Source organism: Acidovorax sp. FG48 (assembly GCF_057809085.1).
Map to the genome: position 1 here is coordinate 225,524 of NZ_JBMDJH010000005.1, position 113,969 is coordinate 339,492.

Sequence of the window (113,969 nt, forward strand, 5' to 3'; positions counted from 1 at the left end):
GTCGCCGCGGCGTTCCTTCTCCAGCACGGACTGGTAGATCTTGCCCGTGGTGAAGTTGTTGGTTTTCTTCATGCGCGTTTCGATGAAACGCTCGTAGTGGCCCAGATCCAGGTCGGTTTCTGCGCCGTCATCGGTCACGAACACCTCGCCGTGCTGGAACGGCGACATGGTGCCCGGGTCTACGTTGATGTAGGGGTCAAGCTTGATGAGGGTGACTTTGAGTCCCCGCGATTCGAGGATCGCGGCAAGGGAGGCTGAGGCGATTCCCTTACCGAGGGAAGACACCACACCGCCGGTGACGAAGACAAATTTGGTCATGTCTTTTTTGGTGGTGGGAAATTGGGATTATAGATGGCACCCCGGCGACACCCCCGGGGGCAGGGTCACCCCCGTCTGCTAAATTCGCCCCATGAATGAGCTTGCTGGCAAACACATTGTTCTGGGTCTGAGTGGGGGCGTGGCTTGCTACAAGGCGGCCGATCTGTGCCGCCAGCTCATCAAGGAGGGCGCCACCGTGCAGGTGGTGATGACCGAGGCGGCCGAGCAGTTCATCACCCCGGTCACCATGCAGGCCCTGTCAGGCCGCACGGTGTATGGCTCGCAATGGGATGCCCGCGAGCCCAACAACATGCCCCACATCAATCTGAGCCGCGAGGCCGACGCGATCCTGATCGCGCCGTGCAGTGCGGACTTCATCGCGCGCCTGGTGCAGGGGCGTGCGGACGAGTTGCTCAGCCTGCTGTGTCTGGCGCGCCCCGCGCAGCGCGTGCCTTTGCTGCTGGCCCCTGCCATGAACCGCGAAATGTGGGCCCATCCCGCCACGCAACGCAATCTGGCGCAGGTGGCGCAGGACGGCGCCGTGGTGCTGGGCGTGGGCAATGGCGACCAGGCCTGTGGCGAGACGGGTGACGGCCGCATGCTGGAGCCGCTGGAGTTGCTGGACGAGCTGATCGCTTTTTTCACGCCCAAGACCCTTGCAGGCCGGTCGGTGCTCGTCACGGCGGGGCCCACGTTTGAAGCCATCGATCCGGTGCGTGGCATCACCAACCTGTCGAGCGGAAAGATGGGCTTTGCCGTGGCCCGTGCGGCGCGCGAGGCGGGTGCCGATGTCACCCTGGTCGCGGGGCCTGTGCATGTGCCCACGCCACGCGGTGTGCGGCGCGTCAATGTGCAATCTGCTCAGGAAATGCTGGCGGCCGTGCAGCGGCATGTGCAGGCTGCCTCGGTGTTTGTTGCCACGGCTGCGGTGGCCGACTGGCGCCCGGCCCACGCGTCTGACCAGAAGATCAAAAAAGACGGCTCAGGCCAGTCCCCATCGCTGGAGTTTGTCGAGAACCCCGACATTCTGGCCACCATCGCCAGGTCGCCCCATGCGCTGGAAGGCGACCTTTTCTGCGTGGGTTTTGCCGCCGAAAGCCATGACCTGCTGGCCCATGCCACAGCCAAAAGGGCGCGCAAGGGTGTCCCTCTCTTGGTTGGCAATATCGGCCCCGCCACCTTTGGGCAGGACGATAACGCACTGTTGCTGGTGGACGCGCAGGGCCACCGCGAGCTGCCCCGCGCGTCCAAACGGGTGCTGGCGCAGCAGCTCATTGCGGAGATCGCCGCGCGTTTGCCATCTATGCGTTCTTGACGATCACCACCGTGGGGAGGTGTGATGACAACTGGTGCTACCAAGCCTGATTGGGACACGCCGTCTGATGGCGATTTTGCGGCCTACGTGGAGCGCCTGACTGTCCAGAAACCTCTGCAGAAAGCCCCGGTGACGCAGGCTCCTGCTGCCGCTGCCGCTGCTGCCGCTGTCGGCAGAGCAGCCCGGGCGCCCAACGCCGGTGCACAAGCCCAGGCTCTGCCGCCCGATCTGCTGCAGGCGATGCGACCGCTGGCCGGTGTATTGCGCACGGTGCGTGCGGTGTTGCTCGTGATGGTGGTGTTGCACGGCATCGCACTTTTCCTGCTCGGTCATGGCTCGTTGCCCGGCTTGGTGGTCATGGGCGTGGTGTGGTGGGGGCTGGGCTGGCTGATGCAATCGGCAGCGCAGCTCGGAGGGGCTCAAGCCTCGGGGATGAATACAGCGACGCAAGCCTTGCAGGATCGCTTGCGACAAGTGGCGCAGCAGCGCAGTGGTACAGGATTAGGAACAGGAAAGAAAAAACCGTGAAGATTGACGTGAAGATTCTCGACCCGCGCATGGCGGACCAATTGCCGACCTATGCCACGCCCGGTAGCGCGGGGCTGGACCTGCGTGCCTGCCTGGATGCGCCGCTGACCCTGCAGCCCAACGCCTGGCAACTGGTACCCACCGGCATTGCGATCTACCTGCAAGACCCAGGCTATGCCGCGCTGATCTTGCCGCGCTCGGGCCTGGGCCACAAACATGGCATCGTGCTCGGCAACTTGGTGGGGTTGATCGACAGCGACTACCAGGGGCAGCTCATGGTGAGCGCCTGGAACCGCAGCAACGTGGCTTTCACTTTGGAGCCCATGGAGCGGTTGGCCCAGCTTGTGATCGTTCCGGTGGTGCAGGCCCAGTTCAACGTCGTCACCGAGTTCGCAGCCACACAGCGGGGTGAGGGCGGGTACGGCTCCACGGGCAAGTCCTGACGCGCACCAGCTGATGGCGTGGTGCCCGGGGGCGCGTAGCTGGTTTGTAAGAATCCGCTTACGTTTCGATGGGTCTGTTACCGACCTCCCGATGGCCCCTGTGTCTACGCTACGGCATCCTCGGGCGTTGTTCCAATCAGCACATGGGCATTGAGCTGGGATCTTTCTGGATTCTTTTGCCAATGCGTAGCCCGACAACTTCAGGAGATTGAACATGCAATTCCACCGTCCTCTCGCCCTCGTGGGCACCGTGGTTCTGGCTGCTTCGCTGGCCGCTTGCGGCCACAGCCGCCCCGCCCCCGCGCCGCAGTATTCCGGCGGCTATTCCAGTGGGTACCAGACGGCTCCTGCCTATCCGCAGCAACAAGCGGGCACAGAATATGGCCGCGTTTCCAACATTGAGGTCCTGCAAGGACGCAGCCAAGGCCAGACCACTGGCACGGGTGCCGTTCTGGGCGCCGTGGTGGGTGGCGTGCTGGGCAACCAGGTGGGCAAGGGCACGGGTCGCGCCGCAGCCACTGCGGTGGGCGTGCTGGGTGGTGCAGTGGCTGGCAACGCCATCGAAGGCCGCAACAACCAGGAATACGTGCAGGGATACCGGCTGTCTGTGCAGCTGGACCAAGGTGGCTACCGCGTGTACGACGTGAGCAGCCCGGGTGACCTGCGCATCGGTGACCGCGTGCGTCTGTACAACGGCCAGATCTCGCGCATGTGATCTGATCGACACCACAAAAAACGGGCGCCCCGATTTGATTCGGGGCGCCCGTTGTGCTTTTTGAACCGGTTCTTAGGGAGATCAGTGCAGCAACGAGCTGCCTGGAGCCTGGGGCTGAACGCGGAAGAAGCCGGTTCCTGCCGTGCCGCGTCCAATCTCCTCTTCGGTGGCCTCGCGCACGGCCTCCACGGTCAGTTGCAGGCGCAGCGCGATGCCCGCCAGCGGGTGGTTGCCGTCGAGCACGATGTGGTCGGGGTAGATCTCGGCCACGGTGTACAGGGCGGTGCGGGGGGCATCGGGGTTGCAGCCTTCGGGCAGCGCCATGCCGTCAAAGGTCATGCCTTCTTCGATCTCGGCGGGGAAAAGGGCGCGTGGCTCCAAGAACAGCAATTGGTCATTGAAGTCACCGAAGGCGTCCTCGGGTTCGAGGTGCAGCGCCAGCTTGGCGCCCGGGCCATGGCCTTGCAAGGCCTCTTCGATGCGGGGCAGGAGATCATCACCGCCCACCAAAAACTCCACGGGCTCGTCAAGCACATCCAGCTCTTCGCCCAGGGTGTCTTTCAGGGTCCAGGTCAGTGCGACCACACATTGTTGGGTAATTTCCATAGGAGAATTGTCGCAGTTTGACCAACGGCCCCGCAAAGGGGCAAGACTTTCCTCATGGACATTCAGCAACCCCTGGCGCTGCTCGGCGGCCTCACTCCCGCGCAATTCATGCGCCGCCACTGGCAGAAGAAGCCCTTGCTGGTGCGCCAGGCGATCCCGCAGTTTGCACCGCCGGTGCTGCGGACCGAGCTGTTTGCGCTGGCTGCCCAGGAGGGCGTGGAGTCGCGTCTGGTGCAACTGGTCAAAGGCGTTTGGAAGCTGCGCCACGGGCCCTTCAGCCGCCGAGCACTGCCTGCGTTGCAGCAGCCCGACTGGACGCTGCTGGTGCAGGGCGTCGATCTGCACCACGACGCGGTGCATGCGCTGATGCAACAGTTTCGTTTTGTGCCCGAGGCGCGGCTGGACGACCTCATGATCAGCTACGCCAGCAACGGCGGTGGCGTAGGGCCCCATTTCGACAGTTACGACGTCTTTTTGCTGCAGGCGCACGGCAAGCGGCGCTGGCGCATCGGACGCCAGAAGGATCTGACGCTGCGCGACGGCATTCCCTTGAAGATATTGGCCGAGTTTGAGCACGAGGAAGAGTTTGTGCTGGAGCCGGGTGACATGCTGTATCTGCCACCGCGCTATGCCCACGACGGGATCGCCGAAGGCGAGTGCATGACGTATTCCATCGGTTTTCGCGCGCCAGCCCGCGCCGAGCTGGCGCAGGAGCTGCTGGTGCGTCTGGCGGAAGATGCCGGGGAGGACGACCACCCGTTGCTCTATCGCGATGCAGGGCAGGACGCGGTGGCGCAGCCAGCGCATATTCCCTCCGGGCTGCAGGACTTTGCGCGCGAGGCCCTGTCGCGTGCGCTGGCTCAGCCCTTGGTGCTGGAGCGCGCGCTGGGCGAGTACCTCACCGAGCCCAAGCCCAGCGTGTGGTTTGAGCCGGGCGACACCCGGGTGATGCTGGAAGGGGTGCGGCTGGACCGCAAGAGCCGCATGATGTACGACGCACACCACATCTTCATCAACGGCGAAAGTTACCGCGCAGCGGGGCGTGACGCCACGCTGATGCGGCGCCTGGCGGATGAGCGCCGGCTATCGGCGCGGGATCTGGCCCGGGCCAGCGACGACGCGCTGGAACTGCTTTCGTCGTGGTGCGATGCGGGCTGGGCCCATGTCTGGGCCGGTGGAGAGTGACCAGGAGCCAGTGATGACCGATACAGCCACCCCCTCTGCCGAGCCTTTGCGCGACTTGCCCAGCGGGCGATTCAGCGGGCGCGAGACGTTTCAGCAACTGGTGCGCGACGCCATTGCCACGGCGGCGCGGGATGGCTGGCAGGAAATTTTCATCAGCGATGCCAACTTCCATGACTGGCCCCTGGGCGAGCGTGCGGTGGTCGAGGCCTTGCAGGACTGGGCCCGGAGCGGCCGGCGCTTCACCATGCTGGCTTGCAGTTATGACGACGTGATCCGCCGCCATGCCCGCTTTGTGCGCTGGCGTGGCACCTGGGACCACATCATCACCTGCCGCCGCAGCCCGGCCGCCGACCCGCTGGACTTGCCCAGTGCGCTGTGGTCGCCGCAATGGGTGCTGCACCGGCTCGATCCCGAGCGCTGCGTGGGGGTGACTGGCAGCGAGGCCGATCGCAGGGTGATGCTGCATGAGACGCTCAACGAGTGGGTGCGCAGCAAGAGCGCGCCTGGATTCCCCTCCACCACGCTGGGGTTGTAGCTTTTGCCCCATTTTGGGGAACGCCCGTTGGCAGGGCGCCACGCGGCGGTCGCGCCCGCCGGGATACTGCGCAAAGTCAAGCTGGCGTAAAGCTTTCGTCAGTGTTAGTCAGTATTGACTAAATACCAATATAATCTGCGGCTGTGCCCAAAAAGGTGCAACCAAGTGCATTGTGCCAATGCGTGCATGGGCTCAGGAAGCCTGACGCCGTGGCTTTTCAAGATTCTGTCTGTCCAAATAGGAAAATCGAAATGAAGAACTCTCTCGTTCTGGCCGCCCTGATCGCTGCTGCTGCACTCGCCGCTTGTGGCAAGAAGGAAGAACCCGCTCCAGCACCCGCTCCCGCTCCTGTGGAAGCTCCCGCCGCAGCACCTGCTCCCGCCGCCGAGCCAGCAGCTCCTGCCGCTTCCGACGCTGCTGCTCCTGCCGCCGCTGCACCTGCTGCTGACGCTGCTGCTCCTGCCGCTGACGCTGCCAAGGCTGCTGCTGACGCCGCTGCCACCGCCGCTACCGGCGCTTCCGCAGCCAAGTAAATCGCTGCAGGCTCTGGGCTGACCCCAAGGTCGGCCTGTGCCACGGCCCCGCACCGCAAGGTCCGGGGCTTTTTTTATGCCCTTCGTCAGGGTGAGGCATTCAAGGGCGTACGGTTCGGGCCATCAAGAGTTCACGTCGAACCATTGCGTCCCCTCGGTAGGGCTGGCGACCTGGATCTCCTCATCCGCCCACCCCAGCGCGGCGGCCAGTGACTGACGGGCAAGGGCGGGGAGGTTGTTCTGCGCACTCAGGTGCGCCGCCACCACGCGCTGCAGGCCGTCATGCTGCACCGCGCGCAGGATCTCTGCGGTTGCTGTGTTGGCCAGGTGTCCATACAGCCCCCCTACGCGGCGCTTCAGGAACGGTGGATAGCGGGATGCGGCCAGCATGTCGGGGTCGTGGTTGGCCTCGATCATGAGGGCGTGGCATCCCTGCAGCTGCTGCAGCACATGGGAGCTGGCATGGCCCAGATCGGTCAGGACACCCAGGTGTGCGGCGCCGTCGGAGCAGCGCAGCTGCAGAGGCTCTCGGGCATCGTGCGGCACGGTGAACGGGCGGGCTTCGAACGCGCCCATGTCGATTGCTTCCATGTCGTGGGCTACCTGCAGCAAACCGTCCAGGTCTGGCGCGCCCAGGGCCGCGTACGTGCCTTCACTCATCCACACGGGAATGCGAAAACGCAGCGCCAGGGTCTGGGCACAGCCGATGTGATCGGAGTGTTCGTGGGTAATGAAGAGGGCGTCCAGGTCTTCCACCTGCAACTGCGCCTGTGCCAAGCGGGCCTGCAATTGCCGGATGCCGAGCCCGCAATCGATCAAGAGGCGGCGCACCTGGCTGCCACTGCGGCCTTCGACCACCGTGGCATTGCCGGTGCTGCCGCTGCCCAGGTTCTTGAATCGGAGCATGGCGGGGCGAAAGAATGGGTTTGTGGCAGCCCAAAAAACCAGAGCCACCGTCCACCCGAAGGTGGAGGGGGCTCCAGAGGTGTGGGTGGCGGCCTTTCGGCCTGCGCCGCTTATTTCAGATCGTCAGCAATCACGCGCACGATGCGCTCGGCATTGGCCGAGGTCTCGGGGGCGCCGGCTTCGTTGAGCACCGACACGGTGGTTGCTTCACCCTGGCTGCGCACCACGATACGGTACTTGAGCGGAGGAGTTGCGGACGTGGAACTGAACAGCTTGCTAAAGAAGCCTGGCTCTTTCTTCTCGGTGTCCGGCGCCACGTAGCGCACAAAGTACGTGCCTTCATTGCGGTTGCGGTCTTCCACCGTGAAGCCGGTGCGGTCCAGCGCCAGGCCCACACGGCGCCATGCGCGGTCAAAACCTTCGTCCAGCTGCACCACCGGCACATTGTTCACCGTGGCCATGCGGGCTGCCTGGGTGCGTGGTGCGGGGGCTGCGGCGACAGCCTTGGACTGCTCCTGGCTCACGCCCAGCTTGACCATCAGGCGGCGCAGGAATTCGGTTTCGAGTTCCGGGTCGGAGGGGCGAGGCTGCCAGACGGTGCTGTCCTTGGTGACGTTGCCATAGACCTCGACCATCCCGCGGTGGGTGATGTAGATCTCGGTGCCTCCATTGGCATTGCGTTCCAGCCGGGTGCGGAACTTGTCCCGTTCGCCGGTGGAGTACAGGGACTCCATCAGCTTGCCGATGGTGGAACGGATGAAATCCTGCGGCAGCTTGGCGCGGTTCTCAGCCCAGTCGGTCTCCATGATGCCGACATTGGCCTCTGATTGGGCCAGCGTGAAGCCACTTTCCAGCCAGAAGTCGCGCACGGGCTCCCACAGCTTGTCGGCAGGGCGGTTGACCACCAGCCAGCGCTGGTTGCCATCGCGCTCGATGCGCACGTCGCCCAGCTGCAGGGCCGCCGCGTTGGCGTTGCCCGACGGCTGCGCTGCCTGGCCGGCCTGCATGGCGGCGGCAGAGACCGAGCCACCCGGCATGGCGTAGCGCGAGTCGCGCGACAGCTGGGTGAGGTCCGGTGGGACTTCCAGCGACGAGCCCTTGGCGGCGCTCTTGTAGTCGATCTTGTCGCCTTCCAGAATGCTGGTGGAGCAGGCGGACAGGGCTATGGCGAGGGCCAGCAGGCTGAGGCGGGTGGTAGCAGCTTTCACGCGGAAATCCTTGGGAGGTGTCTCTGAGAGCGGGCGCAAAGCCCGAATTAGATCAGGCCGCTGGTGCGCAGTGCCGACTCGACCACAGCCTCATTGCTGCTGGCCAGAGGCGTCATGGGCAGGCGCATGGTGCCGCCACACAGGCCCATGCGGGCCATGGCCCACTTGACCGGGATGGGGTTGGCTTCGACGAACAGGTTCTTGTGCACGGGCATCAGCTTGAACTGGATTTCCATGGCCCGGCGCGCGTCGCCCGCCAGGGCGGCCACACACAGCTCGTGCATCAGGCGCGGGGCCACGTTGGCCGTCACGCTGATGTTGCCGTGGCCACCGCAGAGCATCAGGGCCACGGCGGTCGGGTCGTCGCCCGAGTACACGCCAAAGCCCTTGGGCACGTCGCGGATGAGCCACTGGGCGCGCTCAATGTTGCCGGTGGCTTCCTTGATGCCAATGATGCCGGGCACCTGGGCCAGGCGCAGCACGGTGTCGTGCTGCATATCGGCCACCGAGCGGCCGGGCACGTTGTACAGCACGATGGGCAGGTCGCCCGTGGCTTCGGCGATGGCCTTGAAGTGCTGGTACTGGCCCTCTTGGGTGGGCTTGTTGTAGTAGGGCACCACCTGCAGCTGGCTGTCGGCCCCCACGCCGCGCGCGAACTTGGCCAGTTCGATGGCCTCGGCGGTGGAGTTGGCGCCGCAGCCGGCCATGATGGGCACGCGCTTGGCGGCCTGTTCCACGGCCACGCGGATGATTTCGCAGTGTTCTTCCACGTTCACCGTGGGGGACTCGCCCGTGGTGCCCACCACGCCGATGCAATCGGTGCCTTCGGCGATGTGCCAGTCGATCAGTTTACGCAAAGTGGGGTAGTCCACGCTACCGTCCTCATGCATGGGGGTGACGAGGGCGACGATGCTGCCGGTGAGTGGCACGGAAGAAGAAGTCATGTCCGCAGTGGTAAACGGTAAAAGGGCATTCTAACTAGCCCCGATGGGCAAAAGATGTCGTGAGGGTCCGCCCGCCTGCGGGAGTTCCCGTACGGCCGTGATGCGTTGCACGAAACGCGCAGGTTCGTCGATGAAGCCGTCTTCATAACCTACCACGCGCAATTCCTTGCACACGTGCAGCAGCTCGCCGGGCGTCAGCAGAAACTCAGGCCGGGCGGGGCGCCCCACGGTTTCGTTGCCCTGGGCAAAGGTTTCATAGATCAGCACCCCGCCCGGCGCCACGCTGGCCACGATGGTGGGCAGCAAGGGGCGCCACAGGTAGTTGGTGACGACCACGCCACCAAACTGGCGGCCTGCAAAAGGCCAGGGGCCGTTTTCGATGTCGGCCTGCACTAGCTCGCCCAGCCCTTCGCAGGCGGCCAGCGCCCCGGCCGACCGGTCTACGCCAACCACCGTGTGCCCCTGTTCGCGCAGATGGCGCAGGTGGCGCCCGGCGCCGCAGGCAACGTCCAGCACGGCGCTGTGGGGGGCGATCAGGTGGCTCCAGCGCCGCACCCATTCCGAAGGGGCCTCTGTACCGTGCATACCATGCATGAGACTATAAAAATGATAGCTGCCAGCGCATGACTCACTATCGCTTGCGGCCAAAAACGCTTGAAAATGTTGTGGAGCAGGTCAAAAACACGCCCACATCTGGTCTGCCAGCATCACCATGAATTCGGGCACGGTGTAAAAGCCAAACACCACCAGGCACAGCAGCACGGCCACGGCGCCGCCCAGCCAGCGCAGGGCGCGCGGCGTGGTTTTGCGGGGCGGGGTGGTGTGGCTCATGCAGGGAGGGGGTCCAACAGGTCAGGCGGGTTGTGGGCTGCTGCGCGAGATCGGGCTTTCCTTGACCGGCAAGTTCACCAGCCCGGCAAAAATCCCCAGACCAATCGCGATGTACCAGACGATATCGTAGCTGCCGGTAGCGTCATACAGATAGCCCCCCAGCCAGACGCCCAGGAAGCTGCCGATCTGGTGGCTGAAGAACACAAAGCCGCCCAGCATCGACAAATGCTGCACCCCGAAGATCTGCGCGATGGTGGCATTGGTGGGGGGCACGGTGGACAGCCACAGCGCGCCCATCACCGCTGAGAACACGTACACCGACAGCGGCGACAGCGGCACCAGCAGGAAGATGCTGATCGCCACCGCGCGGGCAAAGTAGATGAAGGCAAGGATGTGGCGCTTGGGCATGCGCTGGCCCAGCGTGCCCGCGATGTAGGTGCCAAATACGTTGAACAGCCCGATCAGCGCCAGCGCATAGCTGGCCACCTGGGGCGACAGGCCGTGGTCCTTGAGGTAGCTGGGCATGTGCACGCCAATGAACACCACCTGAAAGCCGCACACAAAGTAGCCCGCCATCAGCAGATTGAAGCTGGGGTAGCGGAAGGCCTCGCCCAGCGCCTGCGCAATGGTCTGGTCGCGCTTGACCGGGGCCGTGCCCTTGAAGCCCGGCTCCCGCAGGCCAAAGGCCAGCGGCACGATCAGCAGCACCGCCATCGACAACGCCAGCAGCGCCTGCTGCCAGCCCAGGCCCGCGATGAGCCAGCCTTCCACCGGCACCATCAGAAACTGCCCGAACGAGCCCGCTGCCGCCGCCACGCCCATGGCCCAGGAGCGCTTTTCAGGCGCAATCTGCCGCCCCAGCACGCCGTAAATCACCGCATAGGTGGTGCCCGCCTGGGCCGCGCCAATCAGCACGCCAGCCGTCAGTGCAAATAACGTGGGCGTGGGTGACAGGGCCATGCCTGCCAGGCCCAAGGCATACAACACCGCTCCACCGAGCAGGACGCGGAAGGCCCCAAACCGGTCGGCCGCCATGCCCGCAAAGATCCCGATCAGGCCCCAGGACAGGTTCTGGATGGCGATGGCCAGGGCGAACGACTGGCGCGTCCAGCCCATCTCCTGGGTGATGGGAAGCAGCCACAGCCCGAACCCGTGGCGGGTGCCCATGGACAGGGTCACGATGGCCGCGCCGCAGGCCAGCACCTGGAACATGGATAGTTTGGGAGGATTCATATGCATGCGCAGGAATGTAGCCAGATTGTGTGAAACGCGCAGATACACCCGCGACCAATACAGTTGCCGCCAGGGTCGCGCGAAGACTGTCTTTTTATCCAGCTCCAGGGCGGTGGCCGCACTACAATCCGCCGCTATGTCTGCCAAACCGTCTTCTGCTTCCGCCAGCGAATATTCCGAAGGTTCGATCCGCGTGCTCAAGGGCCTGGAGCCCGTCAAGCAGCGCCCGGGCATGTACACCCGCACCGACAACCCCTTGCACATCATCCAGGAGGTGCTGGACAACGCCGCCGACGAGGCCTTGGCCGGCCACGGCAAGAAGATCCGCGTCACCCTGCACGCCGACGGCTCGGTCAGTGTGGAAGACGATGGCCGGGGCATCCCCTTCGGCATGCACCCGGAAGAAAACGCGCCGGTGATCGAGCTGGTCTTCACCCGCCTCCACGCAGGTGGCAAGTTCGACAAGGGCAAAGGCGGGGCTTACAGCTTCTCGGGCGGCCTGCATGGCGTGGGCGTGTCGGTCACCAACGCCCTGGCTACCCGGCTGGAGGCCACCAGCTATCGCGAGGGCAAGGTGGCGCGGCTGGTGTTTGCGGCTGGTGATGTGATCGAGCCCCTGGTGGCCCGGCCGCTGGAGGCGGGCGAGCGCAAGCAGGGCACCTCGGTGCGCGTGTGGCCCGACGCCAAGTATTTCGAATCCAGCGCCCTGCCCATGGGCGAGCTGACCCACCTGCTGCGCAGCAAGGCCGTGCTCATGCCCGGCGTAACGGTGCAGCTGGTCAACGAGAAAACCCGCGACACGCAAACGTGGCAGTACAAAGGCGGCCTGCGCGACTACCTGATGCAGACGCTGAACGGCGATCCGGTGATCCCGCTGTTCGAGGGCGAGGGTTTTGCCGACCGCAACAACGAAAGTTTTGCCGAAGGCGAGGGCGCCGCCTGGGCCGTGGCCTTCACCGAAGACGGTCAGCCCATGCGCGAGAGCTACGTCAACCTGATTCCCACCAGCGCGGGCGGCACGCACGAAAGCGGCCTGCGCGACGGCCTGTTCAACGCCGTCAAGAGCTTCATCGAACTGCACAGTCTGTTGCCCAAGGGCGTGAAGCTGCTGCCCGAGGACGTGTTTGCGCGCGCCAGCTACGTGCTGTCGGCCAAGGTGCTGGACCCGCAGTTCCAGGGCCAGATCAAGGAGCGCCTGAATTCGCGCGACGCGGTGCGCCTGGTCAGCGGTTTTGTGCGTCCGGCGCTGGAGCTGTGGCTCAACCAGCACGTCGAATACGGCAAGAAGCTCGCTGAGCTGGCCATCAAGGCCGCGCAGACGCGCCAGAAGGCGGGCCAGAAGGTTGAAAAGCGCAAGGGCTCGGGCGTGGCTGTGCTGCCCGGCAAGCTCACCGACTGCGAAAGCCGCGACACGGCGCACAACGAAGTGTTCCTGGTCGAGGGCGACTCGGCTGGTGGCAGCGCCAAGATGGGCCGCGACAAGGAAAGCCAGGCCATCCTGCCGCTGCGCGGCAAGGTGCTCAACACCTGGGAGGTGGAGCGCGACCGCCTGTTTGCCAACAACGAAATCCACGACATCTCGGTAGCCATTGGCGTGGACCCGCACGGCCCCAACGACACCCCCGACCTGAGCGGCCTGCGCTATGGCAAGGTCTGCATCCTGTCCGATGCCGACGTGGACGGCTCGCACATCCAGGTGCTGCTGCTCACGCTGTTCTTCCGCCATTTCCCCAAGCTCATCGAGGCTGGCCACATCTACGTGGCGCGCCCGCCGCTGTTCCGTGTGGACGTGCCCGTGCGTGGCAAGAAGCCTGCGGCCAAGATGTACGCGCTGGACGAAGGCGAGTTGGCCGCCATTCTGGACAAGGCCGAAAAGGACGGCGTGCCGCGCGAGAAGTGCCAGATCAGCCGCTTCAAGGGCCTGGGCGAGATGAACGCCGAGCAGCTGTGGGAAACCACGCTCAACCCCGACACCCGCCGCCTGCTGCCCGTGCAGCTGGGCGACATGGACTTTGCCGCCACCGAGGGGCTGATTACCAAGCTCATGGGCAAGGGCGAAGCCGCCGCGCGCCGCGAACTGATGGAGCTGCATGGCGATGCTGTCGAGGTCGATATCTGAAGAGCAGCGTCATACGCGCCCGAGCCGCCTGCCATGACCTCATTTCGCCAAATCGGCCGCTTGCGCTGGTATGTGTTGGGTTGTTTGCTCTGCTTTTTACAGCAAACGGCCCGTGCAGACCTGTGGGCGCATGTGGACGAGCGCGGCGTGACGCACTTTGCGGCGGAGCAGGTCGATGCGCGCTACCAGCTGTTTTTTCGCGGCAACGACTTTGACTCAACGCGGGACGCACCGGCCAATGCTTCGCCCCTGCCCTACGCGCTGCCCGCAGCGGGCGCGCGCCTGCTGGCGTTTTTCGACATTGCGCCGGACTACAAGCGCGTCAAGCACCACCTGCGCGCTGCGTCCACCCAGCATGGCGTGGACTATGAGCTGCTGCAGGCCGTGATCGCCACCGAGTCCGGCTTTGACGCCGCCGCCGTATCGCCCAAGGGCGCCGTGGGCCTGATGCAGGTGATGCCCGCTACGGCCAGCCGCTTTGGCGTGAGTGCGGACAAGAAGCGCACGGTGGAGCAAAAACTGGCCGACCCCGCTGTGAACGTGCCCACCGGCACCCGTTACCTGCGCTACCTGCTGGACCTGTTCCCCGGCCGCATGGACCTGGCCGTGGCCGCCTACAACGCGGGCGAAGGCGCCGTGCAAAAGGCGGGCAACCAGGTGCCAGCTTTCAAGGAAACCCAAAACTACGTGCGCACCGTGCTGGGTCTGTACGCCCAGCTCAAGCCGCCAGCGCCCGTGTTGACACAGCGCGCCCTGCCGGGCCGTGTGCGCATGGAGCTATCGGGCGGCGCGCAGAACCGGGGCAACCTGCCGCCCACCCAGGTGGCACAGACCCGCAGCGCGCCGCAGACCGCGTTTGAACCCTTACCGACGATTCCGAACGAATGAGCGACCAACCCACTCTTGATTTCACCACCGCAGGCGATGACGGGGGCGACTCCCTGGGCCTGGCGGGCTACGCCCAGCGCGCCTACCTGGAATACGCGCTGTCGGTCGTCAAGGGCCGTGCGCTGCCCGATGTGTGCGACGGCCTCAAGCCCGTGCAGCGGCGCATCTTGTATTCGATGGACCGCATGGGCCTGGGCTACAGCGGCCCCACGCGCAACACGGCGGCCAAGCCCGTCAAGAGTGCCCGCGTTGTGGGCGATGTGCTGGGCCGGTTCCACCCCCACGGTGACCAGTCGGCCTACGACGCGCTGGTGCGCATGGCGCAGGACTTTGCGCAGCGCTACCCCCTCATCGACGGCCAGGGCAACTTCGGCAGCCGCGACGGTGACGGCGCTGCGGCCATGCGGTACACGGAAGCCCGCCTGTCGCGCATCACCAGTCTGCTGCTCGACGAAATCGACGAAGGCACCGTCGATTTCATGCCCAACTACGACGGCAGCACGGAAGAGCCTCGCCAACTGCCCGCCCGTCTGCCCTTCGCGCTACTCAACGGCGCCAGCGGCATTGCCGTGGGCCTGGCCACCGAGATCCCCAGCCACAACCTGCGCGAGATTGCCGATGCGTGCGTGGCGCTCATCAAGACACCAACGCTGAGCCAGGACGAACTGCTGGCCATCGTGCCCGGCCCGGACTACCCCGGCGGCGGACAGATCATCAGCAGCCCCAGTGACATTGCGGACGCCTACCGCACGGGGCGCGGCAGCCTGAAGGTGCGCGCGCGCTGGAAGATCGAAGACATGGCGCGTGGCCAGTGGCAACTGGTGGTGACCGAGCTGCCGCCCGGCGTGAGCACGCAGCGCGTGCTGGAAGAGATCGAAGAAATCACCAACCCCAAGGTCAAGGCGGGCAAGAAGGCGCTGAGCCAGGACCAGACCCAGCTCAAGGCCAGCATGTTGGCGGTGCTGGACGTGGTGCGCGACGAATCGAGCAAAGACGCACCCGTGCGCCTGGTGTTCGAGCCCAAAACCGGCAAGACTCCGCAGCAAGAGCTGATCACCGCGCTGCTGGCACACACCAGCCTGGAGACCTCGGCGCCCATCAACCTCACCATGGTGGGGCTCGACGGCAAGCCTGTGCAGAAGTCGCTGCGCGTGATGCTGGAAGAGTGGATCGCCTTCCGCCAGACCACCATCACCCGCCGCAGCCAGCACCGGCTGAACAAGGTGCTGGACCGCATCCACATCCTCGAAGGGCGGCAACTGGTGCTGCTCAACATCGACGAGGTGATTGCCATCATCCGCCATGCCGAGGAGCCCAAGGCCGCGCTGATTGCGCGCTTCAACCTCAGCGACCGCCAGGCCGAAGACATCCTCGAAATCCGCCTGCGCCAGCTGGCGCGGCTGGAAGCCATCAAGATCGAGCAGGAGCTGAAAGAACTGCGCGAAAGCCAGGGCAAGCTCGAGGACATCCTGAACAACCCAGGCTCGCTGCGTCGCACCATGGTCAAGGAGATCGAGGCGGACGCCAAGACCTTTGCCGACGCACGCCGCACCCTCATCCAGGCCGAGAAAAAGGCTGTGGCCGAAGTGAAGGTGGTGGACGAGCCCGTCACGGTGGTCGTTTCGCAAAAGGGCTGGGTGCGCGCCCGCACTGGCCACGGTCACGAGGCCGCCAGCTTTGCTTTCAAGGCGGGCGACGGGCTGTACGGCACGTTTGAATGCCGCACGGTCGATACCCTGCTGGCCTTTGGCAGCAACGGCCGCGTGTACTCGGTGGCCGTGTCGCTGCTGCCGGGCGCGCGGGGTGATGGCCAGCCGGTGACCACGCTGATTGAGCTGGAAGCCGGTACGCAGCTGCTGCACTACTTTGCGGGGCCTGCCAACGCCACGCTGCTCCTGTCCAACTCGGGCGGCTACGGCTTCTTGGCGGCGGTGGAGAACATGGTCTCGCGCCAGAAGGGCGGCAAGGCCTTCATCACCCTGGGCGAGGGCGAAACCGTGTGCGTGCCCTCGCACGCCGCAGGCGGCACGGGCAGCAAGCCGGTGGTGCCCGCCACGCATGTGGCTTGCGCCTCCACGGGCGGGCGCATCCTTACGTTCGAGATCACCGAGCTGAAAACCATGGCCAACGGCGGCCGGGGGCTGATGCTGATCGACCTGGAAGACAAGGACCAGCTCGCAGGCGCGGCCGCCTATACGCGCAGCATCCGCCTCGATGGCATTGGCCGGGGCGGCAAGCAGCGCGACGAAACGCTGGAGATCCGCAGCCTGAACAACGCCCGCGCCGCACGCGGCCGCAAGGGCAAGGCGGCGGACCTGGGCTTCAAGCCCCAGGCGGTGACGCGGGTTGAGTAACAGCGGCTCGCACAAGGCTTCTGGCGTTCTTTGCTGCGTCCTGCGGCCATGTCCCTGCTGCAGCATTGCCTCTGGCGCAGCGCTCGGCCGGGGCCATCTCGCTGCGTTTTTCGCCGCTCCCAGCGTCGTCACTGCCGCTGGAGCGGGATGCGCGAAACGCGTTTGACGCACCCTGCGCCTTTGGCTGCGCGCCCAGTGGCGCTTGGGGATGACCCTCATGCGGCCGCTCCTGGTTTGTGCAATTGTCGGAAAGCGAGCAACATCTCGTGACAAACACACTCCAGGAGACCTCCATGCCCAAACAACTGAGGATGGCCCACAAGCTGTGGCTGGCTGTGATTCTGATCGTGGTCATGCTGGTCGCCGTGGTGGGGTTTGCGGCCTACCGTTCGGCCAAAGTGCAAGCCCAGGCCGATGCCGTGAGCAAGGAGATGGAGGCGCGGGTGCAGGCCGCCCTGCGCTGGTCGGGGTTGACCGAAACCAATGCCGCGCGCACCCAGGCGCTGATCGTGAGCAACGACCCGGCGGTGGAGGCCGAGTTCAAGGACGTCATTGCGGCCACCTCGGCCCAGATCAGCGAGGTGCAAAAATCACTCGAATCCATGGCCCTGTCCGACGCTGACAAGGCCCAGATGAACAAGATCGCGGCCGCCCGCAAGACCATGATCGACCTGCGTGGTGAGGCCCGCAAGCTCAAGGGCGACGGCCAGCAAGACCAGGCCGTGACGCTGATCAATCAGAAGTACAACCCGTCCGTGGTGGCCTACCTCACGGCACTGCGTGAGTTCGTGGCCCAGCAGCAGAAGAACGCCGCAGACACGCAGGCAGCCATGGCGGCCGAGCGCATGCTCACCGTCAAGATCGCGGCGGTGGCCGTGGCCCTCCTTCTGCTCGCCATCATCGTGGGGGCGTATTACCTGATCGGCAGCATCCAGCGGCCGCTAGCGCAGGCCCATGGCCTGGCCGAGCGCATTGCAGGCGGCGACCTGAGCCAGCAAGAGTCCGTCACGCGCGGCGACGAGTTTGGCGACCTGTTGCGCTCGCTCTATGCCATGAGCAACGCCCTGGGGCGCATGGTGCATCAGGTGCGCCAGAGCACAGACAGCATTGCCATTGCCAGCGCCGAGATCGCGACCGGCAACCAGGACCTGTCGGCCCGCACCGAACAAACCTCCAGCAACCTGCAGGAGACGGCGGCCGCGATGGAGGAGTTCACCAGCACCATCCAGCAGAGCGCGGGCAGCGCCCAGCAGGCCAGCAGCCTGGCTGCGGGGGCCACTGGCGTGGCGCGCCGGGGCGGCGAGGTGGTGACACAGGTGGTGGCCACCATGGAGGACATCAACCACAGCAGCAAGAAGATCGCGGACATCATCGGTGTGATCGATGGCATTGCGTTCCAGACCAACATCCTGGCGCTGAACGCGGCCGTGGAGGCCGCGCGGGCTGGCGAGCAGGGCCGTGGCTTTGCCGTGGTGGCCAGCGAGGTGCGCAGCTTGGCTCAGCGCAGCGCCGAGGCGGCCAAGGAGATCAAGCAGCTCATTAGCGCGTCGGTCGAGAAGGTGGAGACCGGCTCGCGCCTGGTGTCTGACGCGGGCACCACCATGACCGACATCGTGCAGTCTGTGCAGCGCGTGACCGACATGATTGGCGAGATCACTGCCGCATCGTCCGAGCAGAGCGCGGGGGTGTCGCAGGTCAACAAGGCGATCAGCAACCTGGATCAGATGACCCAGCAGAACGCCGCGTTGGTGGAGGAAAGCGCTGCGGCAGCGCAGAGCCTGCGCGAGCAGGCCGACCATCTGGCGCGCGAGGTGTCCATGTTCAAGGTGAACGCCGCCAGCTACGGCCCAGCCCAGGCCGCCATCGGTGCGGCGCGCGGCGCCGCCAAGGTCACCCCCAGCCTGTCTCCAGCCCGCGCAACTCCAGCGCCCGCCGCTAGCGGTACTACCGCTTCAGCGGCCCGTATCGGCACCACCAGCGCCCCTGCCGCTCTGGCCAAGGCGCCCGCTCCCTCATCGGTCGCCAAGACAGGGAGCCAGAAAAACGCGAAGCAGGGCGCTACGGCGGGAGCCGAGGAGGATTGGGAGTCCTTCTGACGGGTGCTGGGATCGCACCGGTTTCGAGTCAGCGCGCACGGCGCCTTTTGCGCAACCCGGTGGTGGAGTTGGCGGGCCGCAGGCAACAAAAAAGCCCTTGGCAGCGATGCCAAGGGCTTTTTGCTGGAGAGCCGAAGGTCAGGCCAGTTCGGCGATCAGTTCGATCTCCACGCATGCGCCCAGGGGGACTTGGGCCACGCCAAAGGCGCTACGGGCATGCACGCCCTTTTCGCCAAACACCTGGCCCAGCAGTTCGCTCGCGCCATTGGTCACCAGGTGCTGCTCGGTGAAGTCGCCGGTGGAGTTCACCAGGCTCATCACCTTGACGATGCGCTTGACCCGGTTCAAGTCGCCACCGCAGGCGGCTTGCAGCGTGCCCATCAGGTCGATGGCGACGGCACGTGCGGCCTGCTTGCCTTCTTCGGTACCGATGTCGCGGCCGAACTGTGCGGCCCAGGGCTTGCCGTCCTTGCGGGCGATGTGGCCGCTCAGAAACACCAGGTTGCCGGTCTGCACATAGGGCACGTACGCGGCGGCGGGCACTGACACGGGGGGCAGGGTGATGTTGAGTTCTTTCAGCTTGTCGTAAACGCTCATGGTGGTCCTCGTTAGGAAGTGCGGTTGGATAGACGAAAGCGGTCTGCGCGCAGGCCGCCGAGCGCGGTAAGTGTTACACAGCGCCTCACCATTGCGCCGACAGGGCAGGCCCTGGCGGCGCATTAGCATCAGTGCATGTCCACCATAAGCGCCCCTAATGCCGCGCCACTGTCCGCCACAGGCCAGGGGGTGGAGGGCCCGTTGCCCCCGCGTCCGTGGCTGCTGCCTGCTGTGTTGCTGGGCGTGGTGGCCGGGGCAGCGCTGCAACTGCAGCAGCCCGCGCTGTGGTCTGCTGCGGCCTACGGGTGGTTGTTGACAGCTGGCCTGCTGCTGGGCGGTGGTGCGGTGGCGGCCGCGCGGCGGCACCCCGGGCTGCGCCGGGCTCGCAGTGTGATCGCCATGGCGCCCTGGCTGATGTGGCTGGCGGGCGCGCTGGCCATGTTTGGTGGCACCGGCCTGCGGGCCGTGGCCTATCAGGCCCAGGCGTTGCCTGCCGCACTGGAGGGCAAGGATCTGCGCATCACCGGCGTGGTGGCCGCCATGCCGCAGGTCAACGAGGCAGGCACCCGCTGGCGCATGGCGGTGGAGTCCGCAACGCTGCAAGGCTCACCCGTGACCATGCCGCCGCAGATCGACGTGGCCTGGTACGGCGGCGCCTTTGGCAGTGGTGGCGAGGTGCTGGACCTGCAACGCCAGCCCGCGCCTGTGCGGGCGGGCGAGCGGTGGCAGATCACCGTGCGCCTGAAGGCGCCCCATGGCCTGCGCAACCCGCACGGCTTTGACTACGAGCTGTGGATGTGGGAGCAGGGCGTACAGGCCACAGGCTATGTGCGCGCGGGCCCCAAGGACGAGCCACCGGTGCGTGTAGCCGCCACCTGGCAGGTCCCGGTGGAGCAACTGCGCCAGCGGGTGCGGGACGCCATCATGGAGCGTCTGGTGTTTGGACAAGACGGGGCGGGCAATGACTCCATCGACACCACCCGTACACGCACTGCAGGCGTGGTGGCGGCACTGGTCACGGGGGACCAGCGCGCCATCGACCGTGCGGACTGGGATGTGTTCCGCGCCACCGGGGTGGCCCACCTCATGAGTATTTCGGGCCTGCACATCACGCTGTTTGCCTGGCTGGCAGCGTTGGTGGTGAGGGCACTGTGGCGGCGCTCGCCCCGGCTGAGCCTGGCGGTGCCAGCGCAGTCTGCCGCGCTGGTGTCGGGTGTGCTGCTGGCCACGGCCTACGCGCTGTTCAGCGGCTGGGGCGTGCCCGCGCAGCGTACCGTGACCATGCTGGCCACCGTGGGGCTGCTGCAGCTGAGCGGGCGCCGCTGGCCCTGGCCCCAGGTGTGGCTGCTGGCCTGCGGGTCCGTGGTGTTGCTGGACCCATGGGCGTTGGCGCAGGCAGGCTTCTGGCTGAGCTTTGTCGCGGTGGGCGTGCTGTTTGCTACCAATCCGATAGCTGCTGAGGCGAGCGATACTAGCGCTACAGGCCGTTTTTATGCCTTGGTGCGTGAACAATGGGTCGTGACACTGGCATTGACGCCCCTGGGCTTGTTGCTATTTGGCCAAGTGTCGCTGGTGGGTTTTGTGGCCAACCTGGTGGCCATCCCCTGGGTGACGCTGGTGGTCACGCCGCTGGCGCTGGGTGGCGTGCTGTGGGCGCCGTTGTGGAGCGCAGCAGCCCTCAGCTTGCAGCCGTTCACCGCATGGCTGCAGTGGCTGGCGCAGTGGCCCTGGGCCGCCGTGTTTTTGCCGGCAGCGCCGCTCTGGGCGGGCGTGGCGGCGGTGGCCGGGGGTGCGTTGTTGGCCATGCGCTTGCCCTGGCGCCTGCGTTTGCTGGCGCTGCCCTTGCTGCTGCCGGTGCTGTGGTGGCAGCCCGCGCGCCCTGAAGCGGGGCAGTTTGAGCTGCTGGCCGCCGACATTGGCCAGGGCAATGCCGTGCTGGTGCGCACGGCCACGCACACCCTGCTGTACGACGCCGGGCCGCGCTTCAGCCGCGAGAGCGATGCGGGCCACCGCGTGCTGGTGCCGCTGCTGCGGGCGCTGGGAGAGCAGGTGGATGTGCTCATGCTCAGCCATCGCGATGCGGACCACACGGGCGGCGCAGCGGCCGTGCTGGCCCAGCAGCCCCGCGCCAAACTCACCGGCTCCATCGAGGCCGAACACGCCCTGCAGCGCTTGCGTCCCAGCCGCCCCTGTCTGGCGGGCCAGCGCTGGGCATGGGATGGCGTGGTGTTTGAGGTACTGCATCCCCTGCCTGGCGACGACGCACCGGGGGCGGCCAAGCCACCGCGCCCCAATGCGCTCAGCTGCGTGCTGCGCATTTCCGCCGCAGGCACCGAGGGCGCGTCGGCCTTGCTGGTGGGCGACATCGAGGCACCGCAGGAGCAGGCCCTGCTGGCGCGTGGCGCACCGGTGCGGGCCGATGTGCTGCTGGTGCCACACCATGGCAGCAAGACCTCGTCGTCGGCGGCTTTTCTGGAGGCCGTGCAGCCGCGCACCGCTTTGGTGCAGACTGGGTATCGCAACCGCTTTGGCCATCCGGCGCCAGATGTGCTGCAGCGCTACCGCGCGCGCCAGATTGCGGTGGTGGAGTCGTCGCGCTGCGGGGCCGCACGGTGGTCCTCGTCACAGCCGGGCCAGGTGGCCTGCGAACGCGACACCGGCGAGCGCTACTGGCAGCACCGCATGGTGCCACGGGACGGCTGAATCGGGGCCCATGGCGCAGCGCTGCCAGGGGTGTTGTGCGGGGGCGGGCTCACAACTTGCTATCCTGACTGCAGGAGGCCCGTTCATGCAGAAATTTGACGAGATGTACGCCATGCTGCCGTTTGATGGCAGCGACGTGCGGGAACACTACAAGCGCTATGCGCAGTGGTTGAGCAAACAGCCCCCTGACGTGATGCAGGCCCGCAGGGCCGAAGCCGAGATGATCTTCCGGCGCGTGGGCATCACCTTTGCCGTGTACGGCGCCAAGGACGAGGGCGGCGCGGGCAACGAGCGGTTGATTCCTTTTGACCTGATCCCCCGCATCATCCCTGCCCACGAGTGGGCCAGCATGCAGCAGGGGCTGGTGCAGCGCGTCACGGCGCTCAACCGCTTCATCCACGACGTGTACCACGGCCAGGACATCATCCGCGCCGGCATCGTGCCCGCCGACCTCATCCTGAACAACGCGCAGTACCGCCCTGAGATGGCCGGGGTGCATGTGCCGCAAGACATCTACGCGCACATCGCAGGCATCGACATCGTGCGCGCCCCCGATGCCCAGGGCAATGGCGAGTACTACGTGCTCGAAGACAACCTGCGCGTGCCCAGCGGCGTGAGCTACATGCTCGAAAACCGCAAGATGATGATGCGGCTGTTCCCCGAGCTGTTCAGCCTGCACAAGGTGGCGCCCGTGGCGCACTACCCCGACATGCTGCTCGAAACCCTGCGCGCCAGCGCCCCGGCCACGGCCGACGAGCCCACGGTGGTGGTGCTCACACCCGGCATGCACAACAGCGCGTATTTCGAGCACGCCTTTCTGGCCCAGCAGATGGGTGTGGAGCTGGTCGAGGGGCAGGACCTGGTCGTCAAGGACAAGTTCGTCTACATGCGCACCACGCGCGGCCTGCAGCGGGTGGACGTGATCTACCGCCGCGTGGACGACGACTTCCTCGATCCGCAGGTGTTCCGTCCCAATTCCACCCTGGGCTGCTATGGCCTCATGGAGGCCTACCGCGCGGGCAATGTGGGCATCTGCAACGCAGTGGGCACGGGCGTGGCCGACGATAAATCCGTGTACCCCTACGTGCCGGACATGATCCGCTTCTACCTGGGCGAAGAGCCCATCCTGAAAAACGTGCCCACCTGGATGTGCCGCAAGCCGGACGACCTGCAGCATGTGCTCGCCAACCTCAAGGACCTGGTAGTGAAGGAAGTGCATGGCGCAGGTGGCTACGGCATGCTCATCGGCCCAGCCGCCACGCAGGCCGAGATCGAAGACTTCCGCCGCGCGCTGATTGCCAACCCCTCGGGCTACATCGCGCAGCCCACGCTCAGCCTCTCCAGCTGCCCCACGTATGTGGAAAGCGGCATTGCCCCGCGCCACATCGACCTGCGCCCCTTCGTGCTCAGCGGCCGCGAGGTGCAGATGGTGGCCGGTGGGCTCACGCGCGTCGCGCTGCAGGAGGGGTCGCTGGTGGTGAACTCGTCGCAGGGTGGGGGCACCAAGGACACCTGGGTGCTGGGCGAAGGCCGCAGCACCGCGCCCATGACACAGTCCCAGACTTTGGGCGGCATGACCCAAACGCAAGGAGGGTTCTGAGATGCTGAGCCGCACCGCCGACCATTTGTTCTGGATGTCGCGCTATACGGAGAGAGCAGAAAACGCCGCCGAAGGCGGGGTTTCACTACAACACAGCCAGCGTGCGCAGCACGCGCGGGGTTCTCTGCCCGGGGAGGAAAAATGCTAAGTCGCACAGCCGATCATCTGTTCTGGATGTCCCGATATACAGAGCGGGCAGAGAACACCGCGCGCATGCTCAATGTGAGCTATGAAATGTCCCTGCTGCCGCAGTCCGCCGACGCGGCGCAGGCGGGCTGGGAAGGTCTGCTGTCCATCAGCGAACTGATCCCGGCCTACACCGCCAAGCACGGCGAAGTCACGCCCGCCAACGTGCTCGAATTCATGGTGCGCGATGGCAACAACCCATCATCCATCCTGTCGTGCCTGCGCGCCGCGCGCGAGAACGCACGCGCTGTGCGCGGTGCGCTGACCACCGAGGTGTGGGAGACCCAGAACCAGACCTGGCTGGAGCTGCATCGCCAGCTGGAGGGCGGGGCCTTCGAGCGCGACCCGGGCCAGTTCTTTGAGTGGGTGAAGTACCGCTCGCACCTGTCGCGCGGCGTGGTGCTGGGCACCATGCTGCAGGACGAGGCGTTTCACTTCTTGCGCATGGGCACCTTCCTGGAGCGTGCGGACAATACCGCGCGTCTGCTCGATGTGAAGTTCCATGCCGTGAAGAACGACTTCTTCGGCCGCCCCAGCGACCGCAACCAGGAGAGCGATTTCTACCACTGGAGCGCCATCCTGCGCAGCGTGTCGGCGTTCGAGGTGTACCGCAAGGTCTACCGCGACGTCATCACGCCCGGCCGCGTGGCCGACCTGCTGATCCTGAGCCGCGACATGCCGCGCTCATTGCACGCGTGCCTGCGCGAGGTGGTGGACAACCTGGCCGTGCTCGCCAACGGTCAGTCTGCCGAGACCAGCCGCAGGGCCGGGCGCCTGCTGGCCGACCTGCAGTACGGCCGCATCGACGAGATCCTGGCGACGGGCCTGCACGCGTTCCTCACTCAGTTCCTGGACCGGGTGAACGACCTGGGCGGCGGGATTAGCCGCGATTTTCTGGTGACCTCGGGCGACTGAGAGGCGCCCTGAAAACGGCGTAGTGCGTGGACTGGTTCAGTCCTGCGCGTTGCGCCGCTGGTCGCGCAGCATGAAGAGGTAAAGGCTTTCCACCTTTTCGCGCGCCCACGGCGTCTTGCGCAAGAACTTGAGGCTGGAACCCACGCTGGGGTCGATCTGGAAGCAGCGGATGGGAATCTGACGCCCCAGCTCGTCCCAGCCAAAGTAATCGGCCAGGCCCACGACCATGGCTTCGAGTGTCACGCCGTGCAGGGGGTTGCGCGGCTGGGCGGGCTTGTTGGCCGGTGGGGCCGGTGGCGGGGTCTCTGGGGTGCTCATGGCGCCAAGCATACAGACAGGGAACGTGTCGAGACTCTGGATGTGGCCCGCGTCGTGTGCCACCGGCCAGAAACCCACTGGCGCCACTGTAAGGCTGATCCTGCCAAGCCACGGTTCCTGTCAAGCTCAGAGAGGCGACGCAAAGCTGCCCAGAGTGAGTTTCAGGCTTTGCGTTGCAGATGGTCTTCCCGCTGAAAAAGCTCGGCCGCCCAGTCCACAAAGGCGCGCACCTTGGCGCTGAGGTGGCGGTTAGGTGGGTACACCACATACACGGGCAGCAGGGGCTGGGTCCAGTCGGGCAGCAGTTGCACCAGGGCTCCGCTGTCCAGGTAGCGCTGGGCTTGCCAGCTGGTGATCTGGCCAATGCCCAGGCCCGCCACGATGGAGGTGACGTAGGCGTTGCTCTCGTTCACGCTCAGCTGGTAGGGGCCGGTGATGTCGATGGACTCATCACCCCGGCGAAACTCCAGCGGATAGTGCCGCCCGCTTTGGGGCGAGAAGTAGATCACGCTGGCGTGTTTCTCCTCGATCTCCAGCGGGTGCGTGGGTGTGCCCTTGCGCTCCAGGTAGGCGGGTACGGCGACGGTGATGAACTCCAGGTTGCCAATGCGGCGCGCCACCAGTGACTGGTCGCTCAGCTCGCCCCCCCGGATCACGCAGTCCACGTTGTCGCCGATCAGATCCACCGTGCGGTCGCTCACGCCCAGGTCCACCTGGATGTCCGGGTAGCGGGCATGGAACTCCGCCAGTTGCGGAATGATGAGCAACTGGGCCACCGACGTGCCCACGTCGATGCGCAGCCGCCCGCGCGGGTTGGCGCGCGCGTTGGTCATGCTGGCCTCGATGTCGTCCAGATCGGTCAGCAGCCGCACCGTGCGGTCGTAGTAGGCTGCGCCGTCGGGCGTCACCGTCACGCGGCGCGTGGTGCGGTTGAGCAGCTTCACGCGCAGTCGCTCCTCCAGCGCCTGCACATGCTTGGTCACCGTGGCTTTGGGCAGGTTCAGCGAATCTGCTGCCCGGGTAAACGTGCCGGCCTCCACCACCCGCACGAATATGCGCATGGCCTGAATCTGGTCCATGGCTTCTCCTTGAGTCTTCAGCACCCAGATTGGGTGCTGAGGAATTCTCACACGGGCACCCTGGTTTGATTGTTGAGCTTTTGGAAACAGTGCGGTGGTGTTTGACCTGTTTATCAGAAAAGCCCAAGCCACTACATTTCATCCATCGTCAACCGATCCTCCACCTCATCACCTACCTACTGGGTACCTGCCATGCAGCCCGACCACCCGTCCTCGTCCTTTTTGCCCACGCAGCCCGCTGCGGCGCCTGCCAAGGCGTCTGGTGCGGCTTCGTCCGTCTGCACTGATTCCACCATTGAGGTGGCCCAGGGTCAGGACGTGGCGGTGCGCATGTACGGCCGCAAGAAGACCGGCCACACGTCGCCGGTGGTCGTGCACTTCCATGGCGGGGCCTTCATGTCGGGCGATCTGGACAACGGCTGCACGGTGGCCTCGCTGCTAGAGAGTGCCGGGGCGGTGGTGGTGTCGGTCGCGTATCCGCTCACGCCCTTTCCGCAGCCGGTGGACACGGGCTACGGGGTGCTCAAGTGGGTGCACAAGCACCGCACCAAGCTTGGCGGGCAGGGCGCTGCCGTGTACCTGGCGGGCGAAGAAGCCGGGGGCAACCTGGCGGCGGCCGTGGCGCTGATGGCACGCGACCAGTCGCACCCTCCGCTGGCCGGGCAGATTCTGCTGTCGCCCATGCTGGACCCCTGCGTGGGCACCGCGTCGCTGCGCGAGGCCACGGGGGATTCCACGGGCTGCAAGTGGACCGAGGGTTGGCGCAACTTTCTGCGCTGCCCGCGCGACGCTGAGCACCCCTATGCCGTGCCAGCCGGTGCACAGCGCCTTGCGGGGCTGCCGCCCACGCTGATCCTGGTGGGCGACACCGACCCCATGCACGATGAGGCGCTGGCCTACGCGGCTCGGCTGGAGGCCGCCGGCCTGCCGGTCACCCGCCATGTGTTCTTCAAGAACCCGCAATGGCCCGATGCCCTGCTGCAGACCGGCCCGCACGAATGTCCGTGTGCGGCGGGGGCGCAAGAGCAGTTCCGGCAGTTCTTTGCCGCCACGCGAAGTCCGGTGCCGTCCTGACGACGGCCCCTGACACCTTCTCACACCCCTGACTGCTGCTGACCTCCACCCCCGTGGAGGCAGAGAAACGCGGGCTCTGCGCGAGCCCCACTCCCTTTTTGAACCTTGATTTCCGGCCCGGCGTGCCGGAGGGGAAGCGCTTGCCTGGCGTTACCCGCTCCGCACGTCCTGCGGCCCACGCGAGCCATTCAAACAACACGGAGGAAAGAACACACCATGCATGCATTCCAGATCACACCGGCCTGCGGCGACTGTCACAGAGCACCCAGCCGCACCGTCTTTTGACGATGCCCCGCAGGCCGCCCTGGTGTTTGTCGCCGGGGTATTGACCTTTCCACCGTGTCATTGCCGAGACTGCATTCCGCCCCCCTTGCATTGACCCCTGCCGAGCGCAGCCCACAGGCGCCAGCGCACGGCAGACAAGTTTCACAGCGTGCTTCACAAGGGCACACCTACTGATCGAAAGTGACCATGAACTTCCCATCCTTCTCCAAGTTCTCCCAGCGCCGCCCCCTGGGTCTGGCCACCGTTGCCACGGCCGTGACGGCCACCGTGGCGGCTGCCGTGCTGGTGTTCCAGGCACCCGTGGCTCAGGCAGATAGCGCCCCCGCCGCACCCCCTGCCATGCCGGTGTCGGTGGCTGCCGTGCTGCAAAAAGACATCGCCCTGTGGGACGAGTTCTCGGGCCGGCTCGAAGCCGTGCAGCGCGTGGACGTACGCCCCCGCGTCTCGGGCGCGGTGCAGGCTGTGCACTTCCGCGAAGGCTCGCTGGTCAAGCAGGGCGACCTGCTGGTGACCGTGGACCCCGCCCCCTACGCCGCCGAGGTGGACCGCGCCGAAGCCCAGGTGGTGGCCGCACAGGCCCGCCTGTCGTACACCCGCAGCGAGCTGGAGCGCGCCACGCGCCTGCTTGAAGAAAAGGCCATTGCCCAGCGCGAGCACGACGAGCGTCTGAACGCCCAGCGCGAGGCCGATGCCAACCTGCGTGCTGCCCAGGCTGCGCTGCAGACCGCCAAGCTGAACCTCTCGTACACCCAGGTGCGCGCCCCCGTGGCGGGCCGTGTGGGCCGCATCGAAGTCACCGTGGGCAACCTGGTGGCGGCCGGTGCGGGCGCCCCGGTGCTAACCACGCTGGTGTCCGTGAGCCCGATCTATGCGAGCTTCGATACCGACGAGCAGATCGTGGTGAAGGCGCTGGCAGACCTGCAAAGCGGCTCCAAGGGCCACAGCGCCCGCCAGCTCATCGAGCGCATCCCCGTGCAGATGGGCACGGGCACCAGTGGTGGTACGCCCTATGCCGGTCGCTTGCAGCTCATCGACAACCAGGTCGATGCCAAGAGTGGCACCGTGCGCGTGCGCGCCGTGTTCGACAACGAAGACGGCTCGCTGATCCCCGGCCAGTTCGCCCGAATCCGCATGGGTCAGGCCCGCAACACGCAGGCGCTGCTGATCAACGAGCGTGCCGTGGGCACCGACCAGAACAAGAAGTTCGTGATGGTGGTGGGCGAGGGCAACAAGGCCGAGTACCGCGAGGTCACCCTGGGCGCGCCGATTGACGGCCTGCGCGTGGTCACCTCGGGCCTCAAGGCGGGCGAGAACATCGTCGTCAACGGCCTGCAACGCGTGCGCCCCGGTGCCGTGGTCGCACCCCAGCCCGTGCCCATGACCGCCAAGGCCGAGATTGCGGGTGATCGCAAGGAAGCCAAGAACAACAGCAAGTCGCCCGCCGCCTGAGCGTGCGAAACAGCGACGCAAGGAATTTGCATCCATGAACCTGTCCCGCTTTTTCATCGACCGCCCCATCTTTGCCGGGGTGCTGTCGGTGCTCATCTTCCTCGGGGGGCTCATCGCATTGCGCGGTCTGCCCATCTCCGAGTACCCTGAAGTCGCGCCACCCTCCGTGGTGGTGCGCGCACAGTACCCGGGCGCCAACCCCAAGGTGATCGCCGAGACCGTCGCCACGCCGCTGGAGGAGTCCATCAACGGCGTGGAAGGCATGCTCTACATGGGCAGCCAGGCCACCACCGACGGCGTGATGACGCTGACAGTGACCTTTGCCCTGGGCACCGACCCCGACAAGGCCCAGCAGCTGGTGCAAAACCGCGTTTCGCAGGCCGAGCCGCGCCTGCCCGAGGAAGTGCGCCGCCTGGGCGTCACGACCGTCAAGAGCGCGCCGGACCTGACCATGGTGGTCCACCTGGTCTCGCCCAACAACCGCTACGACATCGACTACCTGCGCAACTACGCCGTGCTCAACGTGAAGGATCGCCTCGCGCGCATCCAGGGCGTGGGCCAGGTGCAAATCTTTGGCGGTGGCGACTACTCCATGCGTGTGTGGCTGGACCCGCAGAAGGTCGCGCAGCGCGGCCTCTCGGCCAGCGATGTGGTCACGGCCATCCGCGGCCAGAACGTGCAGGCCGCCGCCGGTGTGGTGGGCGCATCGCCGGGCCTGCCCGGCGTGGACTTGCAACTGTCCATCAACGCACAGGGCCGCCTGCAGACCGAAGAAGAGTTCGGCGACATCATCGTCAAGACTGGTGCTGATGGTGCAGTGACCCGACTGCGCGACATCGCCCGCCTGGAGCTGGGCGCTGCCGACTACTCGCTGCGCTCGCTGCTCAACAACGACCCGGCCGTCGGCATGGGCGTGTTCCAGGCGCCGGGCTCCAACGCGCTCGACATCTCAGCCAATGTGCGCAAGACCATGGACGAGATCCAGAAGAACATGCCCGAAGGCGTGGAGTACCGCATTGCGTACGACCCCACGCAGTTCGTGCGTGCGTCCATCCAGTCCGTGATCCACACGCTGCTCGAAGCCATCGCGCTGGTGGTGCTGGTGGTGATCCTGTTCCTGCAGACCTGGCGCGCCTCCATCATTCCGCTGCTGGCCGTACCGGTGTCGGTGGTGGGTACGTTTGCCGTGCTGCACCTGCTGGGCTTCTCGATCAATGCATTGAGCCTGTTCGGCCTGGTGCTGGCCATCGGCATCGTGGTGGACGACGCCATCGTGGTGGTGGAGAACGTGGAGCGCAACATCGAGGCGGGCCTGACCCCGCGCGAGGCCACCTACCGCGCCATGCGCGAGGTGTCCGGCCCCATCATCGCCATTGCGCTGGTGCTGGTGGCGGTGTTCGTGCCGCTGGCTTTCATCAGCGGGCTCACCGGCCAGTTCTACCGCCAGTTCGCGGTGACGATTGCGATCTCCACCGTCATCTCGGCGATCAACTCGCTGACGTTGTCGCCCGCGCTGAGCGCCTTGCTGCTCAAGGGCCACGACGAGCCCAAGGACGCGCTCACGCGCGGCATGGACAAGGTGTTTGGCGGCCTGTTCCGTGGCTTCAACCGCATGTTCCATCGAGGCTCTGAAGCGTATAGCGGTGGTGTCAAGCGCGTCATCGGCCGCAAGGCGCTGATGTTCGTGATCTACCTTGCGCTGGTGGGTGCCACCATGGGCCTGTTCAAGATCGTGCCCGGCGGCTTCGTGCCCGCGCAGGACAAGCAGTACCTGATCGGCTTTGCGCAGCTGCCCGATGGCGCCACGCTGGACCGCACCGAGAACGTGATCCGCCGCATGGGCGAGATCATGAAGGAGAACCCGAACGTCGAGGACGCGATTGCCTTCCCCGGCCTGTCGATCAACGGCTTCACCAACAGTTCGAACTCCGGCATCGTGTTCGCCACGCTCAAGCCCTTTGCCGAGCGCACCCGCGCCGACCAGAGCGGCGGCGCCGTGGCGGGCCAGCTGAACCAGGCCTTCGGCAGCATCCAGGACGCGTTCATCGCCATGTTCCCGCCACCGCCGGTGGCAGGCCTGGGCACCACGGGCGGCTTCAAGCTGCAGATCGAAGACCGTGCATCGCTCGGCTACGAAGCCATGGACAACGCCGTGAAGGCCTTCATGGCCAAGGCGTACCAGACGCCCGAGCTGGCGGGCCTGTTCACCAGCTGGCAGGTCAACGTGCCGCAGCTGTACGCCAACATCGACCGCACCAAGGCGCGCCAGCTGGGTGTGCCGGTGACGGACATCTTCGACACGCTGCAGATCTACCTGGGCAGCCTCTACGCCAACGACTTCAACCAGTTTGGCCGCACCTACAGCGTGCGCGTGCAGGCCGATGCAGCCTACCGTGCGCGGGCCGAGGACGTGGGCCTGCTCAAGGTGCGCTCTGCCACCGGCGAGATGGTGCCCCTGTCGGCGCTGATGAAGATGGAGCCGAGCTTTGGCCCGGAGCGTGCCATGCGCTACAACGGCTATCTGGCCGCGGACATCAATGGCGGCCCCGCGCCCGGCTACTCGTCGGGCCAGGCGCAGGCCGCCATCGAGCGCATCGCCAAGGAGACGCTGCCCCAGGGCATTACGTTCGAGTGGACCGAGCTGACCTACCAGGAAATCCTGGCCGGCAACTCCGCGGTGCTGGTGTTCCCGCTGGCCATCCTGCTGGTGTTCCTGGTGCTGGCCGCGCAGTATGAAAGCCTGACGCTGCCCATCGCCATCATCCTGATCGTGCCCATGGGCATCCTGGCCGCGATGACGGGCGTGTGGCTCACCAAGGGCGACAACAACGTGTTCACGCAGATCGGGCTCATCGTGCTGGTGGGGCTGTCGGCCAAGAACGCGATCCTGATCGTGGAGTTTGCGCGTGAGCTGGAGTTTGCCGGCCGCACCCCTGTGCAGGCTGCCATCGAGGCCAGCCGCCTGCGGCTGCGCCCCATCCTGATGACCTCGCTGGCCTTCGTGATGGGTGTGCTGCCCCTGGTGCTGTCCACCGGCGCGGGCGCCGAAATGCGCAGCGCCATGGGTGTGGCGGTGTTCGCCGGGATGATCGGGGTGACGGCCTTTGGCCTGTTCCTCACACCCGTGTTCTACGTGCTGCTGCGCAAGCTGGCGGGCAACCGCCCCCTGGTGGAGCATGGTGCGCATGTGGCGCCCATCTCGCACGCCCCGGGTTCTGGTGGCACGGCCCACCCCGTGCTGGCCGCGCCGCGCAAGGAGCACGAGTGATGCTTCTGACCACGGTGACAAAAAACATCTTTGTGGCCCTCGCCATGTGCTCCGTGCCGCCGAACGCAGCGGGCGCAGTGGCCGGGGCAGGAGAACAACCATGACCGATTTGCTTTTGACAAAGAACTCCACCGATGGAGCCCTCGCAGTGCGCAAGCGCAGCCTGCTTGCGCCCCTGGCCGCCGCCCTGGTGCTGGCCGGTTGCATGACCCAGCCCGTGGCCCCCGCGCCGCATGCGGGTGTGCCCGTGCCCGCCAGCTTCACGGCGGGGGGCGACGCGTTGCCCACCGCCCCCTGGACGGTGGCCGCCCCCGCTGAGGCGCAGCCGCGCGGCGAGTGGTGGCTGGGCTTTCAAGACCCGGTGCTGGCCGACCTGGTGCAGCGCGCGGGCACGGCCAACACCAGCATCCAGCAGGCGGCAGCACGGCTGGCCGAGGCGCGCTCGCTGCTGCGCTCTGCCGATGCCGCGCGCTCGGTGCAGGTGGGCGCCTCGGCGGGCGTGACGCGACAGGCAGGCGCTGCCACCACGGGCAGCGCAGCGCCCGCCACGCTGGGCACGGCGGGGCTCAATGCCTCGTACGAACTGGACCTGTTTGGCCGCCTGTCGCAAACCAGCGACGCCGCGCGTCTGGATGCGGATGCGCGCGAAGCCTTGCTGCAAAGCACGCGCCTGATGGTGCAGGCCGATGTGGCGCAAACGTACCTGCAGCTACGCTCCGTGCAGGCCGAGCAGGTGCTGGTGCAAGAGAGCCTGGCCGCGTACCAGGACACCCTGCGCCTAACGCAGAGCCGCCTGCAGGCCGGCGATGTGGCCGAGCTGGACGTGGCCCGTGTGCAGACCGAGGTAGCCGCCACCGAGTCCGACGCGCTGGCCTTGCAGCGCCAGCAGGCCCTGCTCACCAACGCGCTGGCCGTGCTGGTGGGCGAGGTGGCCAGCGGCTTCGTGCTGCCGCCAGCGACGGGCGATGCTGCGTTGCCCGTGATCCCACCGGGCGTGCCCGGCACGGTGCTGGCGCGTCGTCCTGATGTGTCGGCTGCGCAAGCCGCTGTGCTGGCCGCGCAAGCCCGTGTGGGTGTGGCGCAGAAGGCGTGGTTCCCGGCCGTCACGCTCACCGGCAATGCGGGGCATGCGTCGCCCGAGTTGGGCGATCTGTTCAAGTGGTCGGCCCGAGCCTGGGGTGTGAGTGCGCTGCTGTCGCTGCCGATCTTTGACGGCGGCCAGCGCGATGCGCAGATCGAAGGCGCCAAGGCGCGCCTGGAGGCTGCGCTGGCGGACCACCGGGGGCAGGTGCTCAATGCGTTCCGTGACGTGGAGGATCAGCTGACCTCGTTGCGTTTGCTCTCCGGCCAAGCCGAGGCGCAGGGGCGGGCGGTGACGGCCGCGCGGCGGGCTACGCAGTTGTCGGATGTGCGGTATCGCAATGGGCTGGTGAGCCAGCTGGAGCTGCTGGACGCGCGGCGCAGCGAGTTGCGCAATCGGCGGCAGGAGTTGCAGGTGCGGACGGCGCAGTATGTGGCGACGGTGGGGTTGATTCGGGCGCTTGGGGGAGGGTGGGGGGATCAGCCTGCGGTGAAGATGGCTGTTGTGTCGCAGTAGTTTTTTGCGAATTTGGGCTCTTCTAGCGAATGCTAGTGATGCACTCGACAAATGTCGTACGTCGAAATCACCGTCTACAGACGTACAGCGATTTCCATCACTACTATTCGCTAGAAGAGCCAGAATTTGGCTGCTTGCGCTAGTGGGATATGCGCTGGTAGCTATTGATTTTGTAGCGCTTGGTTGACTGCGCTGATTGGGTGGTGTGTCTTTGTTGAGGGTGGAGGCCGGGAGTCGCCCGGCGTGCGAGTAACTTTCTTTTGCTTCGCCAAAAGAAAGTCACCAAAGAAAAGGCGACCCCCAGTCTGCGACCCCTTCGCTGTGCGAAGGGGCAAACCTGCGTCGTGTCGGTTGCGGGGTGCGCCGTGGAACTCACTGCGCTGCGTTGCAGCTTCGTTCAGACATCCACGGCTAGTCAGTTCACGAGGCATGGGCGCTTCGACGCCCATGCTCACCCCGCAACCGCCCCGCCGCAGGCGCAGCCAGCAGGGGTGGGAGCAGAACATCCAAACAGCCGGACATCCATTCGGGCCATCGCTGCGCTCGGCTCAAGTTGCGCAGCACGTGGCGCTTGCGCCCGCGAGGTGGGGCCGAGCGAAGCAAAGGCCCGTGTGGATGTTCTGCTCCCTTCGCCCCTCTGGATGCGCCGAGGAGCGCAGGGTTTGGCGGATCAGGGCTCGCGATTGTCTGAGCGCAGCGAGTTCGAGCGAGACCCCGCCAAACCCGAGCACCGCAGGTTGCCCCGTAGCGAAGCGCAGGGGACGCAGACAGTGGGGTCGCCCTTTCTTTCGGCGACGCGAAAGAAAGGGACTCGCCTGCCGGGCGACTCCCGGCCTCCGTCTTCAGCCCAGGCATGGTGCTAAAGCAGCACACCAACCTCTGATGCTCTAATGCGAGAGATTGCTTCAAAAATAATAGCTACCAGCGCATATCCCACTAGCGCTTGCGGCCCAAAAGGCTCAAAAACCCCCGCTCACCCCTTCAACCACCCCCTCAACCTCCCCACCCCTTCCTCCAACCTCCCCACATCCCGACTCGCAAAACACCACCGCAACCACCCCGACGCCTCCCCCCCAAACGCACTGCCCGGCGCCAACCCCAGCCCCGCCTCCCGCACCAGCCCCTTGGCCAGCGTCAGGCAGTCGTCATGCCCGTCGATGCGGAAAAACGCATACATCCCCCCACGCGGCGTGGCCACCGACACCCCCGGCACATCGGCCAGCAACGGCACCAGCGTGTCCCGGCAGGTCTTCAGATGCGCCACCAGCGCAGGCGTCACCTCCTCCGTGCGCTGCAGCGCCACCGTGGCCCCGCGCTGCACAAACACTGGTGCGCACGAGGTGTTGAACTCGATCAGCTTGCCGACGGCATGCGTCAGCGATGGCGGCAGCACCAGCCACCCAAGGCGCCAGCCGGTCATCAAAAAGCTCTTGGAAAAGCTGTGCGTCACGATCAGCCGGTCCTCGGGCTCTGCCACGTCCAGAAAGCTGGGCGCGGCGCCGTTGGCCGTGTCGCCCGCGTAGTAGAGCCGCTCGTACACCTCGTCCGCCAAAATCCACGTGCCCGTGCGGCGGCAGTGCGCCAGGATGGTGGCTTGCTCCTCGCGCGTCAGCGTCCAGCCCGTGGGGTTGTTGGGGGCGTTGACGACCAGCAGGCGCGTGCCGGGCGTGATGGCACCGAGCAGTGCGTCCATGTCCAGGCGCCAAGCGCCCTGTGCGTCGGCCACCAGCGGCACGGTGCGCACCTGCGCACCCAGAATGCGTGGCTGCGCCACCAGGTTGGGCCACACGGGCGTGACCAGCACCACCTCGTCGCCCGCGTCCACCAGCGCCTGCACGGCCACCATCAGGCCGTTCACGCCGCCCGATGTGACGGCGATGCGGTCGAACCATGCATCGGTGTGCTGCTGCGGGTGCAGGCCGTGCATATAGCCCGCTATGGCGTGGCGCAGTTCGGGCAGGCCCAGGTTGTGGGCGTAAAAGGTCTCGCCGTCCTGCAGCGACGCAATGGCCGCCTCGCGGATGAAATCGGGCGTCACCTCGTCGCTCTCGCCAAACCAGAACTTCAGCACATCGCTGCGTCCCAGGCCTTCGTTGGCCACTTCGCGGATGCGCGACTCTTCGAGGCTTTGGACTACTTCTCGCATGCAATCTCCTTGAAATACACAGCCATCATCGCAGGCGTATAGTCGTTTTTTTGATTTTTTCACCACATTGGCTGACCAACCAACGCTCATGACCTATCCCAACACCCAGCTCTTCATCGCAGGCCAGTGGCAAGACGCCGCCGAAGGCAAGACCCTTGCCGTGTTCAACCCCGCCACGGGCAAAGAAATCGGCCGTGTGGCCCATGCCACCAAGGTGGACCTGGACCGCGCGCTGGACGCCGCACAAAAGGGCTTTGAAGCCTGGCGCGACATGCCCGCCGCCGAGCGCGCCAAGACCATGCGCCGCGCCGCCGCACTGATGCGCGAGCGTGCCGAGGCCATCGCCGCCATCATGGTGCAAGAGCAGGGCAAGCCCCTGGCCGAGGCCAAGGTCGAGACCATGGCCTCCGCCGACATCATCGAATGGTTTGCCGACGAGTCGCTGCGTGTGTACGGCCGCATCGTGCCTTCGCGCAACCTCAAGGCCACGCAGATGGTGCTGAAGGACCCGGTGGGCCCCGTGGCTGCGTTCACGCCGTGGAACTTCCCCATCAACCAGGTCGTGCGCAAACTGGCCGCCGCGCTGGGCGCGGGCTGCTCCATCCTGGTCAAGGCACCTGAAGAAACCCCGGCCAGCCCCGCCGAGCTGATCCGTGCGTTTGCCGATGCGGGCGTGCCCGCAGGCACCGTGGGCCTGGTCTATGGCGACCCTGCTGAAATCTCCAACTACCTGATTCCGCACCCCATCATCCGCAAGGTCACGTTCACCGGCTCCACGCCCGTGGGCAAGCAGCTGGCGGCATTGGCCGGCAAGCACATGAAGCGCGTGACGATGGAACTGGGCGGCCACGCACCGGTGATCGTGGCGGAAGACGCCGACCTGGAGCTGGCCATCAAGATCGGCAGCGGTGCCAAGTTCCGCAACGCGGGCCAGGTCTGCATCTCGCCCACGCGCTATCTGGTGCACGAAAGCATCCGCGCCGACTTTGCGGCAGCGTTTGCCAAGTACGCCCAGGGCCTGAAGGTGGGTGACGGCCTCACGGCTGGTACGCAGATGGGCCCGCTGGCCAACCCGCGCCGCATCACCGCCATGGCCGACTTGCTGGCTGACGCGGTGCAGCAGGGCGCCAAGGTGCTGACCGGTGGCGAGCGCATCGGCACCGAGGGCAACTTCTTCCAGCCCACCGTGCTGAACGATGTGCCCCTGTCGGCCCGCATCGTGAACGAAGAGCCCTTTGGCCCCGTGGCCGCGATTCGCGGGTTTGAGAAGATTGAAGACGCCATAGCCGAAGCCAACCGCCTACCGTTTGGCTTGGCGGGTTATGCGTTCACCTCGTCGCTGAAGAACGCACACCTGCTGGCCCAGCGCCTGGAAGTGGGCATGCTCTGGATCAACCAGGCCGCCGCCCCTGCGGCCGAGCTGCCCTTTGGCGGCCTGAAGGATTCGGGCTACGGCTCAGAGGGTGGCCCGGAGGCCATCGAGGCGCACCTGAACACGCGCCTGGTGTCGATCATGAACGTGTAACCATCGCGATCTTTGCTGCTTGGACACAGGCCCCCGGTGCCATGGGCATCGGGGTCCTTTTTGCTTTTGGAAGACTGCACAGGGCGGCACAATGGCGTGGCGTTGAAGACCTGCGGCCACCAAAGGTGGCAGTTACCCACCGTCCCCCATGTCAGGAGTGCCCCGCCCATGCTGCCCCGGCAATGCCTCGCCCTCATCATTGCGCTGGCCTGCGTGCCCCTTGCCTGGGCGGGCGAGGAGAAGGAGAGCTCCAGTCAGCGGCCCGGACTGTTCTTTGCCTGGCTGTCGCCCGACGATGGCCCGGTGTGGGCACACTTTGAGAACCCCGCGCACCTGCAGCAACTGGTGCGGCACTGCAATGCCCGTACGCCGGTATTTGCGCTGCAATCAGGCACCCGCTACCAGTGCAAGGCAGAACTGCCGCCGAAGTCTGCCGGGCAGGAAGAACCCTACGCCGCAGCCCTGACCGTGCAGGGGCCCAGGCCCCAGACAGACAACCCGCAGTACCGGCTCTTCGCCCTCACGCCGCCGCGCACGCCCCAGTGGCTGGTTGCCAAACCCGACGCCGAGCAGCTTGGCGCACTGCAGTCGTTCGTGCAGTCGGACGACCGCCGGTTTGTCGCGCTGCGCCGCCAGCTCCAATGGGGTGCTGCACGCACGATTCAGCAGCCCCAGGGCGCACGCACCACCGTGGTGGTGCCTGGCAGGGTGGTGCGCGACCCGGACGCTTTTTACGGAGCCCAGCGGCACCATGTTTTTGTGCGTGGCAGTAGCGGCTACGCCTACATGGGCGAGGTGCCCGGCAAGCCCGACAGCTACGTGGACATCGACGGCAACGACCTGCCGGGCCTTGTGGTGTCTGAGGGGTGTGACGGCTGGTGCGTATCGCTGTGGGGCCTTACGGGCGGGCTGCGGCAGGTAGCGAGGTTCGGCGGGCACTGAGTTCGCACCCGCACAGTACGGGTTCTCAGCGCTGTTTCACCGGGTCGTACACGCAGCGAAAGCCGATGTACACCGCATAGAAGTCCGCAGGCTTCCAGGCCTCGACATCCGCGCGCATTTGCGAGGCGGGATACCACCAGGATCCGCCCATCGTGCGCCGCTCGTCGCCACGCGCATCGGCCGCCCATTCCCACACATTGGCGCCCATGTCGTGCAGGCCGTTCACTCCGGCCACAGTGGCGTTGACGGGCGCGGCGCGGGGCCAGGGGTCGGGGTCGCTGGTGTTGGCGCCCTGCGGGCTGTGGCCCGTGGTCCAGGGGTAGGTGGTGCCACGCACCCAGGGCGTGGGTGGTTGGCTGCGCAGCTCGGTAAAGCCGGCGGTGCGCCACTCGGCGGCGGTGGGCAGGCGGCCGCCGGCCCATTGGCAGTACGCCTGGGCCTCGGTGTGGGTGAGGTGCACGGCGGGCAACTGGTCGGTGTCGGGCGGTGAGCCGTCGGGGCGCTGCCAGGTCCAGCCCGCGCGGCGCTGCCAGCCGCCCACGTATTCAAAACCGCCGCCTTCGCGCTCGGCACGGGTGGTGGTGCCGGTGGCCCGCGCGTAGCGCGCAAACTGGGCGATGGTGACTTCGGTCTTGTCGATGCGCAGGCCGTGCAGGTCGTCCAGCACCACGGGCGCTGGGGTCTGGGCAGATGCGGCCAGGGCCCAGAACGCCAGGGTGGCGATGACTGCGTGGCGCGGTGTTGGCATGGTCCTGTGCTCCCCGTTTCACAGCCAGGCAGCCATTGCCGGGCCTGTGTGGCGCAGAGTATCGGCCGCTGCAAAAGCCTGTGGGCGGGGCTGGGTTTGCAGTGGCTGAACGGCCCTGTGGGGGGCGCCGGGTTGGGTGGTCGGCGCCGCGTCCGCCCGAGGGCTGTGTGCCTTTTCCAACCGGTAGCAGGCATAAAAAACCCCGCACTCCCAAAAAAAGGAGTGCGGGGTAATTGGCTGTGTGTCTGCCCTCCCACCAGTCAGGGCAGCAGCGTGTGGGGCGCTATCAGAAGTTGTGGCGCACGCCCACGGCGAAGGAGCTGAAGTCGTTACCCGGAGCCGACACGCCGTAGGTGGCTGCCTGGCTGTTGTTGATGCGGGTGTAGTACGTGTAGATCTTGGTGCGCTTGCTCAGGTTGTAGTTGTAGCCCAGTGTGTACTGGGTGGCGGCGCTGTTGGACACGTTGGAGTAGTTACCGGCACGGCCCACGTTCACGTGGAACTCGGACACACCCATGATGTAGGCGGCCGACAGGCGCAGGTTGGTGCGGTTGCCGCCGTTGGCGATGAACACGTTCTTGTCGCGTTGCACGTACGCGCCCACCACGAACGGGCCGGTCGAGTACGAAGCACGCACCGCGAACTGGTTCTGGTCGTCCAGCTTGGAATAGCCAGCGCCCAGGCCCAGCTTGCCGATTTCGTAGTTGGCCGCCAGGTCCACGCTGTTCTTGCCACCGGTGCCGCTGGCCTGCTCGTGCATGGCCCAGCCGGCTTCGAACGTTGCGCCGCCCAGGCTCGGGGTGCGGTAGGCGATCTTGTTCACGTCGCGGGCAGGGTAGGCGTACAGGGCGTCCGCCGACGAGCCGGTGTCGTGGTTGTGATTGCTGATGAAGTCAGCGGTGGCGTAGTAGGACTCGGACGTGAAGTTGCCCAGGCGCACCATGCCGAAGCCACCGGCCAGGTTCACTTCGCTCTGGCGAGCGAACACGCCGCGCGAGTCGGAGGCGCCGGTGCTGGAGTCAAAGCCGCTTTCCAGCTGGAAGCCAGCCATAAGGCCGCCGCCCAGGTCTTCCTGGCCCTTGAAGCCGAAGCGGGAGGAGTTGTTGAACAGACCGGTCTTGGAGACATCGCCGTCTTTTTGGTGTTCGAAGGTCGTGTTGACCCGGCCGTACAGGGTGACGCTGCTCTGTGCAAAGGCAGCAGACGTACCCACCAGGGCCAGCGCGGCGAGGGCGCAGCGGTTCAATGTTTTCATTCGCGAGGTTCCTTAAATCAAATTTTGTTTGACGACAAATAATCACCGGCCAAAAACGCACAGGGGTGATGCCTTCGGGCCGCCGCTACAGGCAAGTTTGATGCCTGTGGTGATGTGATCGTTGCACTTTGCAACGGAGGGGGATGCTACTGGCCGCCGTGATTGGCCGCCAGCGGGGTAAACACCTTTTTGTCATCCAAATGTCGTTGCGGCGCAACATGGTTCTGGTATGGCGCGCCAGAACCCAACTTCGGGTGGAGCCCGGAGCCCCTCTGAGTCCCTTTGAGCCCCTTGGAAGGTCGCGCATGTGGTGCAAGCCCCGCGCGGGCTGGCACCGGCGTGGCGCTGCGTACAGGCCACTGCCGCCGTGCGAGCCCTGCACGGCAGCTTGTGGCGTGGCGGCGATCCCTTGACTATCCCTTGTGGGATCGCCAACCGGCGCCTAGAACCGGGACCTAGAACCGGTACGTCGAGGTCAGCGTGTAGGTGCGCGCCTGTCCGTAAAAGCAGTCCCCGCGTGCCAGGCACTGGGTGATATGCACCTTGTCGGTCAGGTTCACCACGTTGAAGGCCACGCGCCAGTCGCCAGCGTCGTAGGCCACCATGGCATCGGCCAGGGTGGCCGCCGGGGTGGTGATGGCGCTGGTGCCCGTCCACTGCGAGCCGGTGTAGCGCACGCCCGCGCCCACCACCCAGCCGCCACGCCCCTGCGCTGCAAAGCGGTGGCTCAGCCAGGCCGATGCAGTGTGCCGGGGCACGCCGGCCACGGCCTGGCCCTGGTCGCCTGCGTTGCTGCGGCTGATCTGGGCGTCGGTGAAGGCGTAGGCCAGCGTAAAGTCCCACTGGCGCGCCAGGCTGGCCTGCACTTCGGCCTCGAAGCCGTTGACCTTCACTTCGCCGATCTGCAGGCTGTTGAGCGGGTTGCTGGGGTCGGTGGTCTTGCGGTTCTTTTCGCGCAGGGTGTACATAGCGGCAAACGCGCTGATGCCCTGGCCCGGCGGCTGCCACTTCACACCCGCCTCCCACTGTTCACCGCGCTGGGGCTTGTAAGGGGTGCCGTATGCGTCAAGCCCGCCCAGAGGCTGGAACGATTCGGAATAGCCCACATACGGTGCCCAGCCGCCGTCCATCTGGTACGTCACGCCCGCACGTTGGGTCCAGGCCTTGTCGTCCACGGCAGCGGCGGGGCGGCCCTCGGTATCGGTCTGGGCGCTGTCATGGCGCAGGCCCAGCGTGGCCGTCCAGCGGCCCCATTGGATCTGGTCTTGCGCGTAGAAGCCCAGCTGCTTTTGCACCACGCTGGGCTGGCGCACCAGCTGTGCCGCCGTGGGCGGCGTGAAGTTGCCGTACACCGGGTTGTACACGTCGATGGACGACGCCACTGCGCGCCAGGCCTGCTGGCCCGTGTGGTTGCGCTGCACGTCCAGGCCGGCCAGCAGCGTGTGTGCGGTGCTGCCGGCTTGCAGCTTGCCTTCGAGCTGCGTGTCGATGAGCAGCATGCGGCCGGTGTTGAGGTTCCACACGGCGTCGCGCACCAGCGTGCGGTTGTCGCTGTTGAACACGGGGCGCGCAGGGCGGCCCGTGGCGGCGTTGGCGGTGAAGCTGGTGTAGATGGTGCGGTAGTCCACCTCGCTCACAGTGCGGCGCAGGTTCTGCCGCACCGTCCAGTCGCTGTTCAAACGGTGACTGAACAGGTAGCCCCAGGAGTTGTTACTGGTGTCGTACGCATCCCAGCCCGGCTCGCTGATGAAGGTGTTGCGCGGAATCTGGCCGTACTGGCTGGGCAGCTGCGTGCCTTGCCACGGGAAGAATCCGATGAGCGAGCCGCTTTGGTCCTTCTGGTGCAGCGCCTGCAGCGTGAGCGACGTGTCGGCATTGGGTTTCCAGGTGAGCGATGGCGCAAACACCACGCGGTTGTCGTCCACATGGTCCACCTGCGTGCCGCTGTCGCGGCCCACGGCTACCAGGCGATAGAGCCACTGGCCGTCCTGGTCGAGCGCGCCCGTCAGGTCGGCGGCGATCTGCTTGCGTGCGTTGTTGCCCAGCTGCACCTGCACCTCGCGCAGGGTGTCGGCCTGCGGGCGCTTGCTGGTGAGGTTGAGCACGCCGCCCACGCTGCCCTGGCCGTACAGCACGGAGGTGGGGCCGCGCAGAAACTCCACGCGCTCCAGCGTGTAGGGGTCAGGCCGGCTGGTGTTGTAGGTGCCATAGGTGCGCAGCAGGCCGTCCTGGTATTGCGAGACATCGCCACTGCGTGCCTTGAAGCTGTCCACGCGGCTGTCAAAGTAGTTGGACACCGCGCCTGCGGTGTACGCCGTCACCTGCCGCAGCGTCTGCACGCCCTGCGCCTCCATCTGGTCGCGGGTGACCACGCTGATGGCTTGCGGGGTTTCGATGAGTGGCGTGTCGGTCTTGGTGGCGCTGAGCGCACGCTGGGCCACAAAGCCGGTGACCGGTGCCGTCGGGTTCTCTTGCTCCGCGCCCGAAGACACGGTGACCGGGGCCAGTGTGGCCTCGGCAGTGGGCGATGGGACGGTGGTGGTCTGCGCCTGGGCAGCGGCACTGCACAGCACCAACAGGGCGGCCTGTGCGACGGCGGTGCGCGGCGCGCGGCATGCGCGCGAACGGGATGGAAAAGGAGGCATGGTTTGCTATTGATTCGATAGCTGCTTGGGCATGTTCGACTGGCGCAAGCGGCCGGTTTTGCTTGAATTGCTTGAAATGGGCGCTGATCAGCGACTAGCGGGTGCGGGCGTGGCCGCTGGCGGCAACGACGGAGAGGGCATGCCCTCGGCCAGCACAAAGCTCAGCGTGGTCACGTAGCTGGCTTCGCCGTACGGTGCGCCGTGCGCCTCGCCCGGCGTCTTGTCGCTGTGCTTCACCTCGGCCACGTACTGGCCCTTCCAGGGGGTGACGAAGGTCACCGTGCCGTCTTCACCCGCCTCGGCCTCGCGCGTCCAGCCCGAGGGCGCGGCCAGCTGCACCTTGGCCTTGGGCAAGGGGGCGCCCCGGTAGACCACCTTCAGCTCACCGGGCTGGCCGGTGGGCACCAGGTCCAGCGCAGCGGTGGGGACTACGGGCTTGGCCAGGCTGGCCACCCAGCGGGCGGCGGGCTGCCAGTACATCGCGGGCAGGTTGCGCTTGCTGCGGTCGATCACGGGGTAGGTAGGCGTTGCAAACAGCGTGTCTGGGCTGCCGGTGGTGGCGTAGACGAAGGCATCTTTGCCCAGTTGGCCGTCCACGCGCTGCGCCGGGGCGCCGGTGCGTTGTTGTTCCAGCAGGGGCACGCCCTTGAACTGGTCGAGCCGGCCAGGCGATGTCTCGCGCAGGTTGTCGTTGAACTCGCCAAAGTGCAGGCGCGCCTGGCCCCCGGCGTTCTCCAGCCACACCTGGTGGGCGTGGGCAGGGGCCAGGGCAGATACGCCGGCTATGGCCAGCACGGCAGCCAGCCAAGGGCGTGGGGAGGTGGGAGCGCAAGACATGGACATGGATATTTCCTCTCTTTGGTTTGGGATTCCGGAGCGCTGCTCCAAACGCAGCGCGCAGCCCGCTGCACCACCGCAAGGGTGGGTGTAGTGAAGCTCACTTTTTGATAGCTGCCTGCGCTTGATGGATGAGCGCTGGGTGGCTTTTTGATCTGAACGTTGCAGCGCCCGGCTCACACCGGGCGACAGCGCAGACGGGGGGCATGAGAGCCGCTTCAGCGGCCGTCATAAGGGCGTCATGTCGGCCTCCAGTAACCGCTTACCGCTCCACGCTTGCGCGGGGGCTCTTCGTTGGAGGCGTCGGCCCTGGCGCGCGCGGCCAGCCGTACCAGCCCATCACCGCGACGGGGATGCCCAGCCCCACCCACGACCACCAGTCGCCCCAGGTGTCGGACACCAGCGCCGTGATCAAGCCGGTGGTGGTGAGCACACCCATCACGATGGGCCCGCCCCACAGGGCCCAGAAAGGGCGGTGCTTTTTCATGTGGCCCCCTCGGTGGAGCGCGCAGCACCCGATGTGGGCAAAGCGCTGCCTGCAAAACCGCCCGTGGCGCTGCCTGCGGTGGGTGCTGCGGGGCTTGCCGCCTGCACGCCCTTGCGCAGCCACAGATACAGCCCGCTGCCCAGCACCACGATGGTGGCAATGTCCAGCAGCGCCCACAGGATCTTCATCGGCATGCCGCCGTAGTCGCCAAAGTGCAGCGGCTGCGACACCAGCAGCGCGGTCAGGTACCACGGCAGCTGGGGCGATGCGGTGACCTGCGCGGTGCGCGCATCCACCAGCACCGGTTGGAGCAGCTTGGAGGTCAGCGGCTCGTTGCCGCGCAGGAAGAACGTGTTGTGGTGCGGGCTGGAGAACGCCGTGCCCGGGAACGCAATGAACGACAGCTTGGTGCCCGGCGCCTGGGCCTGCGCGGCCTCCAGCGCCTGCTGCAGTGGCCCACGCTCTGCCACGGGCACGATGGGCTGGCCCTCATACGGCTTGAGCAGCACAGAGAGCTGGTCGTGCTGCCAGTACTTGATGAGCAGGTCGGCCCACGTGTTGATCATGCCCGTGCCGCCCACCACAAACGCCCACACCAGCGTGACGATGCCCAGCAGGTTGTGCAGGTCGAGCCACTTCACCCGCGTGGACCGACCGCGCCGCACCTCGCCAAACGCCAGCTTGCGCATGAACGGCGCATACAGCACCACCCCGGTCACGATGGCCACCAGCAGCAACAAGCCCATGAAGCCCAGAAACAGCTTGCCCGGCAGCCCTGCGAACAGGTCCACGTGCAGCTTGAACATCACGTACATGAAGCCCTCGTCAAACCGGGGCTGCGCCAGCACCTGCGCCGTGCGCGCGTCCACCGCCACGGATCGGAAGTCATCGGTGGGCGCCGGGGTGGGCGTGAGCGTGACGAACCACACGTTGTCATCGTCCTCGGCTTGTGATGCGAACTGCACCACCCGGTCCGGGTGCAGCGCTTTTGCCGTGGCCAGCACCTGGTCCAGGCTGGCGCGCGGCGTGTTGGCGGGCATGGCGGGCGCCTCGATCTCGGTGCCCAGCAGGTGGCCAATTTCGTGGTGAAAGATCAGCGGCAGGCCGGTGATGCACAGCAGCAGCATGAAAACAGTGCACACCAGGCTGGACCACTTGTGGGTCCAGCTCCAGCGGCGCAGGGCGGTGGGGCTCAGCATGGCGTGGGGGCGGTGTGGCAAGGGCCGTCGGGCAGTCGCACCACCGCCAGCGCCGCCCCAGGCACAGGGTGCGCTGTCGCAACAGAAAGGGCGAACAAGTGATTCATCAAGCCAGACAACCCGGAAACATCGGAAGACGGTGGGTGCTGGCTGCAGCCGGGAGGCCTGTGAAAAGGCTCGCGGCAAGGGCTATGGCTGGCGGAAATCCAATTTTACATTGCAAATGGGAATTGTTTGTATTCGTGATGGTGTGTGGGGCAAGGATGTTGCGAAATCGCTGCGGCCTGCTCCCGATCGGACACTGCGAAGGAGAGGAAGCATTGCGCGCGCGGGGGCTGGGGCGCAGGGCGGGGTGGGCGCCTGCAGGCTATAGTGCCGTCGCCCCAGCGTGCTGGTTTTGCAGACATTCACACCCGCGTTTGCGACCCTTGCATGGGCTTCATCCCCCGGCTGCGAGCCGCTTTCAGGAGAGTTCCGTGTCCACGATATTCGGCGCCGTTCAGCCCGTTGCGCACGCATCTGCGAGAGGCATGGGGGCTTTGTACCGGACGGCCTTGCCATGGCTCGCTGTGGTGGCCATTTTGTTTACAGGCAACGTGCGCGCCACAGACGAAAGCACCTCTGCGGAGCAAAAGGCACGGCTTGCAATACCCCCCGAGTTTCGGCATCCCGATTTTGTCTGGACCACTGCAGAAGGCGACTTGAACGGCGATGGCATCCCTGACCTGGCCCTGTTGCTGACAAAGCACAAAGGAGAAGGCCAGCGAGAGGAGCGGTTGCTTGTCCTGACCGGGAGGGCGGATGGCAGCTATCAGGTGCTCTCAACGTCCGGCGAGTTCTGCCACCCCAGCAAGTTCTACAACCTGGAAATCAAGAGCAATTCATTGTTCGTTCAGGCGGTCTACTACGCAGACGCCGCCCGGTTCTCGGGCTTCACGCTGCAGTTCCGCTACAACGCCAAGATCAAAGACCTGGAACACATCGGCGAGCAGCAGGACGATGAAGACTATTCCAGCAATGCCTCCCACCGCGTGAGCCTCAACTACCTGACCAACGCCACCATTGATTCGCGGCGTGCTGGCAAGAAGTACAAGGAGGCCCGAGGCCGGATCGTTGGTGGTCCGGGTGTGCTTCCTTTGAATGGGTTCGTCTGCGAAGGCTATGGCATGACGGGGTCATCGGTCTACCTGGATGAAAGCTTCAAGGTGCACAAGATGGGCGTGACACCTCCGTGATGCCCAGCGGGTTCGCCGCAAGAGCCCGCAGTGGGGGTTGATGACAGCCACGCCCTGTTCCAGCACGCGGTTGCGGCCGATGGAGCGCCGGTTTTGGGCATCCGGCGGAAGAGGCCACATTCCTTTGAAACTGGGGCCCTTGGCTCACTTCCGCCGTTCACTTGGGCCTCAGAACCGCGTCCGCAACGTCACCTGCACCGCACGCGGCGAGCCGGGCAGGATCAGGTTGTCGTTGCTCCCGTGGGCCGACACGTAGTACTTGCGGTTGGCCAGGTTCTTGATGTTCACGTCCACATCCCACTGACCCAGCGTGTACTGCAGGGCGGCGTCCACCGTGGTGTAAGCGGGCAGGGTGACCAGGTTGGTCAGCGAGGTGAAGCGCGCACCCACGTAGTTCACGCCGCCGCCCACGCGCAGGCCGTGGCCCAGGTCCTTCATGGCCCAGAGGAAGGCGGAGTTGCGGGGCGTGAGTGCGGGCACCTTGCCCTGGGCTGCGATGGCAGCGGTGGGCAACTGGGTGGAGGTGGTGGTGGCCAGCGACTTGGTCATGCGGCCGTCCAGCCAGGCGTAGCCTGCGCTCACGTCCCAGCGGCCAGGCAGGCGGCCACTCATGGTCAGCTCCAGGCCGTTGGTGCGCTGGGTGCCCACGTTGATCTGACGACCGGGGTTGGCGGGGTCGGTGTTCTTGATGTTGGTGCGCTCCAGGTTGAAGAGCGCGCCGGTCACATTCATGCGGCCATCGAGCAGGTCGAGCTTGACGCCGATCTCCTTGTTCTCGGTGATCTCGGGCTCGGCGCCGGTGGTGTTGGCGGCCAGTGCAAACGCTTCGGCCGAGGGCTGGAAGGATTTGCTGTACGAGACGTAGTACGACACGGTATCGCTGGGCTGCCACACCAGGCCTGCGCGGGGGCTGAACTTTTTGTCGGTGCGCGAGAGCGTGGCGAGCTTGCGGTCGAACGTGGTCTCTTGCCCGAACACGTCGTAGCGAGCGCCCACCAGCGCCTTCCATTGGGGGGCGAGCGTGATCTGGTTTTGCCAGTACAGCGCGGCCGTGTCCTGCGTGGTGTGGCTGGGGATGGCGCTGTCGGCGTTGTAGCTGGCTGCCGGGATGGCCGGGGCGGGGCGGTTGCCGGGGTTGAGGAGGGGCACGCGGTCCGCGCCGCCCGATACGGACTCGGCGCGCTTCTTCTGCTGGCCCAGTTCCACGCCCATCAGCCACTCTTGCTTCAAGCCGCCCAGCTGGTTGCGCCAGGTCAGGTCGGTCTGGTTGAAAAAGCCTTTTTCGTCGCGCAGGATGAACGAGCGCGTACGGCCCACGGTCATGTCCACGGGGTTGGTGGTGCCACTAGGCAGGGTGTTGTAGCGGTCCAGCGTGTAGTCGTACAGGCGCGTGACGTTGCGCACCGACCAGGCGTCGTTGAAGCGGTGGTTGAGTGTGGCCGCCAGCGACTGCATGGTGCTGGTGGTGGTGTCGTCCTGCGCCGCGTTGCTGGAGCCGTAGTAGGTCCTGGCGGGCACATTGACTGGGCGACCATTCAGCGCGGGGATGCCGAAGTCCGTGAGGCGCTTGTCGCGGGCGTTGGTGTACTGCAGCAGCAAGTCGGTCTGCGCAGCGAGCTTGAGCGCGAGCGACGGTGCGAAGTTGTGGCGCTTGACGAACTGCTGGTCGCGGTAGCTGCTCGAGTCTTCCACGGCGGCATTGATGCGGAAGGCGGCGGTGTCGCTGATGCCCACGTTCACGTCGGCCGTGGCGCGGCGGTAGTCGAAATTGCCCAGGCCCAGCGACGCTTCGCCCGAGGTCTCGCCAAACTTGGGTTTCTTGGTCACGCGGTTGATCAGGCCGCCCGATGACCCGCGTCCGTACAGCACGGCGGCCGGGCCCTTGAGCACTTCCACGCGCTCGATGTCGGCCAGGTCGCGGAAGTACAGCGCATCGTCGCGCACGCCGTCTACAAACTGGTCGGCAATGGCGGTGAAGCCGCGTATCACCACCTGGTCGCGCTGGCCGTCGCCATGGCTCATGGCCACGCCGGGTACGTTGCGCAGCGCGTCTTCCATCGACCGCGCGCCCTGGTCGCGCAGCAGCTGCTCGGGCACCACGTTCACGGCCTGGGGTACGTCGCGCAGCGGCGCGCTGCCTTTGGTGGCCGAGGTGCTGGCGGCGGGCGAATAGCCGTCATCGTCGCTAGTGGACTGCACGGTGACCTCGCCCAGCGTCTGGGTGGGGGCGGCAGGCGCTGGGGTTTGCGCCAGCGCAGTGCCGCAGAAAGCGACCAGGATGGCTGCAACCAGCGGGTTCATGGCCTGCGGGTGGCGGAACGACTGTTGGAGGGAGTTGTGTTGAGGTGCGTGCATGGTTTGTCCTTGGTGTGTGCGCAACGCGGTGGAAAACGGCTCCGCAGGCACCGGGCCTGGCGCGGGCCTTTGGGGCCGTGGCTGGGAGGGGTGCGGAGAGCGGGAGAAAAGGAAGCAGAGGAGGGCGGTGGATCAGAAGGAGCGACGGGCCCGCAGGGCCGCTGCATCCCTCGCGCTTACCACCCCCAGGCCCAGGCGCCGAGGCCGGCCACCAGGGCCATCCCTGCCAGCAGCGGTGTGCGCCGGGGCTGCCAGGTCACGGCGGCCGTCACGGCCACAGCGGCCACTGACAGGGCCACGGCCCAGGCGGTCACGCCGAGCGAGGCAGGCACGCTACCGGCGGGGTGTGCGGCCAGCCACAGCGACAGCAGCAGCAACAGCCACCCGGTGCGGCGCAGCTGTTGCAGGCTGCGGGCCGCGCCTTCGCGGCCTGTGGCGTCTTCGTGGTGGCGGTCCATGCCCAGCGCAATGGCTGACCAGGCCGCAAAACACAGCAGAAAAGCGGACATGGTGCTCAGGCCCCCGAGGTGGACGCGGATACATCGCTGGCCGCAGGCAATGCAGCTACCGGGGTTGTGCGCTGTGCCTTGGTTGCAGCGGCTTTGCCCCGGGGTGCGCGGCCTGGGCGCAGGCGCCACGACAGCCCGCCCAGCAGCAGCCCGGTGGCCAGGAAGGCCAGGTCCATGCTGGCCCACACCCACTCGCCCGCAGGCAGCGTGGTGCCCAGGTGGGTGTGCGTGGTCAGCGCATTGATGACCGGCAGCAGCGCCCACACCAGGCCTGCCGCGCCCAGCGGCACCGACCAGCCCATGCGGCTGGGCCGCACCACGGCGCAGGCCAGCGCCCACAGCAGGGCCAGGCCCCAGGCGCTGAAGAACCAGGCCAGTTCCACATCGGCCCGGCCCTCCACGTTCAGCTGGACCAGGCGGTTGGAGGCGATGTACACGCCGCAGGCCAGCGGCAGGCCCGCCAGCGTGGCGATGTTGATGGCCGCCACCAGGCGCTCGCCAAACGGCGCCTTTGTGACGGCGTCTGTGTTGGCTGCTGCCCCTTTGCGGCTGGCCTGCGTCTGCGACTTGGCGCTGCGCTTGACCGACCACAGCACCATGCCGGTGGCAATCATCAGGCTGCCCAGCACACCAAATCCAAACAGCGCCCAGCGCAGGCCCACATCAGCAAACCGCGCCATGTGCAGGCCATACAGCACACCGTAGGTCTTGACGGCGGGGCCGGTGGCATCGGCCTGGTCCAGCCACTGGCCGGTGGTGGCGTCAAACAGCAGGCGGGGCGGGCGGTATTGCAGGCGGTCGCCCTCGTGGCGGGTGACTTCGACCACGGCGCGGCCCTTGGCATCGCGGCGCGCCTGCACGCTGCCGATGCGCCCGCCGTCCCAGCGGGTGCGGGCCTCGGCCAGGATGGGCGGCAGGGCGATGGCGGGCAGGGGCTCCACCTTGTCGCCGAGGCCGCGCCGGGGGCGGCTTTCGGCCTTCTCGCCCTGTAGGTCGGCAAAGTACGCGTTGGAGTCCACGCCTTTCTCACTCTGGTAGGCCGTGGCAATGCCCGCAGGCATGTACAGCGTGTGGAAGATCATCAGCCCGCTGAAGGTGATCATCAGATAGAACGGCAGCACCAGCACGCCGGTGACGTTGTGCGCGTCCAGCCAGGCACGCTGCCCGCCCTTGGTGGGGCGGAAGGTGAAGAAGTCCTTGAAGATGCGGCGGTGCGTGATCACGCCCGAGATCAGCGCCACAAACATCAGCATGGTGGCCACGCCCACCACCCAGCGGCCCTGCAAGGTCCAGCGGCCCTTTTGCGCGGTACGCAGCTCGAAGTGAAAGCGGTAGAAGAAGTCGCCGCCCATCGTCTGGCGGGTGTCGATGGCCTCGCCGGTCTGCGGGTGCATGCGCAGCGTCTCGAAGCGGCCATTGCCCGTGTCGCGCCACAGGATGTTGACGGCAGGGTCGCGGTCATCGGGCAGGTGCATGATCCACTGCGTGACGTTGGGCACCTTGCGCACCAGCGCGTCCAGGGCCCTCTGCGCCGTTTGCGCCACCTGGGGGGCGGCGGCCTCCACCGGCTGCAGGCCATGCATCTCGGGGCGCATCCACAGGTTGAACTCGTTCTTGAAGAACGACAGCGTGCCGGTGAGGAAGATCGCAAACAGCAGCCAGCCCAGGATCAGCCCCGCCCAGGTGTGCAGCCACGACATGGCCTGGCGAAAGCCCTCGCGGTCGCTGGGCGCCTTGGGTGGTTTGGCTTTACGGGTTTGTTCAGAAGCGGTGCTTGCAGATGCCCGATCGACTGGCTGGCATGAGGGGGCCGTGATGCGGGTCATGCGGCGGCCCTCATCCATTGAGGTGCCGTGGCGCTGGCGCCCAGCACCATTGCGGGCAGCAGCGTGCCACCCCACGCACCCCAGGCGGTGCGCGCATAAAAAGCCCAGCCTGCGGCGATGGCATACACCACCCACGACAACATGGTGGACGTGAGCACGGCTTCCACCCGTGGCATGCACTGCGCCAGCAGCAGCGACAGCGCCGCAGTGAAACCGGCGGCCAGTGCATAGCCACCCCCCACTGCGGCCACGGCACGCGAGGTGATGGCCAGCCGGTAGCGCCCATCGACGCGAGTGGTCTTCATGGCTGCGAGACCATCGGTGCAGCGATTGGGCGATCAGGGGATGACAGCGCCTCCAAGGGGGGGAGGCGGGCAGGGCTGCGCAGCATGGGCAAGGGCTCCAGTCGTTGGATGGGTGAACAAACCAAACGCTGGCTGTTGCCGGTGATGCGGGTCACCGGCTGGCTGGCTTCCAGGTGAAGTCATCGCCCTGCGGGAGCAGGCGCTTGCCTGCTCATGCGCACTGCAACGGGAGCCGGTGCGCAGGATGCGGCAGGGGATGATCGACCGCTATTTTAATGTGGTTGCAAATCATTCGCATTAACTAACAAAGAAACTGCGAGGTTTGATGTGCAGTTGCAACAGAGTGTGCGCAGTTCGCGCCAGCACGGGCGAAAAAAAACGGGCCGAGGCCCGTTGGGAGGTCAGAGGGGGGCCATGTCGGGGTACCCCTTAGTCACTCATTGGCTCACTCGATCTCGCCCATCTGCGATTGCAGGTAATTTTGCAGGCCCACTTTACCGATCAGGTCGATCTGGGTTTCGAGGAAGTCGATGTGCTCTTCGGTGTCGTCCAGGATCTTTTGCAACAGGTCGCGCGACACATAGTCACGCACGCTTTCGCAGTGGGCAATACCCTCCTTGATGGTGGCTTGGGCGCCCTGCTCGGCGCGCAGGTCACAGGCCAGGATCTCCGGCACGTCTTCGCCCACCTGGATCTTGGCCAGGTCCTGAAGGTTGGGCAGGCCGTCCAGCGTAAAGATGCGGTCCATGAGCCAGTCGGCATGCTTCATCTCGCCGATGGATTCCGAATACTCCTTCTTGGCCAGCTTGTCGAAGCCCCAGTGCTTGAGCATGCGGTAGTGCAGAAAGTACTGGTTGATGGCCGTAAGTTCGTTCTTGAGCTGGGCCTGCAGATGGCCAATGACCTGTGCGTCACCTTTCATGGGGACTCCTTGTAATGTGTGAATTCGGCGCTGATTGTCGTGACCCGCATCAAGCAGCGCAAGGCAAGCCCCTGCTATGGCGTGCGGGCTGCGTGTGATGCTGAGAGGCGTTCGCGTTCACAGGCTGAGTTCCCCGTGGCGCACCAGGGTTGTCATGGGGAGGCCACAGTGGGAGTTGTATAGTAATTGACAATTGATTCAATGCAATCAATTAATTGGATTGATGGTTTGGAAATGCCTAAACTTCAGTCCTGTTCAGTCAACCAACCACTAAGGAAACAGCAATGTCCCTGATCAATACGCAAGTTCAGCCCTTCAAGACCACCGCTTTCGTCAACCGTGGCGGCAAGGGTGAATTCATCGAAGTGACCGAGCAGTCCCTCAAGGGCAAGTGGTCCGTGCTGATCTTCATGCCCGCAGCGTTCACCTTCAACTGCCCCACCGAAATCGAAGACGCTGCCGACAACTACGCTGAGTTCCAGAAGGCCGGTGCCGAGGTCTACATCGTGACGACCGACACCCACTTCTCGCACAAGGTGTGGCACGAAACTTCCGACGCCGTCGGCAAGGCCAAGTTCCCCCTGGTCGGCGACCCGACGCACCAGCTGACCAACGCCTTCGGCGTGCACATCCCTGAAGAAGGTCTGGCGCTGCGCGGCACGTTCGTGATCAACCCCGATGGCGTGATCAAGACGATGGAAATCCACTCCAACGAAATCGCCCGCGACGTGTCGGAAACCCTGCGCAAGCTGAAGGCTGCCCAGTTCACCGCCGCCAACCCTGGCCAAGTCTGCCCCGCCAAGTGGAAGGAAGGCGCCAAGACCCTGACGCCTTCGCTGGACCTGGTCGGCAAGATCTAATCCACGGCTCCTCTAAAGCCGGACAGCGTCATGGCGCCATCGCGCCATGCCGTCCGGCTTTTTTACGCCCGGACGTTGACAAGCAGGCTTGATTTGCAGCCCTCAGGCGTCAACCTCCCAGACATCACCACTCCAAATTCAAAGGACACCACCATGCTCGACGAACAACTCAAGACCCAACTCGCCGCCTACCTGGAGCGCGTGCAGCAGCCGTTTGAGCTGGTGGCTTCCCTGGACGACAGCGAGACTGCGCGCGACATGCGCGAGCTGCTGACGACCATCCAGTCGCTGCGCAGCGACAAGATCACCCTGCGCACCGACGGCAACGACGCGCGCAAGCCATCTTTCAGCCTGCAGCGCGTGGGCGCCACCAACAGCCTGCGCTTTGCCGGGCTGCCACTGGGCCACGAATTCACTTCGCTGGTGCTGGCCCTGCTGTGGACGGGTGGCCACCCGCCCAAGGTCGAGCAGGACGTGATTGATTCCATCAAGGCCTTGGATGGCGACTTCAACTTTGAGGTCTACATGAGCCTGACCTGCCACAACTGCCCGGACGTGGTACAGGCACTGTCGCTCATGGCCGTCGTCAACCCGAAGATCAAGACCACCGTCATCGAAGGCGGCGCCTTCCAGCAGGAAGTGACCGAGCGCGAAATCATGGCCGTGCCCATGGTGTTCCTCAATGGCCAGGTGTTCGGCTCCGGCCGCATGACCATTGAAGAAATCGTCGCCAAGCTCGACACCGGTTCTGCCGCCCGCGAAGCGGCCAAGCTCAGCGCCAAGGACCCGTACGACGTGCTCATCGTCGGTGGTGGCCCCGCAGGTGCCGCAGCCGCCGTGTACGCCGCCCGCAAGGGCATCCGCACCGGTGTGGCGGCCGAGCGCTTTGGCGGCCAGGTGAATGACACGCTGGCCATCGAGAACTACATCTCGGTGCTCGAAACCGACGGCCCCAAGTTCTCCGCCGCGCTCGAAGCCCACACCCGTGCCTATGGCGTGGACATCATGAACCTGCAGCGCGCCGACAAGCTTATTCCTGCTGCGCAGCCCGGCGGCTTGATTGAAGTGCAGCTGGCCAACGGCGGCTCGCTCAAGGCCAAGACGGTGATCCTGTCCACCGGCGCCCGCTGGCGCAACGTGAACGTGCCCGGCGAAGCCGAGTACAAAAACAAGGGCGTGGCCTACTGCCCGCACTGCGACGGCCCGCTGTTCAAGGGCAAGCGCGTGTCGGTCATCGGCGGCGGCAACAGCGGTGTGGAAGCCGCGATTGACCTCGCCGGTGTTGTGGCCCACGTCACGCTCATCGAATTTGCGGACCAGCTCAAGGCCGACGCCGTGCTGGTCAACAAGCTCAAGAGCCTGCCCAACGTGACCATCCACACCAACGCGCAGACCACCGAAATCACTGGTGCTGACGGCAAGGTGAACGGCCTCAAGTACAAGGACCGTGCCACGAACGTGGAGCACACCGTGCAGCTCGAAGGCGTGTTCGTGCAGATCGGCCTGGTGCCCAACACCGAATGGCTCAAGGGCACGGTGGAGCTGTCGCGCTTCGGCGAAATCATTGTCGATGCGCACGGCCGCACCAACATCCCCGGCGTGTTTGCGGCGGGCGACTGCACCACGGTGCCGTTCAAGCAGATCGTGATTGCAGCGGGCGAGGGCTCCAAGGCAGCGCTGAGCGCGTTCGACCACCTGATCCGCATGCCCGTGGTGGCTGAAGGCGCCAAGGCGCAGGCTGCGAAGCCCGAGGCAGTTGCTGCTTGATGCAGCGGGGGACGCGGGGGCGGATGCTGCCCTCGTCCCTGCAGGTGGTGCGGCCTGTGGGCCTTCCATCCTCCAAAGTCCTTTGAATCGGTCCGGGCGATTCGCTGTGTTTGTAGGGGTTCTACAAACGTCCCTAGAATCCGGCCGTCCATGTGCCGCTTGCTGTTGATCTTCCTGTTGGTGTTCATGCCGCTCCAGTCCATCTGGGCGGCTGCTTCGCCTTATTGCGGGCACGAAGCCGCACCGCAAGCCTCGCACTTTGGCCACCACGTACACGATCACGTGGCCGACGAATCCCCTGTCCATCCCGCCAAGACGTCCACTGCCACCCCGGCGGACATGGACTGTCACGCCTGCCATGGCGCGGGTAGCGGTCTCGCGCACAGTCTGGGTGACCATGCCATCGTGGTGACTGCCGCCCGCCCGCCGGCCCAAGCGGCACCAGCCTGGCCTCCAGCTCCCCTTTCGCGCCCTGAACGCCCCAACTGGCCTGTCCTCGCCTGAGCGGCGAGGCGGGGGCTCTGGGCTGTCCCGTTTTCATTTGGATGTGGATCGAGACCTGCCTTGCGGGGCGGTCGCGACGCGCGCGCTGACGCCTGCGTGTGCACTTGATCGTTTCTGACCACCATCGCGCCTCGCCGATTTCAACCTGTGGCCCTCCGGCCATTGCAGAGGAATCGGATGCAATCAACAAAACAACGACAACACAAGCCCATCTCCGCGCTGGTGGTGATGGGGCTGGGCTGGGCACTGCTGGGCAGTGCTGCACAGGCCCAGACTTCTAACCCCCGCACAGGGCCCCTCACGCTCCAGGCCCTGTTTGACCAGGCCTGGCAACGCCAGCCTGAGGCGCAGTCTGTCGCCTTGCGGCGCGAGGCCGCGCGGGCAACACGCAGCGCGGCAGCGGCCTGGACGGCCGAGCCGGTTGCGCTGGAGCTGTCCACCAAAACCGACCGCCCCGGCAGCAACCAGGGCAGCCGCGAAGCCGAGGTGGGCCTGGCCCTGCCACTGTGGCTACCCGGCGAGCGCGCCCGCAAGGCAGCCTTGGCCGACGCTGAACTGCAGGCGCTGAACAGCCGCCAGCGTGCCGCGCAGCTGCAACTGGCCGCCACCGTGCGCGAAGCCTGGTGGGCCGCGCAGCGCGCGCAGACCGACTGGGCGTTGGCGCAAGACCGGCTGAACAACGCCCAGCGCTTGGCCGCCGATGTGGCGCGCCGCGTGCGTGCGGGAGATTTGTCGCGTGCCGATCAGGCCCAAGCAGACGGCGTCGTGGCCCAGGCCGAAGCCGCCCTGGCCGAGGCCCAGGGCGCACGCGACGCCGCCCAGGCCGCATTGGCCGCCTGGGGCGTGCAGGCCGAGCCCGGCTTGGCGCTGGCCGACGCCGCAGAGCCCGAGCCCCCCGTGCCCGACGCCACCACGGCCGCTGCCCAGCACCCCGCCGCAGCCGACTGGCAGGATCAGGCCGAGGTGGCCCGCCGCGCCGCCGACCTGGCCGCCGTGCAGACCCGCGCCAACCCTGAGCTGACGGTGGCTGCCACCCGGGCGCGCGAGCAGGCGGGCGACCGCTACCAGCAGACCTTCACCGTGGGCCTGCGCGTGCCCCTGGGCGGGGGCGACCGGGCGCAGGCCAAGCAGGCCGCCGCCCGTGCCGAAGCCTTGGCCGCAGAAGTACGCGCTGCTGCCGAGCGCGACCGGCTGGCCGCCGACATCGCTGCCGCTGTGGCCCGCTTGAAGGCCACGCAGGCCCAGCGCGATGCGCTGGCACGCAACGCAGCGCTGGCGCAGGGCACACGCGGCTTTATCGACAAGGCCTTCCGCCTGGGCGAAGCCGATGGCCCCACGCGCCTGCGTGTGGAGCTGGAAGCCGCCCAGGCCGAACGCCAACTCGCCGGCGCCCGCATCGACGCCGCCGCTGCCATCTCCACCCTGCGCCAGGCCCTGGGCCTGCTGCCGCAATGACGCCCTTGGGGCTCTCACCACTTTTGAAGATCACTATGAAACTCTCTTCCACTTTCTCTACCCTGGGATTGGCCCTGTTGCTGGGCCTGTTACCGGCCACCGCACTGGCGGGCCCAGGCCACGACCATGGCGAAGCCCCCGCTGCCGCAGCGGGCACGGCCCTGCCGCGCTTTGCCGCCACCTCCGACCTGTTTGAGCTGGTGGGCGTGCTTGACGGACAAAAAATCGCGCTCTACCTAGACCACGCGGGCGACAACAGCCCCGTGAAAGACGCCCGGCTGGAGTTGGACATTGCTGGCACCAACGTGCCCGTCACCCGCGTGGCTGAGGGCGAGTTCCAGGCCACCCTGGCCGCCCCGCTGGCCGAGGGCGTGAGCCCCGTCACCGCCACCGTGGCCGCAGGCACTGACTCTGATCTGCTCGCAGGCGAGATCGACCTGCACCCCGCCGCCCACACCGATGCCGCCCCCTCGGGGCTGGCGCGCCGCACTACGCTGATGGCAGGCGCCGCAGCCGCTGTGCTGCTGGCGCTGGCTGCCGCATGGCGCCTGCGCCGGGGCCGCGTTGCCCGCATGGGCAACACCCAGCGCGTGGGAGGTGCCGCATGAAGCGCTTCCACCCCATGCCCTCTTTGCTGGCCCTGCTCATGGCTGCCGCGCTCAGCGCCCCTGTGCCTGCTTCGGCAGGCCCAGGCCACGACCATGGTGACGCACCGCCCGCACCCACCGGCAACGGCCCCAGCCGCCAGCCCGATGGCAGCGTGTTTCTGCCCAAACCCGCGCAGCGCCAACTGGGCGTGCGCACTCTGGTGGCAGCCACGGGGCAACACGCCAAGGCTTTTGAACTGGCAGGCACCGTGGTGATGGACCCCAACGCGGGTGGCAAAGTGCAGGCCGTGTTGGCCGGGCGGCTGGAGGCCGGGCCCAAGGGCCTGCCTGGCGTAGGCCAGGCGGTGCGCAAGGGCGAGGTGCTGGCCTACGTGGTGCCCACGGCGGGCGCCATTGAGCGCTCCAACCAACTGGCCCAGCAGGCCGAGCTGCGCGCTGCACGCGACCTGGCCGCGCGGCGCGTGGCGCGCCTGACGGAGCTGGCAGACACCGTGCCGCGCAAGGACATCGAGGCCGCCGAGAGCGAGCTGCACAGCCTCACCCAGCGCCTGGGCGCCGTGGGCGCGGGCCTGGCCACACGCGATGCGCTGGTGGCCCCCGTTTCGGGCGTGATCGCTTCGGCCAATGCCGTGGCTGGGCAGGTGGTGGATGCGCGCGAGCTGGTGTTTGAGGTGGTAGACCCATCGCGCCTGCGCATCGAGGCCCTGGCCTACGACGCCGCCCAGGCCCACAGCGTGGCCGGTGCCACGCTGGCCGTGGGCGGGCAGCGCGTGCCACTGCGCTTTCTGGGCGCGGCGCGCAGCCTGCGTGATCAGGCGCAGCCGCTGCAGTTTGCGGGTGACTCGTCTGCGCTTGGCACCTTGGCCCTGGGTCAGCCGGTGCGGGTGTTCGTGCAGTCCACCGACAAGGTCGATGGCGTGCAAGTGCCCGCTGCCGCGCTGCTGCGCAACCTGGCCAACCAGACCATCGTCTGGGTCAAGGAGTCGCCCGAGCGCTTTGTGCCCCGGGTGGTCACGGCGGTGCCGCTGGATGGCGCCTCAGTGGCCATCACCTCGGGCCTCCAGCCCGGCGATCGCGTGGCCACGCAGGGCGCCACGCTCATCAACCAGGTCCGCTAAGGAGTCGCTATGTTCAAGTGGCTTCTAGAAAACAGCCTGACCAACCGGCTGCTGGTGCTCATCGCCGCCGCCGTGCTCATGGCCTATGGCGCCTTCACGCTTTCGCGCACGCCGGTGGACGTGTTCCCTGATCTCAACAAACCCACCGTCACCCTCATGACCGAGGCGGGCGGCATGGCTGCTGAAGAGGTGGAGCAGCTCATCACCTTCCCGCTGGAGACCACCATGAACGGCCTGCCCGGCGTGGAGAGCGTGCGCTCCACCTCCAGTGCAGGCCTGTCGTTCATCTACGTCACCTTCGACTGGAGCACCGAGATCTACCGCGCGCGGCAGATGGTGTCCGAACGCCTGTCGTCCATGGAAGAGGGCCTGCCCAGCGGCATCACGCCGCGCATGGGGCCCATCAGCTCCATCATGGGCGAGATCATGCAGGTGGCCATCCCCATCGACGCGGGCAAGACCACGCCTATGGCCGTGCGCGAGTACGCCGACTGGGTGCTGCGCCCGCGCCTCATGGCCATCCCCGGCGTGGCGCAGGTGATCCCCATCGGGGGTGAGGTGCGCCAGTTCCAGGTGCTGCCCGACACGGCGCGCATGGCGGCGCTGGGCATCACGCACGACCAGCTCACGGGTGCGCTCAAGGGCTTTGCGGCCAACACCTCGGGCGGGTTTCTGGAGCTGGGCGGGCGCGAATACCTCATCCGCCACCTGGGCCGCACCTCGCGGCTCGAAGACCTGCAGAACCTGGCCCTCACCGCCAAAAACGGCCAAAGCGTGCTGCTGCGCCAGGTGGCCGACGCCACCTTTGCCGCTGCTACCAAGCGTGGCGACGCAGGCTTTGAAGGGCAGGGCGCCGTCATCCTGGGCATCCAGAAGCAGCCCACGGCCGACACCATCGGCCTCACCCGCAGCATCGAGGCCGCGTTGGTGGACCTGAAAAATTCGCTGCCCGCCGGCATGGAGGCGCCCCGCGTCACCTTCCGCCAGGCGAGTTTTATCGAGGCCTCGGTCACCACCTTGCAGGGCAAGCTCATGGGCGCCTCGGTGTTTGTGGCGGTGATCCTGTTCGTGTTCCTCGGCACGCTGCGGCCCACGGTGATTGCGCTCACGGCCATCCCGGTGTCCATCTTCATCACGGCGCTGGTGTTCAAGTACTTCGGCCTGTCGATCAACACTATGACGCTGGGCGGCCTGGCCATTGCTATCGGCGGCCTGGTGGACGACGCGGTGGTCGATGTGGAAAACGTGCTGCGCCGCCTGAAGGTGGACCGCGCCAAGCACCCGAACCACCGCCTGCACCCCATCGAGGTGGTCAAGCTCGCGTCGATGGAGGTGCGCTCGGGCATCCTGTATGCCACGGCCATCATCGTGCTGGTGTTCTTGCCGCTGTTTGCGCTGCCGGGCATCGAGGGGCGGCTGTTTGTGCCGCTGGGCATTGCGTTCATCGTGTCCACGCTGGCCTCGCTGCTGGTGTCGGTCACCGTCACGCCGGTGCTGGCTTTCTACCTGCTGCCGCGCATGAAGAACCTCGACCACGGCGACACCCGCGTGGTGGCTTGGCTCAAAGCGCGCTACCGCAACGGGCTTGCGGCCGTGCTGGCGCGCCCGCGCACAGCCCTGGCCGTGAGCGCGGCGGCGGTGGCGCTGTCGGCAGCGGCGGTGCCGTTTTTTCCCACCACGTTCTTGCCGCCCTTCAACGAAGGCACGCTGCTCATCGGCATGCGGCTTAACCCCGGCGTCACGCTGGCCGAATCGAGCGCGCTGGCCCGCCAGGCCGAGGTGCTGGTGCGCCAGGTGCCCGAGGTCACGCACGTGGGCCGGCGCAGCGGCCGCGCCGAGCTGGACGAACATGCCGAAGGCGTGCATGTGAGCGAGCTGGATGTGGGCCTGCTGCCTGCCGCCGAGCTGAAGCGCAGCATGGCCGAGGTGCAGGCCGACATCCGCGGCCGCCTCGCGCACCTGCCTGCCGCCATCGCCATTGGCCAGCCCATCTCGCACCGCATCGACCACATGCTCTCGGGCGTGCGCTCGCAAATTGCCATCAAGCTCTTTGGCGACGACCTGGACACGCTGCGCGGCCAGGCCGAGGCCCTGCGCGCGCGGCTGGCGGGCATCCCCGGCCTGGCCGACCTGGAGGTGGAAAAGCAGGTGCTGGCGCCGCAGATCACCGTGCGCGTGGACTACGCCGCCGCTGCACAAATGGGCGTGCCCGCACCCCAGGTGCTGGCCGCGCTGCAGACGCTGGTGGAGGGCGAAAAAGTGGCCCAGGTGGTGGAAGGCAGCCGCCGCTTTGCGCTGGTGGTGCGCCTGCCCGACAGCGCACGCTCCATTGACGGCCTGGCGCGTGTGCTGATCGACACGCCACGCGGCCCCGTGCCCCTGTTGCGCCTGGCCACCATCGAAGAGGGCGATGGCCCCAACCAGATCAGCCGCGACGACGGCAAGCGCCGCATCGTGCTCTCGGCCAACGCGCAGGGCCGGGCGCTGTCCGACGTGGTGGCCGACATCCGCCAGGCCGTGGGCGACACCCGCCTGCCCGAGGGCTACTTCATCACCCTGGGCGGCCAGTTTCAGGCGCAGGAAGAAGCCGGCCGCCTGGTGGGCCTGCTGGCCATCGTCTCGCTGGCGCTGATGTTTGTGGTGCTCTACACGCGCTACCGCTCGGCCACGCTCTCGGCCCTCATCATGGCCAACATACCGTTGGCGCTGGTGGGTGCGGTACTGGGGCTGTGGGTGTCGGGCCAGCCGCTGTCGGTGGCGGCGCTGATCGGCTTCATCACACTGGCGGGCATCTCGGTGCGCAACGGCATTTTGAAGGTGAGCCACTACCTCAACCTGATGCGCGTGGAAGGCGAGCGCTTTGACACCGCCATGATCGTGCGCGGCTCGCTGGAGCGCCTGAGCCCCGTGCTGATGACCGCCCTGGTCACCGCCTTCGCCCTGGCCCCGCTGCTGCTGGAGGCCGAACGTCCCGGCACCGAAATCCTGCACCCGGTGGCGGTGGTCATCTTCAGCGGCCTCATCAGCTCGACGCTGCTCGACACCTTCCTCACCCCGGCAATGTTCTGGCTGTTTGGCCGCAAGGATGCCGAACGTCTGCTGGACGACAAGAACGCCGAGGCGTTCTGAGCTTTGCTTTTTTCATCCACCTTTTGAAAGGACTCTCATGAAAACCACCCGCCATCTCTTCACCGTCCTGGCTTTTGCCGCTGTGGCCACCACCGCCGCCCATGCCGCTGGCGACCACGGTGCAGGCCACGACCACAAGCCCCAACACGGCGGCACCGTGGCCGAGGCCAACGACATGGACTACGAACTCGTCGCCCAGCCCGACACCCTCACCCTGTACCTGCGCGACCACGGCAAACCCGCAAAGACCGAGGGCATGAGCGCCAAGCTCACCCTGCTGAACGGCACCGAAAAATCCGAGGCGGTGCTGGCGCCTGCGGGCGAGGGCAAGCTCGAAGCCAAGGGCGCCTTCAAGGTGGCACCGGGTACCAAGGTGGTGGCGCTGGTGACGCTGCCGGGCAAGAAGGCGGCGAATGTGCGCTTTGCAGTGAAATAGGGCGGCGTGTGCAGAGGGGCCCTGGCCCCTTGAACTGCCTGCCACCGCTGCGTCTTGCAGTGCCTGCCGTTTTGTCTTTGAGCGGATTTTTGAACAAAAACGGGCGCAAGCGCTAGTGCATCATGCCTCTGAAGCTATCAATTTAATAGCTTTTCGCGGCAGCATTGCTGGAACCGTGAGCTCCGAGCCTGGGGGCCAAAGCGCAGGCGCCATGCTGAACCTGGTTGCAGTGCACGCCAGGGTCAGTACACCAGCCTCAATACACCAGCCGCTCCGGCCGCACTTCCTGCAGGATGGTGGTCGCAATCTCTTCGATGGACTTGGTGGTGGTGGACAGCCACCGGATGCCCGCGCGGCGCATCATGGCCTCGGCCTCGGCCACCTCGGCGCGGCAGTTTTCGATACTGGCGTATTTGGAGTTGGGGCGGCGCTCGGCGCGGATCTCGGCCAGACGGTCGGGGCTGATGGTCAGGCCGAAGATCTTGCTGCGAAACGGCACCAGGGCAGGGGGCAGCTGGCGGCGCTCGAAGTCTTCGGGGATCAGCGGGTAGTTGGCCGCTTTAAGGCCGCACTGCATGGCCAGGTACAGGCTGGTGGGGGTCTTGCCGCTGCGGCTCACGCCCACCAGGATCACGTCGGCACCGGCCAGGTCGCGGTTGCTCTGGCCGTCGTCGTGGGCCAGGCTGAAGTTGATGGCTTCGATGCGGTCGGTGTATTCCTTGCTGCGGCTCACGTCGCTGAAGCGGCCCACGCGGTGGTGCGACTTGATGCCCAGCTCCTGCTCCAGCGGGTGCACAAAGGTGCCAAACATGTCCAGCAGCATGCCCTTGCAGCCGTCCTGGATCACTTTAAGCACCTCCATGTTGACCAGGGTGGTGAAGACGATGGGCTTTTTGCCCTCGACCTCGCCGGTGTGGTTGATTTGCCGCACCGCCTGGTGGGCCTTGTCCACGGTGTCGATGAAGGGCAGGCGCACATGGCGCGGCTTCATCTCAAACTGGGCCAGGATGGCGTTGCCGAAGGTTTCGGCGGTGATGCCGGTGCCGTCAGAGACAAAAAATACGGTGCGCGAGTGCATGGAGCCCCTTTTTTTGGATGCGGCTTGCGCTAGCGGGGTGGACACCACCAAAAGGTGGCAATGACCCGTTTTGCGTCAGTCGCGTGAAAGCGTCAGCCCGTTGCCAGAAGCTCGGGCCTACAATTGTCACAATTATCCAATTCTCACCATGCACCGCGTCGGCCCACAACCACAACGACAAAGCCTCAGGCCGTGCATGGCCGCCTGCCAGGAGCCATCCAGGGCCCGGCACGCAGACCCGGTTTCAACTTCTGGAGCTTTCCCATGTCTGCACTTTTCAGCCCGACCGCCCTGGTCGTACCGTTTGAAAACCTGAGAATGACCGATGTCGAGGTCGTTGGCGGTAAAAACGCCAGCCTCGGCGAGATGATCTCCCAACTGCCGCAAGGCGTGCGCGTGCCCACCGGGTTCGCCACCACCGCCCACGCGTTCCGTGAATTCCTGGCCTACGACGGCCTGGCCGACCGCATCAGCGCCAAGCTCAAGAGCCTGGACACCGAAGACGTGCGCGCCCTCGCGCAGGTCGGCGCCGAAATCCGTGCCATGGTCGAGGCCCAGCCCTTCCCGGCTGACCTGCAAAAGGCCATTGCCGACGAATTTGCCAAGCTGAGTGCTGGCAACCCAGCTGCCTCGTTTGCCGTGCGCTCGTCCGCCACAGCCGAAGACTTGCCCGACGCATCGTTTGCCGGCCAGCAGGAAACCTTCCTGAACGTGGTGGGCATCGACGAAGTCATGCACAAGATGAAGGAAGTGTTCGCGTCGCTGTACAACGACCGTGCCATCTCCTACCGCGTGCACAAGGGTTTCGAGCACGACGTAGTCGCCCTGTCGGCGGGTGTGCAGCGCATGGTGCGCTCCGACCTCGGCGCTGCCGGTGTGATGTTCACCATCGACACCGAATCCGGCTTTGAAGACGTGGTGTTCATCACCAGCAGCTACGGCCTGGGCGAGACGGTGGTGCAGGGCGCCGTGAACCCCGACGAGTTCTACGTGCACAAGCCCATGCTCAAGGCGGGCAAGAAGGCGCTGATCCGCCGCAACCTGGGCAGCAAGCTGATCCAGATGGTGTTCTCCACCCCCGAGGAAAAGGCCGCCAGCGGCAAGCTGGTCAAGACTATTGATGTGCCCACCGAGCAGCGCAACCGCTACTCGCTGACCGACGCCGACGTGGAGCAACTGGCCCGCTACGCGCTGGTGATTGAGCAGCACTACGGCCGCCCCATGGACATCGAGTGGGGCAAGGACGGCACCGACGGCCAGCTCTACATCCTGCAGGCCCGCCCTGAGACGGTGAAGAGCCAGGCCAAGGGCCAGGCCGAGCTGCGCTACAAGCTCAAGGGCCACGGCACCGTGCTGGCCGAGGGCCGCGCCATTGGCCAGAAGATCGGCACCGGCCCCGTGCGCCTGGTGCACAACATTTCCGAGATGGACAAGGTCCAGCCCGGTGATGTGCTGGTGACCGACATGACCGACCCCAACTGGGAACCCGTGATGAAGCGCGCCAGCGCCATCGTCACCAACCGGGGCGGCCGCACCTGCCACGCCGCCATCATTGCGCGCGAGCTGGGCATTCCGGCGGTGGTGGGCTGTGGCGACGCGACCGAGCGCCTGAAAGACGGCACGCTGGTCACGGTGAGCTGCTCCGAGGGCGACACGGGCAAGATCTACGACGGCCTGCTCGAAACCGAAGTGACCGAAGTGCAGCGCGGCGAGATGCCCCCCATCCAAACCAAGATCATGATGAACGTGGGCAACCCCCAGCTGGCTTTCGACTTTGCCCAGCTGCCCAACTCTGGCGTGGGCCTGGCTCGCCTGGAGTTCATCATCAACAACAACATTGGTGTGCACCCCAAGGCGATCCTGGACTACCCCCAGATCGACGCCGACCTGAAGAAGGCCGTGGAATCCGTGGCCCGTGGCCACGCGTCACCCCGTGCGTTCTATGTGGACAAGGTCGCTGAAGGCGTGGCGACCATCGCCGCCGCCTTCTGGCCCAAGCCCGTCATTGTGCGCCTGTCGGACTTCAAGTCCAACGAATACCGCAAGCTGATCGGCGGCAGCCGCTATGAGCCCGAGGAAGAAAACCCGATGCTGGGCTTCCGCGGCGCCGCCCGCTACATCAGCGAAGACTTCGGCGAAGCCTTTGCGATGGAGTGCGAGGCATTGAAGCGCGTGCGCAACGACATGGGCCTGACCAACGTGCAAGTGATGGTGCCCTTTGTGCGCACGCTGGGCCAGGCCGAGCGCGTGACCAAGCTGCTCGCATCGCATGGCCTGCAGCGTGGCAAGGACGACCTCAAGGTCATCATGATGTGCGAAGTGCCCAGCAACGCCATCCTGGCCGAGCGCTTCCTGGAGTTCTTCGACGGCTTCTCCATCGGCTCCAACGACCTGACCCAGCTCACGCTGGGGCTGGACCGCGACTCGGGCCTGGAGCTGCTGGCGCAAGACTTTGACGAGCGCGACCCCGCTGTGGAGGCACTGATCCACCAGGCCATCAAGGCCTGCCTGGCCCAGGGCAAGTACATCGGCATCTGCGGCCAGGGCCCCAGCGACCACCCCGACTTTGCGCAGTGGCTGGCCAAGGAAGGCATCTCGTCGATCTCGCTCAACCCCGACAGCGTGATTGCCACCTGGCAGCAACTGGCAGGCTGACGCACCGACCGGGCTGCCCTGTGCACCATGTGCCCACTGCACCACCCGCCATCGCGTCCGTGATGCCGCGCCCGTGATGCCGTTGCAGCAGCCCGCCAACCGCCCCGCCGACGCCGAGATGGCGGGGCCGTTTCCCCCCGATTTGCACGACGTGCGCCACCTGTGGCTCAAGGCAGGTTTGCTCCTGCTCTGGGCCCTGGTGTCGTTTGGCTCCACCTACTTCGCCCGCGACCTGCAGGTGCTGGTGGTGGGGGGCTGGCCCCTGGGCTACTGGATTGCGGCGCAGGGTGCGGTGCTGGTGTTCATCGCGATCGTGGTCGCTTACGGCTGGGCCATGAACCGTTTTGAGCGGCAGGACCAGCAGCAGCGCGAGGCGCTGGAGCTTTCCGCCCCTGCCGCAGAAGACCGCGCCCATGGCTGAGCGCAAGCCGGGCAGCGCTGCGGCGGACCGCGCCTATTTGTGGCGGTTGCACCGCATCCTGGCGCTGTACGTGGCGGGGGTGCTGGGTTTTCTGGCCCTGATGACCTGGGCCGAGCACCAGGGGCTGTCGCGCCACTGGATCGGCCCGATTTTTCTGTTCCTCACCGTCATGGTGTACGCCGGCATCGGCGTGTACGGCCGCACGACCGACCCCGAGGACTATTACGTGGCGGGGCGGCGCATTCCGCCCATGTACAACGGCATGGCCACGGCGGCCGACTGGATGAGTGCGGCGTCCTTCATCAGCCTGTCGGGCGCGCTGTACCTGCAGGGCTTCTCGGGCACGCCAGGGCAGGCCGGTGGTTTGGCCTATCTGCTGGGGTGGACAGGGGGCTTCTGCCTGGTCGCCATGCTGATTGCGCCGCACCTGCGTGCCATGGGGCTGTACACGATTCCCGATTTTTTCCATGTGCGTTTTGGCGGGCGCTGGCCGCGTGTGATTGCTGCGCTGGCGGCCGTGTTGTGCTCGTTCACTTACGTGGTGGCGCAGATCTACGGCGTGGGGCTGATTGCGTCGCGCCTCACGGGCGTGCAGTTCGAGATCGGCATCATGCTGGGCCTGGGCGGGGTGCTGCTGTGCTCGTTCCTGGGTGGCATGCGGGCCATCACGTGGACGCAGGTGGCGCAGTACGTGGTGCTGCTGCTGGCGTTCATGATCCCGGTGTCGTGGCTGGCGTACAAGCAGCTGGGCAACCCGCTGGCGCCGTTGGTGTATGGCGCGCAGATCAGCAAGATTGCCGACCTGGAGGCGCAGCTGCTCGACTCCCCGGCCGAGCACCAGGTGGTACAGGCCTACCTGCAGCGCGCCAAAGACTTCGAGGCACGCCTGCAGGATGTGGAGGCTGCCCTGGAGCGCGAGCGTGAGAAGGGCCGTGAGCGTATCCGGGCGCTGCGTGCGCAGAACGCCGATGTGGGCCTCATCGTCTCCGCCAGCCGCGAGCTGGCCGCGCTGCCGCGCGATGCGGCTTCGGCCCGCGAGCGCTGGACCCGCGAGATGCGCGAGAACTACGAGCGCGCGCGCCCCCTGGGCGGGCTGCCGCCCCACAGCCAGGCCTATGCGGGCGACCCCCATGGCACGCCGGAGGAGCAACGCGACTACGAGCTCACGCGCCGCAACTTCCTCGCGCTGATGTTCTGCCTGATGGTGGGCACCGCGGGGCTGCCCCACCTGCTGACCAGGTATTACACGTCGCCCACGGTGTCGGCGGCGCGCGCGTCGGTGGGCTGGTCGCTGTTTTTCATTGCACTGCTGTACCTCAGCGCGCCCGCGCTGGCGGTGTTGGTGAAGTTCGAGGTCATGCAGAATCTGGTGGGCAGCAGTTTCGAGGCCCTGCCCACCTGGATGGCCCAATGGGCGCGGGTGGACAGCTCGCTGCTGTCGGTCGAAGATGTGAACGGCGATGGCCTGATCCAGTTTGGCGAGATCCGTCTGGGGGCCGACCTCATCATGCTGGCTACGCCCGAATTGGGCGGGTTGCCCTATGTGGTGTCGGGCCTGGTGGCGGCGGGGGGGTTGGCAGCGGCGCTGTCCACGGCCGACGGTTTGCTGCTCACCATCAGCAATGCGCTGGTGCGCGATCTCTATTTTCAGGACACGCGCCGCCAGGCGTCGCCTGAGCAGCGCGTGATCTTGACCAAGTTCACGCTGCTGGCCGTGGCCTTGTCGGCTGCGTTTGTGGCGGCGCTCAAGCCGTCCGAAATTTTGCCCATGGTGTCGGCCTCGTTCTCGCTGGCGGCATCGGCCTTTGTGCCGGTGATGGTGTTGGGCATCTTCTGGCGGGGCACCACGCGGCAAGGCGCGGTGGCCGGCATGCTGGGCGGACTGGCCATCACGGTGTACTACATGCTGTCGCATGTGCCGGCCATGCAGGTGCTGCCGCGTTGGCTGCTGGCCGACGGGTTGTGGTTTGGCATCCAGCCCATCTCGGCGGGGGTGTTTGGGGTGCCGTGTGGCCTGCTTGTGACCCTGGTGGTCAGCTGGATCACCCGGCCTGCGCCGCCGCTGCCCCGCATCCGCTCGGAGATGTGAGGGTGGGCACTGCGCGGGGGTTATGTGTAAACCCCGATTTGCAGAGGTGCCAAAACATGGGATTCTGGTTTGCGGGTGATAGCCTTGCGGCCTTCCCCACCCTTGCTCATAACTAGGAGACTCATGGTTCTCGTCAAAACCCCCGCAGGCCAGGAAGCACTCAAGGACCGCCACGGCAGCCTGAGTTCACGCCAGCGCTCGGCCTTCATTCTCTTTGACGGCAAGCGCACCACGGGGGAGATTTTGGCGGCCACGGCGGCCATGGGCATCACGCAGGACGACGTGCAGGCCATGATTGCTCAGGGGCTGCTGGCACCGGTGGGTGGGCAGATGCCTGCGGCAGCAGCCAACCCGGTGGCCGGCCCCGCCACCCCTGCCTTGGCAGAGGCTCCTGCCACCGATTTGGGCACGGTGGCGTCGCCGGTTGAAGGCTCGGGACGCTCTCCCATGGAGCGCTACAAGGCGGCCTATCCCATCGCCACCGAGCTGACGGCAGGCCTGGGTTTGCGGGGGTTTCGGCTGAACCTGGCCGTGGAGGGAGCCGGCAGTTTTGAAGACCTGGCCGCCCTGGCCCCTAAGATCCGCGAGGCGGTGGGTGATGCCAAGTTCGAGCGGCTGGACAAGGCGCTGTTTGATTGATGCTCTGGGATTTTGGCGCGCTCTGGCTGGATAGGAGCTTGGGGCTCAAACTCTGCAGACCGTTCGCCAGACAGGCGAGCATGAAAAAAGCGGCCCGAGGGCCGCTTTGTTTTTGCCGATGCAGACCGGAAGGGGGCTGAGATCAGCGGCCCACCTTCAGCAGTTCCACGTCGAACTTGAGCGTGGCGTTCGGGGGGATCACGCCACCCGCACCACGGGCGCCATAGCCCAGGGCAGCCGGGATGATCAGCGTGCGCTGGCCGCCGATCTTCATGCCTTGCACGCCTTCGTCCCAGCCCTTGATGACCATGCCGGCGCCCAGTGCAAATTCAAAGGGGTCGTTGCGGTCGCGGCTGGAGTCGAACTTGGCGCCTTGCTCGCCGTTGTTATACAGCCAGCCGGTGTAGTGCACCGACACGTTCTGGCCCTCGGTGGCTTCGGCGCCTTCGCCCACGGTGGTGTCTTCGTATTGCAGGCCGGATGCGGTGGTGGTCAGTGCCATGGGAATTCCTTGGTTGCTATTAAAAATATAGCTTCAGGCGCATGTATTGATTGCGCTTGAAGCTATTTTGATCCCCATTTTAACGAAAGCCCCGCGCGGAGGTCCGGCGGGGCTTTTCCCTGCGGGGCAGGGCAAACGGGGGAGGGGGAGAGCGCTCAGGCCTTCTTGGCGCGGCCTGCGACCCAGCGGGTGGCAAAGGCCTGCACGTCCGACAGGCGCTTGAGCAGGTCAGCGCCCGAGGGGGTGACGGTGTAGCCGTCGCTGCCATGGTCCACAAAACCGGCTTCGCGCAGCTCTTTGATGCGGGTGTTCAGCGTGTTGGGGGTGATGCCACCCACGCTGTCCTGCAGCAGGCGGAACGTCTGGGGGTGGCCGTCCTTCAGGGCCCACAGCACGCGCAGCGCATAGCGGCATTCAAGTTTCTCGAAAAGCTGGTTGATGGAAGCATTTTCTTTGGAGCTCATGGACGCTTCTCCTCGCGCAAGTGTTGGATCTGGATTCAGTGCGGGCGGCCGTCAACCGGGCCCGCTGATGCGCTGAGACTATAGCGCGGAACCCATTTTGCTACAAGTTTAGTAGCTCAGAACGCACAGCACACATGCGCTAGTGGCGAAAAATACAATGTTGCGTATCAAACTGTTGCGACAGGGCCACGGTTTTTGGCCCCCGTCAGCTGCGCCCCAGCCCCGCCAGATGCGCGACCAGCAACTGGGCTGCGGGGGGCAGCCACTGGGCGCTGCGGTAGCAGATGGCAAAGCGCCGCTGGGCCCAGGGGTCGCTCAGCGGGACGATGCGCACCGGTGCCAACTGGGCAAACGGCTGGGCCACTTCGCGCGGCACCACGCTGATGGCGAGGTTGGCGCGCACCACCCGCAGGGCGGCGTCAAAGTTGGACACCAGCACGCGGTGGGCCAGCATTTTCCCTTCTACCGCAGCGGCGCGCGCCAGCAGCACCTGCACTGCACTGAGCGCGGGCATGCTGACGAATTCGTGCTCCAGCACGTCGGCAAACCGCACGCTCTGCAGCTGGGCCACGGGGTGCGACTCGTGTGCCACCACAGCCAGGTGGTCGCTGCGGTAGGCGCTGGTTTCCAGGCCCGACAGGTCGGCCGCGTCCCAGCAGATGCCGATGGACGCGCTGCCGTCGCGCACGCCTTGCACCACGTCCGGGCTCACGCGTTCTTCCAGGCTGATCTGGATATTGCGGTGCGCCGGGTCTTGCAAGAAGGCCGCCACGTCGTCGGCCAGCGACTCAGCCATGACCGAGGCCGTGACCAGCATGCGCACATGGCCGCGCGTGCCGGTGGCGTAGGCCGCCATGTCGCGCTCGATCTGCCCTACGCTGGCCAGCATGGTGCGGGCGTGCTCCAGCAGCGTCTCGCCCGCCGGGGTGGGCACCACGCCCCGGCGCTTGCGCAGCAGCAGCGGCGTGCCCACGGTGTCTTCCAGCTGCGCCAGCCGCTTGCTGATGGCCGAGCCCACGATGGACTCCTGCTCCGCCACGCGCGCAATGCTGCGCTGCTCGCACACGGCGGCAAACAGGCGCAGGGTCTGCAGATCCAGGTCGCGCATGGCAAACCTCCAAGTATTGTGATGTTCCGTTTGGGAATGTTATGGCTTCCGAGATGTATTTTCTGATTCATTCGGGAATTTTTAGAATCTTGCCCAGACCCACCCCAAAGAGACATCCCGTGCGCACCTCCCCGATCCCGTCTGACTTGCACCCCCCGGCGGCCCGCGCCACCGTCCGCGAAGTCGGCCTGCGCGACGGCCTGCAAAGCATCGCCACGGTGGTGCCCACCGCGCACAAGATTGAATGGATCAACGCTGCCTACGCCGCCGGCCAGCGCGAGATCGAGGTGGGCTCCTTCGTGCCCGCCCGCCTGCTGCCCCAGCTGGCCGACACGGCCGAGGTGCTGGCCCACGCCAAAACGTTGCCCGGTCTGGTGGCCTCGGTGCTGGTGCCCAATTTCAAAGGCGCCGAGCGCGCGCTGGAATGTGGTGCCGACCTGATGGTGGTGCCCTTGTCCGCCAGCCACGCCCACAGCCTGGCCAACCTGCGCAAGACCCCCGACGAGGTGGTGGCCGAGGTGGCCCGTATCCGCGCGCTGCGCGATGCCAGCGGCCGCCGCACATTGATCGAAGGCGGCGTCGGCACGGCCTTTGGCTGCACCCTGCAAGGCGAGGTGGCCGAGAGCGAAGTGCTGCGCCTGATGCAGGCGCTGCTGGACGCAGGTGCCGACCACGTGAGCCTGGCCGACACCGTGGGTTTTGCTGACCCGGCCTCGGTCGCCCGGCTGTTTGAAAAGGCCCGCGCCCTGGTGGGCGACCGCCTGGCCTGCGCGCATTTCCACGACACGCGCGGCATGGGCCTGGCTAACGTCTATGCCGCCTGGCAGGCAGGCATCACGCGCTTTGATGCCTGCCTGGCGGGCATCGGCGGCTGCCCGCACGCGCCGGGCGCCAGCGGCAATGTCACCACCGAAGACCTCGTGTTCATGCTGGAGCGCATGGGCATCGCCACCGGCATCGATGTGACTGCGTTGCTCGCGCTGCGCCAGCGCGTGGCCGGATGGCTGGCGGGCGAGACCCTGCATGGCACCCTCTGGCAGGCCGGGCTGCCGCAGAATGCCGCACCCGCCGTGCTGCGCGAAGCAGCAACGGCCTGAACCCCTTTCTGAACGCTCTGAACATGCACGACACATCCGCCCCTCTCTCGTCCCCCCGCCTGCCGCTGGAAGGCCTGCGCGTGGTGGAGTTCACCCATATGGTCATGGGCCCCACCTGCGGCATGGTGCTGGCCGACCTGGGGGCCGAGGTCATCAAGGTCGAGCCGGTGGACGGCGACCGCACCCGCCACCTGCTGGGCGCGGGCGCGGGCTTCTTCCCCATGTTCAACCGCAACAAGAAGAGCATCGCGCTCGACCTGCGCAGCCCCGAGGGCCTGGCGGTGGCGCGCAAGCTGGCCGCATCGGCCGACGTGGTGGCGCAAAACTTCAAGCCCGGCGTGATGACCAAATACGGCCTGGACTATGCCGCGCTCAGCCAGGTCAACCCGCGCCTCATCTACGTCAACCACACCGGCTTTTTGCCCGGCCCGTACGAGCACCGCACGGCGCTGGACGAAGTGGTGCAGATGATGGGCGGCCTGGCCTACATGACCGGCCGCCCTGGCGACCCGCTGCGCGCAGGCAGCAGCGTGAACGACATCATGGGCGGCATGTTCGGCGCGATTGGTGCGATGGCGGCGCTGATGCAGCGCGGCATCACCGGGCGCGGGCAGGAGGTGGACTCGGCCCTGTTCGAGAACAACGTGTTCCTGGTCGGCCAGCACATGATGCAATACGCCGTCACCGGCAAACCGGCCGCGCCCATGCCCGACCGCATCTCGTCCTGGGCCGTGTACGACGTGTTCAGCGTGAAGGACGGCGGGCAGATCTTTTTGGCCGCCGTGAGCGATGCGCAGTGGCAGACCTTCTGCGACGCCATGGGCTATGCCGACCTGAAGGCCGACACCGGCCTGGCCACCAACAACGACCGCGTGCGCGCCCGCCCCACGCTGATGCCGGTGCTGCGCGAGCGGCTGGCACAGCACACGGCCGACGAACTGGCGGCCATCTTTGAGCGCCACGGACTGCCGTTTGCGCCCATCCGCCGGCCCGAAGAACTGTTTGACGACCCGCACCTGCAGGCCACCGGTGGCCTCGCCGACATCACGCTGCCCGATGGCGAACGTGCCGGGCAGACCGCGCAGATCACGCTGATGCCGCTGCGCATGGACGGCCAGCGCCTGGATGTGCGCTGCGACCCGCCCCGCCTGGGCCAGCACACGGCCGAGCTGCTGCAGGGCCTGGGCTACACGGCCGATGAAGTGGCCGCGCTGCAGGCCAGCGGGGCCATTGCCTGATTTTTCCTTGACGACCGGGGCTCCTCACGCGGCGCAGACCGCAGGCCCCGGATTCCAACCCCACTACCGGAGACAACCGTGCCCCAGCTCACCCCTGCTTTTGACATGCACCGCATCGCGCCTGCCCCGCACGGCCTGCCCACGCGCCGCCAGGCCCTGGCCACCGGCGCCGCCGCGCTGGCGGCTGCGGCCTGGGGCCTGCCGCGCGTGGCGCGCGCCCAGGGCGACGGCAAGCCGCTGCGCGTGATCCTGCCGCTGTCGGCGGGCTCAGGGGCTGACGGCGCCATCCGCGCCATCAGCACCAGCCTGGCCAAGGCGCTGGGCCTGCCCATCGTCATTGAGAACCTGCCGGGCGCGGGTGGCATCACCGGCACCACGCAGATCGTGCGGGCGCCCAAGGACGGCTCGGTGATCGGCGTGGTGTCCAACAACCACGTGGTCAACCCCAGCGTGTACAAGAACATCCCGTTCGACTCGTTGGCCGACATCACGCCCATCACCATCCTGGGCGCCACGCCGTTTGTGCTGGTCGCGCACCCTGCGGTGCCCGCCAAGACGGTGCAGGAGCTGATTGCCCTGGCCAAGTCCAAACCCGGCGTGCTCAACTACGGCTCGTCGGGCAACGGCACCATCCTGCACCTGGGTGCGGCGATGTTCGTGGACCAGGCCAAGCTCGACATCAAGCACATCCCCTACCGGGGCATGGGCCCGCTGATGAACGACATCCTGGGCGGGCAGGTGCAGCTGGGCGTGGTGGCAGTGGCACCGGCGGCCGCGCACATCAAGGCGGGCGCATTGCGCGCCCTGGGCGTGACCACGGCCACCCGCGTGGCGGCATTGCCGGGCGTGCTCACCATTGCCGAGCAAGGTCTGCCGGGCTATGAGCTGGATGGGTGGATTGCCCCGGTGGCGCCCGCAGGCTTGCCCAAGGCCGAGCTGGCGCGGCTGTACAACGGCTTCAAGGCTGCCATGGACATGCCCGAGGCGCGCGACGCGCTGATTGCGCAGGGCTACGAGATCAAGCTCACTCCGCCCGAGCCAGCAGCCGCCTTCTTCCGCAGCGAAGCGGCGCGCATGGCACAGGTGGTGAAGAACGCCAACGTGAAGATCGACTGACGCAGCGCAGAGAGAGGCCGCCTGCGGCGTGTTTTTGCAGGGCGTCAGGCCGGTTTTTAGGGTTTTGGGGCGCTTGCGCTAGTGCAATATGCCTGAGTAGCTATTGTATTGATAGCAATCGCATGGGTGCCGGGGCCCTGCGCCCCCAGGGCTGCGGCGCCATCGCAGGGCAGTGTGAGGGGCAACAGCCTTGCGGCCCCGCATCAGGCGCGCGGCGCGGGCAGTGCAGGGTGGGCGTGGCGCAGGCGGAACACCTCCACGGCCTGCACCAGTTGCTGCGCTTGCCCGCTCAGGCTGCCTGCGGCGGCGGCGCTTTCTTCGACCAGGGCGGCGTTCTGCTGTGTCGCCTCGTCCATGCGCACGATGGCCTGCGTCACGCGCAGCATGTCGCTGGTCTGCGCGGCGCTGGCCTGGCTGATCTCTTCCATCAGCGCGCTCACGCCCTGGATGGACGACACCACCTCGGCCATGGTGGTGCCTGCATTGCGCGCCAGGTCCGAGCCGGCCTGCACGCGCTCCACGCTGGTCTGGATGAGCTGCTTGATCTCGCGCGCGGCGCTGGCGCTGCGGGTGGCAAGGTTGCGCACCTCGCTGGCCACCACGGCAAAGCCCCGGCCCTGTTCACCGGCGCGTGCGGCCTCGACGGCGGCATTGAGCGCGAGGATGTTGGTCTGGAACGCGATGCCGTCGATGACGCCAATGATGTCGGCAATGCGGCGCGAGCTGTCCTGGATGCCCTGCACCACCTCCACCATCTGCGTGACTACATCACCGCCCCGCTGCGCCACGGTGGCGCCGTTGCGTGCCAGTTCGTTCGCGCGCTGGGCGTTGGAGGCGTTCTGTTGCACGGTGGACTGCAGCTGCTGCATGGACGAGGTGGTCTCGTCCAGCGACGAGGCCTGTTCTTCGGTGCGATGGCTCAGGTCGGCGTTGCCCTGGGCGATTTCAGCGCTGGCGCTGGCCACGCCCTCGGCGTTGCTGCGCACGCCGGAGACCACGTTTTCGAGGTTGTCTTGCATGGCCCGCAGGGCCTCCAGCAGGCGCGCGGGCTCATCCTTGCCCTCGACCTCGATGCGGGTGGTCAGGTCGCCCGCCGCCACCTTGTGCGCCACCGACACCGCCACACCCAACGGGCGCACCACTGACCGCGTCAGCAGCCAGCCCGCGCAGGCCCCCAGCGCCGTGACCAGTGCAAGTGCGACCAGGCTGCTGAACAGAGCACGCCGGGCGTCTTGCGCGGCCTCCTGGGCGATGGCCGCACTGCTCGCGGCCACCTGCTGGCTCAGCTCGGTGAGCAGCTTGGCGGGGCCCTGGTCGATGTCGGCCACGTCCGCATCGCCGGCCGACGGCACAAAGCCGAGCGACTGGAACACCTCAAAGCCTTTGCGGTAGCCCTGCGCCATCTGCGCGTGGGCCTGGGTGAACTTTTGCAGCGCGGCCTTTTCCTGCGCGTCGGTCAGCTGGGGCTCCAGCGCCTTGGCGGCATCGGCTACCCGCTTTTCACTGGCCTGGAAGGCGTTCCAGTGCAACTCGCGCTTGCGGGAGTCTTCGCCCCGCAGCAGGGTGTTCTTCCACTCCAGTACCTGGGTCTTGAACTCGCTTTCCATGCGGCTCACGGCACGCTCCTGCGCGACGCGCTGTTGCACCGTGGTGTCGTAGGTGCCCAGCGTTCGGTACAGGGCGGCGATGCCGAACAGCGCGGCCCCCAGCAGCAGGGCCAGCACCAGGCCCAGGGCCGTTGCCATGCGTGCGCCGATGGAGTGGTGGGACATTTTCATCAGAGGCTCCAAAGGTTCTGCAGTGGGCCCGGAGGGCCTGGTGGTGAGATCAGACCTTCAGCTTGAGCAAATAGACCATCACGCGGGCGGTGGTGAGGTCCAGTTCCATGAACTCTGCCAAATCCTTGCCGGTGAGCCAAGAGGGTTCCCACCGGTTCTGTTTGAGCGTGCGCAGCCAGGATTCGTGGTGGGTGGCGGCCTCGACAGCGGCCAGCATTTCCGCAGCGCGCGCGGTGGGCACGCCCTTGCCGGTGAACACGCCCCGCCAGTTCGCCATCACGGCGTCCAGCCCTTGTTCGCGGAACGATGGCAGACCAAAGACGCTGCGGCGCGACGACACACCCACCGCACGCAGCTTGCCGCTGGCAATCGCATCGTTGAACTCGCTGTAGCCCGACAGGCCCAGCGCTGCGTTGCCCGACAGCACGGCCTCGACCACCTCGGCACCACCGGGGAAGGGCTTGTAGACCAGCCCTTCGGGGTTGGCCTTGGCCGCACGCGCCAGCACGCCCGCGTAGATGTGGTCCACGCCACCGGCCGAGCCACCGGCAATCGGCACGGCCTTGAGGTCGGCACGCATTGCATCGGCCAGGTCCTTCGTGGTCTTGATGGGCGAATTGGCGGCGACGGCCGCCACCAGGTAGTCGCTGGTGAGTCGCGCCAGGGGCTGGATGTGGGTCATGTCCACCGCAGGCTTTTGCAGCGCTACGGCGCCCAACATCACCATGCCGCCCATCAGCAGCGTGTTGGGGTCGCTGCTGTACTTTTCGGCGTACTTGGCCAGGCCAATGGTCCCGCCCTTGCCGCCGATGTTTTCGTAATCCACCTGGTCCGCAGCACCGGCTGCGACCATGGCGGCGCCCAGCGCGCGGCCTGTCTGGTCCCAGCCGCCACCGGCATTGGCCGGGATCACGATGCGCACGGTGCCCGCCAGCTTGGCTGCCTTGGCGGCTGTGGGGGCAGGGCGGGCTGCCCCGGCAGCGCTCTGCGCCCAGGCGGAAGGGCCAAGCGTGCTCCAGGCCAGGGCGGTAGCGACAGATTGGGCGATGGCCCGGCGGCGGTCGATGGCTGCAGACATGAAAAGTCCTTTGACAAGTGGGGAGGCAGGAAAGGCGTCGGGAATCAGATATTCAGGCCACTGCAGGAGCGCCCTGAGTGTGTTTGCGCGTTGCCACGCCGAGGCAACGCCGTCAGCCGGTGGGGCATGCGCAGGGAAGGGATCTGCACACCACCATCTGGGCTGCGCGCAATGGTCGCCAGCCAAGCTGTCAGTCTGCTGTCGCTGGCATCAGGGTAAACGCGGGGTTTGGGGCGCCATCTAGAGCGGTCGAGCGGATCTGTACACCATGAAAAACGCCCTGCGCCGCGGGTGCGGGGCAGGGCGTTGGAGCCAGCAAAGGCTGGGTTGCGAGGCTTACGGCGCTTACAGCGAATCGATAAAGCTGCGCAGCTTGTCCGAGCGGCTGGGGTGCTTGAGCTTGCGCAGCGCCTTGGCTTCTATTTGGCGGATGCGCTCGCGGGTCACGTCGAACTGCTTGCCCACTTCTTCCAGGGTGTGGTCGCTGGTCATCTCGATACCGAAGCGCATGCGCAGCACCTTGGCTTCGCGCGGCGTGAGGCCGTCGAGAATGTCCTTGACCACGTCGCGCAAGCCGGCCTGCATGGCGGCTTCGATGGGGGCGGTGTTGGCACCGTCCTCGATGAAGTCGCCCAGGTGGCTGTCGTCGTCGTCCCCGATCGGAGTTTCCATGGAGATCGGCTCCTTGGCGATCTTCATGATCTTGCGAATCTTGTCCTCGGGGATTTCCATCTTGGCCGCCAGGATGGAAGCATCGGGCTCGAAGCCGAACTCTTGCAAGTGCTGGCGGCTGATGCGGTTCATCTTGTTGATCGTCTCGATCATGTGCACCGGGATACGGATGGTGCGCGCCTGGTCGGCGATCGAGCGGGTGATGGCCTGGCGAATCCACCAGGTAGCGTAGGTCGAGAACTTGTAGCCCCGGCGGTATTCGAACTTGTCCACCGCCTTCATCAGGCCGATGTTGCCTTCCTGGATCAAGTCAAGGAACTGCAGGCCACGGTTGGTGTACTTCTTGGCAATCGAGATCACGAGGCGCAGGTTGGCCTCGATCATTTCCTTCTTGGCATCGCGCGACGTGGCTTCACCTTCGTTCATGCGCTTGTTGATGCCTTTGAGCTCGGCCAGTGGCACCACGACGCGCGACTGCAGGTCGATCAGCTTTTGCTGCAGATCCTGGATGGGCGGGATGTTGCGCGCCATCACGGCCGACCAGGGCTTGCCAGCGGCGGCCTGCTTCTCGACCCACTGCAGGTTCAGCAGGTTGGGCGGGAAGTCCTTGATGAACGTCTCCTGCGGCATGCCGCACTTGTCCACGATGATGCGGCGCAGCTCGCGTTCCTTCTTGCGCACATCGTCCACCTGGCCGCGCACCATGTCGCAGAGCTTCTCGATGGTCTTGGCGGTGAAGCGGATGGTCATCAGCTCGGCCGACAAGGCCTGCTGGGCCTTGATGTAGGCAGGCGTACCGTAGCCTTCCTTGTCGTACACCTTGTGCACTTTTTCAAACAGCTCGCGCAGCTTGTCAAAGCGCTCCAGCGCCTGCTTCTTGAGTTCTTCGAGCTTCTTGGTCAGCGCCTTGCTGCCGCCCTTGCCGTCGTCGTCGTCGGCTTCGTCGAATTCGTCGAAGTCTTCTTCGGCCACATAGTCGTCGGCCTCATTGGGGTTGGAGAAGCCGTCCACGATGGTCGAGATGACGACCTTGCCTTCGCGGATTTCCTCACCCATGTTGAGGATCTCGGCGATGGTGGCAGGCGATGCGCTGATCGCTTCCATCATGGCCATCAGACCGCCTTCGATGCGCTTGGCGATTTCGATTTCGCCTTCGCGGGTCAGCAGCTCCACGGTGCCCATTTCGCGCATGTACATGCGGACCGGGTCGGTGGTGCGGCCGAATTCCGAGTCCACGGTGGACAGGGCGGCTTCGGCAGCTTCTTCGGCTTCTTCTTCGGTGGCGCCAGCGGGAGCGTTGTCCGTGATGATCAGCGCTTCGGCGTCAGGCGTCTGCTCGTACACCGCCACGCCCAGATCGTTCAGGGTGGTGATGACGGCTTCGAGGGTTTCGGCATCGACCAGCTTGTCGGGCAAGTGGTCGTTGATTTCCACGTGCGTGAGGTAGCCGCGTGTCTTGCCCAGCTTGATCAGGGCCTTCAGGCGCTGGCGGCGCTTTTGCATGTCTTCTTCGGACAGGACGGTTTCGTCCAGGCCGAATTCCTTCATCAAGGCGCGTTCCTTCGCCTTGCTGATCTTCATGCGCAGGGGCTTGACCTTCTCGACCGTGGCGGCGGCCTCAGGGGTCTCTTCGATCTCGCCTTCGAGGTCGGCTTCGATGTCCGACAGGTCGGTGTCGTCCACGCTCTCATCGCCGCCGGCGGCTGCCTTGGGCTTGCGGCCGCGCTTGGCGGGCGCTTTGGCTTCGGCGGCACCAGCGGCCTTGGCAGGGCGGCCAGGCTTTTTCTTGGGCGCTTCTTCGTCGTCCGCAGCTGCGGCGACGGCCTTGGCGCGGGCAGGTTTTTTCTTCAGCAACTCATCGGCAGCTTTGATCAGCTCGGCGGTACTTTTCACGGGCACAGTTTTCACTTTCTTGGCGACCGGGGCGGGCGCAGCGGCAGCGGCCTTTTTGGGGGCCGCCTTGGCCGGCGCTTTGGCCGCGGTTTTGGAGACAGCCTTTGCGGCAGTGCCTGAGGCAGACTTGGGCGACTTCGCGGACTTTTGAGCGGGCATGGAGCAACCTCAGAATCAAAAACGGACACAAAGAAAACGCAAGCGCCTCAGATCCCGGCGCGGGTGGCAACGCAAAGCAACAGGGGCTTTGCGCTTGAGGGGGAGCCCTCAGCGGCAAGATGTCTGGGCGATCATTTGGTGTGCAGTCCTTGCGATAAGTGGGCCCATCAGCGCATAGGTGCGCGTTTGTCACGGTGGCCCGGCTCGGAGGTGCTGCTGTCGCTCTTGCCAATAACTAACCTTATATTATACCGCCCGCACCCGATTCAAGTGGTTTTTGGCGCTATTTGCTCCAGCTCCTTGCGCTTTTCGGCCAGCGCCCGGTAGCGCTCCAGGGCTGATGGGTCTTGTGCCACCTGCAGCACCAGCACTTTTTGCTGCTCCTTGATGTCTTCGATCTGCATGCGGGTGAGCAGGTCGCGCAGCTCCAGCCGCAATTCGTGCAGCTCGCCCTCGGTCTGCGCGTGCGAGCCGGTCATCACCTTCACGGCCAGCTCTTCGCACTCGTGGTCGCGCAGACTCTCGCGCAGCACGGCCCAGGCCAAGGGGCCGTGTTCATGAAACTGCGCCTCCAGCCACGCGAACAGCGGCCCATGGGCCCCCGGCTGCGCCGCCAGTATGGTGTGGTCGTCGTGCGTCAGCTCTTCCAGAAACGCCATGTGCGACAACAGCAGCCGCGCGGCATGGTCGGCGCGGCTCATGGCCGGCGTGCGGGGCAGGCGGGGCTGGGGCGGCCAGGGGGCGTCCTTGTCGCGCTTTTTCCAGCCGCCGCCGCTTTTCCAGTCGCCCCCCTTGCGAAATGGGGGCTTGCTGCCGCCATAGCCGCTTTGGCCACTGTGACCGTTTGGGCCTCCGTAGCCGCCCTGGTGGCTGTAGCTGCCGTATCCGGGGTCGTAGGCCGGGCCCGCAGATTCGGGGTGGGGCTGCCAGCCATCGGCGTCGGGCGGGGCGTCCCAGCTGGGGGCGTCATCGGCCGTGGGGCGGGGCTGTTGGCGCTGGGGGGGCGCGTGGTGCGCGGCGCGCACGCCGTCGCGGGCGGCAGCCTGGCCCCACAGGTCCGACAGGTCGCGGGCATTGAGCTGGGTCAGCTCGGCCAGCTCGCCCAGCAGCTGGCGTTTGAGCACGCCATCGGGCAGCGCCGTCCACAGTGGCCGTGCGTTGCTGGCCATGTGGGCGCGGCCCTCGGCGGTGGCCAGGTCGCAGCCCTCGCTGGCTGCTTCCACCAGAAACCGGCTCAGCGGTGTCGCTTGCTCGACATGGCGCGCAAACGCGTCCGTACCGTGCTCGCGGATGAAACTGTCCGGGTCGTGCTCGGCGGGGAGGAACAGAAACTTGATGCTGCGCGTGTCGGTCGCATGGGGCAGGGCGCCGTCCAGCGCCTTGCGCGCCGCACGCCGCCCGGCGCTGTCGCCGTCAAAACTGAAAACTACCGCGTCCGTAAACCGCAGCAGCTTTTGCACATGCTCGGGCGTACATGCCGTGCCCAGCGTGGCCACCGCGTTCGGAAAGCCCAGCTGCGCCAGCGCCACCACGTCCATGTAGCCCTCGGTGACGAGTGCGTACCCCGCCTCGCGGATGGGCGTGCGGGCCTCGAACAGGCCGTACAGCTCGCGCCCCTTGTGGAACACCGGGGTTTCGGGGGAGTTGAGGTACTTGGGCTTGTCGTCGCCCAGCACCCGGCCGCCAAAGCCGATGTATTCGCCCTTGACGTTGCGGATGGGGAACATCACCCGGTCGCGAAACCGGTCGTAGCGCTTGCCGCCATCTTCGTCGTTGACGATGACCAGGCCGCTTTCCTCCAGCAGCGGGTCGTCGTAGCTCGGGAACACGCTGGCCAGGCTGCGCCAGCCCTCAGGTGCGTAGCCCAGGCCGTAGCGCTTGGCCACCGCGCCCGATACGCCCCGACCCTTGAAGTAGCCAATGGCGCGCTGCGACTCGCGGAGATGGCGGCGGTAGGCGTCCGCGGCTTTCTCCAGCACCTCGTTCAACGTGGCCTGCTTTTGGCGCGCGGCGGCGGCACGTTCTTTTTCTTGTGGGGAGATGTCGTCGTCAGGCACCTGCAGGCCCACGCTCTGGGCCAAGTCCTGCACCGCCTCGACAAACCCCATGCCCGCGTGGTCCATCAGAAAGCTGATGGCGTTGCCGTTTTTGCCGCAGCCAAAGCAGTGATAGAACTGCTTGGCGGGGCTGACGCTGAAAGACGGCGACTTTTCCCCGTGAAACGGGCACAGTCCCATGAAGTTGGCGCCGCCCTTTTTCAGCTGGACGTAGCGCCCCACGATGTCCACCACGTCCACACGGGTGAGCAGTTCCTGAATGAAAGACTGAGGGATCGTCACGCGCCCTATTGTCCGCGTAAACTCTTTGTAACCAGTTATTGCTGGAAAGGCTTTTGGCATGGGGTTCGCGGCATGGGGGCGGGCGTGGTGGGGCAGGGCGCTGCACAGGTGGTGCGCCAGCCTGCCCGTGTGCCTGCTGGCCCTGGCGGGGCTCGCGCTGCTGCTGCCGGGAGCTGCGCAGGCCGAGGCGGTGCTGCGGGTGCTGGCCTGGCCGGGCTATGCCGACCCGGACTTCGTGGCGGTGTTCGAGAAGCGCCATGGGGTCAAGGTCGAGATCACCACGGTGGCGTCGGACGATGTCCTGCGCGCCAAGATGGAGAGCGCCGAGGGGCCGGGGTTTGACCTGGTGGCTGCCAACACGGCAGAAATTGCGCGGCTGATCCTGCATGACAAGCTGGCACCGTTGCCGCTCGGCAACATCCGCAACACTGCGGGGCAGCTGCCCCGGTTTCGCCAGCTGCACACCATCTCGGGCATTGGCTGGCGGGGCGAGGTTTACGCCATGCCCTTCACCTATTCCGAGATGGGGCTGGTGTACGACCGCCAGCAGTTCAGCACGCCTCCGCAGTCGATTGCTGTGCTGTGGGACCCGCGCTGGCAGGGCAAGGTGCTGGCTTTTGACGGCAGCAGCCACGGTTTTTCGCTCGCGGCCATGCGCCGGGGCCTGCCGCCGTTTCGCATCGAGCCCGACCGCTTCAGCCCCCTGGCCAAGGACCTGGTCGCACTGCGGCGCAACGTGCGGTCGTTCTACAGCCTGCCGGAGGAGTCGGTGGAGCTGTTTCGCAAGCACAAGGTGGCGGTGATGCATGCCAACTACGGCCAGCAGCAGCTCAAGCAGCTGCGCGATGCAGGGCTGGATGTGGGCTATGTGGTGCCCAAGGAGGGCGCGCTGGCCTGGCTGGACTGCTGGGCCATCACTCGCCGCTCCACCCAGGTCGCGCTGGCGGCCGAGTGGATCAACTACATGCTCGACCCGGCCGTGAGCCGCGAGTTCACGCGGCGCCAGGGCCTGGCCAACACCCTGGACGAGCCGCCTGCGCTGGCGGGCGAAGTGCCGGGGGGCACCATGGGCCCCATCGTGTGGCTGGAGCCGGTGGAAGACGAAGCCCTGCGCGCCCGCCTGTGGCAACGCATCGTGTCGGGCGACCGACCCAACCGGTTCTGACAGGTTCTGACCCATGGCCCGCTTCCAATGGAGCATCGCGCTGAAGCTGGGGGCCCTGCTGGCCTCGTTCAGCGTGTTCGCAGCCATTCTGGCGGGCTACTACACCTTTGACTCGAGCCGCGAACGCCTGCAGGGTCGGGCCGAGCGCTCGCTGCTGGCCACCACGCAGGTGCTGGCGCGTCACATGCAAACAGGCTTCAGTACGGTGGCGCGTGACACGGCCTTTCTGGCCGACGCCGCTGCCGTCGAACAAGACCAGGGGCGGCTGGCCGACCTGTTCAAGGCCAACCTGCAGGCCCATCCCGCGTATTTGCAGATCCGCTACATCAGCGCCAGCGACTATGGGCTGGAGCTGGTGCGCATTGACCGCCAGAGCGACAAGCTGGTGCGCGTGCCCGATGACCAGCTGCAGGAGAAGTCGCACTTTCCGTTTGTGTTCGAGGCCCTCAGCCTGCCCGACGGCGAGGTGTATGTGTCCGAATTCGGCATCAACCACGAAGACGCCGCGCAGGAGGCGGCCGTGCCCGTGTTCAACATGGCGTCGCCCGTGGTGCAGGGGGGGCAGCTGCGGGGTGTGGTGGTGGTGCGGGTGGCGGCGGCGCCGTTCCTGCACAACTTCAACGCAGCGCTGCCCACCCCCTACGGGTTTTATCTGAGCAACCGCTGGGGCGACTTTTTAGTGCACCCGGACGCCATGCAGACCTTCGGCTTTGACCGGGGCCAGCGCATCCTGATCCAGGAGTCGTTTCCTCAGGTGGCCGCACTGGTCGATGGCCGCGCTGAAGAGGCGGTGCTGAGTCAGCCCGGCACCGACGACGAAGAGGCGCGCGTGTTCGCCTTTGTGCGCATGCCCTTTGGCAACGCGGACGAGGGGCGCTTCATGGTGGTGGGGCTCTCGCAGCCGCTGGCCGTGGTGCAGGGCGAGGTGCTGGATCTGGGGCGCAGCATCCTCAAGATCCTGCTGGTGCTCAGCGTGGTGGGCGTGGCCCTGGCGGCCGGGGTGTCGCGCCTGGTGACCCAGCCGCTGCAGGCCATGGTGAAGGCGGCGCAGGCGTTTTCGCGTGGGGAGTCCCACGGCGCGCTGCCGGTGCACCGGGGCGACGAGGTGGGTGAGCTGGCCCGCAGCTTTCAGGACATGGAGCAGCAGATCAGCCGCCAGCTGGCCGAGCTGAACCTGAGCCGCGACGCCATGGCCCACCTGGCGCACCACGACGCGCTCACCGGCTTGCCCAACCGCCGCATGTTTGAGCAGCGCCTGGGCCAAGTGCTGGAGCTTTCGCGCCGCAGCGGCCGCAGCTGCGCCCTGCTGTTTGTGGACCTGGACGACTTCAAGGCCATCAACGACACGCGCGGGCACGCCGTGGGCGACCTGGTGTTGCAGGCCGTGGCTCGCACCATCGTCGGCGCTGTGCGGCAGGTGGATACCGTGGCCCGACTGGCCGGGGACGAGTTCACGGTGCTGTGCGAAAACGTGGATTCCGAAGAGGCCGCGCTGCAGATCGTGACCAAGCTGCAGCACGCCTTCGAGCCGCCGCTGGACATTGACGGCGAGCCGCTGGCTGTGCGCGCCAGCATCGGCCTGAGCCTGTTCCCCCGCGACGCGCAGGATGCGCGCACACTCATGGCCAGCGCCGACGCGGCCATGTACCGCATCAAGCAAGGCCACAAGCGCAGGTTGTGAGGCTGCGCGCTGCGGCCCACCTTGCCCACGCGCCGACCCGTGTTGCTTTCGTGTCAGCCTGCGGCGCTAGGCTGTGTGTCGTTCACCTTCTTGCACTCACCCATGACCTCCATCTTTGACCAGCACCTGCCCCGCAACGAAGCCAACTTTGCCGCCCTGTCGCCCCTGTCGTTCATCGAACGCACGGCCGAGGTCTACCCCGACCGTCTGGCCATCGTGCACGGTGACTTGCGCCAGACCTGGGCCCAGACCTATGCGCGCTGCCGCCAATTGGCCAGCGCACTGACCCAGGCGGGCATCGGCAAGAACGACACCGTGGCCGTGATGCTGCCCAACACGCCCCCGATGGTGGAGGCGCACTTTGGCGTGCCCATGGCGGGCGCCGTGCTCAACACCCTCAACACCCGGCTGGACCCCGAAGCCATCGCCTTCATGCTGGACCACGGCGAGGCCAAGGCCGTGATCGTGGACCCGGAATTCAGCGGCACCATGGCCAAAGCGCTGGCCCTGCGCACCGCCAACACGCCCATCCGCGTAGTCGAGGTGCAGGACGCCCTCTACGGCCCCGCCGTGCAGAGCCTGGGCGGGACCGACTACGAAGCCTTTGTGACCAGCGGCGACGCGGCCTTTGCCTGGAGCCTGCCCGCCGACGAGTGGGATGCGATTGCGCTGAACTACACCAGCGGCACCACCGGCAACCCCAAGGGCGTGGTCTACCACCACCGGGGCGCCGCCACCAACGCCATCAGCAACGTGCTGGAGTGGGACATGCCCAAGCACGCGGTGTACCTGTGGACGCTGCCCATGTTCCACTGCAACGGCTGGTGCTTTCCGTGGACCATTGCGGCGCGGGCGGGTGTCAACGTGTGCCTGCGCCGCGTGGACGCGCAGGCCATCTTCGATGCCATCCGCCATCACGGCGTCACGCACTACTGCGGCGCTCCCATCGTGCATGGGCTGCTGGTGAACGCTCCCGATGCCATGAAGGCGGGCGTACCCGCAGGCGTCAAGGCCATGGTGGCGGGCGCTGCGCCACCGGCGTCGATGATCGAAGGCATGGAAAAAATGGGGTTCGATTTGACCCATGTGTACGGTCTGACTGAGGTGTACGGCCCCGCCACCGTGTGCGCCAAGCACGAGGCCTGGGATGCGCTCGACATTGGTGAGCGCGCCCGCCTCAACGCCCGCCAGGGCGTGCGCTACCACCTGGAGCGCGACGTGCGCGTGCTGGACCCTGAGACGATGCAACCCGTGCCGCAGGACGGCGAAACCATGGGCGAGATCATGTTCAAGGGCAACATCGCCATGAAGGGCTACCTCAAGAACCCCAAAGCCACTGACGAAGCCTTTGCGGGCGGCTGGTTCCACAGCGGCGACTTGGCGGTGCAGTACCCCGACGGCTACATCAAGATCAAGGACCGCAGCAAGGACATCATCATCTCGGGTGGCGAGAACATCTCGTCCATCGAGGTGGAAGACGTGCTCTACCGCCACCCCGATGTGCTGGCCGCCGCCGTGGTGGCCAAGCCCGACCCCAAGTGGGGCGAGACGCCTTGCGCGTTTGTGGAGCTGAAGGCCGGTGCGCAGACCACGCCCGAAGACATCGTGGCGCACTGCAAGAAGCACTTGGCGGGCTTCAAGGTGCCGCGCGCCGTGGTGTTTGGCGAGCTGCCCAAGACCAGCACCGGCAAGATCCAGAAGTTCGAGCTGCGCAAGCAGGCCGGGTCGGCGGCGGCCATCAACGTCTGAGAGGCGCGAGGCTCCTTTCAGGAAGAGACCGCGTGCAGTGGGTTATCAAAATGCTATTTAATTGATAGCTGGCAGCGCATATTCCACTAGCGCATCTGCCGATTTTGGTTTGAAAACCAGTGCCAGGGGCTCCTGGGCGCCCCGGCGGCGCTGCCAGGGCTGCGTGTCAGCGCCCTTCGTCCACAGCCTCGCGCCAGTCCCGCGCTGACATCCCTAGCTTTTGCGCAAACACACGCGACAACGCCGAGGGGTTGGCATAGCCCAGTTCGTGGGCGATGGACTTGAGCGACCGGCCTGCACGCAGGTGCGCCTGCGCCAGCGTCAGCCGCCAGTGCGCCAGGTAGTCGGCGGGCGTGTCGCCCACCACCGCCTTGAAGCGCGCGGCAAACGCGCTGCGCGACATGCCTGCCTGCTGCGCCATCTGCGCCAGGCTCCACGGTTCGCCGGGCGCCTCGTGCAGGGCCGTGAGGGTGCGCGAGAGTTGCGGGTCGGCCAGGCCCGTCAGCAGGCACGGCGGCATCTGCGCCTGCTGCGGGTGGTCCAGCAGCCAGCGCAGCAACTGCAGCAGCACCACTTCAAACAGCCGGTCGGCCAGCACGCGGTGGCCGCAGCGCAGGCGGTCGGTTTCGGCAAACAGCAGGTCCAGCGACTGCTGCAGCCCGTCCACCGCGCCCAGCGGCAGCACCACCAGCGGGGGCAGGGCGCGGGCCAGCGGGTGGCTGGCGCCGCCGTCAAAGTCCAGCGCCGCGCAGGTGAAGTCCGAGCCCTCGGTGGGCGCGTTGTGAAAGAAGTGCTCCAGCGGCCGGGCATAGAACAACAGGCTGGGCTCGCACACCTGAAGCCGCTCGGGCGGGCCCGCCTGGGGCTGGTGCGTCACCACCATCTCGCCCCGGCGCAGCACATGCAAAAAGCCCCGGCCCGGCGCCGCCGCAAAGTGCGTCACACCACACAGCGGCCCGTTGTGGAACAGGTGCGCCCGCACCCGAAACCGCTCCAGCAGCGGCGACAACCGGTCGAGCGGGGTGGAGGCCTGCGCGGGTGTAGGAACGCTTGGTGGCATGGTTTTGGATGATTAGGTATGAATTGTGGATTTTATGTGCCCAATGGTACATGCTGGCGCCGGACACTGCAGGGGTGCCGAGAACGGGCACAAGTTCTCAATCACCTTCATGACCTTCAAGGAACACACCATGTCCGCTACTTCTTCCTCCGTCGCCCGCGTCCCCCTCGTTGACCGCACCGCCGCCACCGGCACTGTGCGCGCCGTGCTCGACCAGGTCCACGGAGCCTTTGGCGCCACGCCCAACATGTTCCGCGCCGTGGCCAATTCGCCCGCCGCGCTGCAAAGCATGTGGGGCGCGTTTGGTGCGCTGGGCGGCGGCGTGATCGGCGCTGCCCTGGGCGAGCAGATCGCCGTGGCCGTGGCCAACCGCAATGCCTGCGACTACTGCCTGGCCGCCCACACGGCCCTCGGCCGCAAGGCGGGCGTGAGTGGCGAGGCCCTGGCCGCCGCGCAAGCGGGCGAGTCAGCCGACCCGCGCACGGCCGCCGTGCTGCGCTTTGTGCTGCAGCTGGTCAACGAACGTGGCCAGGTCGATGCGGCCGATGTGCAGGCCCTGCGCGACCAGGGCGTGAACGACGAGCAGATCGTCGAGATCGTGGCCCACGTGGCGCTCAACCTGTTCACCAACTATGTGAATGTGGCGCTGGGCGTGCCGGTGGATTTCCCCGGCGTCAAGCTGCGCCCGGCGCGTTAAAGGGCGTAGCGGCGCGTGTCTGGCCCGCAGGCCGGATGCGCGCCGCTTCTAGTGCCGCTGCTCGCTCGGTCCTGCGGCGGAGCAATCGCAGTCAGTTATGCGCGACGACGATGCGTGCGTTTTCCGCACGCATCACCGGCGGCAAAGTCGTTTGTCAGCGCGGCAGGCCTGCTGCACCATGGCCGCTCCCTTGCCACCCCACCCGAAGGAAGTCGCCCCATGACCCCCGACCGCGACGAGCACGCCATCGACACCCTGCCACGCCTGGAGGCCCTGCTGGGCCCGCTGAGCGATGCCTCCGTCCACAAAGAGCTGCCCTATATGCACCCCGCCTACCGCGCCATGATCGCGGCATCGCCCTTTGCCGTGTTGGCCACCACCGGCCCCGGCGGGCTGGACGCCTCGCCGCGCGGCGACCCGGCTGGCTTTGTGCAACTGCTGGACGACAAGACCCTGCTGCTGCCCGAGCGCCGTGGCAACAACCGCGCCGACAGCCTGCGCAACATCGTGGCCGACCCGCGCGTGGCGCTGCTGTTCCTCATCCCTGGCGTGGGCGAGACGCTGCGCGTCAACGGCCACGCGCGCATCAGCGTCGCGCCCGACCTGCTGGCGCGGTTTGTGGTCAACGGCCAGCCCCCCAAATGCGTGATCGTGGTCGATGTGCACGCGGTGTACTTCCAGTGCGCCCGCGCCATCCAGCGCTCGCGCCTGTGGGACGCCGTGCCGCCCGGCACCCCACGCCCCGTGCCCACTCCGGGCGCCATCCTGGCGTCCATCACGCAAGGCGCGTTTGACGGCGCCGCCTACGACCGCGAGCTGCCAGCGCGCCAGCAGGCCACGCTGTATTGAACGGGCGCTGCGACTCCCTGCCGCAGCGCTGCCCCCGTCGCCAGCGCACACAATGGCGGCTGGGTGCGCAGGGCTTGCGCTTCATGAACTCACCGGCCGAACATGGAGATGCGTGGAGGCTCCGTGGGGCGTGAAGCAAGCCCCCGCGCACATTCACACCAAGTGAGGGGGAGACATGGATTCCGTGCTGTTGATCGTGGCCCTGGGCGCAGTGGCCGCCGGGTTTGTGCAGGGGCTGTCGGGTTTTGGTTTTGGCATGGTCGCCATGTCGTTCTGGGCCTGGACGCTGGAGCCCCGCCTGGCCGCGCTGCTGGCGGTGTGCGGCGCGCTCACCGGCCAGCTGGTGGCGGCGGCCACAGTACGCCGGGGGTTTGAACGCGTGCGCCTGCTGCCCTTTGTGCTGGGTGGCCTGGTGGGCATCCCCATTGGCGTGGCCGTCTTGCCCCGGCTGGACATGGACGCGTTCAAGGTCATCCTGGGCACGCTGCTGGTGCTGTGGTGCCCGGCGATGCTGATGGCCAAGCAGTTGCCCCGCATCACGCGCGGCGGGCGCGTGGCCGACGCGCTGGTGGGCATGGCCGGCGGCGTGATGGGCGGCCTGGGCGGCTTCACCGGCGTGCTGCCCACCCTGTGGTGCACCCTGCGCGGGCTGGACAAGGACGTGCAGCGCGCCATCATCCAGAACTTCAATCTCGCCATGCTGCTGGTGACCTTTGTCACCTACCTGGCCACCGGCCTCGTCACCCGCGAGGCGCTGCCGCTGCTGGCCATCGTGGTGCCCGCCATGCTGGTGCCGGTGCTGCTGGGCGCGCGGCTGTACCACGGCATCAGCGACGCACGGTTCCGGCAGATCGTGCTGGGCATGTTGACCCTGTCGGGCGTGGCGATGCTGGTGGCCAGCCTGCCCAAAGTGCTGGCGCGCCTGGGCTAGGTTCTCCCGCTGAATTGGCAGGAGCGCCCGCCGGTGCCATCCTGTTGTCGACTTGTCGCACATGCCCCGCTACATTGGGAGGGGCATGCACCAAAAAGATGACACCACGCGGCCACCGGACGCGGACGACCGTCTTGGGGCCGGGGCCTCGCGCCGCCGCTATCGCCGTGCCACGCCGCTGAGCCTGGCGATTGCGTTGGGGTGCATCGTGGCCATCGCAGGCTTCTGGCTGGTCACGCTGCAGCGCGTGGCGTTCGAGCGCGAGCAGGCGGTGGCCTCCGCCATGCAGTCCAACGCCAACCTGGCGATTGCCTTCGAGCAGCAGGTGTTCCGCACCCTCAAGGCGGCCGAGCAGGTCGCCGCCTTTGTGCGCGAGCAGTACCTGCAGCAGGGTACCGACATCGACCTGCGCGACTGGGTGGAGCGGGGGGTGATCCGCGAGCCCATGTTCACCATCATCAGCGTGGTCAACGAGCAGGGCGACATTGTCAGCAGCAGCCAGGAGACGGGCGCCGTCAACTACAGAGACCGTGCGTTTTTCAAGGCGCTGCAGGCCAGCGACCGCGATGACCTGTTTGTGAGCGAGCCCGTGCTGGGCCGTGTGTCAGGGCAGTGGCGCATACCGATGGCGCTGCGCATCGTGAGCGAGGACGGCCGCTTCGGGGGCGTGGTGGTGATGTCGGTGGACCCGACGAACTTCACCGACTTTTACCGCCAGGCCGACCTGGGCGCGCAGGGGCTGTTGGAGCTGGCGGGGCTGGACGGTGTGGTGCGCGGCCGCAAGGCTGGGGGCCAAATTAGCTTTGGCGCAGATGCGCGGGGGCTGCCCTGGTTTCAGCAACGCGCGCAGGACCCCGAAGGCGAACTGATCGATGACGCAGGCGCGGTGGACGGTGTGCCGCGCATCCTCAGCTACCGCAGCATGGCGGGCTACCCGTTGATGGTGACGGTGGGATCGACCTCCGACGAGGTGCTGGCGCCGGTGATGCAGCGGCGCGTTGACTACCTCGCCTTGGCGGCGGGGGCCAGTGTGGCGCTGCTGTGTTTTGGCGCGCTGCTCATTGTGGTGCTGGCACGCCAGCGGGCCGTGGCCGATGCATTGGCGTCGAGCGAGGGCCTGTTCCGCGCCACGTTCCACCAGGCGGCTACCGGCATTGCCCACATCACGCCCGAAGGCCGCATCCTGCGCGCCAACGACAAGTTCTGCCGCATGCTGGGCTATTCGCTGGAGGAGCTGCGCCAGCGCGACCTGTTTGCACTGAGCGACGAGGGCGAACGCGAAGCCCTGCGCCGCTTTCTGGCGCGGCGGCTGGTCGCGCACTCGCCCGTGTTCTCCCCCGATATCGAGAAAGCCTACCGGCGCAAGGACGGGGGCCTGTTGTGGGTGTACGAAGCGTTGGGCGTGGTCAAGGACTCTGCGGGCCAGCCCGACTTTCTGGTGGTGGTGACGCAGGACATCAGCGCGCGCAAGGAGCTGGAGATGCGCCTGTCGCACGATGCGCTGCACGACGCGCTCACCGGCTTGCCCAACCGCGTGATGTTCCACGACCGCTTTGAGCGCGTGCTCGAATCGGCGCGCCGCTATGGCCGCCACGCCGCCGTGCTCTACGTGGACCTGGATGGGTTCAAGTCCGTCAACGACCAGTGGGGCCATGCAGCGGGCGACCTGTTGCTGCAGCAGGTCGCCCGGCGGCTGGAAGACTGCGTGCGCGCCGAAGACACCGTGGCGCGACTGGGCGGGGACGAGTTCGGCATCGTGCTGGCCACCATCGAGCGGGCAGACCACTGCGAGGTTGTGGCCAGCAAGGTGCTGTTGGCGATGGAGCAGCCGTTTGTGCTGGAGGGGGCTGTTGCCCACATCTCGGCCAGCGTGGGCGCGGCGCTTTACCCGCGCCATGGCGCCGACGCCGATGCGCTGCTGGCCCAGGCCGACGCAGCGATGTACGCAGCGAAGCAGGCGGGCAAGAACCGCTTCAACATCGACACCGCATTGAGCCCGCTGGCTGATGGGGGTGTTGCAGGTCCGCCGGGCTGACTGGGGCCTGGTGGTGCTTTGCAGCTGATGCTGATGCTGGTGCTGGTGCTGGTGCTGGTGCTGGTGCTGGTGCTGGTGCTGGTGCTATTTAATTGGGAGCTATTGGCGCTTTATTCATAAGCACTAGCGGCCCTTTTTATTCAGATCACCGCGTTGGGAGCATCAAGCTGGACGGGCGATGGCCCAGCTGCACATCACAGCTCGCTGGCGTCCTTGCCCTCGCTCTGCTTGATCACCCACCGCACCGTGGCGCGCGGTGCGGGCACCCGCTGGGCGTACACCTCCAGGCCCCCTTGGGTCCATGCGGCATAGCTACCGCTGGGGTCGTTGGCAGCAGTCTCCGGCCCGTAGGTGCTGCGGCCAAACGCGAGCAGGGCGCCGAAGGCGGCTGCGCCGCCATCGGCCAGGTCATTGGCATCAGCGACGAATTCGACCCGCCGCAGCTCCCGCCCGCTGAAGAAGAAGGTTTGCGCACCGGACAATCCGGCGATCACCACAGGCTCCAGCCGCCAGAGGCCCGCCAGCCCTCCAGCCAGGCGCTGCGGGCGCAGCACGCGGGCCGCGCCGGGTACCGCGTCACGCAAGGCGTCCGTGCCCATGCCCAGTTCTACGCCTGCGGGCAGCGGTTGTAGTGGGGCAGGGGCGGGCGATGGGGACGGCGCGGCCATGGCCAACGCAGCGGGCCACTGCGCCGGTGGTGGCGCAGTCGCACGCACCTGGGCCTGCGCGGGCGCTACGCACAGGGCCCAGGCCAGCGTTGCGCCCTGGCAGCTGTGCCACAGGCGCCGGTGCGTGGCCATGGGTAGTGTCAGGATGAATCGGTAGAGGTTCATGGTGGGGATTTTCGCTGGCGTGCGTGCAGGCCGGTGGGCCCGCGTTGCAGCGCAGGCGCTCAGTCGCCCATTACCACGCCCTCGCGGCGCGGGTCGGCCCCGCCCATCCACAGCTTCTTGCCATGTGCCTGGCCGCGTGTGATGGCTTGCAGGCCGCTGGTCATGTTCATCTCGCGCACCTCGGCGCCCCTGGCGCGCAGGGCCTCGACCGTGGCGGGCGGGAAGCGCTTTTCTTCCAGCAGCGTGGGGCCGTTCATCGAGCCGAAGTTGGGTAGGTTGATGGCCTGCTGGGGCATCAGACCCCAGTTGAGCACGCCATATAGCGTCTTGGCCGTGTAGTGGATGATGGCTGCGCCGCCAGGGCTGCCGCCGCTCATCAACAACTCGCCCGTGGCCTTGTCGAACACCAGCGTCGGTGCCATGGACGAGCGCGGGCGCTTGCCGGGCTGCACGCGGTTGGCGATTGGCTGGCCTTGGGCGTCGGCGGGGGCAAAGCTGAAGTCGGTGAGTTCGTTGTTGAGCAGGAAGCCCTTCACCATTTGCCGTGCGCCGAACTGGTCTTCGATGGTCGTGGTCATGGCCACAGCGTTGCCAAAGGCATCGACGATGCTGATGTGGCTGGTGCCGTATTCGGGCTGGTCGGGCATGGGCGCAAAGCCCGTCTTGACGGCACCAGGGTTGCCGGGCTGGGCGACCTTCATGCTCTGCGTGCCGATGAGCTTGGCGCGCTCGGCCAGGTAGGCGGGCGCGAGCAGGCTGGTCCAGCTGCCGGCGGGGGGCTGCACAAAGTCGGGGTCGGCCACGTACTGGGCGCGGTCGGCAAAGGCCAGGCGGGCGGCCTCGGTGTAGAGGTGCAGCCAGTCTGCGCTGGGCAGGCCGTCCTGCAGCGGCTTGGCGGCGGCGTCGGTGTTCTTCAGGATGCCCAGGATCTGCCCGATGGCGATGGCCCCGGAGCTTGGGGGCGGAAAGCCGCACACGCGGTAGTCCTTGCTGGCCACCTGGTAGTCGTGGCACAGCGCCTCGCGCTTCTTGGGCTGGTAGCCCGCCAGGTCGGCCAGGCTGAGCTTGCCGGGGTTGGTGGGGTGTTTTTGCACCTTGTCCACGATGGCCTGGGCGATCTCGCCTTCGTGCAGGGCCTTGCTGCCTTCGGCGGCGATGCGGCGCAGCACGGCGGCCAGCTCGGGGTTGCGCAGGTTCACGCCCACATCGCGTGCGTCGCCATCGGCCTTGTAGAAGTAGGCGGCGGCCACCGGGTCCTTCTTGAGGTGGGCATCGGCCTTGACCAGGGTGTGGAGCCGCGCGCTGACCTTGAAGCCGCCTTCGGCCAGCGTGATGGCGGGCTGGAACAGCGTGGCCCAGGGCAGCTTGCCGTGCTGCTGGTGCGCCATCTCCAGCATGCGCACGGTGCCGGGCACGCCCACCGAGCGGCCGCCCACCACGCCGTCGTAGAACGGCACGGGCTTGCCGTCAGCACCCAGGAAGAGTTTTTCATCGGCGGTAGCGGGCGCGGTCTCTCGGCCATCGTAGGCCTCTACCACCTTGCCGTTGCTGTGCAGCAGAAAGGCACCGCCACCGATGCCGCTGGACTGGGGCTCCACCAGCGTCAGCACCATCTGCACGGCGATGGCGGCATCCACCGCCGAGCCTCCGGCCTTGAGGATCTGGTAGCCCGCGTCGGTGGCCAGCGGGTTGGCAGCGGCCACGGCGAACTTCTCGGTGGCCCAGCCCGGTTTTTCGGTGTAGCCGGACGAGCCTTCGGGCTGAGCGGGCACGGTGTAGGCGAACTGGGAGGGAGCGCTGGCGCAGCCCGCCAGGGCCACCAGGGTGGCGAGGGCCGCAGGGGCCAGCAGGTTGCGACTGAACGGGCGGCGCAGGGGCGACGTGGCAGGCAGGGCAGTGGGTGACATGCGGGTCTCCTGTGGGTGCAAGCAGCGAAGCGGCCATGGTAAGGGGCCTTGCTGCAGCCCGCGAGGGCGTGCCATGGCCTGCCAGAGGGGTTTGCGCAGCGATTGGAGGTATTTTGTGGCGGTAGCGCTAGTGCAATATGCCTGAGCAGCTATCAAAAAGATAGTTGTTACCGACCGTCAGCGGCTGTTCTCCGGCCATCTCTGAGCCCTGGTGAGGCGTAGTGACAAGGGGCTCCCGGGCCTGGAGGCTTGCGCCACGCCCTCTCAGGCCGCCTGGGGCCCCGCGCGGCCGTCTTCCACCACAAACCGGGCGAGCGTGGATGCGCCGCTGTCAGCGCGCAACGGGTCGTCCACCACGCGCAGCGTGGTGGCCCAGCGCGCGGGGGTGATGTCGGCCAGGCCGTAGCCGCGCTGGTCGCAGCGTGCCAGCAGCACATGCGGGTTGTGGCGGACGATGGCGTCCACCTTGGCCTGTGTGGTGCCCGACCGCGAACTGATGGAGGTGCCGCAGAACTCGCTGGCCAGTACGGCCGAATCGGCGCGCGCGGCGTCGGCATGCACGCGGCAGACGTAGTTCTGGTGGATGTCGCCGCCCAGCAGCACCGTATTGCGCGGCGTGTGCCGGGCTACGGATTGCAGCAGGCGCTGGCGGGCGGCGGGGTAGCCGTCCCAGGCGTCGGTGGGCACAGTGCCGGATGGGTAATGGCGCGGCGAGAAGAGCGTCTGCTGTGCGATCACGCTCCAGCGCGTGGCCTGTGCGCTCGCTGCATCAGCGGCCAAGCCTGCGTCCAGCCAGCGCTCTTGCGCGCTGCCCAGCAGGCTGCGCTGTGGCTGGGCCAGCTCGGCGCAGTCGGCGGGGCGCACAGCGGGTGCACTGCTGGCGTCGGGCGTGCGGCAGGCTTGCCAGCTGCGGTACTGGCGGCTGTCGAGCAGGTGGATGTGCGCCAGCCGGCCCCAGCGCAGGCTGCGGTAGATCTGCAGCTCATCCCAGCGGGTGTCGAGTACGGAGCGCTGGAGGCTGGCCGCGCGCAGCGGCATGTTTTCGTAGAACGCCTGCCACGCCGCGCTGCGCTGGGCCAGAAAGGCGGCGCTGCCCGCAGCCTCGCCGCGGCCTGCATCGGCGGCGTAGTCGTTTTGCACCTCATGATCGTCCCAGGTCACGGCCCAGGGGCAGGTGGCATGGGCCAGCTGCAAGGCGGGGTCGCTTTTGTGCAGGGCGTAGCGGTCGCGGTAGTCGGCCAGCGTGGTGGCGTGGCGCAGGCTGTGGGTGCGCGCCAGGTCGGTGGTGGCTTTGGGCGTGGCGTATTCGTAGATGTAGTCGCCCAGGAACAGCACCAGGTCCGGCTGGTCGGCGGCCAGATGGCGCCAGGCCGCGTAGTGCCCATGCTCCCAGCGCTGGCACGAGGCGAACGCCACCCGCAGCGCCCCGGGCAGGTCGCCCGCCGCAGGCGCGGTGCGCGTGCGGCCCGTAGGGCTCACTGCGTCGCCCAGCATGAAGCGGTAGTGGTACCAGCGCGCGGGTTGCAGGCCTTGCAGCTCCACATGCACGCTGTGGCCGAGCGCGGGCAGCGCGGGGGACTCGCCCTTTTGCACGATCTGGGCAAAGCCTCCGTCGTGCGCTACCTCCCACCGCACGGTGTGGGCCGCCAACATCTGCGCAGGGTCGGTCAGCAAGAGCCGCGTCCACAGCACCACGCCATCAGGTGCCGGGTCGCCGCTGGCGATGCCCAGTGCGAAAGGGTTGTTTTGCAGCGCGGGTGGGGCGCTCCAGGCCCAGCGGGGGAGGGTGGTAGCAGTCGCAGCCAAGGCCGCGTGCTGCAGAAATGTCCGTCTTTGCTGTGCAGTCATGGCTTGTGCGATGCAGGAGGCGTGTGGCGCCTCAGAGGGAGCTGCTCAAGCCGCCATCACCCGGTTCTTGCCCGAGCGCTTGGCGAGATACATCGCCTGGTCGGCCCGCACGATGGCGTCGGTGGCGCTCTCGCTGTCACTCAACTGGGCCACGCCCGCGCTGAAGGTGATAAGCACCTTCTCGGTGCCTTGCAAGAAGAAGCGCGTGGTCAGCTCGCGCTGCAAGCGGGTCATGGCCGCAACGCCGGCTTCGACCGTGGTGTCGGGCAGCACGATCACGAACTCTTCGCCGCCATAGCGGGCCAGCAGGTCCTGCGGCCGCATGACTTCGCGCGTGACCTGTGCCAGGTGCACCAGGGCAGCGTCGCCCCCGGCATGGCCCAGCCGGTCATTGATGGTCTTGAAGTTGTCCACGTCCAGCAGTGCCAGGCACAGTGACGAGCCCAGGCGGCGGGCGCGGGCGATTTCGCGTTCCACCGCCTCGTCCAGGCCCTTGCGGTTGAGGCTGCCGGTCAGCGGGTCGTGGCGCGCTTGCGCGCTGGCGCGGTCCAGTTCTTCCTGCAGTTTGGCGACCTCGGCACGCTTGGCCTCGGTGCGCTCGCGCAGGTCCTGCAGCTCATCGTGGGTCACGCGGCTGTCGAGCGCCATGGCGCGGGTGGCGCTCATCACCTCCTGCAGCACCGGGGCAATCTCCTGCAGCGTGCTGGCCTTGCCGATCAGGTCGGCGCAACGCTCCATGGTGCCCTGGTAGCTGGTGCTGGATGCGGTGATGCGCGCCAGCCGCTCGATGAAGGTGGCCAGCATTTCCTTCATCTGCTCTTGCGCCTCCAGCGACCGGGCCTTGGCTTCGGTCTGCTTGAAGATCACGTCCTTGAGCCGGCGCTGCACATCGTCCAGCCGCCGCAGTGTCAGGGGCGGGGTCGAGGCACTCATCAGCGCCTCGGCCTGGCCCTGCAGCCAGCGGTCGTCCACACTGAGCACGGCGATGTTCTCGAAGATCATGTGCAGCAGCTCCAGCAGGCTGGTGCGGATGGAGGCTTGTTCTTCGGTGGCGAACGACAGGCGGTAGCTGAAGTTGCCCAGCATGAGCTGAGCGGTGGTCACCAGTGGGGCGGGCTCGCGCAGAAAGGTGATGAGCTGCTGCGCCATGTCGATGACGCGGGGATCGTCGTCACCCAGGGCGGGCAGGGTGTTGTCGATGAGGCGGGCCAGGGCTTCGGCAAACTCGGCGGGCAGTTCGCCCAGTGCGGTGGGCGCATCGGCCACCTCGATGGGTTTGGAGGCAGTGGCCGGGTGCAGCCCCAGGTTGGCGTAACCCACCATCACGCTTTGCAGCGATGTCCAGTCCTTGGTGATGATGGCGCGTTCGAACTGGCCCAGCAGGCGTTTTTGCGCAGGTGTCTGGCCGGGCAGCACACGCTGGATGCTGCTCAGCGGTCCCTCGGGGAAAGGCTGCGGGCTGCGGATGCCCGCTATTTCATCGTAGATCGCGAGGTAGTTGTCTGGCGTGGGGGCCAGTCGGCGAGCGGCCAGTTGTTTGAGCGTCTCGCGCGCGATCTCGGAAGGTGGTCGGTCGGCCATGGGCGGGCACCAGTGTCAGGAGGCTGGAATGCACAAGTGTGACACAGGCAAGGCGCTGTGCGTGCTGGCACACCGGGCCACACGGGTATGCCAGCCAGGAACATGGGGAGGACCCCTTGCGAGATCTGCCCACACGTTCCAAAGGGGGCGGCTGGCCGTCAGTTCACCATGACCAGCTTGCCCATCACCCCGCGCGAGCCCATGTGGGCGTAGGCGGCGGGCAGCTCGGCCATGGGCATGGTGCGGTCGATCACGGGTTTGATCTTGCCCTGGGCATACCACTGTGCCAGCTCGCCCATCATGGCGGCGTTGGCCTTGGGTTCGCGCTTGGCAAAGTCGCCCCAGAACACGCCGACGATGGATGCGCCCTTGAGCAGCGCCAGATTGAACGGCAGGGCCGGGATGGGGCCGGACGCAAACCCGACCACCAGATAGCGGCCGCGCCAGGCGATGGAGCGGAACGCGGGCTCGGCAAAGTCGCCACCCACGGGGTCATAGATCACGTCGGGGCCCTTGCCGTCCGTGAGGGTCTTGATGGCCTCGCGCAGGTTGTCCTTGCTGTAGTTGATGGTCGCGTCGGCTCCGATGGAAGTGCACAGCGCGCACTTTTCGTCGCTGGATGCTGCAGCGATCACACGTGCGCCCATGGCCTTGGCGATCTGAATGGCGGCCGTGCCCACGCCCCCGGCAGCGCCCAGCACCAGCACGGTCTCGCCCGCCTTGAGCTGTGCGCGGTCCACCAGCGCATGGTGCGACGTGGCGTAGATCATGATGAAAGCGGCTGCATCGACATGCGAAAAGCCGTCTGGCAACGGCATGCACAGGGCTGCGGGGGCAATGGTGTGGGTGCCAAAGCCCCCGGTGCCCGACAGGCAGGCCACGTTCTGGCCGACCTTGAGGTGCGTGACGCCTTCGCCTACGGCAGCCACCACGCCCGCGTATTCCGAGCCGGGCACAAAGGGCAGTGGCGGCTTCATCTGGTACTTGTTCTGCACGATCAGCAGGTCGGGGAAGTTCAGGCTGGCGGCCTTGATCTCGATGAGCACCTCGCCCGCCTTGGGGGTGGGGGTGGGCAGCTCCGTCCAGGTGAGCGCTTCGACGCCGGTGGGGTTGGTGCAAAGCCAGGCATGCATGGGGAAGTCTCCTGTCGGTCGGTCTTGTCAATGATGGCCCGCATGATAGGTGGCGCGCCGGTGTGCAGGATGTCCCACGAGCGACGGACGCCAGGGGTGCCGTCGGCGCAATGTGGTCAACGTGCGTCCGTCGGCGATGCAGCAGTCCGGCCACCTACAATCCGTTGCAACCGCTACCCAGACCATGAAGATCCTGATATCCAATGACGACGGCTTCCAGGCCCCCGGCATCGTGGCGCTGCATGATGCGCTCAAGACCCTCGACGGGGTCGAGGTGGAGGTCGTTGCGCCAGAACACAACAACAGTGCCAAATCCAACGCGCTGACGCTGCATTCCCCGCTGTACGTGCACAAGGCAGCCAACGGCTTTCGCTACGTGAATGGCACCCCGGCAGATTGCGTGCACATTGCGCTGACCGGCCTGCTGGGCTACCGGCCCGATCTGGTGGTGTCGGGCATCAACAACGGCGCCAACATGGGCGACGACACCATCTATTCCGGCACGGTGGGGGCGGCCATGGAGGGATATCTCTTCGGCATTCCGGCCATTGCGTTCTCGCAGGTGGATAAGGGCTGGGCCGAGCTGGAGGCCGCTGCGGCCAAGGCGCGTGAGCTGGTGGCGCAGATGCGTGCGCAGCAGCTGGTCAACGAAACTCCTTGGTTGCTCAATGTCAACATCCCCAACATGCCGCTGGAGGCCTTGCGCCCCGCCAAGCTGTGCCGCCTGGGGCGCCGCCATGCGGCAGAACGGGTCATCGTGCAGGAAAGCCCCCGGGGCGAAGCCATGTACTGGATTGGTGGTGCCGGTGCCGCCAAGGACGATGCCGAAGGCACGGACTTTCACGCTACGGCGCAGGGCCATGTGTCCATCACGCCCCTCAAGGTGGACCTGACCGATCATGACAACCTCGGCTACTGGGCGCAGACCGCCGCCCGGTTGGCGACAGGGGCGGCTGCCGCCCCTGGAGCGTGATGCAGCGCCGCCCGGGGTTCCCGGCCAAGCTGCCGGTGCCGGGCAACGCCACCGCGGGTAAGCCGGCGACGGCGCCTCCGTCTGTTGCTCTGCGCAAGCCGGCCGTCGCCCCGGCGCCCGCCGGGGTGGGGCTGGACTCGTCGGCTGTGCGTGCCCGCATGGTGCAAAAACTGGTGGCGGGCGGCATCACATTGCCCCCCGTGTTGCAGGCCATGGGCGCCGTAGAGCGTCACCGGTTTGTAGACAGTGCCTTGGTCAACCAGGCCTACGAAGACACCAGCCTGCCGATAGGCTTGGGCCAGACCATCTCCAAGCCCAGCGTGGTGGCGCGCATGTGCGAGCTGCTGCTGGGTGCCGAGAGTGCACGCCATGGTGGGCTGGGCCGTGTGCTGGAGATTGGCACGGGCTGCGGTTACCAGGCGGCCGTGCTGAGCCTGCTGGCCCGCGAGGTGTACACGCTGGAGCGCCTGCGCGGCCTGCACGACAAGGCGCGCGACAACCTGCGGCCGTTCCGCCTGGCCAACGTGCACCTGCTGTTTGGCGACGGCATGCTTGGCTATGCCAAAGGTGCTCCGTACGCAGCCATCATCGCCGCTGCCGGCGGCGATGCCGTGCCGCTGGCGTGGTGCGACCAGCTGGCCGTGGGGGGCCGTCTGGTGGCGCCCATGGCGCTGTCGGGCGGGCAGCAGATGTTGCTGGTGATCGACAAAACCCCGCACGGATTGAAACAAAACGTGCTCGAGCCCGTGCATTTTGTCCCCCTAAAATCGGGGATTGCGTAAAGGGAATTGCTTATGTTCGTATCGCGTGGTCTTGTGGTGGGTTTTACCGTGGCAATGGCGGGTCTGGTGCTCTCCGGCTGTGGCACCCGCATGAACAAGGCTCCTGTGGAAGATCGGGGCACCTCTTCGTCAACTTCCGCTCCCGCCCCCGCAGCCCAGCCCGGCGTGGTGGTGGCCACCCCCATCAAGCCGCTGCCAGGCGCAGAAAACGCTGGCAAGCCTGGTTACTACACGGTCAAGCCTGGGGATACCCTGATTCGCATTGGCCTGGAGTCCGGGCAAAGCTGGAAAGACATTGCCCGCTGGAACAATCTGGAGAATGCCAACCTGATCGAAGTCGGTCAGGTGCTGCGTGTACTGCCACCTTCTGCAGCCCCGGCGGCTGTGGCGGCTTCCGAAAATGGCGTGGTGACACGCCCGGTCACGTCTTCTTCCGTCGCTCCTGCCAGCACGCCGGCTGCTGCGCCTGCATCGGCCGCCAGCGGCGCCAAGCCCGCAGCCCCCGCTGCATCGGGCACAGTGGTGGCGGTAGCACCCGCCACTCCAGCACCTGCGGCAGCTCCAGCAGGCGAGGACGAACTGGCATTCATCTGGCCTGCGTCGGGTTCGCTGATTGCAGGCTTTGACGAAGCGCGCAACAAGGGCTTTGACATTGCCGGCAAGGCGGGCGACCCTGTGCTGGCGGCGGCGGATGGCCGTGTGGTGTATGCAGGTGCAGGCCTGCGCGGCTACGGCAATCTGATCATCCTGAAGCACAACAACACCTTCCTGACCGCCTACGCGCACAACCAAACACTGCTGGTCAAGGAAGACCAGGCGGTGCGCAAGGGCCAGAAGATCGCTGAGATGGGCAACACCGACGCCGACCGCGTCAAGCTGCACTTTGAAATCCGCCGGCAGGGCAAGCCGGTCGATCCCACGCGCTATCTGCCCTCCCGTTGAGCCCGATGGCGGATCAGTCGCCGGGCGGTGGTCCGGACGCTCCCGAGACGACTGGGCAGGAGGGCGACTCCCTCCTGTTGGCCGATGAGTCGGAAGCCCTGACCGACGCGGACAGTGAGCTGCGTGCCTTGCAGATGGGCCCCGGCCAGCACGCTGAGCGGCTGGACCGCGCGCTGGTGGAACTCGTTCCTGAGTTCTCTCGCAGCTATCTGCAGCAGTTGCTGGCCCAGGGGTTGGTCAGCCTGAATGGCAGGCCCGCTCTCAAAGCGGCCGCGCGGGTCAAGGCCGGCGACCAGGTGGTGCTGGAAATGCGGCCCACGCTCCAGAGCCAGGCCTTCCGGCCCGAGCCCATGGCGATTGATGTGGTGTACGAAGACGAGCACCTGCTGGTGGTGAACAAGCCCGCAGGTTTGGTAGTGCACCCTGCGCCTGGCAACTGGAGTGGCACGCTGCTCAATGGACTGCTGGCCCGCGACGACAAAGCCTTGCGGGTCCCCCGTGCGGGCATCGTGCATCGTCTGGACAAGGACACCAGCGGCCTCATGGTGGTGGCCCGGGACCGCGCGTGCATGGACGCCCTGGTGGCGTTGATTGCCGAGCGCAAGGTCAAACGCCAGTACGTGGCCATGGCACATGGCGCCTGGACGGGAGCCCCAACCCGCTCGGTAGACGCACCCATTGGGCGAGACCCTCGTAATCGTCTGCGCATGGCGGTGGTGGACTTGGCGGTACACCCGGGCAAAACCGCTCGGACGGATTTCCTGTGTCTTGAAGGCGGTGAACGAGGGTGCTGGGTGCAATGCACCTTGCACACCGGGCGCACGCACCAGATCCGTGTGCATATGGCGTCTTTGCGTCATCCCTTGGTGGGCGATGCCCTGTATGGCGGTGCGCCCGTCGGAGCCTTGCAACGCCAGGCCCTGCACGCCTACCGTTTGGCTTTCTCGCATCCTGTGACAGGGGAGCCTCTGGAGTTGCGTGCCCCCGTACCCGACGATATGCGCCAGGCGCTGTCAGAATGGGGTCTCGGCTACAATGCGCCCTGAATGGCCGTGACGGCCCCAGCCCGCAGCCGGAATCCCGCCGGGCTCTACCAACGCACCAGCGCCATTGCGCGGTGCACCAATGATTGCCCCTGCTGTTGATGTGACACCCGTTGCAACGCGTGGCACTTTTCCAGGAATCGCTGAACCATGAACACGGTGGATGCCAAGAGGGTCCTCGAAACTGCGCTGATCTGCGCGCAGCAACCCGTGCCTGTGCGCGAGCTGCGGGTGCTGTTCAATGATGCGCTGGGGTCCGACACCCTCAAGGTGCTGCTGCAGGAATTGCAGCTTGATTGGGCGCAGCGGGGCGTAGAGCTGGTGCAGGTAGCGACGGGGTGGCGATTTCAGAGTCGCCCCGAAATGCGGGAATATCTGGACCGGCTGCACCCCGAAAAGCCGCCACGCTATACCCGTGCCACCATGGAAACCCTGGCCATCATTGCCTACCGGCAACCGGTCACGCGCGGGGATATCGAAGACATTCGCGGTGTGACGGTCAACAGCCTGATCATCAAGCAGTTGGAAGATCGGGGTTGGGTGGAGGTCATCGGCCACCGCGAAACGGTGGGGCGTCCGGCGCTGTTTGCCACCACCCGTCAGTTTCTGGACGATATGGGCTTGCAGTCCCTGGACCAACTGCCGGTGCTCGACGACCCGACCGGCAACGCCAATGTGCTGGAAGCCATGGCTGCTGTGACCCAGGAAGCCATGGATGTCGAACCCGATCTGCTGGCGGCTTTGCCCCAAGATGCTGGTTTGCAGCCGTCTGTGGAGGTTGCCGAGGTGGTGCCGGATGCGGGCGATGTCCGGCCCGTGGATGATTTTTTTCAGGATGTGGAGACGGATCTCCATGACGATGATGTGGATGCCCCGGGTGGTATCCAGGGAAATACTTGATGAACGACTCGACTTCCGAAAAGCCGGCAGATCTGCCCGGGTTGAATGCCGCAGACGCGGAGCCCGTTGCCAAGAAGCCGGCCGCCAAGCGGGCTCCCCGCAAAAAGGCGGTGGCTGCCCCTGCTGAGGTGGCGGCGCCTGAGGCAGTGACTGCTGCGCAGGTGGGTGCACCAGAACCTGTGGTCGAAGCCCCCGCGCCTGAAGCAGCAACGGTGGAGGCGCCGGCAGTCGCTTCGGAGTCGCCCGCTGCGGATGCGACAGCGGTCGTGGGTGATGGCAGTTCGGAGCAACGGGAGCGTGGTCCTCGGGGGGAGCGCCGCGAGCGGCCCCCTCGCTCTGAAGGTGCGGGGCGCGACAAGCGCAAGGCCGCGCCCGTAGTGGAGGGCTACCAGTTCGAAGACGTGGTGTCCGGTCGTTTTGACGAAGAGGATGCGTCTGCGGATGCGGTACCGCCGAAGCGGGTGCTGCTGCCGCAGGTTGAAACCCCCAAATTGCACAAGGTGTTGGCACAGGCGGGTCTGGGTTCGCGCCTTGAAATGGAGCAGCTGATCCTGGAGGGACGGATCTCGGTCAATAACGAGCCTGCCCACATTGGTCAGCGCATCCAGTTTGGCGATCAGGTCAAGGTCAATGGCAAGCCGATCCGTTATCGCATCGAGCCACCTCCAGCGCGCGTGATTGCGTATCACAAGCCGGTTGGCGAGGTTGTGACCCATGACGACCCTCAAAACCGACCCACCGTGTTCCGTAAGCTGCCTCGGCTCATGCAGGGCAAGTGGCAATCGGTCGGGCGTCTGGATCTGAACACCGAGGGCCTTTTGCTGTTTACCAGCTCGGGCGAGTTGGCCAACAAGCTGATGCACCCCCGTTTCGGGCTGGAGCGTGAGTACGCCGTTCGGGTGCTGGGCGCTCTGAGCAACGAGGAAAAACAAAAGCTGCTGGATGGTGTGCGCCTGGATGACGGCATGGCGTCTTTCGGTTCCATCGAAGACGGTGGGGGTGAAGGGTCCAACTGCTGGTACCGGGTCACCATCTCCGAAGGCCGCAACCGTGAAGTGCGTCGCATGCTGGAATCGGTGGGTCATGCGGTCAGCCGCCTGATCCGCATTCGCTATGGAGCCATGGTGCTTCCGCGCGGTCTCAAGCGCGGAGCCTGGCTGGAACTCGATGAGAGTGATATCCGCGCCTTGGTGCAGGCCGCGGGCGCTGGCCGCCCCGAGTCGGTGGAGGGGCGTCCGGAAGGTGCGGCTGGTGGTGCGCGCAATGGCAGGTCGCGCAACCGTGGTCGTGGCGGCCCACGAGGTGACGGTTCGCGCCGCGACATGCCACCATCAGCGGCCCCTGGCGGCCCCCGTGGTCAGAAGCCGCGCCGTGACGGTGGTCAGGGTCCGGCTCGTGGCAACAATGCGGCAGGCGGAGATCGCCAGCGGGGAGGCGCAGCCCAGCCTGATCCGATGAAGACCTCGGTGGGTTACATCGGTATGGACAGCCTTTCACGGCACCGCCAGGACAAACGCCGCCCGGGTGGTGGTGGCCCTCGGCGTGGTGGAGGCGGGCGATGAGCGTCACTCTCGTCACACTCCCCGGTTAGAATCGAGGGCTTTGTCCGGTGGACAAACGAATCACAGCAACAAAGGAAATCAACATGGCAATCGAACGCACCCTCTCCATCATCAAGCCTGACGCAGTCGCCAAGAACGTCATCGGCCAGATCTACGCCCGTTTTGAAGCCGCTGGCCTCAAGATCGTGGCGGCCCGCATGGCCCACCTGTCGCGCCTGGAAGCCGAACAGTTCTACGCAGTGCACAAAGAGCGTCCTTTCTTCAAGGACCTGGTGGACTTCATGATCTCCGGCCCCGTGATGATCCAGGCTCTGGAAGGCGAGAACGCCATCCTGAAGAACCGTGAACTCATGGGCGCAACGGACCCCAAGAAGGCTGAAGCCGGCACCATTCGCGCAGACTTCGCAGACAGCATCGATGCCAACGCAGTGCACGGCTCCGACGCCGCTGAAACCGCACAAGCCGAAGTGGCATTTTTCTTCCCCGGCCTGAACATCTACTCGCGCTGAGATGTTGACACTCCCCATGTCCGCACCCGCCTCGGTGGGAATTCCGTGCCATGGGGGTAGCTGTGCCTGGTCTACGGTGGATTCGGCACCATGAGTACGAATCTGCTGGAATTCGATCTGGACGGCTTGGCCGCGTTTTGTGAGCGGCTGGGGGAAAAGCGCTTTCGCGCCACCCAGCTGTTCCGCTGGATTCACCAGCGCGGGGCCAGTGATTTTGACGCCATGAGTGACTTGGCCAAAGCCTTGCGCGACAAGCTCAAAGGCTGTGCGCGGGTCGAGGCGCTTCCTGTTATCTCTGAGCACGTGTCTTCCGATGGCACGGTCAAGTGGCTGTTTGATGTCGGTGATGGCAACGCGGTGGAAGCCGTGTTCATTCCCGAGGATGATCGCGGGACGCTCTGTGTGTCATCCCAAGCAGGCTGCGCCGTCGGTTGCCGCTTCTGCTCGACGGGTCATCAGGGTTTCAGTCGCAATCTGACGACGGGTGAGATCGTTGCCCAGCTGTGGTTTGCCGAGCATTCCCTGCGCAAGCGCCTGCAGACCGAGGAGCGTGTGATCTCCAACGTGGTCATGATGGGAATGGGGGAGCCTCTGCAGAACTATTCGGCACTGGTCCCTGCGCTCAAGGTCATGCTGGATGACCACGGCTATGGCTTGTCACGCCGCCGTGTGACGGTATCCACATCGGGCGTTGTCCCCATGATGGACCGTCTTTCGCAAGATTGCCCTGTGGCGCTGGCTGTTTCACTGCATGCGCCCAACGACCCATTGCGCGACAACTTGGTGCCGCTCAATCGCAAGTATCCGATCAGCGAGTTGCTGGATGCTTGTAACCGCTACTTGCAGCATGCGCCCCGTGATTTCATCACCTTCGAATACTGCATGCTCGATGGCGTCAACGACCAGGTGGAGCACGCGCGCCAACTGATCGAGTTGGTCAAGCGCACCGGTATTCGCTGTAAGTTCAATCTGATTCCTTTTAATCCGTTTCCTGCATCAGGGCTGTTGCGGTCTCCGCACAATCAGGTGCAAGCCTTTGCAAAGATGCTGAGTGACGCGGGCATCATCACCACCGTGCGCAAGACGCGAGGGGATGACATCGACGCGGCATGCGGTCAATTGGCGGGGGACGTCAAAGATCGCACCCGCGCCGCAGAGCGCATGGCAAAGCAGCGCACAATCGTGCTCAAACCGGTGACTTGATCAGGCTAGCTGGCAAACTTCAAGGAGGCTCTACATGGCGGGAATGGTTGGACGCTGGCGGCAGATTGGCCGCTGGACACTCACGGCATGCAGTGCGGTGGTTTGCATTTGGGCGCTTCAGGGGTGTGCAACCAACACTTCTTCGCCTGGAGTCAGCGACGCCGATGCCGGTCTGGTAACACCGTCCGATGAGCCAGAGTCGCGGCGCCGCGCGCGCATTCGGCTGGAGTTGGCTTCCAACTATTTCGAACTGGGGCAGACAGCGGTGGCTTTGGATGAGGTCAAGCAGTCTCTGTCCGCAGATCCTTCTTACGCGGATGCTTTCAACCTGCGTGGTCTGATTTACATGCGGTTGAATGACTATCCGCAGGCGGAAGACAGTTTTCGCCGCGCTTTGTCGCTGCGCGCAAACGACGCCAACATACTGCACAACTATGGCTGGCTGATGTGCCAGCAGCAAAAGTATGCAGAGGCTGACTCGTATTTTTCGCGTGCCATAGCAAACCCCGCTTATGCAGCGCGTGGCAAAACCTGGATGGCGCGTGGCCTGTGCCAGTCCGGAGCAGGACAGTTTCCTGAAGCGGAACAGTCTCTTCTGAAGGCTTATGAATTTGATGCGGCGAACCCGGTGGTCGGTTACCACCTGGCTGCTCTTTTGTTGCGTCGCAATGAGCTTTCGCGCGCGCAGTTTTACATCCGGCGGCTCAACAACAGTGATTTTGCAAACTCCGAATCTTTGTGGTTGGGCATCAAGGTGGAGCGGGCTTTGGGCGACGTCGTGGCAATGAGGCAACTGGCGGCTCAGTTGCGCAAGCGTTTCCCGGATTCCCGGGAGTTGAGTGCATACGAACGCGGGGCTTTCAATGAGTGAGGTGGTGGAGAGTGGAATGACGGCGGGCGGTTTGCTCAAGGAAGCCCGGCAGGCGGCCGGCATGCACATCGCGGCCTTGGCTGTGGCGCTGAAGGTGCCCGTGAGCAAATTGGAGGCGCTGGAGGCAGACAACTACGCGGTGTTGCCTGATACCGTCTTTGTGCGTGCCCTGGCGTCGAGTGTGTGTCGCACCCTCAAGATAGACGCGGCGCCGATTCTGTCGTTGTTGCCCCAGAGTCAGAGCCCCCGGTTGTCTGTGGACAGCGCCGGTATCAATGCGCCTGTGAAGGGAAGTGCTGGCAAGTCGTCCGCATCTTCTTCCGCATCGTTTGCGGGCTCGGGTTCTGGCTCGCGCTCCATGGTCTTGGTGGTCCTCGCACTTCTGGTGGGGGCGGTCGTCCTGTTTTATGTCCCGCGGCATTCTGCCCCTAGTGATACTGCCGATCCCGCGCCGGTAGCGGTGCCAGATGCTTTGCCCGCCAACACTTCCGAGCCTGCGGCTCCTGTATTGGCAGCGCCATCGGCGACAGAGCGCCCCGCTGATTCATCTGTTTCAGCGGCGCCCGCCGCTGCGGTGGCAGCTTCATCGCCCGTGCCCGCTACCCCTTCCGTTGCAGTACCTCCTGCGCCTCCTGCAGCGGCCAGTGGCGCGACGACGAGTAACGTATCTGCTGCTGATGGCGCGGCAGATGCCGCCGCCGGCCCGCTTGTATTGCGTGCGCGCAGCGCGTCGTGGGTGCAGGTCCGCGATGCCAATGGAGCCCTGGCGCTGCAACGCAACCTGGCGGCCGGAGAGACGGTGTCGGTATCAGCACCCACACCTTTGGCAGTGATCGTGGGACGCGCGGATGCCACTGAGGTGACTGTGCGTGGAAAGCCGTTTGATCTGACGGCTGTTGCCCGTGAAAACGTAGCGCGTTTTGAGGTGAAGTAGTGCAAAACTCCCCGCTTGATTTTGGGCCGATAGCTATTGCCTCTCCCTTGCCGCGGCGCTCGCGTCAGGCCAAGGTTGTCTGGGGTTCACGTGTGGTGACGGTGGGCGGGGACGCCCCCGTGCGCGTGCAGTCCATGACCAACACCGATACCGTCGATGCCATCGGAACGGCCATTCAGGTCAAGGAACTCGCCCAGGCGGGTTCGGAGTTTGTCCGCATCACGGTCAATACCCCCGAGGCGGCTGCGGCGGTGCCCTACATCCGCGAACAGCTGGACCGCATGGGTGAAAGTGTTCCGTTGGTTGGTGATTTCCACTACAACGGCCACCGCCTGCTCACCGAGTTTCCCGACTGTGCCCAGGCCTTGTCCAAGTATCGGATCAACCCTGGCAATGTGGGCAAGGGGGACAAGCGCGACAAGCAGTTTGGCCAGATGATCGAAGCAGCCATGCGATGGAACAAGGCTGTGCGCATTGGTGTCAACTGGGGCAGTCTCGACCAGGAACTGTTGGCCGAGCTGATGGATACGAACAGCCGTCGCAGTATCCCCTGGGAGGCTCGTCAGGTCATGTACGAGGCCCTCATCACATCGGCCATTGAATCTGCGCGTCGTGCAGAGGCCATGGGGATGGATGGCAACCAGATCATCTTGTCGTGCAAGGTCAGCGGAGTGCAGGATCTGATTTCGGTGTACCGCGAGTTGGCGCGCCGTTGCGACTACGCTTTGCACCTGGGCCTGACCGAAGCGGGTATGGGTACCAAGGGAACGGTCGCTTCGGCGGCCGCTTTGTCCGTGCTGCTGCAAGAGGGTATTGGCGACACGATTCGTGTGTCGTTGACACCCCAACCCGGTGAGGCGCGTACCCAGGAAGTGGTTGTGGCATCCGAAATCTTGCAGGCCTTGGGGATGCGGGTTTTTGTGCCCAGCGTCACGGCTTGTCCTGGATGTGGCCGTACCACCAGCACCACTTTTCAGGACCTTGCCAAGCAGATTGACGATTTCCTGCGCGCACAAATGCCTGTGTGGCGTGTGCGATATCCGGGCGTGGAGACGTTGCGGGTGGCGGTCATGGGTTGCATCGTCAACGGCCCGGGTGAAAGCAAGCACGCGGACATCGGTATCAGCCTTCCAGGCACGGGAGAGGCGCCAGCCGCCCCGGTCTTTATCGACGGGGAAAAGGCAGTGACTCTGCGCGGCGACGACATTGCCAATGAGTTTCATCGCATCGTCGAGCAGTACATCGAAAAGCGTTTTGGCGCTGGAGTTGCTGCTGCTTGAATGATGGCGCTGCCATGGCCTGTCCTGGAATGTATTCAGGGGCAGGGCCACAGCAGTTTTTGTCAATTTCTGCAAGACATAGAAAAGAAGCGCTGTGAGCAACGAAAAAAGCACCCTCCCGCCCAAGCCGGAGAAGCTGGTGGCGGTGAAGGGCATGAATGACATCCTGCCGCCAGAATCCGCCCGCTGGGAATGGTTGGAGGCCAAGGTGCGCGACCTGATGGCGCGCTATGCCTACCGCAATATTCGGACTCCGATTGTCGAACCCACTCCGCTGTTCGTGCGGGGACTGGGCGAGGTCACCGATATTGTGGAGAAGGAGATGTACTCGTTTGAGGATCGCCTCAACGGAGAGCAGCTCACCCTTCGCCCCGAAGCGACGGCCGGTGTGGTGCGTGCCGTCGCGGAGCACTCCATGTTGTACGACGGGGGCAAGCGGCTGTATTACATGGGGCCTATGTTTCGTCATGAGCGCCCTCAGCGTGGACGCTACCGCCAGTTTCACCAGATCGGCGCCGAGGCACTGGGTTTTCCCGGCGCCGAGGTGGACGCAGAACTGATTCTGCTGGCGAGCGCACTGTGGCGCGATCTGGGCCTGCAGAATGTGCGCCTCGAACTCAACAGCTTGGGGCAGCCAGACGAACGCAAGGCGCACCGGGCAGCATTGATTGCGTATCTGGAAAAGCATATCGATCTTCTGGACGCAGAAGCACGTCGACGGCTGCACAGCAATCCGCTACGCATCCTGGATACCAAGAATCCAGCAATGCAGTCAGTGGTGGAGGCCGCTCCCCGGTTGATTGACTTCCTGGGCGAAGAGTCTTTGGCCCACTTCAATGCGGTCAAGGCCATTCTCGACGCCAACGGCGTGGCCTGGGCGGTGAACCCCCGCCTGGTGCGCGGCATGGACTATTACAACCTCACCGTGTTTGAGTTTGTGACTGATCAGTTGGGCTCGCAGGGCACGATCTGTGGTGGAGGTCGCTACGACTATTTGATCGAGCAGATCGGCGGCAAGGCCGCACCCGCAGTGGGTTGGGCGCTGGGGGTGGAGCGCGTTCTGGAGTTGCTCAAGGAGCAGCAAAGTGCACCCCCCTCTTTGGCTCCTGATGTTTATGCCATTGTTCCCTCGACGGCCGTGTTGCCCCGGGCGGTGACCACCGCCGAGCAATTGCGTCGACACGGTATTCGCGTCCAAATGCATGCGGCGCCTTCATTGGATGGCATGGGCAGTATGAAGTCGCAGTTCAAGAAAGCTGATGCCAGTGGCGCCGCGTACGCCCTGGTGTTTGGCGATGATGAGCTGTCTCGTGGCATGGTGACCGTCAAAGCCCTGCGAGATGGCGCAGGCGAGCAGACAGAGCGCCCGCTGGAATCGGTTGCCCAATGGGCGGCCACCCTACAATCCACCCGCTAAACCAATCACATTCCATGGCAAATCATCTCGACCTTGAAGAACAAGAGCAGTTAGACCAGCTCAAACATTTTTGGAATACCTGGGGCACTTTGATCAGCTCTGTGGTCATGGTCGTTGCGGGCGGAGCGGCAGCATGGAACGGTTACCAGTACTGGCAAACCCGTCAGGCCACGCAGGCCGCCGCTTTGTTTGATGCTGTGGATGTGGCAGCACGGTCTGCAGACAAGGCCCGCATGGAGCAGGCTTTTGCGGATTTGAAGGCCAAATATGCAGGGACCGTGCAGGCTGGGCAAGCGGGTCTGACGCTTGCCAAGGCCATGCAAGGGGCTGGCAACGCAGATGGTGCCAAAGAAGCGCTCGCCTGGGTCGCAGAGCAATCTTCTGACGAAGGTCTCAAGGCTTTGGCCAAACTGCGGCTGGCAGGTGTGCTGATGGATCAGAAGAATTACGACGAAGCTCTTAAGCAACTGTCTGGCAGCTTTCCACCCGAGTTCTCGTCGGTTGTGGCAGATCGCAAAGGTGATGTGCTGGCACTCCAGGAAAAGCGCCCTGAAGCGATTGCCGAATACACCAAGGCATACACAGGGTTCGAAGACAGTGTGGAATACCGCCGCCTCGTGGAAATCAAGCTCAACGCGCTGGGGGTTACGCTGCAAGGTGTGACTGTGGCCGCTGCGGCAACCGCAACCCCTGCAGATTCCAAATAACCATGACATCGCCTATCAACACAAGGTCTGGGCACCTGTTTTTCGTGCAGGGGCTGTTGGCGGCATTGGTGGCCGCCACGTTGGCTGGTTGCTCTTTGTGGAGTGCCGACAAGGCAAAGCCGGTGCCTGCGGACCTTGGCGCCAATGTGGCTGTCCTGGGGGTGAGGCAGGCGTGGACGGCGCGCGTCGGTAGCGTGGCGGGCTTGCCTCTTGAGCCCCATGTTGCTGGAAATGTCGTGACGGTGGCGTCCGCGGATGGTGCTGTGGCAGCCTTGGATGCGCGCACGGGGGGAGACATCTGGCGTGTGGCGCTGGCCGAGCCCTTATCAGCAGCTGTGGGCAGTGACGGCAAATTTGCGGCGGTGGTATCGCGCAACAACGCACTCATCGTGATGGATGGTGGCCGTGAG

95 protein-coding genes (2 of these 95 running past the window's edge) are annotated in these 113,969 nt (G+C 66.0%); 58 read left to right on the plus strand and 37 right to left on the minus strand.

The window, feature by feature from the left end:
- Positions 1-318, minus strand: the start of a protein-coding gene (pyrG, locus tag ACODSU_RS09885; RefSeq protein ID WP_488842042.1) for a CTP synthase. 1,341 nt of this gene lie to the left of the window's left edge; only the first 318 of its 1,659 coding nucleotides appear in the window; it begins with the start codon at positions 316-318; the stop codon falls past the left edge of the window.
- Between the two features lie 91 nt (positions 319-409).
- On the opposite strand from pyrG, the gene coaBC reads away from it, so the two are divergent.
- The 4 genes from coaBC (at position 410) to ACODSU_RS09905 (ending at position 3,319) form a co-directional block, all read left to right on the plus strand.
- The gene (coaBC, locus tag ACODSU_RS09890; protein WP_488842044.1) at positions 410-1,633 is read left to right on the plus strand and encodes a bifunctional phosphopantothenoylcysteine decarboxylase/phosphopantothenate--cysteine ligase CoaBC; all 1,224 of its coding nucleotides are present in this window, start codon (positions 410-412) and stop codon (positions 1,631-1,633) included.
- 87 nt (positions 1,634-1,720) lie between these two features.
- Positions 1,721-2,161, plus strand: coding sequence for a hypothetical protein (locus tag ACODSU_RS09895; protein ID WP_488842046.1), 441 nt, complete (start codon positions 1,721-1,723; stop codon positions 2,159-2,161).
- Complete coding sequence (gene dut / locus ACODSU_RS09900) at positions 2,158-2,604, plus strand: dUTP diphosphatase (protein ID WP_015013334.1); 447 nt, start codon at positions 2,158-2,160, stop codon at positions 2,602-2,604. Before ACODSU_RS09895 ends, dut begins: the two co-directional genes overlap by 4 nt.
- 214 nt (positions 2,605-2,818) lie before the next feature.
- A complete protein-coding gene (locus ACODSU_RS09905) occupies positions 2,819-3,319 on the plus strand; it encodes an outer membrane lipoprotein (protein WP_015013335.1) in 501 nt (166 codons plus the stop codon).
- 81 nt (positions 3,320-3,400) lie between these two features.
- Here ACODSU_RS09905 and ACODSU_RS09910 read toward each other — a convergent pair whose 3' ends face one another.
- A complete protein-coding gene (locus ACODSU_RS09910) occupies positions 3,401-3,925 on the minus strand; it encodes an FKBP-type peptidyl-prolyl cis-trans isomerase (protein WP_488804380.1) in 525 nt (174 codons plus the stop codon).
- Positions 3,926-3,979: 54 nt separating this feature from the next.
- Between ACODSU_RS09910 and ACODSU_RS09915 the strand changes: the two genes are divergently transcribed.
- The 3 genes from ACODSU_RS09915 to ACODSU_RS09925 all read left to right on the plus strand — a co-directional run bounded on the left by ACODSU_RS09915 (position 3,980) and on the right by ACODSU_RS09925 (position 6,178).
- Positions 3,980-5,110 carry a JmjC domain-containing protein gene (locus ACODSU_RS09915; RefSeq protein ID WP_488842048.1) on the plus strand — a complete coding sequence of 377 codons (1,131 nt, stop codon included), beginning with the start codon at positions 3,980-3,982 and terminating at the stop codon, positions 5,108-5,110.
- 13 nt (positions 5,111-5,123) lie between these two features.
- Positions 5,124-5,645: a hypothetical protein gene (locus tag ACODSU_RS09920; protein ID WP_015013338.1), complete on the plus strand. Its 522-nt coding sequence runs from the start codon at positions 5,124-5,126 to the stop codon at positions 5,643-5,645.
- A 251-nt stretch (positions 5,646-5,896) separates the two neighbouring features.
- A complete protein-coding gene (locus ACODSU_RS09925) occupies positions 5,897-6,178 on the plus strand; it encodes a hypothetical protein (RefSeq protein WP_043565263.1) in 282 nt (93 codons plus the stop codon).
- 123 nt (positions 6,179-6,301) lie between these two features.
- On the opposite strand, the gene ACODSU_RS09930 is transcribed toward ACODSU_RS09925, so the two are convergent.
- The 6 genes from ACODSU_RS09930 to ACODSU_RS09955 form a co-directional block, all read right to left on the minus strand.
- Complete coding sequence (locus tag ACODSU_RS09930; protein ID WP_060986408.1) at positions 6,302-7,084, minus strand: MBL fold metallo-hydrolase; 783 nt, start codon at positions 7,082-7,084, stop codon at positions 6,302-6,304.
- Between the two features lie 110 nt (positions 7,085-7,194).
- The gene (bamC, locus tag ACODSU_RS09935) at positions 7,195-8,292 is read right to left on the minus strand and encodes an NlpB/DapX family lipoprotein (RefSeq protein WP_291441650.1); all 1,098 of its coding nucleotides are present in this window, start codon (positions 8,290-8,292) and stop codon (positions 7,195-7,197) included.
- A 47-nt stretch (positions 8,293-8,339) separates the two neighbouring features.
- A complete protein-coding gene (gene dapA, locus ACODSU_RS09940; RefSeq protein ID WP_015013342.1) occupies positions 8,340-9,236 on the minus strand; it encodes a 4-hydroxy-tetrahydrodipicolinate synthase in 897 nt (298 codons plus the stop codon).
- Between the two features lie 30 nt (positions 9,237-9,266).
- Positions 9,267-9,821, minus strand: a complete 555-nt coding sequence (locus ACODSU_RS09945) for a class I SAM-dependent methyltransferase (RefSeq protein ID WP_488842172.1) — start codon at positions 9,819-9,821, stop codon at positions 9,267-9,269.
- 90 nt (positions 9,822-9,911) lie between these two features.
- The gene (locus ACODSU_RS09950) at positions 9,912-10,067 is read right to left on the minus strand and encodes a hypothetical protein (protein WP_203422208.1); all 156 of its coding nucleotides are present in this window, start codon (positions 10,065-10,067) and stop codon (positions 9,912-9,914) included.
- 21 nt (positions 10,068-10,088) lie between these two features.
- The gene (locus ACODSU_RS09955) at positions 10,089-11,306 is read right to left on the minus strand and encodes an MFS transporter (RefSeq protein ID WP_060986400.1); all 1,218 of its coding nucleotides are present in this window, start codon (positions 11,304-11,306) and stop codon (positions 10,089-10,091) included.
- A 130-nt stretch (positions 11,307-11,436) separates the two neighbouring features.
- Here ACODSU_RS09955 and ACODSU_RS09960 point away from each other — a divergent pair, with 130 nt between their 5' ends.
- The 4 genes from ACODSU_RS09960 (at position 11,437) to ACODSU_RS09975 (ending at position 18,757) form a co-directional block, all read left to right on the plus strand.
- Positions 11,437-13,419, plus strand: a complete 1,983-nt coding sequence (locus ACODSU_RS09960; RefSeq protein WP_488842052.1) for a DNA topoisomerase IV subunit B — start codon at positions 11,437-11,439, stop codon at positions 13,417-13,419.
- Between the two features lie 33 nt (positions 13,420-13,452).
- Complete coding sequence (locus ACODSU_RS09965; RefSeq protein WP_488842054.1) at positions 13,453-14,307, plus strand: lytic transglycosylase domain-containing protein; 855 nt, start codon at positions 13,453-13,455, stop codon at positions 14,305-14,307.
- On the plus strand, positions 14,304-16,661 hold the full coding sequence (gene parC / locus ACODSU_RS09970; protein WP_488842056.1) for a DNA topoisomerase IV subunit A: 2,358 nt from the start codon (positions 14,304-14,306) through the stop codon (positions 16,659-16,661). Before ACODSU_RS09965 ends, parC begins: the two co-directional genes overlap by 4 nt.
- A 293-nt stretch (positions 16,662-16,954) precedes the next feature.
- Positions 16,955-18,757 carry a methyl-accepting chemotaxis protein gene (locus ACODSU_RS09975; RefSeq protein WP_488842058.1) on the plus strand — a complete coding sequence of 601 codons (1,803 nt, stop codon included), beginning with the start codon at positions 16,955-16,957 and terminating at the stop codon, positions 18,755-18,757.
- A gap of 138 nt (positions 18,758-18,895) precedes the next feature.
- Here the strand turns inward: ACODSU_RS09975 and ACODSU_RS09980 are convergent, their stop codons facing one another.
- A complete protein-coding gene (locus ACODSU_RS09980; protein WP_488842060.1) occupies positions 18,896-19,354 on the minus strand; it encodes a RidA family protein in 459 nt (152 codons plus the stop codon).
- 135 nt (positions 19,355-19,489) lie between these two features.
- Here ACODSU_RS09980 and ACODSU_RS09985 point away from each other — a divergent pair, with 135 nt between their 5' ends.
- The 4 genes from ACODSU_RS09985 to ACODSU_RS10000 all read left to right on the plus strand — a co-directional run bounded on the left by ACODSU_RS09985 (position 19,490) and on the right by ACODSU_RS10000 (position 24,758).
- The gene (locus ACODSU_RS09985) at positions 19,490-22,057 is read left to right on the plus strand and encodes a DNA internalization-related competence protein ComEC/Rec2 (protein ID WP_488842062.1); all 2,568 of its coding nucleotides are present in this window, start codon (positions 19,490-19,492) and stop codon (positions 22,055-22,057) included.
- An 85-nt stretch (positions 22,058-22,142) separates the two neighbouring features.
- Positions 22,143-23,657: a circularly permuted type 2 ATP-grasp protein gene (locus ACODSU_RS09990; RefSeq protein WP_488842064.1), complete on the plus strand. Its 1,515-nt coding sequence runs from the start codon at positions 22,143-22,145 to the stop codon at positions 23,655-23,657.
- Between the two features lies 1 nt (position 23,658).
- Entirely contained in the window at positions 23,659-23,805 is a 147-nt protein-coding gene (locus tag ACODSU_RS09995; protein WP_082753467.1) for an alpha-E domain-containing protein, read from the plus strand.
- Complete coding sequence (locus ACODSU_RS10000; RefSeq protein WP_060986406.1) at positions 23,799-24,758, plus strand: alpha-E domain-containing protein; 960 nt, start codon at positions 23,799-23,801, stop codon at positions 24,756-24,758. The genes ACODSU_RS09995 and ACODSU_RS10000 overlap by 7 nt, the downstream gene beginning before the upstream one ends.
- A gap of 36 nt (positions 24,759-24,794) precedes the next feature.
- Here the strand turns inward: ACODSU_RS10000 and ACODSU_RS10005 are convergent, their stop codons facing one another.
- Together ACODSU_RS10005 and ACODSU_RS10010 are read right to left on the minus strand one after the other, a co-directional pair.
- Entirely contained in the window at positions 24,795-25,076 is a 282-nt protein-coding gene (locus ACODSU_RS10005; RefSeq protein ID WP_209817070.1) for a VF530 family protein, read from the minus strand.
- A 161-nt stretch (positions 25,077-25,237) separates the two neighbouring features.
- Positions 25,238-26,155, minus strand: a complete 918-nt coding sequence (locus tag ACODSU_RS10010) for a LysR family transcriptional regulator (RefSeq protein ID WP_488842067.1) — start codon at positions 26,153-26,155, stop codon at positions 25,238-25,240.
- Between the two features lie 192 nt (positions 26,156-26,347).
- Here ACODSU_RS10010 and ACODSU_RS10015 point away from each other — a divergent pair, with 192 nt between their 5' ends.
- From ACODSU_RS10015 to ACODSU_RS10030, 4 genes are all read left to right on the plus strand, one after another.
- Positions 26,348-27,229: an alpha/beta hydrolase gene (locus ACODSU_RS10015; RefSeq protein WP_488842069.1), complete on the plus strand. Its 882-nt coding sequence runs from the start codon at positions 26,348-26,350 to the stop codon at positions 27,227-27,229.
- 471 nt (positions 27,230-27,700) lie between these two features.
- The gene (locus tag ACODSU_RS10020) at positions 27,701-28,963 is read left to right on the plus strand and encodes an efflux RND transporter periplasmic adaptor subunit (RefSeq protein ID WP_488842071.1); all 1,263 of its coding nucleotides are present in this window, start codon (positions 27,701-27,703) and stop codon (positions 28,961-28,963) included.
- A 34-nt stretch (positions 28,964-28,997) separates the two neighbouring features.
- On the plus strand, positions 28,998-32,231 hold the full coding sequence (locus tag ACODSU_RS10025) for an efflux RND transporter permease subunit (RefSeq protein WP_488842073.1): 3,234 nt from the start codon (positions 28,998-29,000) through the stop codon (positions 32,229-32,231).
- 100 nt (positions 32,232-32,331) lie between these two features.
- Positions 32,332-33,828 (plus strand): efflux transporter outer membrane subunit, encoded by a 1,497-nt coding sequence (locus ACODSU_RS10030; RefSeq protein WP_488842075.1) that lies wholly within the window; start codon positions 32,332-32,334, stop codon positions 33,826-33,828.
- A gap of 973 nt (positions 33,829-34,801) precedes the next feature.
- On the opposite strand, the gene ACODSU_RS10035 is transcribed toward ACODSU_RS10030, so the two are convergent.
- On the minus strand, positions 34,802-35,974 hold the full coding sequence (locus ACODSU_RS10035) for a pyridoxal phosphate-dependent aminotransferase (RefSeq protein ID WP_488842077.1): 1,173 nt from the start codon (positions 35,972-35,974) through the stop codon (positions 34,802-34,804).
- 88 nt (positions 35,975-36,062) lie between these two features.
- On the opposite strand from ACODSU_RS10035, the gene ACODSU_RS10040 reads away from it, so the two are divergent.
- Positions 36,063-37,499, plus strand: a complete 1,437-nt coding sequence (locus ACODSU_RS10040) for an NAD-dependent succinate-semialdehyde dehydrogenase (protein WP_295940223.1) — start codon at positions 36,063-36,065, stop codon at positions 37,497-37,499.
- Positions 37,500-37,667: 168 nt separating this feature from the next.
- Positions 37,668-38,441 carry a hypothetical protein gene (locus ACODSU_RS10045; RefSeq protein WP_488842079.1) on the plus strand — a complete coding sequence of 258 codons (774 nt, stop codon included), beginning with the start codon at positions 37,668-37,670 and terminating at the stop codon, positions 38,439-38,441.
- Between the two features lie 25 nt (positions 38,442-38,466).
- Here ACODSU_RS10045 and ACODSU_RS10050 read toward each other — a convergent pair whose 3' ends face one another.
- The 6 genes from ACODSU_RS10050 to ACODSU_RS10075 form a co-directional block, all read right to left on the minus strand.
- Positions 38,467-39,189 carry a formylglycine-generating enzyme family protein gene (locus ACODSU_RS10050; protein ID WP_015013362.1) on the minus strand — a complete coding sequence of 241 codons (723 nt, stop codon included), beginning with the start codon at positions 39,187-39,189 and terminating at the stop codon, positions 38,467-38,469.
- Between the two features lie 286 nt (positions 39,190-39,475).
- Positions 39,476-40,444, minus strand: a complete 969-nt coding sequence (locus ACODSU_RS10055) for a porin (protein ID WP_488842081.1) — start codon at positions 40,442-40,444, stop codon at positions 39,476-39,478.
- Positions 40,445-40,899: 455 nt separating this feature from the next.
- Complete coding sequence (locus tag ACODSU_RS10060) at positions 40,900-43,089, minus strand: TonB-dependent siderophore receptor (protein ID WP_488842083.1); 2,190 nt, start codon at positions 43,087-43,089, stop codon at positions 40,900-40,902.
- 87 nt (positions 43,090-43,176) lie between these two features.
- Positions 43,177-43,932 carry a TonB-dependent receptor gene (locus ACODSU_RS10065; RefSeq protein WP_488842085.1) on the minus strand — a complete coding sequence of 252 codons (756 nt, stop codon included), beginning with the start codon at positions 43,930-43,932 and terminating at the stop codon, positions 43,177-43,179.
- A gap of 256 nt (positions 43,933-44,188) precedes the next feature.
- Complete coding sequence (locus ACODSU_RS10070) at positions 44,189-44,413, minus strand: hypothetical protein (protein WP_343734338.1); 225 nt, start codon at positions 44,411-44,413, stop codon at positions 44,189-44,191.
- On the minus strand, positions 44,410-45,612 hold the full coding sequence (locus ACODSU_RS10075) for a PepSY-associated TM helix domain-containing protein (protein WP_488842088.1): 1,203 nt from the start codon (positions 45,610-45,612) through the stop codon (positions 44,410-44,412). Before ACODSU_RS10075 ends, ACODSU_RS10070 begins: the two co-directional genes overlap by 4 nt.
- Positions 45,613-46,088: 476 nt before the next feature.
- Here ACODSU_RS10075 and ACODSU_RS10080 point away from each other — a divergent pair, with 476 nt between their 5' ends.
- Entirely contained in the window at positions 46,089-46,847 is a 759-nt protein-coding gene (locus ACODSU_RS10080; protein ID WP_488842090.1) for a hypothetical protein, read from the plus strand.
- 168 nt (positions 46,848-47,015) lie between these two features.
- On the opposite strand, the gene ACODSU_RS10085 is transcribed toward ACODSU_RS10080, so the two are convergent.
- The 5 genes from ACODSU_RS10085 to bfr all read right to left on the minus strand — a co-directional run bounded on the left by ACODSU_RS10085 (position 47,016) and on the right by bfr (position 52,764).
- Positions 47,016-49,202 carry a TonB-dependent receptor gene (locus ACODSU_RS10085; RefSeq protein WP_488842092.1) on the minus strand — a complete coding sequence of 729 codons (2,187 nt, stop codon included), beginning with the start codon at positions 49,200-49,202 and terminating at the stop codon, positions 47,016-47,018.
- 176 nt (positions 49,203-49,378) lie between these two features.
- Positions 49,379-49,711 (minus strand): DUF3325 domain-containing protein, encoded by a 333-nt coding sequence (locus tag ACODSU_RS10090; protein WP_291441672.1) that lies wholly within the window; start codon positions 49,709-49,711, stop codon positions 49,379-49,381.
- A 5-nt stretch (positions 49,712-49,716) separates the two neighbouring features.
- Positions 49,717-51,537, minus strand: coding sequence for a PepSY-associated TM helix domain-containing protein (locus tag ACODSU_RS10095; RefSeq protein WP_488842094.1), 1,821 nt, complete (start codon positions 51,535-51,537; stop codon positions 49,717-49,719).
- A complete protein-coding gene (locus tag ACODSU_RS10100; protein WP_488842096.1) occupies positions 51,534-51,842 on the minus strand; it encodes a DUF3649 domain-containing protein in 309 nt (102 codons plus the stop codon). The genes ACODSU_RS10095 and ACODSU_RS10100 overlap by 4 nt, the downstream gene beginning before the upstream one ends.
- A gap of 445 nt (positions 51,843-52,287) precedes the next feature.
- Positions 52,288-52,764, minus strand: coding sequence for a bacterioferritin (gene bfr / locus ACODSU_RS10105; RefSeq protein ID WP_015013372.1), 477 nt, complete (start codon positions 52,762-52,764; stop codon positions 52,288-52,290).
- A 284-nt stretch (positions 52,765-53,048) separates the two neighbouring features.
- On the opposite strand from bfr, the gene ahpC reads away from it, so the two are divergent.
- The 8 genes from ahpC (at position 53,049) to ACODSU_RS10145 (ending at position 62,641) form a co-directional block, all read left to right on the plus strand.
- Positions 53,049-53,624, plus strand: a complete 576-nt coding sequence (ahpC, locus tag ACODSU_RS10110; RefSeq protein WP_056061816.1) for an alkyl hydroperoxide reductase subunit C — start codon at positions 53,049-53,051, stop codon at positions 53,622-53,624.
- 153 nt (positions 53,625-53,777) lie between these two features.
- On the plus strand, positions 53,778-55,391 hold the full coding sequence (gene ahpF / locus ACODSU_RS10115; RefSeq protein ID WP_488842098.1) for an alkyl hydroperoxide reductase subunit F: 1,614 nt from the start codon (positions 53,778-53,780) through the stop codon (positions 55,389-55,391).
- Between the two features lie 150 nt (positions 55,392-55,541).
- Positions 55,542-55,895: a hypothetical protein gene (locus ACODSU_RS10120; protein ID WP_110959251.1), complete on the plus strand. Its 354-nt coding sequence runs from the start codon at positions 55,542-55,544 to the stop codon at positions 55,893-55,895.
- A gap of 177 nt (positions 55,896-56,072) precedes the next feature.
- Positions 56,073-57,350, plus strand: a complete 1,278-nt coding sequence (locus ACODSU_RS10125; protein WP_488842101.1) for a TolC family protein — start codon at positions 56,073-56,075, stop codon at positions 57,348-57,350.
- Between the two features lie 35 nt (positions 57,351-57,385).
- The gene (locus ACODSU_RS10130) at positions 57,386-57,958 is read left to right on the plus strand and encodes a hypothetical protein (protein WP_110959249.1); all 573 of its coding nucleotides are present in this window, start codon (positions 57,386-57,388) and stop codon (positions 57,956-57,958) included.
- Positions 57,955-59,076, plus strand: coding sequence for an efflux RND transporter periplasmic adaptor subunit (locus tag ACODSU_RS10135; protein WP_488842103.1), 1,122 nt, complete (start codon positions 57,955-57,957; stop codon positions 59,074-59,076). Before ACODSU_RS10130 ends, ACODSU_RS10135 begins: the two co-directional genes overlap by 4 nt.
- Positions 59,077-59,085: 9 nt before the next feature.
- Positions 59,086-62,205 carry an efflux RND transporter permease subunit gene (locus ACODSU_RS10140; protein WP_488842105.1) on the plus strand — a complete coding sequence of 1,040 codons (3,120 nt, stop codon included), beginning with the start codon at positions 59,086-59,088 and terminating at the stop codon, positions 62,203-62,205.
- A gap of 37 nt (positions 62,206-62,242) precedes the next feature.
- Complete coding sequence (locus tag ACODSU_RS10145) at positions 62,243-62,641, plus strand: hypothetical protein (RefSeq protein WP_488842107.1); 399 nt, start codon at positions 62,243-62,245, stop codon at positions 62,639-62,641.
- Positions 62,642-62,897: 256 nt separating this feature from the next.
- Here ACODSU_RS10145 and ppsR read toward each other — a convergent pair whose 3' ends face one another.
- Complete coding sequence (ppsR, locus tag ACODSU_RS10150; RefSeq protein ID WP_015013375.1) at positions 62,898-63,719, minus strand: posphoenolpyruvate synthetase regulatory kinase/phosphorylase PpsR; 822 nt, start codon at positions 63,717-63,719, stop codon at positions 62,898-62,900.
- A gap of 264 nt (positions 63,720-63,983) precedes the next feature.
- On the opposite strand from ppsR, the gene ppsA reads away from it, so the two are divergent.
- The 4 genes from ppsA (at position 63,984) to ACODSU_RS10170 (ending at position 69,523) form a co-directional block, all read left to right on the plus strand.
- Positions 63,984-66,374 carry a phosphoenolpyruvate synthase gene (gene ppsA / locus ACODSU_RS10155; RefSeq protein WP_488842109.1) on the plus strand — a complete coding sequence of 797 codons (2,391 nt, stop codon included), beginning with the start codon at positions 63,984-63,986 and terminating at the stop codon, positions 66,372-66,374.
- A 76-nt stretch (positions 66,375-66,450) separates the two neighbouring features.
- Positions 66,451-66,795 (plus strand): DUF4212 domain-containing protein, encoded by a 345-nt coding sequence (locus ACODSU_RS10160; RefSeq protein ID WP_422849634.1) that lies wholly within the window; start codon positions 66,451-66,453, stop codon positions 66,793-66,795.
- Positions 66,788-68,884 (plus strand): VC_2705 family sodium/solute symporter, encoded by a 2,097-nt coding sequence (locus ACODSU_RS10165; protein WP_422849187.1) that lies wholly within the window; start codon positions 66,788-66,790, stop codon positions 68,882-68,884. The genes ACODSU_RS10160 and ACODSU_RS10165 overlap by 8 nt, the downstream gene beginning before the upstream one ends.
- 123 nt (positions 68,885-69,007) lie before the next feature.
- Entirely contained in the window at positions 69,008-69,523 is a 516-nt protein-coding gene (locus ACODSU_RS10170; RefSeq protein ID WP_343734323.1) for a hypothetical protein, read from the plus strand.
- A 142-nt stretch (positions 69,524-69,665) separates the two neighbouring features.
- Here the strand turns inward: ACODSU_RS10170 and ACODSU_RS10175 are convergent, their stop codons facing one another.
- From ACODSU_RS10175 to ACODSU_RS10185, 3 genes are all read right to left on the minus strand, one after another.
- Positions 69,666-70,025: an FKBP-type peptidyl-prolyl cis-trans isomerase gene (locus tag ACODSU_RS10175; protein WP_488842111.1), complete on the minus strand. Its 360-nt coding sequence runs from the start codon at positions 70,023-70,025 to the stop codon at positions 69,666-69,668.
- 155 nt (positions 70,026-70,180) lie between these two features.
- Complete coding sequence (locus ACODSU_RS10180; protein ID WP_015013381.1) at positions 70,181-70,489, minus strand: winged helix-turn-helix transcriptional regulator; 309 nt, start codon at positions 70,487-70,489, stop codon at positions 70,181-70,183.
- 205 nt (positions 70,490-70,694) lie between these two features.
- The gene (locus ACODSU_RS10185) at positions 70,695-71,597 is read right to left on the minus strand and encodes a LysR family transcriptional regulator (protein WP_099729820.1); all 903 of its coding nucleotides are present in this window, start codon (positions 71,595-71,597) and stop codon (positions 70,695-70,697) included.
- A 119-nt stretch (positions 71,598-71,716) separates the two neighbouring features.
- Here ACODSU_RS10185 and ACODSU_RS10190 point away from each other — a divergent pair, with 119 nt between their 5' ends.
- From ACODSU_RS10190 to ACODSU_RS10200, 3 genes are all read left to right on the plus strand, one after another.
- Positions 71,717-72,694: a hydroxymethylglutaryl-CoA lyase gene (locus ACODSU_RS10190; protein WP_488842112.1), complete on the plus strand. Its 978-nt coding sequence runs from the start codon at positions 71,717-71,719 to the stop codon at positions 72,692-72,694.
- Positions 72,695-72,717: 23 nt separating this feature from the next.
- Complete coding sequence (locus ACODSU_RS10195; protein WP_488842114.1) at positions 72,718-73,932, plus strand: CaiB/BaiF CoA transferase family protein; 1,215 nt, start codon at positions 72,718-72,720, stop codon at positions 73,930-73,932.
- A 105-nt stretch (positions 73,933-74,037) separates the two neighbouring features.
- A complete protein-coding gene (locus ACODSU_RS10200; RefSeq protein WP_488842174.1) occupies positions 74,038-75,048 on the plus strand; it encodes a tripartite tricarboxylate transporter substrate-binding protein in 1,011 nt (336 codons plus the stop codon).
- Positions 75,049-75,251: 203 nt separating this feature from the next.
- On the opposite strand, the gene ACODSU_RS10205 is transcribed toward ACODSU_RS10200, so the two are convergent.
- The 4 genes from ACODSU_RS10205 to dnaG form a co-directional block, all read right to left on the minus strand.
- Positions 75,252-76,826 carry a methyl-accepting chemotaxis protein gene (locus tag ACODSU_RS10205; RefSeq protein ID WP_488842116.1) on the minus strand — a complete coding sequence of 525 codons (1,575 nt, stop codon included), beginning with the start codon at positions 76,824-76,826 and terminating at the stop codon, positions 75,252-75,254.
- Between the two features lie 49 nt (positions 76,827-76,875).
- Positions 76,876-77,904 carry a Bug family tripartite tricarboxylate transporter substrate binding protein gene (locus ACODSU_RS10210; RefSeq protein ID WP_488842118.1) on the minus strand — a complete coding sequence of 343 codons (1,029 nt, stop codon included), beginning with the start codon at positions 77,902-77,904 and terminating at the stop codon, positions 76,876-76,878.
- Positions 77,905-78,249: 345 nt separating this feature from the next.
- Entirely contained in the window at positions 78,250-80,628 is a 2,379-nt protein-coding gene (rpoD, locus tag ACODSU_RS10215; protein ID WP_015013388.1) for an RNA polymerase sigma factor RpoD, read from the minus strand.
- Between the two features lie 266 nt (positions 80,629-80,894).
- Entirely contained in the window at positions 80,895-82,967 is a 2,073-nt protein-coding gene (dnaG, locus tag ACODSU_RS10220; RefSeq protein WP_488842120.1) for a DNA primase, read from the minus strand.
- Positions 82,968-83,094: 127 nt separating this feature from the next.
- Here dnaG and ACODSU_RS10225 point away from each other — a divergent pair, with 127 nt between their 5' ends.
- From ACODSU_RS10225 to ACODSU_RS10235, 3 genes are all read left to right on the plus strand, one after another.
- The gene (locus tag ACODSU_RS10225; RefSeq protein ID WP_488842176.1) at positions 83,095-84,132 is read left to right on the plus strand and encodes an ABC transporter substrate-binding protein; all 1,038 of its coding nucleotides are present in this window, start codon (positions 83,095-83,097) and stop codon (positions 84,130-84,132) included.
- Between the two features lie 13 nt (positions 84,133-84,145).
- Complete coding sequence (locus tag ACODSU_RS10230; protein WP_488842122.1) at positions 84,146-85,813, plus strand: diguanylate cyclase domain-containing protein; 1,668 nt, start codon at positions 84,146-84,148, stop codon at positions 85,811-85,813.
- A gap of 102 nt (positions 85,814-85,915) precedes the next feature.
- Complete coding sequence (locus tag ACODSU_RS10235) at positions 85,916-87,562, plus strand: acyl-CoA synthetase (RefSeq protein ID WP_488842124.1); 1,647 nt, start codon at positions 85,916-85,918, stop codon at positions 87,560-87,562.
- A 166-nt stretch (positions 87,563-87,728) separates the two neighbouring features.
- Here ACODSU_RS10235 and ACODSU_RS10240 read toward each other — a convergent pair whose 3' ends face one another.
- Positions 87,729-88,622, minus strand: a complete 894-nt coding sequence (locus ACODSU_RS10240; RefSeq protein WP_488842126.1) for an AraC family transcriptional regulator — start codon at positions 88,620-88,622, stop codon at positions 87,729-87,731.
- 130 nt (positions 88,623-88,752) lie between these two features.
- Here ACODSU_RS10240 and ACODSU_RS10245 point away from each other — a divergent pair, with 130 nt between their 5' ends.
- The 4 genes from ACODSU_RS10245 (at position 88,753) to ACODSU_RS10260 (ending at position 93,134) form a co-directional block, all read left to right on the plus strand.
- Positions 88,753-89,319, plus strand: a complete 567-nt coding sequence (locus ACODSU_RS10245) for a carboxymuconolactone decarboxylase family protein (protein ID WP_015013394.1) — start codon at positions 88,753-88,755, stop codon at positions 89,317-89,319.
- Between the two features lie 219 nt (positions 89,320-89,538).
- Positions 89,539-90,168: a pyridoxamine 5'-phosphate oxidase family protein gene (locus ACODSU_RS10250; protein ID WP_488842128.1), complete on the plus strand. Its 630-nt coding sequence runs from the start codon at positions 89,539-89,541 to the stop codon at positions 90,166-90,168.
- Positions 90,169-90,343: 175 nt separating this feature from the next.
- Entirely contained in the window at positions 90,344-91,099 is a 756-nt protein-coding gene (locus ACODSU_RS10255; RefSeq protein ID WP_488842130.1) for a sulfite exporter TauE/SafE family protein, read from the plus strand.
- An 85-nt stretch (positions 91,100-91,184) separates the two neighbouring features.
- Entirely contained in the window at positions 91,185-93,134 is a 1,950-nt protein-coding gene (locus ACODSU_RS10260) for a sensor domain-containing diguanylate cyclase (protein WP_488842132.1), read from the plus strand.
- Positions 93,135-93,328: 194 nt separating this feature from the next.
- Here the strand turns inward: ACODSU_RS10260 and ACODSU_RS10265 are convergent, their stop codons facing one another.
- From ACODSU_RS10265 to ACODSU_RS10285, 5 genes are all read right to left on the minus strand, one after another.
- On the minus strand, positions 93,329-93,967 hold the full coding sequence (locus ACODSU_RS10265) for a hypothetical protein (protein ID WP_488842134.1): 639 nt from the start codon (positions 93,965-93,967) through the stop codon (positions 93,329-93,331).
- A gap of 59 nt (positions 93,968-94,026) precedes the next feature.
- Entirely contained in the window at positions 94,027-95,874 is a 1,848-nt protein-coding gene (locus ACODSU_RS10270) for a gamma-glutamyltransferase family protein (protein WP_488842135.1), read from the minus strand.
- 264 nt (positions 95,875-96,138) lie between these two features.
- Entirely contained in the window at positions 96,139-97,722 is a 1,584-nt protein-coding gene (locus ACODSU_RS10275) for an alkaline phosphatase D family protein (RefSeq protein ID WP_488842137.1), read from the minus strand.
- 45 nt (positions 97,723-97,767) lie between these two features.
- Positions 97,768-99,303, minus strand: a complete 1,536-nt coding sequence (locus tag ACODSU_RS10280; protein ID WP_488842139.1) for a GGDEF domain-containing protein — start codon at positions 99,301-99,303, stop codon at positions 97,768-97,770.
- Between the two features lie 158 nt (positions 99,304-99,461).
- The gene (locus tag ACODSU_RS10285; RefSeq protein WP_274109002.1) at positions 99,462-100,436 is read right to left on the minus strand and encodes an NADPH:quinone oxidoreductase family protein; all 975 of its coding nucleotides are present in this window, start codon (positions 100,434-100,436) and stop codon (positions 99,462-99,464) included.
- A 184-nt stretch (positions 100,437-100,620) separates the two neighbouring features.
- Here ACODSU_RS10285 and surE point away from each other — a divergent pair, with 184 nt between their 5' ends.
- The 14 genes from surE to bamB form a co-directional block, all read left to right on the plus strand.
- On the plus strand, positions 100,621-101,409 hold the full coding sequence (gene surE / locus ACODSU_RS10290; protein ID WP_015013404.1) for a 5'/3'-nucleotidase SurE: 789 nt from the start codon (positions 100,621-100,623) through the stop codon (positions 101,407-101,409).
- Positions 101,409-102,191 (plus strand): protein-L-isoaspartate(D-aspartate) O-methyltransferase, encoded by a 783-nt coding sequence (locus tag ACODSU_RS10295; RefSeq protein ID WP_488842142.1) that lies wholly within the window; start codon positions 101,409-101,411, stop codon positions 102,189-102,191. The genes surE and ACODSU_RS10295 overlap by 1 nt, the downstream gene beginning before the upstream one ends.
- A 12-nt stretch (positions 102,192-102,203) precedes the next feature.
- A complete protein-coding gene (locus ACODSU_RS10300) occupies positions 102,204-103,133 on the plus strand; it encodes a peptidoglycan DD-metalloendopeptidase family protein (protein ID WP_060986452.1) in 930 nt (309 codons plus the stop codon).
- A 5-nt stretch (positions 103,134-103,138) separates the two neighbouring features.
- Positions 103,139-104,179, plus strand: a complete 1,041-nt coding sequence (locus tag ACODSU_RS10305; protein ID WP_488842144.1) for an RluA family pseudouridine synthase — start codon at positions 103,139-103,141, stop codon at positions 104,177-104,179.
- 147 nt (positions 104,180-104,326) lie between these two features.
- Complete coding sequence (gene scpB, locus ACODSU_RS10310) at positions 104,327-105,076, plus strand: SMC-Scp complex subunit ScpB (RefSeq protein WP_488842146.1); 750 nt, start codon at positions 104,327-104,329, stop codon at positions 105,074-105,076.
- Positions 105,076-106,638, plus strand: coding sequence for a pseudouridine synthase (locus ACODSU_RS10315; protein ID WP_488842148.1), 1,563 nt, complete (start codon positions 105,076-105,078; stop codon positions 106,636-106,638). Before scpB ends, ACODSU_RS10315 begins: the two co-directional genes overlap by 1 nt.
- Before the next feature lie 83 nt (positions 106,639-106,721).
- Positions 106,722-107,147: a nucleoside-diphosphate kinase gene (ndk, locus tag ACODSU_RS10320; protein ID WP_015013410.1), complete on the plus strand. Its 426-nt coding sequence runs from the start codon at positions 106,722-106,724 to the stop codon at positions 107,145-107,147.
- Positions 107,148-107,237: 90 nt separating this feature from the next.
- On the plus strand, positions 107,238-108,350 hold the full coding sequence (gene rlmN, locus ACODSU_RS10325; RefSeq protein WP_291441702.1) for a dual-specificity RNA methyltransferase RlmN: 1,113 nt from the start codon (positions 107,238-107,240) through the stop codon (positions 108,348-108,350).
- Between the two features lie 34 nt (positions 108,351-108,384).
- The gene (gene pilW, locus ACODSU_RS10330) at positions 108,385-109,221 is read left to right on the plus strand and encodes a type IV pilus biogenesis/stability protein PilW (protein WP_422849211.1); all 837 of its coding nucleotides are present in this window, start codon (positions 108,385-108,387) and stop codon (positions 109,219-109,221) included.
- A complete protein-coding gene (locus tag ACODSU_RS10335; RefSeq protein WP_488842151.1) occupies positions 109,214-110,155 on the plus strand; it encodes a helix-turn-helix domain-containing protein in 942 nt (313 codons plus the stop codon). Before pilW ends, ACODSU_RS10335 begins: the two co-directional genes overlap by 8 nt.
- On the plus strand, positions 110,155-111,435 hold the full coding sequence (gene ispG, locus ACODSU_RS10340) for a flavodoxin-dependent (E)-4-hydroxy-3-methylbut-2-enyl-diphosphate synthase (RefSeq protein WP_488842153.1): 1,281 nt from the start codon (positions 110,155-110,157) through the stop codon (positions 111,433-111,435). The genes ACODSU_RS10335 and ispG overlap by 1 nt, the downstream gene beginning before the upstream one ends.
- Positions 111,436-111,589: 154 nt before the next feature.
- The gene (hisS, locus tag ACODSU_RS10345; protein ID WP_488842178.1) at positions 111,590-112,852 is read left to right on the plus strand and encodes a histidine--tRNA ligase; all 1,263 of its coding nucleotides are present in this window, start codon (positions 111,590-111,592) and stop codon (positions 112,850-112,852) included.
- 14 nt (positions 112,853-112,866) lie between these two features.
- Entirely contained in the window at positions 112,867-113,559 is a 693-nt protein-coding gene (locus ACODSU_RS10350) for a YfgM family protein (RefSeq protein WP_488842155.1), read from the plus strand.
- Between the two features lie 2 nt (positions 113,560-113,561).
- Positions 113,562-113,969, plus strand: partial view of an outer membrane protein assembly factor BamB gene (bamB, locus tag ACODSU_RS10355; protein WP_488842157.1) — the beginning only. It continues 756 nt past the right edge of the window; 408 of the gene's 1,164 nt are visible here — the first part of the coding sequence; its start codon is at positions 113,562-113,564; its stop codon lies off the right edge, out of view.

Bases quoted from the DNA above. Each gene is read 5' to 3' on its own strand.
- coaBC (WP_488842044.1), top strand. From the start codon at position 410: ATGAATGAGCTTGCTGGCAAACACATTGTTCTGGGTCTGAGTGGGGGC.
- ACODSU_RS09905 (WP_015013335.1), top strand. From the start codon at position 2,819: ATGCAATTCCACCGTCCTCTCGCCCTCGTGGGCACCGTGGTTCTGGCT.
- ACODSU_RS09910 (WP_488804380.1), bottom strand. From the start codon at position 3,925: ATGGAAATTACCCAACAATGTGTGGTCGCACTGACCTGGACCCTGAAA.
- ACODSU_RS09915 (WP_488842048.1), top strand. From the start codon at position 3,980: ATGGACATTCAGCAACCCCTGGCGCTGCTCGGCGGCCTCACTCCCGCG.
- ACODSU_RS09920 (WP_015013338.1), top strand. From the start codon at position 5,124: ATGACCGATACAGCCACCCCCTCTGCCGAGCCTTTGCGCGACTTGCCC.
- ACODSU_RS09925 (WP_043565263.1), top strand. From the start codon at position 5,897: ATGAAGAACTCTCTCGTTCTGGCCGCCCTGATCGCTGCTGCTGCACTC.
- ACODSU_RS09930 (WP_060986408.1), bottom strand. From the start codon at position 7,084: ATGCTCCGATTCAAGAACCTGGGCAGCGGCAGCACCGGCAATGCCACG.
- dapA (WP_015013342.1), bottom strand. From the start codon at position 9,236: ATGACTTCTTCTTCCGTGCCACTCACCGGCAGCATCGTCGCCCTCGTC.
- ACODSU_RS09945 (WP_488842172.1), bottom strand. From the start codon at position 9,821: ATGCACGGTACAGAGGCCCCTTCGGAATGGGTGCGGCGCTGGAGCCAC.
- ACODSU_RS09950 (WP_203422208.1), bottom strand. From the start codon at position 10,067: ATGAGCCACACCACCCCGCCCCGCAAAACCACGCCGCGCGCCCTGCGC.
- ACODSU_RS09955 (WP_060986400.1), bottom strand. From the start codon at position 11,306: ATGCATATGAATCCTCCCAAACTATCCATGTTCCAGGTGCTGGCCTGC.
- ACODSU_RS09960 (WP_488842052.1), top strand. From the start codon at position 11,437: ATGTCTGCCAAACCGTCTTCTGCTTCCGCCAGCGAATATTCCGAAGGT.
- ACODSU_RS09965 (WP_488842054.1), top strand. From the start codon at position 13,453: ATGACCTCATTTCGCCAAATCGGCCGCTTGCGCTGGTATGTGTTGGGT.
- parC (WP_488842056.1), top strand. From the start codon at position 14,304: ATGAGCGACCAACCCACTCTTGATTTCACCACCGCAGGCGATGACGGG.
- ACODSU_RS09975 (WP_488842058.1), top strand. From the start codon at position 16,955: ATGCCCAAACAACTGAGGATGGCCCACAAGCTGTGGCTGGCTGTGATT.
- ACODSU_RS09980 (WP_488842060.1), bottom strand. From the start codon at position 19,354: ATGAGCGTTTACGACAAGCTGAAAGAACTCAACATCACCCTGCCCCCC.
- ACODSU_RS09985 (WP_488842062.1), top strand. From the start codon at position 19,490: ATGTCCACCATAAGCGCCCCTAATGCCGCGCCACTGTCCGCCACAGGC.
- ACODSU_RS09990 (WP_488842064.1), top strand. From the start codon at position 22,143: ATGCAGAAATTTGACGAGATGTACGCCATGCTGCCGTTTGATGGCAGC.
- ACODSU_RS09995 (WP_082753467.1), top strand. From the start codon at position 23,659: ATGCTGAGCCGCACCGCCGACCATTTGTTCTGGATGTCGCGCTATACG.
- ACODSU_RS10000 (WP_060986406.1), top strand. From the start codon at position 23,799: ATGCTAAGTCGCACAGCCGATCATCTGTTCTGGATGTCCCGATATACA.
- ACODSU_RS10005 (WP_209817070.1), bottom strand. From the start codon at position 25,076: ATGAGCACCCCAGAGACCCCGCCACCGGCCCCACCGGCCAACAAGCCC.
- ACODSU_RS10010 (WP_488842067.1), bottom strand. From the start codon at position 26,155: ATGGACCAGATTCAGGCCATGCGCATATTCGTGCGGGTGGTGGAGGCC.
- ACODSU_RS10015 (WP_488842069.1), top strand. From the start codon at position 26,348: ATGCAGCCCGACCACCCGTCCTCGTCCTTTTTGCCCACGCAGCCCGCT.
- ACODSU_RS10020 (WP_488842071.1), top strand. From the start codon at position 27,701: ATGAACTTCCCATCCTTCTCCAAGTTCTCCCAGCGCCGCCCCCTGGGT.
- ACODSU_RS10025 (WP_488842073.1), top strand. From the start codon at position 28,998: ATGAACCTGTCCCGCTTTTTCATCGACCGCCCCATCTTTGCCGGGGTG.
- ACODSU_RS10030 (WP_488842075.1), top strand. From the start codon at position 32,332: ATGACCGATTTGCTTTTGACAAAGAACTCCACCGATGGAGCCCTCGCA.
- ACODSU_RS10035 (WP_488842077.1), bottom strand. From the start codon at position 35,974: ATGCGAGAAGTAGTCCAAAGCCTCGAAGAGTCGCGCATCCGCGAAGTG.
- ACODSU_RS10040 (WP_295940223.1), top strand. From the start codon at position 36,063: ATGACCTATCCCAACACCCAGCTCTTCATCGCAGGCCAGTGGCAAGAC.
- ACODSU_RS10045 (WP_488842079.1), top strand. From the start codon at position 37,668: ATGCTGCCCCGGCAATGCCTCGCCCTCATCATTGCGCTGGCCTGCGTG.
- ACODSU_RS10050 (WP_015013362.1), bottom strand. From the start codon at position 39,189: ATGCCAACACCGCGCCACGCAGTCATCGCCACCCTGGCGTTCTGGGCC.
- ACODSU_RS10055 (WP_488842081.1), bottom strand. From the start codon at position 40,444: ATGAAAACATTGAACCGCTGCGCCCTCGCCGCGCTGGCCCTGGTGGGT.
- ACODSU_RS10060 (WP_488842083.1), bottom strand. From the start codon at position 43,089: ATGCCTCCTTTTCCATCCCGTTCGCGCGCATGCCGCGCGCCGCGCACC.
- ACODSU_RS10065 (WP_488842085.1), bottom strand. From the start codon at position 43,932: ATGTCCATGTCTTGCGCTCCCACCTCCCCACGCCCTTGGCTGGCTGCC.
- ACODSU_RS10070 (WP_343734338.1), bottom strand. From the start codon at position 44,413: ATGAAAAAGCACCGCCCTTTCTGGGCCCTGTGGGGCGGGCCCATCGTG.
- ACODSU_RS10075 (WP_488842088.1), bottom strand. From the start codon at position 45,612: ATGCTGAGCCCCACCGCCCTGCGCCGCTGGAGCTGGACCCACAAGTGG.
- ACODSU_RS10085 (WP_488842092.1), bottom strand. From the start codon at position 49,202: ATGCACGCACCTCAACACAACTCCCTCCAACAGTCGTTCCGCCACCCG.
- ACODSU_RS10090 (WP_291441672.1), bottom strand. From the start codon at position 49,711: ATGTCCGCTTTTCTGCTGTGTTTTGCGGCCTGGTCAGCCATTGCGCTG.
- ACODSU_RS10095 (WP_488842094.1), bottom strand. From the start codon at position 51,537: ATGACCCGCATCACGGCCCCCTCATGCCAGCCAGTCGATCGGGCATCT.
- ACODSU_RS10100 (WP_488842096.1), bottom strand. From the start codon at position 51,842: ATGAAGACCACTCGCGTCGATGGGCGCTACCGGCTGGCCATCACCTCG.
- bfr (WP_015013372.1), bottom strand. From the start codon at position 52,764: ATGAAAGGTGACGCACAGGTCATTGGCCATCTGCAGGCCCAGCTCAAG.
- ahpC (WP_056061816.1), top strand. From the start codon at position 53,049: ATGTCCCTGATCAATACGCAAGTTCAGCCCTTCAAGACCACCGCTTTC.
- ahpF (WP_488842098.1), top strand. From the start codon at position 53,778: ATGCTCGACGAACAACTCAAGACCCAACTCGCCGCCTACCTGGAGCGC.
- ACODSU_RS10120 (WP_110959251.1), top strand. From the start codon at position 55,542: ATGTGCCGCTTGCTGTTGATCTTCCTGTTGGTGTTCATGCCGCTCCAG.
- ACODSU_RS10125 (WP_488842101.1), top strand. From the start codon at position 56,073: ATGCAATCAACAAAACAACGACAACACAAGCCCATCTCCGCGCTGGTG.
- ACODSU_RS10130 (WP_110959249.1), top strand. From the start codon at position 57,386: ATGAAACTCTCTTCCACTTTCTCTACCCTGGGATTGGCCCTGTTGCTG.
- ACODSU_RS10135 (WP_488842103.1), top strand. From the start codon at position 57,955: ATGAAGCGCTTCCACCCCATGCCCTCTTTGCTGGCCCTGCTCATGGCT.
- ACODSU_RS10140 (WP_488842105.1), top strand. From the start codon at position 59,086: ATGTTCAAGTGGCTTCTAGAAAACAGCCTGACCAACCGGCTGCTGGTG.
- ACODSU_RS10145 (WP_488842107.1), top strand. From the start codon at position 62,243: ATGAAAACCACCCGCCATCTCTTCACCGTCCTGGCTTTTGCCGCTGTG.
- ppsR (WP_015013375.1), bottom strand. From the start codon at position 63,719: ATGCACTCGCGCACCGTATTTTTTGTCTCTGACGGCACCGGCATCACC.
- ppsA (WP_488842109.1), top strand. From the start codon at position 63,984: ATGTCTGCACTTTTCAGCCCGACCGCCCTGGTCGTACCGTTTGAAAAC.
- ACODSU_RS10160 (WP_422849634.1), top strand. From the start codon at position 66,451: ATGCCGTTGCAGCAGCCCGCCAACCGCCCCGCCGACGCCGAGATGGCG.
- ACODSU_RS10165 (WP_422849187.1), top strand. From the start codon at position 66,788: ATGGCTGAGCGCAAGCCGGGCAGCGCTGCGGCGGACCGCGCCTATTTG.
- ACODSU_RS10170 (WP_343734323.1), top strand. From the start codon at position 69,008: ATGGTTCTCGTCAAAACCCCCGCAGGCCAGGAAGCACTCAAGGACCGC.
- ACODSU_RS10175 (WP_488842111.1), bottom strand. From the start codon at position 70,025: ATGGCACTGACCACCACCGCATCCGGCCTGCAATACGAAGACACCACC.
- ACODSU_RS10180 (WP_015013381.1), bottom strand. From the start codon at position 70,489: ATGAGCTCCAAAGAAAATGCTTCCATCAACCAGCTTTTCGAGAAACTT.
- ACODSU_RS10185 (WP_099729820.1), bottom strand. From the start codon at position 71,597: ATGCGCGACCTGGATCTGCAGACCCTGCGCCTGTTTGCCGCCGTGTGC.
- ACODSU_RS10195 (WP_488842114.1), top strand. From the start codon at position 72,718: ATGCACGACACATCCGCCCCTCTCTCGTCCCCCCGCCTGCCGCTGGAA.
- ACODSU_RS10200 (WP_488842174.1), top strand. From the start codon at position 74,038: ATGCACCGCATCGCGCCTGCCCCGCACGGCCTGCCCACGCGCCGCCAG.
- ACODSU_RS10205 (WP_488842116.1), bottom strand. From the start codon at position 76,826: ATGAAAATGTCCCACCACTCCATCGGCGCACGCATGGCAACGGCCCTG.
- ACODSU_RS10210 (WP_488842118.1), bottom strand. From the start codon at position 77,904: ATGTCTGCAGCCATCGACCGCCGCCGGGCCATCGCCCAATCTGTCGCT.
- rpoD (WP_015013388.1), bottom strand. From the start codon at position 80,628: ATGCCCGCTCAAAAGTCCGCGAAGTCGCCCAAGTCTGCCTCAGGCACT.
- ACODSU_RS10230 (WP_488842122.1), top strand. From the start codon at position 84,146: ATGGCCCGCTTCCAATGGAGCATCGCGCTGAAGCTGGGGGCCCTGCTG.
- ACODSU_RS10235 (WP_488842124.1), top strand. From the start codon at position 85,916: ATGACCTCCATCTTTGACCAGCACCTGCCCCGCAACGAAGCCAACTTT.
- ACODSU_RS10240 (WP_488842126.1), bottom strand. From the start codon at position 88,622: ATGCCACCAAGCGTTCCTACACCCGCGCAGGCCTCCACCCCGCTCGAC.
- ACODSU_RS10245 (WP_015013394.1), top strand. From the start codon at position 88,753: ATGTCCGCTACTTCTTCCTCCGTCGCCCGCGTCCCCCTCGTTGACCGC.
- ACODSU_RS10250 (WP_488842128.1), top strand. From the start codon at position 89,539: ATGACCCCCGACCGCGACGAGCACGCCATCGACACCCTGCCACGCCTG.
- ACODSU_RS10255 (WP_488842130.1), top strand. From the start codon at position 90,344: ATGGATTCCGTGCTGTTGATCGTGGCCCTGGGCGCAGTGGCCGCCGGG.
- ACODSU_RS10260 (WP_488842132.1), top strand. From the start codon at position 91,185: ATGCACCAAAAAGATGACACCACGCGGCCACCGGACGCGGACGACCGT.
- ACODSU_RS10265 (WP_488842134.1), bottom strand. From the start codon at position 93,967: ATGAACCTCTACCGATTCATCCTGACACTACCCATGGCCACGCACCGG.
- ACODSU_RS10270 (WP_488842135.1), bottom strand. From the start codon at position 95,874: ATGTCACCCACTGCCCTGCCTGCCACGTCGCCCCTGCGCCGCCCGTTC.
- ACODSU_RS10275 (WP_488842137.1), bottom strand. From the start codon at position 97,722: ATGACTGCACAGCAAAGACGGACATTTCTGCAGCACGCGGCCTTGGCT.
- ACODSU_RS10280 (WP_488842139.1), bottom strand. From the start codon at position 99,303: ATGGCCGACCGACCACCTTCCGAGATCGCGCGCGAGACGCTCAAACAA.
- ACODSU_RS10285 (WP_274109002.1), bottom strand. From the start codon at position 100,436: ATGCATGCCTGGCTTTGCACCAACCCCACCGGCGTCGAAGCGCTCACC.
- surE (WP_015013404.1), top strand. From the start codon at position 100,621: ATGAAGATCCTGATATCCAATGACGACGGCTTCCAGGCCCCCGGCATC.
- ACODSU_RS10295 (WP_488842142.1), top strand. From the start codon at position 101,409: ATGCAGCGCCGCCCGGGGTTCCCGGCCAAGCTGCCGGTGCCGGGCAAC.
- ACODSU_RS10300 (WP_060986452.1), top strand. From the start codon at position 102,204: ATGTTCGTATCGCGTGGTCTTGTGGTGGGTTTTACCGTGGCAATGGCG.
- ACODSU_RS10305 (WP_488842144.1), top strand. From the start codon at position 103,139: ATGGCGGATCAGTCGCCGGGCGGTGGTCCGGACGCTCCCGAGACGACT.
- scpB (WP_488842146.1), top strand. From the start codon at position 104,327: ATGAACACGGTGGATGCCAAGAGGGTCCTCGAAACTGCGCTGATCTGC.
- ACODSU_RS10315 (WP_488842148.1), top strand. From the start codon at position 105,076: ATGAACGACTCGACTTCCGAAAAGCCGGCAGATCTGCCCGGGTTGAAT.
- ndk (WP_015013410.1), top strand. From the start codon at position 106,722: ATGGCAATCGAACGCACCCTCTCCATCATCAAGCCTGACGCAGTCGCC.
- rlmN (WP_291441702.1), top strand. From the start codon at position 107,238: ATGAGTACGAATCTGCTGGAATTCGATCTGGACGGCTTGGCCGCGTTT.
- pilW (WP_422849211.1), top strand. From the start codon at position 108,385: ATGGCGGGAATGGTTGGACGCTGGCGGCAGATTGGCCGCTGGACACTC.
- ACODSU_RS10335 (WP_488842151.1), top strand. From the start codon at position 109,214: ATGAGTGAGGTGGTGGAGAGTGGAATGACGGCGGGCGGTTTGCTCAAG.
- hisS (WP_488842178.1), top strand. From the start codon at position 111,590: ATGAATGACATCCTGCCGCCAGAATCCGCCCGCTGGGAATGGTTGGAG.
- ACODSU_RS10350 (WP_488842155.1), top strand. From the start codon at position 112,867: ATGGCAAATCATCTCGACCTTGAAGAACAAGAGCAGTTAGACCAGCTC.